The 111,878-nt window shown below is 70.4% G+C and carries 86 protein-coding genes, 3 pseudogenes and 1 riboswitch; of the genes and pseudogenes, 39 read left to right on the top strand and 50 right to left on the bottom strand.

What is annotated here, in order from left to right; all coding sequences use genetic code 11:
- A pseudogene (locus M8I34_RS24755) lies at positions 1–130 on the top strand (integrase core domain-containing protein); the annotation flags it as partial.
- A gap of 117 nt (positions 131–247) precedes the next feature.
- On the opposite strand, the pseudogene M8I34_RS41990 reads toward M8I34_RS24755, so the two are convergent.
- Positions 248–406 (bottom strand): annotated as a pseudogene (locus tag M8I34_RS41990) (molybdopterin molybdenumtransferase MoeA); the annotation flags it as partial.
- Between the two features lie 555 nt (positions 407–961).
- Between M8I34_RS41990 and M8I34_RS24750 the strand changes: the two are divergent.
- From M8I34_RS24750 to M8I34_RS24730, 5 genes are read left to right on the top strand one after another with little or no spacing between them, the layout of a single operon-like run.
- Positions 962–2,254, top strand: coding sequence for a helix-turn-helix transcriptional regulator (locus tag M8I34_RS24750; RefSeq protein ID WP_250052572.1), 1,293 nt, complete (start codon positions 962–964; stop codon positions 2,252–2,254).
- 13 nt (positions 2,255–2,267) lie between these two features.
- Positions 2,268–3,023, top strand: coding sequence for a toll/interleukin-1 receptor domain-containing protein (locus M8I34_RS24745; RefSeq protein ID WP_250052563.1), 756 nt, complete (start codon positions 2,268–2,270; stop codon positions 3,021–3,023).
- Positions 3,020–5,017: a hypothetical protein gene (locus M8I34_RS24740; RefSeq protein ID WP_250052561.1), complete on the top strand. Its 1,998-nt coding sequence runs from the start codon at positions 3,020–3,022 to the stop codon at positions 5,015–5,017. Before M8I34_RS24745 ends, M8I34_RS24740 begins: the two co-directional genes overlap by 4 nt.
- Positions 5,014–6,072 carry a hypothetical protein gene (locus tag M8I34_RS24735; RefSeq protein ID WP_250052559.1) on the top strand — a complete coding sequence of 353 codons (1,059 nt, stop codon included), beginning with the start codon at positions 5,014–5,016 and terminating at the stop codon, positions 6,070–6,072. The genes M8I34_RS24740 and M8I34_RS24735 overlap by 4 nt, the downstream gene beginning before the upstream one ends.
- A gap of 19 nt (positions 6,073–6,091) precedes the next feature.
- Positions 6,092–6,544 carry a hypothetical protein gene (locus M8I34_RS24730; RefSeq protein ID WP_250052558.1) on the top strand — a complete coding sequence of 151 codons (453 nt, stop codon included), beginning with the start codon at positions 6,092–6,094 and terminating at the stop codon, positions 6,542–6,544.
- 611 nt (positions 6,545–7,155) lie between these two features.
- Here M8I34_RS24730 and M8I34_RS24725 read toward each other — a convergent pair.
- A pseudogene (locus M8I34_RS24725) lies at positions 7,156–7,344 on the bottom strand (hypothetical protein); the annotation flags it as partial.
- Between the two features lie 110 nt (positions 7,345–7,454).
- Positions 7,455–8,030, bottom strand: a complete 576-nt coding sequence (locus M8I34_RS24720) for an ABATE domain-containing protein (RefSeq protein WP_250052556.1) — start codon at positions 8,028–8,030, stop codon at positions 7,455–7,457.
- A gap of 103 nt (positions 8,031–8,133) precedes the next feature.
- Here M8I34_RS24720 and M8I34_RS24715 point away from each other — a divergent pair, with 103 nt between their 5' ends.
- Positions 8,134–9,306 (top strand): epoxide hydrolase family protein, encoded by a 1,173-nt coding sequence (locus M8I34_RS24715; RefSeq protein WP_250052554.1) that lies wholly within the window; start codon positions 8,134–8,136, stop codon positions 9,304–9,306.
- Between the two features lie 227 nt (positions 9,307–9,533).
- Here M8I34_RS24715 and M8I34_RS24710 read toward each other — a convergent pair whose 3' ends face one another.
- The gene (locus tag M8I34_RS24710; RefSeq protein ID WP_250052570.1) at positions 9,534–10,076 is read right to left on the bottom strand and encodes an AAA family ATPase; all 543 of its coding nucleotides are present in this window, start codon (positions 10,074–10,076) and stop codon (positions 9,534–9,536) included.
- 451 nt (positions 10,077–10,527) lie between these two features.
- On the bottom strand, positions 10,528–10,866 hold the full coding sequence (locus M8I34_RS24705; protein ID WP_250052551.1) for a hypothetical protein: 339 nt from the start codon (positions 10,864–10,866) through the stop codon (positions 10,528–10,530).
- Between the two features lie 389 nt (positions 10,867–11,255).
- Between M8I34_RS24705 and sbnA the strand changes: the two genes are divergently transcribed.
- Genes sbnA through M8I34_RS24675 form a run of 4 tightly spaced genes read left to right on the top strand, consistent with a single transcriptional unit; the run spans position 11,256 to position 19,232 of the window.
- Entirely contained in the window at positions 11,256–12,272 is a 1,017-nt protein-coding gene (sbnA, locus tag M8I34_RS24695; RefSeq protein WP_250052543.1) for a 2,3-diaminopropionate biosynthesis protein SbnA, read from the top strand.
- 38 nt (positions 12,273–12,310) lie between these two features.
- A complete protein-coding gene (gene sbnB, locus M8I34_RS24690) occupies positions 12,311–13,306 on the top strand; it encodes a 2,3-diaminopropionate biosynthesis protein SbnB (protein WP_284050763.1) in 996 nt (331 codons plus the stop codon).
- Positions 13,307–13,309: 3 nt separating this feature from the next.
- Positions 13,310–14,254: a thioesterase domain-containing protein gene (locus tag M8I34_RS24680; RefSeq protein ID WP_284050750.1), complete on the top strand. Its 945-nt coding sequence runs from the start codon at positions 13,310–13,312 to the stop codon at positions 14,252–14,254.
- A gap of 13 nt (positions 14,255–14,267) precedes the next feature.
- The gene (locus M8I34_RS24675) at positions 14,268–19,232 is read left to right on the top strand and encodes a non-ribosomal peptide synthetase (RefSeq protein WP_250052539.1); all 4,965 of its coding nucleotides are present in this window, start codon (positions 14,268–14,270) and stop codon (positions 19,230–19,232) included.
- Positions 19,233–19,541: 309 nt separating this feature from the next.
- On the opposite strand, the gene M8I34_RS24670 is transcribed toward M8I34_RS24675, so the two are convergent.
- Together M8I34_RS24670 and M8I34_RS24665 are read right to left on the bottom strand one after the other, a co-directional pair.
- A complete protein-coding gene (locus M8I34_RS24670) occupies positions 19,542–20,936 on the bottom strand; it encodes an MFS transporter (protein ID WP_250052530.1) in 1,395 nt (464 codons plus the stop codon).
- Between the two features lie 8 nt (positions 20,937–20,944).
- Complete coding sequence (locus M8I34_RS24665; RefSeq protein ID WP_250052528.1) at positions 20,945–22,348, bottom strand: glutathionylspermidine synthase family protein; 1,404 nt, start codon at positions 22,346–22,348, stop codon at positions 20,945–20,947.
- A 347-nt stretch (positions 22,349–22,695) separates the two neighbouring features.
- Here M8I34_RS24665 and M8I34_RS24660 point away from each other — a divergent pair, with 347 nt between their 5' ends.
- From M8I34_RS24660 to M8I34_RS24650, 3 genes are all read left to right on the top strand, one after another.
- Complete coding sequence (locus M8I34_RS24660) at positions 22,696–23,508, top strand: phytanoyl-CoA dioxygenase family protein (RefSeq protein ID WP_250052526.1); 813 nt, start codon at positions 22,696–22,698, stop codon at positions 23,506–23,508.
- A gap of 134 nt (positions 23,509–23,642) precedes the next feature.
- Positions 23,643–23,801, top strand: coding sequence for a hypothetical protein (locus M8I34_RS24655; RefSeq protein ID WP_250052525.1), 159 nt, complete (start codon positions 23,643–23,645; stop codon positions 23,799–23,801).
- A gap of 298 nt (positions 23,802–24,099) precedes the next feature.
- Positions 24,100–25,248: a GNAT family N-acetyltransferase gene (locus tag M8I34_RS24650; protein ID WP_250052523.1), complete on the top strand. Its 1,149-nt coding sequence runs from the start codon at positions 24,100–24,102 to the stop codon at positions 25,246–25,248.
- Positions 25,249–25,514: 266 nt separating this feature from the next.
- Here M8I34_RS24650 and M8I34_RS24645 read toward each other — a convergent pair whose 3' ends face one another.
- From M8I34_RS24645 to M8I34_RS24600, 10 genes are all read right to left on the bottom strand, one after another.
- Positions 25,515–26,261, bottom strand: a complete 747-nt coding sequence (locus M8I34_RS24645; RefSeq protein WP_250052521.1) for a 2OG-Fe dioxygenase family protein — start codon at positions 26,259–26,261, stop codon at positions 25,515–25,517.
- Positions 26,262–26,556: 295 nt separating this feature from the next.
- Positions 26,557–27,825, bottom strand: a complete 1,269-nt coding sequence (locus M8I34_RS24640) for an ATP-grasp domain-containing protein (RefSeq protein ID WP_250052520.1) — start codon at positions 27,823–27,825, stop codon at positions 26,557–26,559.
- Between the two features lie 118 nt (positions 27,826–27,943).
- Positions 27,944–29,776: an AfsR/SARP family transcriptional regulator gene (locus M8I34_RS24635; protein ID WP_250052512.1), complete on the bottom strand. Its 1,833-nt coding sequence runs from the start codon at positions 29,774–29,776 to the stop codon at positions 27,944–27,946.
- Positions 29,777–29,886: 110 nt separating this feature from the next.
- The gene (locus M8I34_RS24630; protein ID WP_250052510.1) at positions 29,887–30,912 is read right to left on the bottom strand and encodes an isopenicillin N synthase family oxygenase; all 1,026 of its coding nucleotides are present in this window, start codon (positions 30,910–30,912) and stop codon (positions 29,887–29,889) included.
- Entirely contained in the window at positions 30,909–31,601 is a 693-nt protein-coding gene (gene queC / locus M8I34_RS24625; RefSeq protein ID WP_250052508.1) for a 7-cyano-7-deazaguanine synthase QueC, read from the bottom strand. Before queC ends, M8I34_RS24630 begins: the two co-directional genes overlap by 4 nt.
- A gap of 102 nt (positions 31,602–31,703) precedes the next feature.
- The gene (locus tag M8I34_RS24620; protein WP_250052505.1) at positions 31,704–32,684 is read right to left on the bottom strand and encodes an aspartyl/asparaginyl beta-hydroxylase domain-containing protein; all 981 of its coding nucleotides are present in this window, start codon (positions 32,682–32,684) and stop codon (positions 31,704–31,706) included.
- Between the two features lie 94 nt (positions 32,685–32,778).
- Entirely contained in the window at positions 32,779–33,369 is a 591-nt protein-coding gene (folE, locus tag M8I34_RS24615) for a GTP cyclohydrolase I (protein ID WP_250052503.1), read from the bottom strand.
- 29 nt (positions 33,370–33,398) lie between these two features.
- Complete coding sequence (locus M8I34_RS24610) at positions 33,399–33,770, bottom strand: 6-carboxytetrahydropterin synthase (protein WP_250052501.1); 372 nt, start codon at positions 33,768–33,770, stop codon at positions 33,399–33,401.
- A gap of 37 nt (positions 33,771–33,807) precedes the next feature.
- Positions 33,808–34,521 carry a 7-carboxy-7-deazaguanine synthase QueE gene (locus M8I34_RS24605; protein WP_250052499.1) on the bottom strand — a complete coding sequence of 238 codons (714 nt, stop codon included), beginning with the start codon at positions 34,519–34,521 and terminating at the stop codon, positions 33,808–33,810.
- A gap of 13 nt (positions 34,522–34,534) precedes the next feature.
- On the bottom strand, positions 34,535–35,317 hold the full coding sequence (locus tag M8I34_RS24600) for a class I SAM-dependent methyltransferase (protein WP_250052497.1): 783 nt from the start codon (positions 35,315–35,317) through the stop codon (positions 34,535–34,537).
- A gap of 416 nt (positions 35,318–35,733) precedes the next feature.
- Between M8I34_RS24600 and M8I34_RS24595 the strand changes: the two genes are divergently transcribed.
- Positions 35,734–35,880 (top strand): hypothetical protein, encoded by a 147-nt coding sequence (locus M8I34_RS24595; protein WP_250052496.1) that lies wholly within the window; start codon positions 35,734–35,736, stop codon positions 35,878–35,880.
- 24 nt (positions 35,881–35,904) lie between these two features.
- Here the strand turns inward: M8I34_RS24595 and M8I34_RS24590 are convergent, their stop codons facing one another.
- The 3 genes from M8I34_RS24590 to M8I34_RS24580 form a co-directional block, all read right to left on the bottom strand.
- Positions 35,905–38,820 carry an AfsR/SARP family transcriptional regulator gene (locus M8I34_RS24590; protein ID WP_250052494.1) on the bottom strand — a complete coding sequence of 972 codons (2,916 nt, stop codon included), beginning with the start codon at positions 38,818–38,820 and terminating at the stop codon, positions 35,905–35,907.
- Positions 38,821–38,901: 81 nt separating this feature from the next.
- Positions 38,902–39,111, bottom strand: coding sequence for a hypothetical protein (locus M8I34_RS24585; protein ID WP_250052492.1), 210 nt, complete (start codon positions 39,109–39,111; stop codon positions 38,902–38,904).
- Between the two features lie 377 nt (positions 39,112–39,488).
- Complete coding sequence (locus M8I34_RS24580; protein ID WP_250052490.1) at positions 39,489–42,443, bottom strand: AAA family ATPase; 2,955 nt, start codon at positions 42,441–42,443, stop codon at positions 39,489–39,491.
- 168 nt (positions 42,444–42,611) lie between these two features.
- On the opposite strand from M8I34_RS24580, the gene M8I34_RS41680 reads away from it, so the two are divergent.
- Both M8I34_RS41680 and M8I34_RS24570 read left to right on the top strand, forming a co-directional pair.
- Complete coding sequence (locus M8I34_RS41680) at positions 42,612–45,437, top strand: LuxR family transcriptional regulator (protein WP_250052481.1); 2,826 nt, start codon at positions 42,612–42,614, stop codon at positions 45,435–45,437.
- A 436-nt stretch (positions 45,438–45,873) separates the two neighbouring features.
- Positions 45,874–46,881, top strand: coding sequence for an RICIN domain-containing protein (locus M8I34_RS24570; protein ID WP_250052473.1), 1,008 nt, complete (start codon positions 45,874–45,876; stop codon positions 46,879–46,881).
- A gap of 126 nt (positions 46,882–47,007) precedes the next feature.
- Here M8I34_RS24570 and M8I34_RS24565 read toward each other — a convergent pair whose 3' ends face one another.
- Positions 47,008–49,836 carry an AAA family ATPase gene (locus tag M8I34_RS24565; protein ID WP_250052471.1) on the bottom strand — a complete coding sequence of 943 codons (2,829 nt, stop codon included), beginning with the start codon at positions 49,834–49,836 and terminating at the stop codon, positions 47,008–47,010.
- 420 nt (positions 49,837–50,256) lie between these two features.
- Between M8I34_RS24565 and M8I34_RS24560 the strand changes: the two genes are divergently transcribed.
- Positions 50,257–51,240, top strand: coding sequence for an NAD-dependent epimerase/dehydratase family protein (locus M8I34_RS24560; protein ID WP_250052469.1), 984 nt, complete (start codon positions 50,257–50,259; stop codon positions 51,238–51,240).
- Between the two features lie 275 nt (positions 51,241–51,515).
- Here the strand turns inward: M8I34_RS24560 and M8I34_RS24555 are convergent, their stop codons facing one another.
- The 3 genes from M8I34_RS24555 to M8I34_RS24545 form a co-directional block, all read right to left on the bottom strand.
- Positions 51,516–52,631, bottom strand: a complete 1,116-nt coding sequence (locus M8I34_RS24555) for an IPT/TIG domain-containing protein (RefSeq protein WP_250052468.1) — start codon at positions 52,629–52,631, stop codon at positions 51,516–51,518.
- A gap of 390 nt (positions 52,632–53,021) precedes the next feature.
- The gene (locus tag M8I34_RS24550) at positions 53,022–53,504 is read right to left on the bottom strand and encodes a hypothetical protein (protein ID WP_250052467.1); all 483 of its coding nucleotides are present in this window, start codon (positions 53,502–53,504) and stop codon (positions 53,022–53,024) included.
- Positions 53,505–53,935: 431 nt separating this feature from the next.
- Positions 53,936–54,310: a DUF2267 domain-containing protein gene (locus M8I34_RS24545; RefSeq protein WP_250052465.1), complete on the bottom strand. Its 375-nt coding sequence runs from the start codon at positions 54,308–54,310 to the stop codon at positions 53,936–53,938.
- A 283-nt stretch (positions 54,311–54,593) separates the two neighbouring features.
- Between M8I34_RS24545 and M8I34_RS24540 the strand changes: the two genes are divergently transcribed.
- From M8I34_RS24540 to M8I34_RS24525, 4 genes are all read left to right on the top strand, one after another.
- Positions 54,594–55,610 (top strand): DUF5954 family protein, encoded by a 1,017-nt coding sequence (locus M8I34_RS24540; protein WP_250052463.1) that lies wholly within the window; start codon positions 54,594–54,596, stop codon positions 55,608–55,610.
- A gap of 267 nt (positions 55,611–55,877) precedes the next feature.
- Complete coding sequence (locus tag M8I34_RS24535) at positions 55,878–57,860, top strand: hypothetical protein (RefSeq protein WP_250052461.1); 1,983 nt, start codon at positions 55,878–55,880, stop codon at positions 57,858–57,860.
- 35 nt (positions 57,861–57,895) lie between these two features.
- Positions 57,896–59,443: an ABC transporter substrate-binding protein gene (locus M8I34_RS24530; RefSeq protein ID WP_250052459.1), complete on the top strand. Its 1,548-nt coding sequence runs from the start codon at positions 57,896–57,898 to the stop codon at positions 59,441–59,443.
- Positions 59,444–59,648: 205 nt separating this feature from the next.
- Positions 59,649–60,032, top strand: a complete 384-nt coding sequence (locus M8I34_RS24525; RefSeq protein WP_244416309.1) for a hypothetical protein — start codon at positions 59,649–59,651, stop codon at positions 60,030–60,032.
- 142 nt (positions 60,033–60,174) lie between these two features.
- Here M8I34_RS24525 and M8I34_RS24520 read toward each other — a convergent pair whose 3' ends face one another.
- Positions 60,175–60,984 (bottom strand): hypothetical protein, encoded by an 810-nt coding sequence (locus M8I34_RS24520; RefSeq protein WP_250052458.1) that lies wholly within the window; start codon positions 60,982–60,984, stop codon positions 60,175–60,177.
- A 659-nt stretch (positions 60,985–61,643) separates the two neighbouring features.
- Entirely contained in the window at positions 61,644–61,922 is a 279-nt protein-coding gene (locus M8I34_RS24515; protein WP_250052456.1) for a hypothetical protein, read from the bottom strand.
- Between the two features lie 577 nt (positions 61,923–62,499).
- Between M8I34_RS24515 and M8I34_RS24510 the strand changes: the two genes are divergently transcribed.
- Positions 62,500–66,699 (top strand): toxin glutamine deamidase domain-containing protein, encoded by a 4,200-nt coding sequence (locus M8I34_RS24510; protein ID WP_250052454.1) that lies wholly within the window; start codon positions 62,500–62,502, stop codon positions 66,697–66,699.
- 67 nt (positions 66,700–66,766) lie between these two features.
- On the opposite strand, the gene M8I34_RS24505 is transcribed toward M8I34_RS24510, so the two are convergent.
- The gene (locus M8I34_RS24505; RefSeq protein WP_250052452.1) at positions 66,767–67,750 is read right to left on the bottom strand and encodes a hypothetical protein; all 984 of its coding nucleotides are present in this window, start codon (positions 67,748–67,750) and stop codon (positions 66,767–66,769) included.
- 169 nt (positions 67,751–67,919) lie between these two features.
- Here M8I34_RS24505 and M8I34_RS24500 point away from each other — a divergent pair, with 169 nt between their 5' ends.
- The 3 genes from M8I34_RS24500 (at position 67,920) to M8I34_RS24490 (ending at position 71,935) form a co-directional block, all read left to right on the top strand.
- Positions 67,920–68,258, top strand: coding sequence for a hypothetical protein (locus M8I34_RS24500; protein WP_244416304.1), 339 nt, complete (start codon positions 67,920–67,922; stop codon positions 68,256–68,258).
- A 443-nt stretch (positions 68,259–68,701) separates the two neighbouring features.
- Positions 68,702–71,089, top strand: a complete 2,388-nt coding sequence (locus M8I34_RS24495; RefSeq protein WP_250052450.1) for a prolyl oligopeptidase family serine peptidase — start codon at positions 68,702–68,704, stop codon at positions 71,087–71,089.
- A gap of 294 nt (positions 71,090–71,383) precedes the next feature.
- Positions 71,384–71,935, top strand: coding sequence for a Rieske (2Fe-2S) protein (locus tag M8I34_RS24490; RefSeq protein ID WP_250052448.1), 552 nt, complete (start codon positions 71,384–71,386; stop codon positions 71,933–71,935).
- 59 nt (positions 71,936–71,994) lie between these two features.
- On the opposite strand, the gene M8I34_RS24485 is transcribed toward M8I34_RS24490, so the two are convergent.
- A complete protein-coding gene (locus M8I34_RS24485; RefSeq protein ID WP_250052446.1) occupies positions 71,995–72,642 on the bottom strand; it encodes an isochorismatase family cysteine hydrolase in 648 nt (215 codons plus the stop codon).
- A gap of 273 nt (positions 72,643–72,915) precedes the next feature.
- Here M8I34_RS24485 and M8I34_RS24480 point away from each other — a divergent pair, with 273 nt between their 5' ends.
- The 3 genes from M8I34_RS24480 to M8I34_RS24470 all read left to right on the top strand — a co-directional run bounded on the left by M8I34_RS24480 (position 72,916) and on the right by M8I34_RS24470 (position 76,645).
- Positions 72,916–73,380 carry a pyridoxamine 5'-phosphate oxidase family protein gene (locus tag M8I34_RS24480; protein ID WP_250052444.1) on the top strand — a complete coding sequence of 155 codons (465 nt, stop codon included), beginning with the start codon at positions 72,916–72,918 and terminating at the stop codon, positions 73,378–73,380.
- A 270-nt stretch (positions 73,381–73,650) separates the two neighbouring features.
- Positions 73,651–75,111, top strand: coding sequence for an acyl-CoA synthetase (locus M8I34_RS24475; protein ID WP_250052441.1), 1,461 nt, complete (start codon positions 73,651–73,653; stop codon positions 75,109–75,111).
- 160 nt (positions 75,112–75,271) lie between these two features.
- On the top strand, positions 75,272–76,645 hold the full coding sequence (locus M8I34_RS24470) for a carboxyl transferase domain-containing protein (RefSeq protein WP_250052567.1): 1,374 nt from the start codon (positions 75,272–75,274) through the stop codon (positions 76,643–76,645).
- A 21-nt stretch (positions 76,646–76,666) separates the two neighbouring features.
- Here M8I34_RS24470 and M8I34_RS24465 read toward each other — a convergent pair whose 3' ends face one another.
- Entirely contained in the window at positions 76,667–77,575 is a 909-nt protein-coding gene (locus M8I34_RS24465; protein ID WP_030084883.1) for a LysR family transcriptional regulator, read from the bottom strand.
- 74 nt (positions 77,576–77,649) lie between these two features.
- On the opposite strand from M8I34_RS24465, the gene M8I34_RS24460 reads away from it, so the two are divergent.
- Positions 77,650–78,711 (top strand): DMT family transporter, encoded by a 1,062-nt coding sequence (locus M8I34_RS24460; protein ID WP_250052439.1) that lies wholly within the window; start codon positions 77,650–77,652, stop codon positions 78,709–78,711.
- A 141-nt stretch (positions 78,712–78,852) separates the two neighbouring features.
- On the opposite strand, the gene M8I34_RS24455 is transcribed toward M8I34_RS24460, so the two are convergent.
- Positions 78,853–80,184, bottom strand: a complete 1,332-nt coding sequence (locus M8I34_RS24455) for an aminotransferase class I/II-fold pyridoxal phosphate-dependent enzyme (RefSeq protein ID WP_250052437.1) — start codon at positions 80,182–80,184, stop codon at positions 78,853–78,855.
- Positions 80,185–80,219: 35 nt separating this feature from the next.
- Between M8I34_RS24455 and M8I34_RS24450 the strand changes: the two genes are divergently transcribed.
- Both M8I34_RS24450 and M8I34_RS24445 read left to right on the top strand, forming a co-directional pair.
- Positions 80,220–80,885 (top strand): pyridoxamine 5'-phosphate oxidase family protein, encoded by a 666-nt coding sequence (locus tag M8I34_RS24450; RefSeq protein ID WP_250052435.1) that lies wholly within the window; start codon positions 80,220–80,222, stop codon positions 80,883–80,885.
- A gap of 10 nt (positions 80,886–80,895) precedes the next feature.
- Entirely contained in the window at positions 80,896–81,558 is a 663-nt protein-coding gene (locus M8I34_RS24445) for an FMN-binding negative transcriptional regulator (protein WP_250052433.1), read from the top strand.
- A gap of 92 nt (positions 81,559–81,650) precedes the next feature.
- On the opposite strand, the gene M8I34_RS24440 is transcribed toward M8I34_RS24445, so the two are convergent.
- From M8I34_RS24440 to M8I34_RS24430, 3 genes are all read right to left on the bottom strand, one after another.
- The gene (locus M8I34_RS24440) at positions 81,651–82,622 is read right to left on the bottom strand and encodes a DMT family transporter (RefSeq protein WP_250052432.1); all 972 of its coding nucleotides are present in this window, start codon (positions 82,620–82,622) and stop codon (positions 81,651–81,653) included.
- A gap of 245 nt (positions 82,623–82,867) precedes the next feature.
- Positions 82,868–83,998, bottom strand: a complete 1,131-nt coding sequence (locus tag M8I34_RS24435) for a DMT family transporter (RefSeq protein WP_250052430.1) — start codon at positions 83,996–83,998, stop codon at positions 82,868–82,870.
- A 74-nt stretch (positions 83,999–84,072) separates the two neighbouring features.
- Positions 84,073–84,603: a Clp protease N-terminal domain-containing protein gene (locus M8I34_RS24430; protein WP_250052428.1), complete on the bottom strand. Its 531-nt coding sequence runs from the start codon at positions 84,601–84,603 to the stop codon at positions 84,073–84,075.
- A gap of 300 nt (positions 84,604–84,903) precedes the next feature.
- Here M8I34_RS24430 and M8I34_RS24425 point away from each other — a divergent pair, with 300 nt between their 5' ends.
- Complete coding sequence (locus tag M8I34_RS24425; protein ID WP_244416293.1) at positions 84,904–85,332, top strand: SRPBCC family protein; 429 nt, start codon at positions 84,904–84,906, stop codon at positions 85,330–85,332.
- A 64-nt stretch (positions 85,333–85,396) separates the two neighbouring features.
- Here M8I34_RS24425 and M8I34_RS24420 read toward each other — a convergent pair whose 3' ends face one another.
- Positions 85,397–86,023 (bottom strand): PadR family transcriptional regulator, encoded by a 627-nt coding sequence (locus M8I34_RS24420; RefSeq protein ID WP_030983722.1) that lies wholly within the window; start codon positions 86,021–86,023, stop codon positions 85,397–85,399.
- 278 nt (positions 86,024–86,301) lie between these two features.
- Between M8I34_RS24420 and M8I34_RS24415 the strand changes: the two genes are divergently transcribed.
- The gene (locus M8I34_RS24415) at positions 86,302–86,856 is read left to right on the top strand and encodes a hypothetical protein (protein ID WP_250052427.1); all 555 of its coding nucleotides are present in this window, start codon (positions 86,302–86,304) and stop codon (positions 86,854–86,856) included.
- 121 nt (positions 86,857–86,977) lie between these two features.
- On the opposite strand, the gene M8I34_RS24410 is transcribed toward M8I34_RS24415, so the two are convergent.
- From M8I34_RS24410 to M8I34_RS24400, 3 genes are all read right to left on the bottom strand, one after another.
- Positions 86,978–87,394, bottom strand: a complete 417-nt coding sequence (locus M8I34_RS24410) for a VOC family protein (protein WP_244416289.1) — start codon at positions 87,392–87,394, stop codon at positions 86,978–86,980.
- A 10-nt stretch (positions 87,395–87,404) separates the two neighbouring features.
- Entirely contained in the window at positions 87,405–87,833 is a 429-nt protein-coding gene (locus M8I34_RS24405; protein ID WP_250052425.1) for a helix-turn-helix transcriptional regulator, read from the bottom strand.
- Between the two features lie 84 nt (positions 87,834–87,917).
- Positions 87,918–90,323 carry an excinuclease ABC subunit UvrA gene (locus M8I34_RS24400; RefSeq protein ID WP_250052423.1) on the bottom strand — a complete coding sequence of 802 codons (2,406 nt, stop codon included), beginning with the start codon at positions 90,321–90,323 and terminating at the stop codon, positions 87,918–87,920.
- 467 nt (positions 90,324–90,790) lie between these two features.
- On the opposite strand from M8I34_RS24400, the gene M8I34_RS24395 reads away from it, so the two are divergent.
- Positions 90,791–91,612 carry a PhzF family phenazine biosynthesis protein gene (locus M8I34_RS24395; protein WP_250052421.1) on the top strand — a complete coding sequence of 274 codons (822 nt, stop codon included), beginning with the start codon at positions 90,791–90,793 and terminating at the stop codon, positions 91,610–91,612.
- Between the two features lie 69 nt (positions 91,613–91,681).
- Here the strand turns inward: M8I34_RS24395 and M8I34_RS24390 are convergent, their stop codons facing one another.
- Positions 91,682–92,503: a CPBP family intramembrane glutamic endopeptidase gene (locus tag M8I34_RS24390; RefSeq protein ID WP_374210982.1), complete on the bottom strand. Its 822-nt coding sequence runs from the start codon at positions 92,501–92,503 to the stop codon at positions 91,682–91,684.
- A 194-nt stretch (positions 92,504–92,697) separates the two neighbouring features.
- On the opposite strand from M8I34_RS24390, the gene M8I34_RS24385 reads away from it, so the two are divergent.
- Positions 92,698–94,485, top strand: coding sequence for a substrate-binding and VWA domain-containing protein (locus tag M8I34_RS24385; protein WP_250052417.1), 1,788 nt, complete (start codon positions 92,698–92,700; stop codon positions 94,483–94,485).
- A gap of 55 nt (positions 94,486–94,540) precedes the next feature.
- On the opposite strand, the gene M8I34_RS24380 is transcribed toward M8I34_RS24385, so the two are convergent.
- Positions 94,541–96,094: a glutamate-cysteine ligase family protein gene (locus M8I34_RS24380; RefSeq protein WP_250052415.1), complete on the bottom strand. Its 1,554-nt coding sequence runs from the start codon at positions 96,092–96,094 to the stop codon at positions 94,541–94,543.
- Positions 96,095–96,661: 567 nt separating this feature from the next.
- On the opposite strand from M8I34_RS24380, the gene M8I34_RS24375 reads away from it, so the two are divergent.
- Both M8I34_RS24375 and M8I34_RS24370 read left to right on the top strand, forming a co-directional pair.
- Positions 96,662–97,252, top strand: coding sequence for a hypothetical protein (locus M8I34_RS24375; RefSeq protein ID WP_244416284.1), 591 nt, complete (start codon positions 96,662–96,664; stop codon positions 97,250–97,252).
- A 340-nt stretch (positions 97,253–97,592) separates the two neighbouring features.
- Positions 97,593–97,787, top strand: coding sequence for a DUF5999 family protein (locus M8I34_RS24370; protein ID WP_030084924.1), 195 nt, complete (start codon positions 97,593–97,595; stop codon positions 97,785–97,787).
- 84 nt (positions 97,788–97,871) lie between these two features.
- Here the strand turns inward: M8I34_RS24370 and gcvP are convergent, their stop codons facing one another.
- Positions 97,872–100,757, bottom strand: a complete 2,886-nt coding sequence (gene gcvP, locus M8I34_RS24365) for an aminomethyl-transferring glycine dehydrogenase (RefSeq protein ID WP_250052413.1) — start codon at positions 100,755–100,757, stop codon at positions 97,872–97,874.
- A gap of 188 nt (positions 100,758–100,945) precedes the next feature.
- A riboswitch (glycine riboswitch) is annotated at positions 100,946–101,043 on the bottom strand.
- Positions 101,044–101,157: 114 nt separating this feature from the next.
- On the opposite strand from gcvP, the gene M8I34_RS24360 reads away from it, so the two are divergent.
- Complete coding sequence (locus tag M8I34_RS24360; RefSeq protein WP_244416282.1) at positions 101,158–101,547, top strand: PRC-barrel domain-containing protein; 390 nt, start codon at positions 101,158–101,160, stop codon at positions 101,545–101,547.
- Here M8I34_RS24360 and M8I34_RS24355 read toward each other — a convergent pair.
- From M8I34_RS24355 to M8I34_RS24310, 10 genes are all read right to left on the bottom strand, one after another.
- Positions 101,451–102,917, bottom strand: a complete 1,467-nt coding sequence (locus M8I34_RS24355) for a DNA polymerase IV (RefSeq protein ID WP_250052411.1) — start codon at positions 102,915–102,917, stop codon at positions 101,451–101,453. The genes M8I34_RS24360 and M8I34_RS24355 overlap by 97 nt on opposite strands.
- Positions 102,918–102,983: 66 nt before the next feature.
- Positions 102,984–103,589, bottom strand: a complete 606-nt coding sequence (locus tag M8I34_RS24350) for a MerR family transcriptional regulator (RefSeq protein WP_250052409.1) — start codon at positions 103,587–103,589, stop codon at positions 102,984–102,986.
- A gap of 187 nt (positions 103,590–103,776) precedes the next feature.
- The gene (locus M8I34_RS24345) at positions 103,777–104,250 is read right to left on the bottom strand and encodes a bifunctional nuclease family protein (protein WP_006606439.1); all 474 of its coding nucleotides are present in this window, start codon (positions 104,248–104,250) and stop codon (positions 103,777–103,779) included.
- A 56-nt stretch (positions 104,251–104,306) separates the two neighbouring features.
- Positions 104,307–105,053, bottom strand: a complete 747-nt coding sequence (locus tag M8I34_RS24340; RefSeq protein ID WP_250052407.1) for a MerR family transcriptional regulator — start codon at positions 105,051–105,053, stop codon at positions 104,307–104,309.
- Positions 105,054–105,070: 17 nt separating this feature from the next.
- Positions 105,071–105,919, bottom strand: a complete 849-nt coding sequence (locus M8I34_RS24335) for an FHA domain-containing protein (RefSeq protein WP_250052565.1) — start codon at positions 105,917–105,919, stop codon at positions 105,071–105,073.
- A 118-nt stretch (positions 105,920–106,037) separates the two neighbouring features.
- Complete coding sequence (locus tag M8I34_RS24330) at positions 106,038–107,162, bottom strand: DUF881 domain-containing protein (RefSeq protein ID WP_284050746.1); 1,125 nt, start codon at positions 107,160–107,162, stop codon at positions 106,038–106,040.
- A gap of 5 nt (positions 107,163–107,167) precedes the next feature.
- Complete coding sequence (locus M8I34_RS24325; RefSeq protein WP_003984969.1) at positions 107,168–107,500, bottom strand: small basic family protein; 333 nt, start codon at positions 107,498–107,500, stop codon at positions 107,168–107,170.
- Positions 107,497–108,429: a DUF881 domain-containing protein gene (locus M8I34_RS24320; protein WP_250052403.1), complete on the bottom strand. Its 933-nt coding sequence runs from the start codon at positions 108,427–108,429 to the stop codon at positions 107,497–107,499. Before M8I34_RS24320 ends, M8I34_RS24325 begins: the two co-directional genes overlap by 4 nt.
- 75 nt (positions 108,430–108,504) lie before the next feature.
- Entirely contained in the window at positions 108,505–111,000 is a 2,496-nt protein-coding gene (locus tag M8I34_RS24315) for a mannose-1-phosphate guanyltransferase (RefSeq protein ID WP_244416277.1), read from the bottom strand.
- Between the two features lie 122 nt (positions 111,001–111,122).
- Positions 111,123–111,731, bottom strand: a complete 609-nt coding sequence (locus M8I34_RS24310; RefSeq protein WP_244416276.1) for a CDP-alcohol phosphatidyltransferase family protein — start codon at positions 111,729–111,731, stop codon at positions 111,123–111,125.
- Between the last annotated feature and the right edge of the window lie 147 nt (positions 111,732–111,878).

Raw genomic sequence — 111,878 nt, 5'->3', positions numbered from 1 at the left:
AAGCAACGACGAACGCACCGCTGCCCTGGACACCTTCCTGCACACCTACAACCACCACCGCTGCCACACCGCACTCGGAGGCCAGCCACCCATCACCCGTGTGAACAACACTCCAGGGCAATACACCTAGCACGTCCCGTACTTGGCCGGGGGCTGGCCGCCCGGAGTAGATCAGTTCGTCACCGGTTACGAGGATCCGCACGCGGGGCCGGGGCCGTACCGAGAGCATGTCGTGGCCGCATGCGGCGGCCAGGCCGAGCGACGCGGGGCCGGCCCGTGTCCCGGCCGGAGCCAGACACGCACCCGCCGGAGCATCCTCGCCCGCCCGGCGAATGTGCTTCCCCGAGGCCGGCACGGGGCCGCGTACCGTCGTCCCGGCCCGCACCGCGTGTTCCAGTGGCAGCACCGCCTTGGCAGCGGTCGTCTCCGGTGCCGTCCGCGCCGCCGAGGCGGATCAAGCCGCCTTGACCCGGGTGACCTGACCTCCTCTGTGCCAGACACGTCTTGACGACTTTGGCCCGGGGCGCCCTGGGGCCCCCAGAATGTGAGGGAAACACAGCCGATTTCGTGGCGGTTGAGGCGCACCAGATCGTAGTGGAGATAGACGGGCGTGGGGCGAACCCCACTGCAGCGCCCTGGCCTTGCAGGCGCAGGGGCGCAGGTGAGGGGCGTGGGGCGAGTGGCTCAGCCTCTTCGCGTAACCGTGAGGGCCGGAGTCTGCACGCCACACCGGACCAACGACCAACTGCTCATGCCACAGCAACCCGAGGCTTGTCGGCTCGGTCTCAGATGAGAACGACCGGACCGGATCGCAACACAACTCCGCACTTCGGAGAATACCGCCTCTCACCCGCGGAGAAGGAAACGGGAAACAGCACCATTCGCCTTGTCCGTCCGGCCGGGGTTGCCGCACTCTTTCGTGCAGCAACCCCGTGCCTGGATGGATGGTTTGGAGGTTCCCGTGCCGCAGCCGTCCACCGAGTTCGGCGAAGAACTGAGGAAGCGGCGTTTGGACGCCGGACTCAGTCTCACCGCCCTGTCTGCCGCCGTGCACTACAGCAAGGCACAGCTGAGCAAAGTCGAACGAGGCATCAAGGCGCCCAGCCGCGATCTCGCCCGACTGTGCGACGCCACCCTCCAGGCAGGCGGCGTACTGATCGCCCTGGTCGCCACATCCGCTTCCGGCACACCGAATGAGCCGGAACCAGGCGAATTCCATGAGGAGGAGTGGACGATGCAGCTGTCACCGGACGGCTCAGGCTGGTTTCAGCCCCTGGGCCGGCGCCAGGTCGTGAGCGTCGGCGCCGCTTCGTTGATGAGATGGCGTACTGGCGGTCAGGGCCCGGTTTCGCCGACCACGGGTGCCGGGATGCTGGAGGCGTCCCGCTCCCTGTTCACGCACTATCGGCGGCTCGGCCAGACCGTCGAGCCCGGCTTCCTCCTACCCGGGCTGATCGCCCAGACCCACACTCTGCGGGAGCTGTCCGCACATGCCGACTCCCGCACCCGCCAGAAACTACTCGCACTCGGCTCCAGGTACGCCGAATACATCGGCTGGCTGGTGCAGGAGACCGGAGACGAGCAAGCGGCACTGTGGTGGACACAGCGTGCGGTGGATCTTGCGGCTGCCGGGGGCGACCGGGCGCTGGCCGGATATGCGCTGGTGCGCCGAGCGTTGGTCACGCTGTATCAGGACGACGCCGAACAGACGGTCACTCTGGCACAGCAGGCACAGAGCGGCACGCTCCCGCCCCGGATCCGCGGACTCGCCGCGCAGCGCGAGGCACAGGGCCACGCGCTCGCGGGCGACCGCGACGCCTGTCAGAACGCCTTGGACAAGGCCCGGGCGCTGCTCGCCGGCCAGTCAGACGATGCCGATGCCCCGGTGATCGGCAGCATGCACCTGCCCGACTCGGTCGGCATGGTCACCGGTTGGTGTCTGTTTGACCTGGGCCACCCTCGGGAGGCGGCCGAAGAACTGAACCGGCAGCTCACACGGGTCTCCCCCGACGCGGTACGGACGCAGGTGCGTTACGGCGTACGTCGGGCGCTCGCCTACGCGGTGGATGGCGAGATCGACCATGCCTGCATGTTGACGGAGCCGCTGCTCGACGGGGTGGCGGCCGTACGTTCCGCGACCGTCACCCTCGACCTCCAGCGTCTCGCCCGCGTCATGGCCCGTCACTCGGATCACGCTCCGGTACGCCAGCTCTCTCCGCGGCTCGGCACGTTATCCCGTTTCACCACTTCCTGAGGAGGACCACGCAATGGCTGATGTGTTCATCAACTACCGGACCGGCGACGGCAATGAGACCGCCGCTCTGATCGACAACGAGCTCTCCAACCGCTTCGGGAAGGACCGTGCCTTCCGCGCCTCGAAGTCCATCCCTCCCGGCACCGTCTATCCCGATGCCCTGCTGACCAGCTTGCGCCGCAGCGCTCTGCTGCTGGTGGTGATCGGGGCCGACTGGGTCAATTTCCAGTCCAGGCTGCGCGACCCAGAGGACTGGGTACGGAAGGAGATCCTGGAGGCGTTCGCCTGCGGACTGCCGGTGGTCCCTGTCCTGGCAGGCAGGACGACGGAGCGCCTGAAGAAGGACGATCTGCCGGCCGACCTGGCGCGGCTGGCCGAACTGCAGTCCGTGCGGCTGGACACGCAGAACGCCGAAGCCGATCTGAAGCGCCTCGGTGACCTGGTCACCGAGATGGTCCCCGAGCTGCATGACCTCGAGCACGCCGACGCACCCGCCTCCGAACCCGGCTCCGTGTCCAACTCGTCCGGGGACATCCATGGAACGGCCGTACAGAGCCGGGACTTTACCGGAGACGTCGGCGGCACCGTCATCAAGGGGCCGACCGGCCCCGTGCACTCCGGCAACGGCAATATCTATCAGAATTCCCGCCACGTGTCGGGCGGCCGTCACTACTCGGGAGACGGCATGACGAATTTCGAAGGCGACCATCACGGTGATATTCGGCACCGGTTCGGTGGGCCAGGGCAGCGCGAGGACGACGAGCGGTGAACGAAGCGTTCACGACGCGTGTCGAACAGGCCGGCGGCTCGGTGCATGCCGGCTTCGGCGACATCTACAACTACAACACCGCAAGCCCGCCGAAGCAAGAGACGGCCGGCCGGAGTCCCCGCCGCATCGCGGATGACCAGCTTCGCCTGCTCAGGCAGCGGTTCGTCGATCCCGAGGGTATGGGCGAGGCCCGCCGCCTGCTGGCAGAGCGCAGCACCGTGATCCTGCACGGAGCGCCGGGCAGCGGCAGAACTGCCACAGCCCGCGTCCTCCTGTACGAACTTCACCGGGACACCGGCATCTTCCGCGAATTGCTGCCCGGCGACGAAGAGGAAACCACGCTCACGGATGCCGGGCTGGTCGGCTCCGGCGACCGGCTGCTGCTGGACCTTGCCGAGGCCGACGGCGCCCGATGGGCGAGGAACCGCAGAGATCTGCCGGCGCTCCGCAAGGCCGTTCAGGAACAGCACGCGCACTTGGTGGTCGTCATGCCGTACGGCGGCACGCTGGAATCCGACCTCCAGTTCTACCGGGCCGATATCGCACCCCCTCCGGCCCAGGAGGTGTTCCGGCGCCACCTACGGCTCCACCGGATACCGCACGAGGAGTATCTGCAATGCGCGCCCGCATTGGCGGATTTCCTGGCTGAGCAGCGCTCGGTCGAAGAGATCGCGGACTTCGCCGACCGTGTGCGGCGGGCCCGTACGGCGCATCCGGCCCGCGGCGGTTTCGCCGGCTGGTGCGCGCAGGCCCGCGATGCGCGGAAGGCATGGCGACAAGAGGTCGCCGGTCTCGTCACCGAACGGCGCGAGGCGCCGCAGCGGGCATTGCTGATCACCACAGCCATGCTGCACGGCGCGCACGCCGACGTCATCCACCACGCCGCCGCTCTTCTGCTCCGCACCCTCAAGATCCCTGAAGACAAGGTTGTCCCACTCGAAGGCAAGGACCTGGCCGAGCGCCTGACGGAGATCTCCGCGTCGGCCGGACCGGGCGGTCACGTACGGTTCAACAAGCTGGACTTCGACGCCACCGTCCGCGCGCACTTCTGGGATCACATGCCCGACCTCAGACGGCTTCTTAGCGTCTGGACCGCGCGCAGTACAGAGCTGGAGGATCCACACCTCACTCCGGGCCTCCGTAAAGACCTGGTGGAACGGCTCGCCGATCAGTACCTGCGTGCCGGGCAGTGGAAGGAGCTGGCGGCCCTGGCCGACGAGTGGAGCGCCAACACCACGACCCTGACCCGTTCAGCGGCGGCTATCCACGCACTCACCCATGGGCTCGAGAACAAGCAGTACGGCGGGAGTTTCCGGCAGCTGATCTACACATGGTGCAGGGACAAGCAACTGATGGGAAATCTCGCATACGTTCTGCTCCGTGTCTGCATCGACGTGATCGCGCCGACCCATCCCGACCAGGCAATGGTCCGGCTGCGTCTCCTCGCCCGCCGTGAGAGCGGCGCCACGCCCGCGCTGGACGCCCTGTGCGATTTGGTGGCGACGAGCAGCAGGCTCAGGCGCCGCATGCTCGACCGCCTCACGCGGCATTCGGCGGCCCCGGCCGACGACGCCCGGCTCTTCCTGCGGATCTGCGACCCGGTGTCGCTGACGGACCCGGGAGGCGCGCCCCGCGCACTGGTGGACGAGGAGTACGTACAGAGCTGTGTGACCATCGGCTGGCGGGAGGCATTCACTGAGCTGCCGCAGTCGCTCTGGCACCCGTACGCGCAGCGCTGGCTGCACACCGCCACCGATGCCGTCGACCGCCATGACCTGCTGCTCGACCTGCTGGTCACCGCCGCCGGCCGGAACGGCCAACATCTCGCGGCGCTGTACTCCGTGGCCCGCGCAGCGGAACCCACCACCTCCGGTGGCCTGGCACACGGCGTCGCCACGACCGACCGCCTGCTCCAGAAAATCTCCGCGGCGCAGGGCCTCCGCCCGTCGGCCGCACCGTCTCGACCGGCACCACCCAGGGGGGCCACACCATGACGACCGGCTGCAAGACGACGACCGTCTTCCTCACCATCCTGTGCGCTCTGCTGCTGACGATCCTCGGCCTGGTGCAGGAGTGGCCCACATGGGCGTGGGCGGCCCTCATCGTTCTCCTCGCGGGAGTGCCCGCGGCAGCCTTCAAGATCGCCGCGACGCGGCGCGGCTCCGTACCGGTCGACTTCGAGGAGCAGCACACCGCGGCGCCCATCGAACGCAGGGAACACCGCGTCAGCCACGTGGCGCTGCCCAGCCAGTGGGACGACTACGACTTCCTGTTCTCCGCGACCGTGCGGTGGTGCCCCCTCGAAGCCAGCGGCGGCGACCCCGTCGTCAACCCGGCAGGCCTCGCTGTCGAAACGGTGCTGGACTGCGCCCGCGCGATCACGGAACAGCGGGAGCCAGGCCGGGCCTCACTCGTCCAGCACGAGCTGAGTGGTGCGCTCAGCAGGATGCGCCCGGACCACACCAGGCACCTCCAGGTAATGGCGGAGAATGTCACGCTCACCTTGCGCGAACACGATCAGGAGCGCTTGGACAAGCTGGCTGAAGTGCGCAAGGACAAGGCCGTCTGGGAACACCAGCGGAAGTACGAGCAGAGCAAGCGTGAGTACCTGGGCGAGGACGTGCTCAAGGACACCGGCAGCGCGGTGGTCTGGTGGCTTGCGAAGAATGACAATCATGTGGAGAAGACCGTGGCGGACCTCGGTCTGCTCGCCCAGCTCACGTCGGCGGCCAACGACACCGACGTACCCGATCGACTGCGGGATTTCCTGCCTCAGCCGCAGAGCAATCGGCCCGGCCTGGAACGCGTGGACGCGCCATCCGCTTCGTTCGAACGAGAGCCCACGGCTGCTGACCACTTCGAAGCCTTCCTCTCCGGCATGGGTTTCACGGACGGAGATGACCGGCGGGCGATGCTGGCCAAGCAGATCGCCGACATCATCAAGACACAGGACCGGAACGAGACGGCCGAGGAACTGTTGAAAAGGTTCGACCCGCCTGCGGTTTACACACCGGTTAACGACGCGACCGATGAGACACCCGAACTCTGACCTTCCTGAAGGAGAAACGATGGACAGCGAACTGGCCGCTCTCGCCGCATCGGGAGCGACCACCTTGGTCTCCCTCATGGTCACCGACTCCTGGACGCACGCCCGCGAGCTGGTCGGACGCTTCTTCTCTCGTATCGGTGCGGATGTTGACACGGTCGCCGACCTGGACTCCGCCCGGGCCCGGCTGCTCAGTGCCCAGGCTGCAAACGGCACGCAAACCGCTGATGACGTCACCTTCCAGTGGCACGCCTACCTGCAACATGTTCTACAGACTGACTCCGCCACCGGAGACGACCTACGCGAGTTGCTCGCATCCTTGCAGCGGATGGCGAACACCGTGCCGGGTACACAACGGGTCACCGTGCACAACGACATCAGTGGCGGGGCCCAGCACGGCCCCATCATTCAATCCGGCAGGATTACGGGGCTCACCTTGCACGTCCACCATGCCGCCGGCTCCACGCAGGACTGAACTGCTGGCCCTCAGCGCCGAGGCAGGCCACCCAACTCCGGTTGGCCGTCAGCTTTCGGGTAGCTGACGCCACGATCCGGACCATTCACGGACCAACGCTCTGCCGTCGGCAGTTACAGCCGCCATTTCAGCCGGCCAGCACCAAGAGGAGCTCTGTTCCACCAGCAGACGAAGAACCTGCTGGTGGGCTTCTTCCTGGCCTACGGCAGTGACGCAACGTAGCTAGCAGCGCCCCATATGATCTTGCTTCCGACGGCGCCCTCATCCCGCTGTACGTGGCCTCCCTGGGGAGAATCTGGGGAGTTTGGGCGGCGCTGGGGAGCGCGTGGGGAGAATCGTCCGCGTAACCGAGTACGAGTCTGAAAGGCTATGAAAGACGGATCTGCGCAGGTCAGAGATGCCCACGACCGTGTCGCCGCAGCTCACAGCCTCCTGGTAGACAACTTCATGATGTAGGTACCGAGGTCGTCCCCCTCGACGATCCCCGGAAGCGAGCCGCCCTCACGAAGGGGCGTGACATAGCGAGTCGCTGTGACTTCTGTCAGCATTTTCCCAGGCTATACGACCTAGCGGCCTTACAATCCACGATTAAATCCGGACCGGCACAAGCCTCAATGACGGTGCGCCCCTTGCTTCCGGCTTCCGGCTTCCGGCTTCCGGCTTCCGGCTTCCGGCATGAAGTGAGCATAGTAACCGGGCGTGACAGCCGGCGAGGAGTGTCCGAGCCCCCGCGCCACAGTCACCACGGACTCCCCCGCCTCCAGCATGTTCGAGGCGTAGGCGTGCCCCAGAACGTGGAAGCGGAACAATGCCGGCCACATCCACCGGCGGGAACGCCTTGCCGTGGCGCTTCAGCTCCTGGGTCACCGAGGCGGGCATGTCGACGCCACGCGACGTAGCGAGGTAACGATCACTCCGCCGATCCGGGGTTTTTGCGCTGGCTGGCATGGAAGCGCGCTTTCTTCTGACGATTCCCGCACGTGTTCATGTCGCACCATTTGCGGGTGCGGCTTTGGCTGGTGTCGAAGAAGGCGGCCTGGCAGGTTGGTGATGCGCACAAGGCCAATTTTCCGTCTCGTTCGCCTGCGATGACGCTGATCGCGTCGGCGGCGATCACGCTGAGGGCATCTTCCACGCAGGAAGCCGAGCTGAGCCGCCATCGCCGCTTACCCTCGGGCGTCAGGATCGCCGCGGCCCGGCCCTGAGCGCTGCACTCATTGATGACTTGGACAGCAGACGCGGGGAGAGCGTCCTGGATCGCGGCCGCTGTCGCGGCGGCGTGAATCGACTCCCTCAGTTCCCGAGCGAGGTCGAGCTGGGCAGTGGTGCAGGAGTCCACGGCGAGGCCGTTCACCGCCAGCCAGTCGACGAGTCGTTGCGGCGTGGGAATGCGCTCCACAGAGTCGCCATGACGCTCCGACAGAGTCCCCGTGAAGCTGGTCGCCAGCACGTTACCGAGGCGGAAGTCAGGAAATCCAGCACGCATGGAACCACCTTAGCTGGTTGCACGCCGGTATGAAGGCACGGTAGAACCGTCTTAGCCGGTTCGCACTGGTGCGCAGCCGGTTCCACGATGGCCAGGAGGTCTCATGCCCCGTCCCACCAGCGACGTGCAGGTATTTGAAGCCCACGCGACTGACGCCGACCTCGACGATCTGCGGGCGCGACTGGCCGCGGCGCGACTGCCGGAGGCCGAGACGGTCCATCGCGCCGCGCCCGACCCTCGCCGGTGGGAGCAGGGCGTTCCTCTCGCCGACCTCGTCGATGTCGTGAACTACTGGCGCACCGGGTACAACTGGCGGTCGTTCGAAGAGCGCCTCAACCGGATCGGCCAGTTCCGCACGACCATCGATGGCCTGGGAATCCACTTCCTGCACCGCCGATCCGCGCGCGCGGATGCCACTCCTCTGATCTTGACGCACGGCTGGCCGGACAGCATTGCTCGGTTCATCGATGTAGTGGACGAACTGGCGGATCCGAAAGATGCGGACGCGCCGGCGTTCCACGTCGTGGTCCCGTCGCTACCGGGCTTTGGCTACAGCGACAAGCCGGCCACCACCGGGTGGGGAACCGAAAAGATCGCGGCCGCATGGGTGGAACTGATGGGAAGGCTCGGCTACAGCAAGTTCGCAGCCCACGGCGGCGACTGGGGAGGCAATATCACCACGGTTCTCGGTGGCAGATTCCCGGCGCACGTTCTCGGCATCCACACCACGTTCGCGGAGGGACCGCCCGGGTTGACAACGGACGGGCTGACGGCGGTCGAGCGCAAATGGACCGAGGAAACCCGCGATTTCTGGCGCCACCGCGCGGCGTACGCGAAGCAGCAGGCGACCCGACCGCAGACCATCGGATATTCGCTCGTCGACTCACCGGTCGGGCTTCTTGCCTGGATCCTCGACAAGTTCGCCGAGTGGTCAGACACCGAAGACAGCCCGTTCGAGACGATTTCCAGAGACCGAATTCTTGACGACGTCACCCTGTATTGGCTGACGCGGACCGGCGCATCGGCGGCCCGCATCTACTACGAAAGCCACAACTCACTGGACCCCGAACTTCGGGTCGACGTCCCGTCAGCACTCACGATGTATCCCCGCGACGTCGAGAAGTGTCCGCGCCCCTGGGCACAGGAGCGGTACCGGCAGATCGTCCGATGGAGGACGCCCGAAACCGGGGGACATTTCCCGTCGCTGGAGGTTCCCGAGTATTTCGTCAAGGACCTGCAAGAAGGCCTCGCGGCAGTGCTGGCCGCCAATCGGTGAACGCGGCTGGGTGCCGGCACTCGCTCACCGCCTGATCCGGCTCAAGGCGTTGCCCGACGGCTTCCAGACCGAGTTGATCGAGACGGCAGAACGTGGTCAGACAGAGCGCGGCGAAGAGAGCGTGCAGCATGTCGAGGTCTTTCGGATGGTAGACCTCGACGCCTACCCGCCAACACCCTCGACTGCGAAGAGCCGCATTGCTGCTGGCAGCCGGCGTCCGAGCGCCTTCAACGGTCGACGGCCGGCATCTTGTCCAGGCCCGCCTCGCACAAGATGCGCTTCACCGTGTCGTCCAGGCCACTGTTGGCGTCGATGACGGTCTCCAGGCCGCTGGGCAGCAGGTCCCGCTCGCGATACCAGTCGCGCAGATGCTCTTCGGTGACCTGGGCCAGGTCTGCCAGGTCGGGCTTCGTCGCGTGCCGAACCAGCGTCTCCTGGAGCGGCACATCCAGGTAGTAGCACCGAGTGATGCCACGATGGTCACGCATGAGGTCTTCCAGCATCGCGGCGTACCGGTCGGCGTACAGGATGCCCTCAACGATCGTGTGGAACCCGGCGTCCAGCGCGTAGCGAGCTGTCACGCCGATCAGGCCGATGTTGGCCGCGCCAGGCCGGTCACGCTCGCGCAACACGATACGGCGCAAGTTGTCCTGGCCGACCAGGGCCAGGTTGCGGCCGAACTGCGCGCGCAGGCCAGCAGCGATCGACGACTTCCCCGAGGCGCTGTTCCCGCGCAGAACGATCAACCGCGTCTCTTCGGTTCCCACCATCACGACGGCACGATATCGATATCCGGTGACACACAAGGGCGGACGCACAGCGCTTGCGGTTGGCAACGTGTTCGGACGGCTCAGGAATGAGCGCCCTGATGCCTCGGCTACGCAGGTGAGTGCGGATGGCTCGCGAGGAGCAGACACGGTCGGCGCTCACCTGCCTGGGTCTGGTGCGCGGACGACCACACCCCTTGCGAAGGACAGAGATTCGGGACAGGGCGTCGAAGTCCGATGAATCGTGCCGATGTCCCGTCGAGACGCGGAAGACCGGGGGACGACATGTGCCGTCGACCGCCAGGTGGACCGTCGTCGTCAGGCCACCGCCCGAGCGCCCGAGACCGTGATCGGCTGGCTCGTCGACGACATCCGCGGTGCACCCGAGAGCGCTCGGAGTCGCTGCTGTCGGTGCCAGCCGCTGAGGTCACCGGCAGTCCGGTGAAGGGCGCCCCTACCCGTCAGCCCTACCGAGCCGTTCCTGGTGGAAGAGCGGCGCAGGTATCAGTGCGGCAAAGGCGATCTGCGCCATGACCTGGCACACGTTTTCGGGCGGGCCGATGTAGAGGAGGGGCCAAGCACAGAGGATCAGCGGGAGGGCAAGCAGCACACGGAACCGGACCACTCCCATGCGCTTGTGGACCGATACCGCGAGAACCGCGATGAGCAGGGTGGGAATGCCGATGATCGGCAGCACGTCCAGCCCCAGCATCATGCTCTCCAGGAAGCGGTCTTCCCACCGATCCGTCTGCGAGATGGCCACCCAGGCTGCGGTGTGGATGAGCACGTACATGAGCACGCACCACCCCATCCGTCCCAGAACGGGCCCCGGCCTCTGGGCGTCTCCCTGCTGCACTGCCATCCACCCCACGACCCAAGCCCCTGTACTTGAACGCATTCAACGTAGCCCACGGGTTCGCTTGCAAGGCGAACGCGCCTGGGTCCGCGACGGCCGCTGAGAGGCGCGACCGACCGTGGCAAGCCGGGATCGAAAACCACCTGGCCACGGACCGGAACGGACTACCGCTGTCGCTGGGCATCACCGGCGCCCACATGCACGACCGCCTCGGCCTGGAACCGCTCGTGCGCGGGAGGCGCGGAGTTGTCCCCGACGGGCTTTTGTCGCACGGCACTTGAGTCGCGGTTGAGCCGCCTCGAACGGCCCCGTGCCACACTCGGCCCATGCTCCACAGGCGTGCTGATCAATTGCTGATCGAACGGACAAGGCAAATCCGCAGGGGCCTCACGGGAACCCCGCTGATTCCTCTGGCGGACGAGCGGTGCGACATTGTCGCCAAGCTGGAATTCTGCAATCCCGCCGGAAGTACCAAAGACCGTTCGGCACTGTGGATTCTGGAACAGGCAATCCGTCGCGGGGAGATAGCGCCCGATACCACGGTGGTCGAATCGTCGTCCGGCAATTTTGCGCTGGCCCTGGCCTTCTACTGCCGCATGCTCGGCATCTCGTTCGTCCCGGTCATCGATCCGAACTGCAACGAGGCAACCGAGGCCCAACTCCGGCTGTTGTGCGGGCGGGTGGAGAAGGTCTCCCTCCGGGATACGGCGGGCAGCTACCTGAAGACCCGGCTGTCGCGGGTGCAGGAACTGCTGGTCGAACTCGACTCGGCCTATTGGCCCAATCAGTACGCCAATCCGGATGCCCGCGACGCGCATTACCGCTTCACCGCGGGCGAGTTGATCGAGCAGGCCGGACCGCTCGACTACCTCTTCGTCGGCGTGGGCACGGGCGGCACGATCGCCGGGCTCTCCCACCGGATCAAGGAGACGTACCCGGGCTGCGTGGTCGTCGCTGTCGACACCGAAGGCTCGGTGATCTTCGGAGGCCCGCCGAAGAAGCGGCGGATCCCCGGCATCGGCTCCAGCATCGTGCCGCCGCTGTGCGGTCAGGCGCTGATCGACCAGGTCGAGATCGTCTCCGAAGCGCGCGCCGTCGAGGCCTGCGACGCCCTGGTCGCCAAGTACGGCTTGTACGCCGGAGGTTCGACCGGCAGCACCTATGCCGCCGTCCAGGACTACTTCGCTCGTCACCGTCCCGGCGCACACCGTCCCCGGGTCGCCTTCATCGCCGCCGACCGCGGCCATGCCTACGCCCGGACCGTCTACGACCCCGCGTGGGTCCAGCAGCTGCGCGCGGAAGCGGCAGAGCCCGCCGGCGTCGAAGCCCTGGCCGTCAACTGAAGGAGAGCCACCCCGTGTCCACCCTGGTCCCACCGCCCATGACCGTGATCGGCGCGGGCGACGTCGCCGCCGAGACGGACCGGCACCGTCCGGAGCTCATCGAGGTCGTCCGTGCCGCCTACCTCGTGCACGACGCCGGACAGAGCGCCAACCCGCACAGCTCGTTCCTGCGCTTCCCGCACCAGGACCGGTCGCGCATCATCTCCCTGCCCGCCTATCTGGGCGGCGAGTTCGAGGTGGCCGGCAACAAGTGGATCGCCAGTTTCCCGGACAACACGCAGCACGGGATCCCCCGCGCCTCGGCCACGCTGATCCTCAACGACTGTGTCACCGGCTACCCGTTCGCCTGCATGGAGTCCTCGATCGTCTCGGCGACGCGGACCGCGGCCTCCGCGGTGCTCGGCGCGCAGACGCTGCTCGGCGCGCGGCGTGCCCGCCGGGTCGGCATCGTGGGCACGGGTCTGATCGCCCAGCACGTATGGCGGTTCCTGCGTGATCTCGACTGGGAGATCGACGGCTTCCGGCTCTTCGACCTCGACCCGGCGGCGGCGGGCCGCTTCGGCGCCGTCATGGCCGAGCACACCGAGGCCGAGATCGTGGTCGCGGACACGGTGGAGGACGCGTTCACCGACTGCGACCTGGTGGTACTGACCACCGTGGCCGGCGAACCGCACCTGCACGACCCCCGGCTGCTGGCCCACAACCCGGTGGTCCTGCACCTGTCCCTGCGCGACCTCGCCCCCGAGATGATCCTCGCCGCCCAGAACGTCACCGACGACGTCGACCACGCCGTACGCGAGCGCACCTCGCTGCATCTGACCGAACAGCGCACCGGCAACCGGGACTTCGTCGACGGCACCCTCGGCGATCTGCTGCGCGGGCGGCTGCGCCGGGACCACGGACGCCCGGCGGTCTTCTCGCCGTTCGGACTCGGCGTACTCGATCTGGCCGTCGGCAAGTGGGTGCACGACCGGGTCGTCGCCGCGGGCCGGGGCCGCCGCGAGAGCGACTTCTTCACCGGGGTGGGGGTCTGACGCATGAGCGCCGCACCCGCCCTGCGCCCCGCCGGGGACCGGTACGTCGTCGTGGTGAACCACGAGGACCAGTACTCGGTCTGGTTCGCCGATCGTGCCCTGCCCGCCGGCTGGACCGCCACCGGCGCGCAGGGCACTCGCCAGGAGTGCCTGGACCACATCGAGCAGGTGTGGACCGATCTGACCCCGCGCTCCGTGCGAGCGTCACGCAGCCAGGCCGCTGGCCCCGCGGCGGCCTGGCTGCGCGGACTCGGCAGCCGTGAACTCACCGCGCAGCGGCGCCTGTTCGTCTTCCCGCACGCCGGAGCCGGCGCCTCCGCCTACCGGCTGTCGGCGTACCTGCCGGACACCGTCGAGGTCTGTACGGTCCAGTTGCCCGGCCGGGAGACCCGGTCCGCCGAACCGGCCCTGACGTCCCTGGACGAGGCCGTGGCCGCGCTCGCGCCGCTCATCGCGGACCACACGGACCTGCCGTACGCCTTCTTCGGGCACAGCATGGGCTCCCTGATCGCCTTCGAGACGGCCCGGCGGCTCCGTGCGCTCGGCATGCGCCTTCCCGACCGCCTGTTCCTGTCGGGCATGCGCGCACCCGGCCTGCCGGACCGCGACCCGCGGCACACGCTGCCGGACGACAAGCTGCTCGCCACCGCCGAATTCGACGGCGTGGATGCCGAGTTGCAGGAGCTGCTGCTGCCGCTGCTGCGCGCGGACCTGACGCTGTGCGAGACGTACACGCACCGGGCCGAGGCACCCCTGCCCTGTCCCCTGACCGTGCTGGCCGGCTCGGACGACGACAGCGTCGACGGGACGGAGCTCGCCGCCTGGCGCACGCACACCTCGGCCGACTTCGCACTGCACCTGTTCCCGGGTGCCCCCCACCTGTATGTGCGCGGAGGGGAACAACAGCTGGCAGAGGCGATCACGCGCACCTTCCCCGCACGGGGCTGAGAAAGGACCGTTCATGGCGCCGACCACCCTCGTCGCACTGTGGGAGCAGCAGGCCGCCGCGACACCCGACGCGGTCGCCGTCGTCGCGGGAGCAGACCGCGCCACCTACGTCGACGTGGACCGCCGGGCCACGGCACTCGCCGCCGAGCTGCGGGCACGCGGCATCGGACCGGAGGACCTGGTCGGCGTCTGTCTCGGCCGCTCGGTCGAGATGGTCGTGGCCCTGCTCGGCATCCTGAAGTCGGGCGCCGCGTACCTGCCCCTCGATCCGAGCTACCCGGCCGACCGGCTGCGGCACATGGCCACCGACTCGGGGGCCGGGCTGTGGTTGTGCGACGCGGACCACCGCGCGCAGGCCCTGGCGTCCGGCGTGGCCGACGTCCTGCTGGTCGAGGACCTCCCCGCGGAACCGGCCGCACCGGCCGCACCGGTGGCCCCGGTGGCCCCGGTGGTACACCCGCACCACTTGGCTTACGTCATCTACACCTCCGGTTCGACCGGCCTGCCCAAGGGTGTGGCCGTCGACCACGTGGCGATCGCCTCGTTCCTGCGGAGTGTGGCCGAACGCCCCGGCCTCGGGGCGGGCGACCGGGTCCTCGCGCTGACCCCGCTGTCGTTCGACATCTCGATACTGGAGCTGTTCCTGCCGCTGACCCGGGGCGCGACGGTGGTGATGGCCCCCCGCGCCGCCAACACCGACCCCGAGCTGCTGGCCGCCACCATCGCCGGGGCGGGTGTCAGCGTCGTCCAGGCGACCCCCACCACCTGGCGGATGCTGCTGGCGTCCGGCTGGACGGACGGGCACGGCCGGGTACTGCTGTCGGGCGGTGAGCCGCTCGATCCGCAGCTGGCCCGCGACCTGCTCGCCACCGGCGGCACCCTGTGGAACCTGTACGGGCCGACCGAGGCGACGGTGTGGGCCACCGCCGCCCGCATCGACGCCGTGACCGACCGGGTCACGGTCGGCACGGCCCTGTCCAACACCCGGCTGCACGTCGTCGACGAGGGCGGGCGGGAGGCCGGCCCAGGAGTCACCGGCGAGCTGTGGATCGGCGGCGCGGGCGTGGCGCGCGGCTACCTCAACCGGCCCGCGCTGACCGCCGACCGGTTCGTGCCCGACCCGTTCGGGGACGCCTCCGGGCGCCTGTACCGGACCGGCGACCTCGCCCGGTGGTCCGCCGACGGCCTGCTGGAGGTGCTGGGACGCAACGACCACCAGGTCAAGGTGCGCGGCTTCCGCATCGAGCTCGGCGAGATCGAGGCCTGTGTGCGCAGCCACCCCCTCGTCACGGACGCGGTGGTGGTCGTCGACCGCGAGGCGGCCGGCGGCGACCAGTTGGTGGCGTACCTCGTGCCCGCCCACGACGCGCGGAACGTATCCGAGGACCTGCCCCGCCAGGTCCGTGACCACCTCGCGCAGCGGCTGCCCGCTCACATGGTGGCCCAGGGCTACGCGGTGCTGGACGCCCTGCCCCGCACCCCCGCGGGCAAGGCCGACCGCGGCGCCGTGCAGCGGCTCCCGCACAGCCCGGTACGGGCGAGCGGGCCGATGCCCGACGACGCCCCGCTGCCGCCGCACACCGCGGCGGTGCGCCGCGTGTGGGCCGAGGTGCTCGGGCTCGGCGACGTGTCCCCGTACGACGACTTCTTCCGCCTGGGCGGCCAGTCGCTCACCGCGGTACGGGCCGTGGCCCGGCTGCGTGCGGAGCTCGGCGTGCCGGTCGACGCCCAGTCGGTCTTCGCCCATCCGACACCCGCCACGCTCGCCGCCGCCCTGGCCGGCGTGGCGTCCTCGGCCGACGAGCCGATCCCCGCGGCCGCGATCGCCGAGCTCTCCTTCGGCCAGGAGCGGATCTGGTTCTTCGAGCAGCTGAACGACGCGGTGCCCGCCTACCACCTGCCGGTCGCCCTGGGCCTGCCCGGCGGACGCGTCGACCTGACGCTGTTGCAGGACTGCCTGTCCGCGCTGGTGCACCGGCATCCGGCGCTGCGCACTGCCCTCGTCGCCGTCGACGGCCGGGTCCGCCCCGAAGTGCGCGAGCCGGGACCGGTGCCGGTGCGCCGCATCGAGGTCGCCGAGGAGGACCTGGACGCGCTGGTGACCGAGCGGATCCGCGCCCCCTTCGCCCTCGACCGCCCCCCGCTGCTGCGCGCGGACGTGCTGCGCACCCCGAGCCGTGACCTCATTCTGCTGACGATTCATCACATAGCGTGCGACGGCGCGTCGGTGGGCCTGATGGTGCGGGAACTGGGCGTGCTCTACACGGAGCTCGCCGCCGGCCGCCGCCCCGCCCCGGCACCGCTGCCCGTGACGTACGCCGACTACGCGGTCTGGCAGCGCGAGCGGCTCACCGGCGCCGAGCTGGAGCGGCTGCTCGACCACTGGCGCACCCGGCTGTCCGGCGTGCCCGTCCTGGAGCTGCCGACCAGCCGCCCACGGCCGGCCGTCGCCAGCCATCGCGGCCGCCGCGAACTGCTGCGCGTCCCTGCCGGCTTGGCGCACCGGCTGCGCACGCTGTGCCGGGCCGAGGGCGTCACCCTGTTCATGGGCCTGCTGGCCCCGTTGCAGGTGCTGCTCGGCCGGTACGCCGACGAGAGCGATGTCGCCGTCGGCACCCTGGCAGGCGGCCGGCCACGCCCCGAACTGGACGAGGTGGTCGGCTACTTCGTGAACACCGTCGTCCTGCGCACCGACCTGTCCGGCGACCCGACCTGGCGCGAGCTGCTGGGCCGGGTACGCGAGGTGGCGCGGCAGGCGTACGCGCACCAGGAGCTGCCCTTCGAGAAGCTGGTGGCGGAGCTGAGCCCGGAGCGCGACCTGAGCCGCAACCCGCTCTTCCAGGTGCTGTTCGCCCTGCACGAGGAGCCGGAGGCCGGTCACCTCACCGAGCTGTACGACCGCAAGGAGCTGGAGGGACGGCTCGGCACCGCCCGCTTCGACCTCGCCCTCGACGTGACGGACCACGCCGCCGGGGCCGGTGACCTCAGCGTCTCCGTCGAGTACGCCACCGACCTGTTCGACGGGGACTTCGTCCGGGGCCTCGGCCGGCACTTCCTGCGGGTGATCGAGCAGATGGTGTCCGGCGCCACGGCCCACCTGTCCGAGCTGGAGATCGTCTCGGCCGATGAGCTGCGCACCCTCTCCCTCGGCAACCGGGCCGAGCCGCTGCCCGAGCCGACCACCCTGGTCCGCCTGTGGGACCGCCAGGTGCGGACCACCCCGGACGCGGTCTGCGTCGTGGGCGACGGCCGGTCGCTGACGTTCGCCGAGACCGACGCGCGGGCGTCGGTCCTGGCCCGGGAGCTGCGGGCCGGGGGCGTGCGCCCCGAAAGCCTGGTCGGCGTCTGCCTGGAACGCTCGGTGGAGCTGGTGGTCGCCCTGCTGGGCGTGCTGAAGGCGGGCGGCGCCTACGTCCCGCTCGACCCCGGCTACCCGGCGGACCGGCTCCAGTACCTGCTGGCCGACTCGGGCGTACGCCTGGTCGTCGCGGACCCGGGGCACCCCGCCTCGGCCCTGTTCGGCGACGGCGTGCGGCTCGTGACGGTGGACCAGGAACCCGGGGCGGACCCGGGGGCGGACCCCGGGCCGGCCGAGGAGGCACAACCGCACCACCTCGCCTACGTGATCTACACGTCCGGCTCGACCGGCAACCCCAAGGGCGTCGCGATCACCCACGCCAACATCACCGGGTTCCTGGAGTGGAACCAGCGGCTGTGCCGGCTCACCGGGCGGGACCGGGCCCTGCTCAACCACTCGGTGGCGTTCGACAACTCGGTCTGGGAGATCTTCCAGTGCCTGGTGTCCGGCGCCGAACTGCACCTGGCGAGCCCCACCGCCGCCTACGACCCCGAGGAGTTCCTGCGCGAGGTCGCCGAGCGCGGCATCACCACGCTCAACGCGACGCCCTCGCAGATGCGGATCCTGCTGGAGTCCGGTACGGATCCCGCTCCGCGACTCGCCTCCGTACGCCTGGTGTTCACCGGCGCCGAGGCCGTGCCGCACGAAGTGGCCCGCCGCATCCTGTCCGCCACCGCGCCGGGATGCCAGGTCTTCAACGAGTACGGGCCCACCGAAGCGACCGTCACCTCGGCGTTCTGCCCGATCACCGAGGAGCTGCTCGACCGGCACGGCCATCGCCCGAGCGTCCCGTTCGGCCGGGCGACCGACAACGCGCACCTCTACGTGCTGGACCCGCGGCTGCGTCCGGTCGCCCCGGGCTGTCGCGGCGAGCTGTACGTCGGCGGCAGCGCGGTCGGCCGCGGCTATCTCGGCAGGCCGGCCCGCACGGCCGGGGCGTACCTGCCCGACCCGTACGCAGCGGAGCCCGGCGCCCGTATGTACGCCACGGGCGATGTGGTCCGGCTGCTGCCCGACGGAAATCTGGTCTTCCTCGGCCGCAACGACCACCAGGTCAAGGTGCGCGGCTTCCGCATCGAGCTCGGCGAGATCGAGTCCGCCCTCCAGAGCCACCCCGCCCTCGCCGACTGCGTGGTGGCCGTGCGCCGCACCCGCGCCGGCGTGGACCAGCTGGCGGCCTACCTGCTCCCCGAGCACCCCGACCGGCCCGCCCCGGACCCGGCGGAACTGCGCGCCCACCTGGCGGAGCAACTGCCGCCGTACATGCTGCCGCAGAGCTACACCGTGATCGACGAGATCCCCCTCACCCCGAACGGCAAGGTCAACCGGGACGCACTGCCCGACCCACGCCCGGTGCCCGCCCCGGCCCCCACGGCCCGCCGGGCCGTCACCAAGCAGCAGCTCCTCGTCGCCGAAGTGTGGCGGGAGTGCCTCGGTGTCGAGGAGGACTTCGGGCCGCAGGACAACTTCTTCGACGTCGGCGGCACCTCGTTGACCATCACCTCGGTCGCGGGCCGCCTCGGCGAGCGACTCGGGCGCCGGGTCCCGCCGGTCCTGGTCTTCAAAAACCCCACCGTCGCGGGTCTCGCCGAGGCCCTGGAGGCGGACACACAGCGATGAGCAGCACCGACAGCACAGGCGTCGTCTCCTGGTCGACGCCTGTGCTGTCCGTTGAGTCTGTCCGTCGAGTCACGCGCCGGCGCAGGCGTTCATGAACCGCGGCTGCGCCGTCGTCCGCGGACAGAGCACGGCACAGGCAAGGCGGCGGGACTGCGTGGCGCGTGGCACCTGCTCGTCGAGTACGCCGGTTCGCTGAGGAGAACGGCGCATGGCGCATGGCGAACACGGGAAACGCCGACCGCCGCCCGGTGTGCTGCCGGGCGGCGGTCGGCGTGGAGTGCGGTGCGCGCTCAACCGGCGCGGGCGAGGTCAGCCGACGGGGTCGCCGTCGAGCTGCTCCACGGGGCCGACGTCCCCGGCCGGTGCGGCCTCGCTCGTGGCCGCGGGCCGCCGGTCGAGCCCGAGCACCAGCGGTACGGCCAGCACGCTGATCGCGGCGAGGAACACCCAGGGCAGCGCCGCACCGCCCGCCAGCAGCGCGGTGAGCAGCGCCGGGGCGACGGCACCGCCGATCGACCAGGACAGCTGGTAGACGCCCAGATAGCGGCCCCGCAGATGCTCGGGCGCCATCACCACGCTCAGTTCGCTGGTCGGCGGCGAGCTGAGCATCTCGGCCACGGTGTAGAGCACCATCGCGATCAGCAGCCCGGCGATCACCGCCCAGCCGGGCAGCACGAGCAGCGTGCCGAAGACGACGAACGCCGCCGCGTTGAACAGCAGGGCCAGCACCAGCACCGTCACCGGACTGCGGGCCTCGATCCACCGGCTGGCGAGCGTCTGGAGCAGCGCGACCATGACCGCGTTCAGCACGACGACCACGCCGACGATCCAGGCGCCGACATGGAGGTTGTCCACCGCGTAGACGGCGAGCAGCACCGAGATCACCGTGGAGGCGAAGACGAAGGAGATGTTCGTCGCGACCAGCCGCAGATACCGGGTGTCCTTCAGCACGGTGCGATAGCCGCCAGAGGGTTGTCCGGTGGTCTCGCCCGCCGCCTGCTCCGGCTCGGCGGGCTTCGACTCCGCGGGCTTCGACTCCGCAGGCTCCGGATCCGCGGGCCCGGCGCCGGCCGCCTCGCTCGGGTCCGCGTCCCGCAAGGTGATCACGAGCCAGCCTGCGACGGCGAAGGTGACCACGTTGATCACCATGACCGCCCGTAGCCCGGCGACGGTTCCGATGCTCAGGGCCACCGCGGACGCGGCGCCGCCGAAACCGACGCCGACATTGCGCAGGGCACGGACGAAGCCGAACCAGCGGGCCCGCTCGACGCCCCGGGCGACCAGCACGGTGAGCGGACTGTTGCCCATCCAGAAGGCGGTGGAACCCAGTTGCACCACGAACTGCCACAGCACGATCTGCCAGGCCGCGTGTGAGAACAGGAAACCGATGAACCCGGCCACCGAAATCCAGTTACCCGCAGCGACCACGATGCGCGGACCGTATGTGTCCAACAGGCGCCCGATAAAGAGCGGAACGGGCAGGACGAGCAGCTGGCCGACGGTCAGCGCGGCGCCGATGGCGGCCAGTGACAGCGACGTCGTCTTCACGAAGAAGACGACGGTGAACGCCACCACCAGCCCGTTTCCCAGGCTGTCGATCAGATTGGCCGTGACGAATCGGCCTTTTCCCGCGAGGTCCGGCAGACCCCAGGCCGTCTGAACCCGCCGCCACGCCGAAGGCTCGGGGCAACGCTGCGCCGTCATCATTCCCTTTACTTCGCTGCATGGGCGGGCGAGGCGCCGGTGGCAGGCACTTCGCCCCCGGCGGGCGGCTCGTTCACCTGGAAGACGGCTGCGCTGTGCGCCTTGGCATGCGACAGGACGGAGATGATGCCGCCCGAACCGGCCGGCACCAGCTTGCCGAATACTCCTGCACAACCTTGCGGGGTGTAGAACATGCCGTAGGCCGCATGCCATTCCTCGATTTCCCCGGATACCGCGTTCACCACAAGCTCAGGCCGGGGGACCACTCTCTGCTGTACGACACATCCTTCGGCGGCGGAGTCCTCCAGAGCCCGCCGCCATGTGGCGTCGTCCGTTTCCCAGCCCACCACGGCGCCGAATCCGCCGCCACGCGCGTTGACCTTCAGGATCAACTGTTCGCGCTGCTCCCGACATTCGTCGACGAGGTCGCTGTCGGTCTTGAGCGTGTCAGTGTTGATCAGCCGGGTCCAGGGAAGAACCCGGTCGATGAGCCGGCACTCGTCCTCGCTGAAGTTGCGCCGCCGCGCCGGGTCCGAAAGCAGCGCCATACAGGCCTTGTTGGCGAGCATGTTGCTGGAAAGCGGGGTCCACAGCAGCGTCCCGCCCGCCCGGTGCGCACGCAGCAGGGGTGCGACCAGGTCCCAGCCGTCGGGTTCCTCGGCGATCTGGTCCGGGACGAAGGCGCGGTAGACCACGTCGATCTTCGTGTCCCCGAGGTAGAGCGCCCCGCCGCGTTCGTGCACGTCGGAGACCTCGGCCATCCGGATGTCAAGGCCCGCCCATCGCAGTGCGGACAGGTCGTTGAGCCAGGCGGCGCCGTAGTCCGCCAGACCGCCACGCCATTCCAGCAGGGCCACCACCGGCTCGCGCCCGGGTGCCACCCGGGCGCCGAAGCGGCGCAGCGCCTCCACCGCGGCGCGAGCGGGATGCACGTAGCCAAGCCGATTCCGGCGCGCGAAGTCGGCGAAGGCGTCGACCTCCATCGTCGCCCGGGAGATTTCTCCCGCGAGTCCCCAGCCGCCGGCCTCGCTCCCCAGATTGAACTCGAGGAGTTTGAATGAGGTGCCGTCGTGATACATGTCGGCCCGGCCGTAGTGGGGTGGCAGTACGTCACCGAACCGCCGTATCGCTTCCCAGTGGTCGTCGCTGATGCCCAGCACCGAGCGAAATGCTTCCAGATCGCCACCGAACATCCGCTCCGGCAAGGAAAGGAGTATGTCGAGGAGGTGCTGCAGGTCATCGCCGAAATCGCGAATCTCACGCTCGGCAACGAAGAGGGGCCTGGCCAAATACTCGCCATGCCAAGGTGCGAGCGTGGGGAAGTCCTTGACGTGCTGGGCGACCGTTGGCAAGTCGCTGCCAAGCGTGCGGAACTCCTCGTTGTACTGGGCCGTTACCCGCTCCGCCGACATGAAGTCTCCGCTCCTGCTCGATGACGACCGGGCCCCTCGGCCCGCGGGGTTCATCGTTTCACCCCGGCCTTCGGTGCGACTCAATTGCGGCTCAATTACCGGCCAACGGCCTCTGTGGGCACGGGACATCTGTGTTAACACTAGAATGTCTGAACCCCCGAAAGGAATGTTTCCGCAGCCATGGGGAACGTCACGCCCGACATCGACTCGGTCGCAGGCCCCTCGCCTCGCTGACAGACCGTCCGCGGCTGCCGCGTCGGCGTCAGCAACTCGGCGTAAAAAGCGCCCACTTCATGGGCTGAAGAATGGTCCATCAACTCCCCCTCACTTTCAGGAGTAGCATCAGCATGCGACTGAACCAAGGCCAAGTCGACGATTACCGCTCCAACGGATTCTTGCTGCTGGAATCCCTGTTGGACCAGCGAGAAGTGGAATCTCTGCGCTCCGCCTTCGAGCGTGACAGCATGATCCCCGGCCCGCAGGTCGTCACCGAGGAAGGCGGGACGGAGGTCCGCGCGGTGTACTCCTCACACCAGCGGCAACCGGAGTACGCCAGGCTCATCCGCGACCCGCGCATCCTGCGCCCCGTCCAGCAACTGCTCAGCAGCGACGTGTACATCTACCAGTTCAAGATCAACGCCAAGTCCGCCTTCGGCGGCGACAAGTGGGCCTGGCACCAGGACTACCTCGCCTGGCGCCTCGCTGACGGCCTGCCCGCCCCCCGGCAGCTCAACGTCGGTGTCTTCCTGGACGACGTGACCGAGTTCAACGGACCGGTCATCTTCGTGCCCGGATCCCACCGCAATGGGCTCGTCCGCGAGGGCCGGGAGGACTCCGCCAAGTCCGACCAGCACCTGGACCCCGACGACATCTCGCTGACCCCGAGGCAGCTCGCCCAGCTCGTCAGCCGCCACGGAATGTCCAGCCCCAAGGGCCCTGCGGGCTCCCTGGTGCTCTTCTCACCGGAGATAGTGCACGGTTCGGCACCCAACATGTCCCCGTTCACCCGCCGACTGCTCATCGCCACCTACAACGACGCGGCCAATCTGCCGCAACCGTCCGGCCAGGCCCGTCCCGCCCACGTGGTGTGCCGGGACACCGAGCCGCTGCTCGCCCTGGACGTGCCGTTCTCGGAGAACCTCGAGACCCTGACGGCATGAGGGCCGGCACCGCGCGCGCCCTCGTACCACAGGAGTTCCTCGCACCGCTGTGACCGCGAACCTTCGGCCGGGAACCGGCCCACGACGGCGGCAGGCCCGTCACCTGCGGGTTCAGCGGCGTCTGCGGCACCGGTATGCACGTGCGCCAGGGCCGGCCGGCCCTTCCTGTACCCCTCGGCACGGTCAACTCCGGGCAGTCCGCCGGGATGCTGCTGCCGCTGGTGGAAGAGGCCACTGATGCCGGGGTCGCCGGCGTCGGCGACCGGCCGGTCTTCACCCGACCGCTGTTCTGACAGGCCGTCCTGGAGTCGCTGCCGAACCGATGGGCGGGGCCCCGCGGCGATTCCGTACGCCTTGGCGAGTCCGCCCGCCCTGCCGCGGGCGCCCTGGACGTCCGGCCCGGGGGAGATCGACCGCTGATCGCCATCCTGGTCGGCGACAGCCTCGCCAACAGCCAGATCGCCACCCGCACCAGCCCCCGCCCGCTCCGTACACCGCCAGTTATCACCTACACAAAATGTTCGGCACACTCAGCGTCCGATCGCGCAGCGAACTCGCGGGCACGGTCAGGCAGAAACTACGGGAGGCGCCATGACCGCCACGACGGATACTTTCGCCGACGCCATCGGCGGGCTCGGGGACACCGAGTGGGACCGGCTCGCCGACGGCAGGTTCTACTCGTCGGCGCTGTGGCTGCGGATTTGCGCGCTCGACCCCGGGTCGGTCTCCGGCGGACTGCATGTGGAGACCCCGGGCGGCGGCCGGGCCGCGATCCCCGTGGCGGCGGTGACCGACGAGCCCACCCCGGACCTGCGGTGGCACGACATGCTCTCCGCGCGCGGCCTGCCGGCGCCCGAGCCGGGCGGCCTCCTCATCGGCCAGCGCCGCGGCTACCTGGCGCACCTGCTGACCGGCGAGGGAACCGATCGGACCGAGGCCGCGGCCGCGGTGCTCGACGCGGTCCGCGCGCTGCGCTCACCCCTGCACGAGGAGTCGAAGATCGCCCGCGTGGCGATGTACCTGACCACCGAGGACGTGGGGGCGCTGCGCGCGGCGGGGGTGCGGACCGCCCCGGTCGCGCTGAAGACCGACGCCTGGATCGAGATCCCGCCCGGCGGCTACCACGCCTGGCTGGAATCGCTGTCGGCGCACCGGGCCCGCCGTATCCGCAGCGAGATACGGAAGTTCGAGAAGGCCGGATACGAGGTGGAGCACCGGACGCTCGCCGAGTCCTGGCAGGACGTCGCCCGGCTGCTGGCCCGTTCGCTGCTGCGCTACGGCAGAACCGTCGACGTGGCCCCGATGGCCGAGTCCTTCCGCAAGCAGGGGGAACTCGCCGGTTCGCGCGCCGAAGTGGTGCTGTGCTCGCGCCCCGGCGAACCGCCCGTCGGCTTCTGCCTGTACTACCGTTGCGGCGACACCGTGTACCTGCGGGGGCTCGGCCTCGATCACGACCAACTCGCCTCGGCCGCCGAGTACTTCAACCTCACCTACTACATGGCGGCGCGGCTCCCGGGAGTGCGCTGGATTCACGCGGGCACCGAGACCGCGGAAGGAAAGGCACTGCGCGGCGCGACGCTCCGGCCGCTGTGGCTGCTGGACCTGTCCGAGGACAGCCCGCTGGCCGGGTACGACCAGGAGATCCGCGAGCACAACCGCGCCCTGCTCACCCGCCTGCGCGACTCCTCGCCCGCGATTTCCGACGCCCTGAAGTACGAGCTCTGGGAACCGTACTGCTGAGGCCAACCGCCGTCGCAGTACGAGGAGTTACCCAACGTCGCGGACCGGGCCGGCTCTTGCAGGAATCCACGAAAGAGCCGGGCCCGGGTCTGTGGCTGCTCGCCGACCTCGCCGCGCACGTTGCCGGCCCCGTCGATCGAGGTCCGGAAGCCGAGTGCGGAGAGGCGTTCGGCCAGGAAGGCGCCGAGGGCGTTCTCGGAGCCCGGCACCGAGGGGATGCGCACCATGGCGTGCAGCGGCTCCGCCTCGTGCGGCCGGTCATGGGCTCAGTCCATCGGGTTGAAGTCGATCTGGAGCATGTCGCGCACGCCCGAGGTGCCCTCGGCGATGGTCGGCGAGACCTCGTGGGTGATCATGTTGTCGTCGAAGAACATGGAGTCGAGCGGCTGGAGCAGGGTGGTCTGCACGATGTCGCTGCCGTCGTTGGGGTGGACGGTGGACAGGCCGCCGGTGACACCGTCGCGGCGCATCAGGTGCAAGCCGACGCAGGTATGTCCGTCGCGGTGGCGGCCCTCGGGGGTGGGCAGGCCGTCGGAGCCGGCGCGGGCGACGACGCGGACCAGATGAACCCCGACCTTCCACGAGGTGTTGCCGTTGACCGCGGTCGCCATCCGGGCGTCGAAGCCGACCAGGGCGCGCAGGCCGGGGCTGAGCAGGACGTCCTCGGCTATCGGCTCGAAGACCCGGTCCTTGCCTTCCCAGAGCGGTATGGCGTCCTGGCGGAAGACGGCGTTGGGCAGGACCTGGAGAGTGACGGTGTCACCGTCGACGTCGGCGCGCAGCCGGCCGTAGCGGCGCTCGCGGTAGACGCCGACGCCGTGGACCTGGGTGTCGACCGGCAGGTTCTCCCAGGCGCCGCGGAGTTCCGCGAGGTCGGCCTCGCTGATCAGCCCGGCGAGCTCCGGCTTGCGCAGGACGACGAAGCCGGTGCCGCGGACCTGCTCCGAGAAGGTGGGCACGCCGTCACGGAGCTGCTGCCCGGTCGTCAGCGTGTTGCTGGTGCTGTTGGTCATGGTGTTTCCCCTCTGCACGGGTGTCCCGGCGGGGCCGGCGTTTCCGGCCGGGCCGGGTGCGGTTGATGTCGGGTGCGGCCGGTGATCCGGTCACGCCCGGTGACGACGGTCGCCGAAGGTGGCCGTCTCGGGTCGGACCCACCGAGAGATCGCCGGTCGACTGCACATTCCAGTACGGACGGTGGCCGGCCACCCGTACCGGATGTTCAAGAGCGGAGTGACGTCGCGCGCCCAGCCGCCGGCTGCGCTCACGACGGGCAGCGGCCGGGGCGGGCATCCCGGTCGTGGCGTGCGCTCAATCCTGCTCCTCGTACTCGACGTGCAGCGTCCGGGCGAGGTGGCGGAGGTAGGCCTCGGCCTCCGCATCCGACGCGTGGTGGGAGAGCACGACCGCCGGGTTCCCGGACCAGTCCGGGTAGGGGCACAACAGGGCGCCGGGGCCCGCGGTCTGCACCACGTAGTCCACCTGCGGGTCGGTACGCACCGCGTCCAGGCCGCGTATCCGCTTGACCCGTCCGCCGCTGCCGATCGGCACCAGATAGGCCGCCGCGTGGCCGGCCGGTGCCGGCTCCTCACGCCAGCAGAGCGGCTCCCGGCCGAGGTGGATGCGCAGTGCCTCGGCGGCCAGGTCGATCCCGCTGCTGACATGGGCGAGGTGGTGCATATTGCCCCCGCCGCCGAGGCGCGCGGTCATCTCCAGCAGCACCGGCCGCACCCCGCCGACCAGCCGCAGTTCGGTGTGCGTGGTGCCTTCCGTGACGCCGAAGGCATGGTGGGCACCGATCACCTCCGCCTCGATCGCGGCGAGTATCTCGGCCGGCAGTTGGGCGGGGGCCCGCAACATGCTCTCCTCGAAGTAGGGCCCCGTCAGTTCTCCCTTCCAGCTGACGGCACAGACCCGTACCTGCCCCTGGTGGACGAGGGATTCGGCGGAGATCTCCGGCCCGTCCAGGTACTCCTCGACCAGCACACCGGCGTCCGAGTCCGATCCGTCGGCGGCGCCCAGGTGGGTTTCGACGAGCTTCCAGGTGCGGGCCACGGCCTGCTCAAGGCTGTCCCTGTCATCCGCACGGATCACACCGAAACTGGAGTGGCCGTTCGCCGGCTTGACCACGACGGGGAACCGCAAGGTCAGCGCGTCGGTCCAGCCGTCCGGATCCTTGATGACCACGAAGCCGGGCACGCCCAGACCCGCTTCCCGCAGGCGCTGGCGCATGCTGCGCTTGTCGCGCACCACGGCCGCCGCCTCCTCGGTCAGCCCGGTGAGGCCCAGCTCCCGAGCGGCGCGCGCCACGAACGGGATGACCCTTTCGTTGCCCGACATGATGCCGTCGAAGGGCTCTTGCCGGTAGCGGTCGGCGAGCGCGGACAACGCACCGTCCGGGTCTCCGTCGACGTCCAGTGGCAGCAGTTCGACCACCGCCTTGGCCCGCCCGGCGGACTCCTCGGTGTCGTCCCCCCTGGGCACGAGGATCAGGTCGATACCGGCACGCTCGGCGGCCTCGAACACCCAGGGGAACACGGACAACTGACCGACGAGGACAAGTTGAGGGCGCTGCGGCATGACGGTCTCCAAGGATCGGCGGTGTGAACGGGGCCGGGCACGGCGCGCCGGCCGGTACGGTCCTGCGTGAGGTCATCCCGGCGAGGCGACGGGCAAGGTGGTACGGGAGCCGGGACCGTCAGGCGGAGCACATGACCGGCGCGCTGCTCGGCCGCGCCGCGAACGGGCGTGTCCCGGTCTCCCATTCGTAGGAGAACCGGCCGTTCACGCACGGGTGCCGCGCGCGCAGCAGGTAGCTCTCCGCCAGCTCCTCCAGCAGGTCCTCGGCCCGCTGGTCGCTGATCCCCAGGGCCGCTGCCACATACACCGGCGTGAGCCGGTCGGGGACGCCGGGAGACACCAGCGCGTACGCCAGGGGCCGTGACTCGGCGGGCAGCGTCGCGAGCGTCCGGTCGAATCCGGCCCGCACGCCCAGCGGATCGCTGTCGGCGCCCCCGGACGCGAGGACCCAGGCAGTGGCCTGCCGGGCCGTCCAGTGCGGGCGGCGGCGCAACTGCGAAGCGACCGCGAAGAGCGCGCCCGGCAGCCCCCGGCACAACCGGGCCAGCCGTCGCAGCCCCTCCGGGTCCATGGTGATCCGGTGGCTCGGCACGGAGGACGCCAGCAGGTGCAGACAGTCCTCGAAGGGCAGTCCGGCCAGTTCGACGTGGACCGCCGACGAGGACACGAACAGCCGCCGGCGGCTGCCGATCACCACGCCGCAGCCGGCGCCGGACGGCAGCAGCGGCGTCAAGTCCCCAACGTCGCACACGTCGTCGAGCACCACCAGGACGCGCAGGTCGGCGGTCCAGGTACGGAACAGCAGGCTCAGGTCGGTCGTGCCCAGCCGCAACTGCTCCTCCGTCGCGCCGAGTCCCCGCAGGAACGAGCGAAGGATCTCGGCGGGCCGCACCCGCCGGCCGGCACCGTCACGCAGTCGCGCGTAGAGCCGTCCGTCCGGGTAGTGACCGCTCACCTGATGCGCGGCGTGCAGGCACAGCTCGCTCTTCCCCGTGCCGGGGGCACCCCCCACGATCACGACCGGCCGGTCCTCCCGCGCCCGGCCGGCCAGCACCGCGGTGAGGCGCGCCAGCTGGCCGGCGCGTCCGGTCAGGGGCTCGCGCGGGGCGGGCAGATGGCAGGGCGCCCGGGTGGCGGCGGTCACGGCCGTGAGCCGCCCGGCGGGACGCAGCAGCGCCTCGTCCGACGTGAGCACGGCCGTGTGCAGGGCCTGGAGTTGGGGCGAAGGGTCGAGACCCAGCTCGGTGGCGATCCGCTCGCGTGCCCGCCGGTAGACCTGGAGCGCTTCCGCCCGCCGGTCCATGCGGTAGAGAGCCGTCATCAGATTGCCCTGGGCCCGCTCGTCCGTCGGTTCCCGCCCGGCCATCGAGGTGAGTTCGCCGAGCACCTCGTGGTGCCGGCCGAGGTGCAGGTCGGATTCGATCCGCAGGTGGTGTGCGCTGGTACGCAGCTCCTCCAGGCGGACCGCCTCGGCCTTCAGCGTGGGCCCCTTGCGTACGTCCACCAGGGCATCGTCCCGCCACAGTTGCAGCGCCGCGGCGGCCGTGTCACGGGCCCGGGCGAAGTCCTCGTCACGGAACTCCGCTCGGGCACGGGCGAGCAACGGCTCGCATCGGAAGACGTCCACGTGGTCGGCGGGCAGCGACAGCTGGTAGCCGCCGTCGACCGTGCCCAGCAGCGGCCCGGCCGCCCGTACCGCGCCGCCGCTCCTCGGATTGCCGAGGGAGAACCGCTTCCTGAGCTGGTACACGTACGTCTGGAGCGCGGTGTGCGCGCTGGCCGGCGGGTTGTCGTTCCACAGCTCGTCCATGAGTTGCTCGAAGGGCACCACCCGGCCCGCGTTCAGCACGAGCATTGCCAGTGTCTGACGTATTTTCTGGGCGGCCGGCGCCATGTCGACGCGGTGATCGTCCCCGTAGGCCTGGAGCGGCCCGAGAAGGTTGATTCTCATGAAATTCGCCCTGTCTCATGTTCGTTCGGTCCCCGTCGGACGGCCGGCGACGCCACCGCCGGGCCCGATCACTCGGGCCGGGCGGTGCGGATGTGCTCGGCCGCCCGGTGTCAGGAACTCCTGGCCCCGGCTCCCGCGGCCAGGGTCGGGTGGTGCCGGGCAACGATGTCGGGGAAGGAGCGGATCAGCCCTTTCATGACGTTGTCGCCGTAGAGGGCGAACAACGGGTTGCCGGCGACGTCGATGACTCCCCCGGCGCCCTCCACGTAGGGGCTGGGCAGGGGCTGCATCGTGGCGTCGAGCCGAGGGTTGTAGAAGAAGGGAATGGAGTAGCGGTTGACGCCCGGGGCGGGCCGGACCACCCGGTGGAGGGTGGCACGCACGTAACCCCTCGTCGCCACCTCCAGCAGCTCTCCCAGGTTGACCACGAACGCTCCCGGGATCACCGGCACATCGGCGAACTTGCCTTCCTCGACCGCGACCTGGAGGCCGCCGTTGTCGTCCTGGACGAGGAGGGTGAGCAGCCCGAGGTCGTTGTGAAGGCCGGTCCCCTGGTCGGAGCCCGCGTTCTCGTCCGCCCGCGCGGGACCGGGGTAGTGCAGGAGTTTGAGGTGGATCTGCGGATCCGGATCGACGACATCGTCCAGGAACCCGGCGGGGGCGTCGAGCGACTCGAGGATCAGCCGTAGCAGTCGATGTGACAGATCGGTCAGCCGGGTGATCCAGGACTCGATGGCCGGGCGCAGCTCGGGCATCGCCTCGGGCCACTCGTTCGGGCCGATCAGGCACCGGTAGGCGGGATCGCCGGGCGCGGGCGGCGTCGCGGGCTGCTCCGGCCCGATGTCCAGCTGCCGGCGCTGGTCGGGCAGGCCCCGGGTGTGTTCGCGGCCGAGTTCGGAGTAGCCGCGGAACAGCGGCGAGTCGAGGATGTTCAGCGCGAGCCGGTCGGCCTCGGGCAGGGCGAAGAACCGGCGGGTGAGTTCGAGCATGTCGTCGGCGTCCTCGACGCCGTGGCCGACGAGCTGGAAGAAGCCGATCTCGTGCACGGCCTTGCGCAGCCGGTACAGGAACTCCGACCGGGCTTCTTCCGAACCGGCGGCGTCACGGAGGTCGAGCACGGGAAAGGTGTCGGTCATGGCAGCTCCTTCGAATCGCTGGTCTGGTAGGTCGTCGGGTCGGTCACGCCGGCGTCCCGGAACGCTTCCTGCCGCTCCCTACAGGCGGCGCACCGTCCGCACTGCAACGCGTCGCCACGAAAGCAGCTCCAGGTGTCGGTCCAGGGGACGCCGAGTTCCTCACCGAGCGACACCACGTCGCTCTTGCGCAGCCTGACCAGCGGCGCTGTCAGGGTCAGGTCGGGGTGCGCATATCCGCGGGTCGCGATCCGCTCCATGGCGAGGAAGGAATCGATGAACGCGGCATTGCTGTCGGGCGCGGCCTGGAGGTCGTCGACCACCCCGACGGCCACCGCTTCCGCCTTCTGGGCGACGGCGACCGCGAAGGCGACGGACAGCAGAAGGGCATTGCGGTTGGGTACGACGTTCGGGCTCTCGCCGGACGACGACCCGCTCTGGTGATCCGGCACGTCGACGGTCGGGTCGGTGAGCGAGGAGCCGCTCAGGAGCTTGCCGACGGGGCTGAGGTCGACGACGTGGTGCGGTACCCCGAGCGATCGGGCCGCCTTCGCGGCGAACTCGTGCTCGACGAGATGACGCTGGCCGTAGTTCACGGACAGCAGGTGGAGTGTGTGTCCTTGCGCCTGGAGGTGGTAGGCCATGGTGACCGAGTCCAGGCCGCCGGACACGATTGCGACAGTTTTCGGCATGCGTCGCCTTCGGGCAGACGGAACGGGAGGGTGGATCAGTACGGAAGGATCAGGACAGCGGTGTGCTGTGCACCAAAACGGCGGCGGTCGTGCGGGCGTCCGTCACGACGCCGGCGTGGCCGGGACGAGCAGCCGGGTCGATCGGTGGCCCTTGCGGTAGGTCAGTTCGACTGCGGGCCGCGGACCGTCCAGCCTCGTGGTGACGGTTCGCTCCTCGCTCCACCCGACCAAGCGGTACTCGTGTCCGCCGAGGGCCACCAGCGGGAAGAGGATGTCCTCGGGAGACCGAATGGCAAGGCCCGTGCCGGTGTCGACGATGCTGAAGGTGGCCTGCGGCTGCGGGCCGGTGAGCGACCCGAACTCCTCGATCTCCAGCAGGTGCGTCGGCGCGTCGAACGAACACCGCGCAGCTTCCCGCTCCGTGTCGGTCGTGGCCACGGCCGGACGGTTGTAGAGCACCTCCGGGCCGTTGAAGTAGTCGGCCCAGTCGGCCGGGAAGAGCTGTGCGAGCTCGGGTGTGACGAGCACGTCGACGACGAGATGCACCCGATGCTCGGGACCGAGGTTCTGGATCTGGTGCTTGCGGCTGAAGTCGCCGAACCAGAACTCACCGGGCTGCCAGCGATGAATCGCTCCGTCAAGGTCCAGTGAGGCTTCCTCGTGGGTGATGACCGGGATGTGCAGCCGGGCCATACCCCAGTCCGGGGCGAACTTGGGATCGCAATGGCGGTATCCGACGACGCCGGGTCCGAGATCCAGGAATCGGACCGCGTAGAGGGGTCCGGGAATCGAGCGCAGGACCTCCCGCACGTACGGCATGTGGTCCAGCCACTCGGTGTCGGCGAACTCCGCGCTGCCAGGGCCCCCTGGGTCGGTACGTGTCTTGTCACCACCGGGGCTGCGCACCGGGAGGCAGCGCCAGTCCTGGTCGGCCCACCTGGACACGCGCCCGTTCTCGTGCGAGCTCTGCTCATCCCACAGGTGGTCGCGCGCGGTCATGAGGTCGGCCATCAGCCGGTCGGCGTCCAGCACGGGGAGCAGCCGGGCCGCTTCCGCAGGCGTCGAGGAATCATTTACGTTCATCGTTGTCCTTTCATGCCGACCGGCCCGGATGCGCAGGTGTGCCGAGGAGAACGGCTGCTGTTCGCTGCTCTCCGACCCGGAGCCGGATGGCTCGTCACGCCCGGAGCAGGTCGAACAGCTCGCGCCGGAGCTCGGCGTCCGTGCTGAACTCCCCGCGATATGCGGTCGATGTCATCTGCGCGGCGGCCTTGATGCCGCGCATCGACATGCAAAGGTGCTCGCCCTTCGCTATGACCGCGACGTCCGGGGTGCCGCTCAGGGTGCTGATCTCGAGCGCGATCTGGTCCACGAGGCGCTCCTGGACCTGGAGCTTGTGCGCGTACTGATGGGCGACCCTGGCGAACTTCGACAGGCCGAGCAGCTTCCCCGTCGGGCGGTAGGCGATCGTCACGGAGCAGTTGAACGGCAGGAGGTGGTGCTCGCACAGCGACCAGAGCTGAATGTCCGAGACGACTACGAGCTGGCTCGTGCCGATGGACTCGAAGAGAGTGCCCAGCGAACCCGGGTCGTAGTTGATGAACTCCCGCCACCAGCGGGCGAACCGCGCAGGTGTGTCGAGCAGTCCGTCGCGATTCGGGTCCTCGCCGATCTCCACCAGGAGTTGGCGGGCGAGCTCGACCAGGGGGTCCTCGGTCGTCCTCGACGCCGACGGGTCACCGTTGAGGTCCAATTTTGTCACCGACATGCGGGGCACCTTTCGTCCGGGCTTCGGAGTTACTGACCTGACGGCCGGTACTCGGCCCACGTCTTGGGAGTTTCTGAGATACGCACGCAGGTCAACTCGGGAAACTTCGTCGACCATGTCCTGTAGACCCAGGCCGCCATGTTCTCAGCCGTCGGATTTTCGTCCATCACATCGTTCAGATGCCGATGATCAAGATGACCGTCGAGCCAGACCTTGAATGCGGACAGTTCTCCGTAGTCTCGAACGAAGCCCACGGGCAACAGATCCGCGTCATCGGCTCCAAGCTCCAACTCGATCACATAGTTGTGCCCGTGCATGCGGGCACACTGGTGCTCAGGAGCGAGGCCGGCAAGCCGATGACTGGCCGAGAATTCAAATTTCTTCGTGATTCGAAATGCCATCGATCCGAGTTCCCTTCTCCATTGCGCAGGTCGTTGCTCACACGCCGCGCTTTTCGTCCCACAACAAGGTGTGCAGTCTGGTCGTCAGGTTCCAGCCGCGCTCCACCACCGCGTCGGCCAACTCGCTCATGTGCTTGGTGACATCGTCGGCGGTACGCCCGATCGGCATGATCCATACCGAGGGCAGGTCGAAGGTGGTCACCAGCTGGGCCACTTCATCGAGATCGCGGGTGTTCTGGCAGACGAACTTGAACGTGCTTCCCGGCAGCGCCGAAAGACTGGCGAGTGCGGCAGGGACGATCCTGCGCCGCAGGGGGTCGCCCGAGTGCGACAGCTTCGGCGAGACGTTGAACCTGACGCCGGCGGCGATGAGTTCGGGGTGCGCGGCGTGCGTCCCGTTGGTCTCGATCTCGATCTCTTTACCGCGTGCGGTCAGTGCCGCCACCAGAGGAATCAGTCGCTCCTGCTGACCCAGGGGCTCACCGCCGGAGATCACGATCAGCTCGGTGTCGAAGCCGAGCAATTCCGCGACGACCTCTTCGACCGGGCGGCGGTGCAGCTCCTTGCGCGGATCGTGGGCGACCCCGCTGTCACCGGCTCCGGTCCAGTCCCAGGTATAGGGCGTATCGCACCACGAGCACGACAGGTTGCACCCGCCGAGTCGCAGGAACGCGCACCTGCGTCCCAGGGAACGACCCTCGCCCTGGACGGTCGGACCGAAGATTTCGTTCACTACGAGATCCTGCTCCATGGCGCACCGTTTCCTATGAGTGCGACGGCTCGACGGCCGCCGGCTTCTGCGCCTGCACAATGAACCAATGCCGGCTCAGCCGGACGCCCTGATCGACGGTCACCGCGGAGACATATCGATCGAATGCCTTCTTGTCCGCCGCCGGATCGTAGTTGTCGACGATCGGCACTTGGTGCAGGAAAGTGTCCAGATCGCCCGCCGAGTGGTAGAACTCCTCGAACCGGAACGCCTGGTTTCTCGTCACCACGAAGCCTGCATCGGACAGTTCTTGGGCAATCTCGTCCGACAAGGGCCTGCCGTTCCAGCTGTCGAAGTTCTGACCGCGACCGAACGCTTCCTTCAGCTCTCGCGCGTCCTGCTCCCCGATCCCCATGTACACCACGGACCCACCGGGGCGCAGCACCCGCTCGAACTCACCGGCGATCAGCGGACCGCGGCGGGAAGTGACCACATCGGCGTACCCGTCGGGCAGCCCCGTATCGGCGGCGTCGCACAGCTCGAACGTGACGTGCGACAGACCTGCCTCCGCTCGATACCCCGCGGCGCACTCCAGCATCGACGTCGACAGATCGATCCCGGTCACGGCGCCGTACGCAGGAGAGATGCGCAACAAACTCCGCCCGTCGGCGCAGCCGACATCCAGCAGTCGGGCGTGCGGCGCTCCCAGCGCAGTCGCCAGTTCATCGAAGACGGTGTCCGGGCGGCCGTCGGCGAATACGTCGGTGCTCCGCGCATCGCTCAAGTAGCCGCCAAACCGCTCGGCCACCCTGGAGTAGAACTCCGCGTCCATCGTCATCGGCCGTGCACCTTCCCCTGATCCACGGTCAAGAAGAGGCCCTGGTGCGCACGCACCGGCTTCTTCGGCTTCCGTGGGAACTCCCTGACAAGGCCTCCCGCTGTCGCGGGGGACTTTGTGCTGCGCTGCGATTTTGTTTCCGGGACGCCGAACGCGGCGGGCGTCGCCGCGTCCCGGGTCACTACGGTCATTCGGACCACTCCTTGAAGGCGTCCCCTGAAGGGGCGCCGAGGTCGGCAGGACCCAATCTCCGGTGTCGCCCTATCGGCCCGCCATCACGGGGCATCCACGCTGGGACGAGACCGGGTTAAGGCGGTGATAGCGCGGGCATGCGGCGGCGATGGGCACCTGGTTCACGCTGGTTTGAGCAACGCCCGGACGGACTGCCGAACGGGCTGCGAAGGGAGAAGAACCGAATGGCCATCAAGAAGTTGCCGGCTGCCGCGGGCACCGTCGTCGCGCTGGTCCTGGGCGCCGTAGGAGATCAGCACGGCGTGGAGCGGGGCCGGGCCGCCGCGACGCGTGCCGACGGCCCGGCCACCGACAACACGCCGTGGACGTGACCGTCCGGCTGCTGCCGGCCGGCGTCAGCTGACCGACGTCACGGGCCTGCCCAGGATGGCAACGATGTCAGCGCGTACGGCAGCGGCCCCGCTGTGGTCCAGGATCCGTTCCCGGATCCTGGCTGATTGCGAGTAGTACTGGAGGGCTTGTTCCACGCGGCGCAGGTGGGCATTGACCCGGCCGAGGTCGTGCAGCACATACCCTTCTCCGACCAGGTCGCCGCGCGCCCTGACCATGGCGAGAACCTCCAGCAGGGTCCGCTCCGCCGCCTCGTACTGCTGCTGGTACATCAGCATCTGACCCAACCGCCGCAGCACGAGGGCCTGACCCCGGTCGAAGCCGGCCGACCGGCAGATGCCGAGGGCTTCGTCGAGATACGAACGGGTTCGCGTGAAGTCCGCTCGCCGCATCGTGATGTGCGCCATCTCGCCGAGCACATACGCCCGGCCGATGACGTCCTGCGCCCGCACGAAGTAGCGCTCGGCGCTCTCGTAGAGGGCCAGTGCCCGATCGTCGTCGCCATGGTGCCGCTCGACGCGCGCCAGGTCACGCAGGCACAGCGCCTGACCACGCACCTCACCCACCCGCTCGAAGATCCCCAGAGCGGCGCTGAGGTAAGGGCCCGCTGCCTCATGCTCGCCCCGATGCAGGTGCAGGGACCCCAAGGAGCCGAGTACCGCCGCCTGGCCCCGTTCGTTGCCGGCCTCTTGTACCGCGGTCAGCGCTATCCGATGGGTGCGCTCCCAGAGCTCGGGATAGCCACGGGCCTCGAAGAGCGTCACCAGAGTGGTGGCCAGCTCCCAGCACAACTCGTCCAGCCCGGACCGGGCCGCCAACTCCACCGCGCTCAAGAGGTTGGTCTGCTCGCTCTCCAGCCACCCGAGCGGGTCGCGGAGGCACCGCCGGACGAGATCCTCCGGCGGATGCCACCGTTCGCCCCGGCCGGACACGAGCGTGTACGTACCGCCGTAGATCTCCTTGTGCGCCCGCTCGGCGAGCGCCATCCAGCCACCGACCATACGCCGCACCGCGCCGGCGCGTTCCGCCTCGGGAATCTCCGCGGCCAGCCGTTCGTGCGTGAACGTCCGCACGATCTGCGACAGTCCGTACCGGATCTCCCCGCCCTGGTCCATGGCGGTGATGTCGAGGAGCCGCATGTCGATGAGCGGTTCCACGAGGTCGGCGGGGTGCGGCGTGCGGTCGTCGATGAGGGCGGCACCCAGCCAGCTCGGGATCTCCGTTCCTTCGGCCAGGCTGAGCAGGCACAACAGGCGACGGTCGGCCGCCGCCAGGCCGTCGTAGCTGAGCGAAAGACTTGCCCGGATCGACAGCTCGCCGTGTGCCAGCTCGTCCAGCCGGCGGTGCTCGTTCTCAAGCCGGTGCCACATGGAGGTCAGTGACCAGTGCGGGCGCGCGGCCAGACGCGCGCCGATGATCCGCAGCGCGAGCGGCAGCCCGCCCACCAGACGTATGAGGACCCGCGCCGCCTCCCGCTCGCTCTCCACACGGTGCTCTCCAATGATCCGCCCCAGGAGCCGGACGGCCTGCTCCTGGCTCAGCGGATCCACGTCGAACCGGCGTGTGCCCGGCAACGCCGTGAGCAGGCTGCGGCTGGTGACCAGCACGCCACTGCTGCCGGTTCCGGGCAGCAGGGGCATCACCTGCGACTCGCTCACCGCGTTGTCCAGCAACACCAGGATCCGGCGGCCGGCCAGCAGACTGCGGTACATCTCCGCGCACTCGTCGAGCGCCTCGGGGATGGCCTCGCCGGGTATGCCCAGTGCTCGCAGGAACCGCCCCAACGCCTGAGCCGGGTCCACCGGTTGTCCGCCCGGCCCCCGGAGGTCGCAGTAGAGCTGTCCGTCCGGGAAGTACTCGGTTGCCAGCCGGTGCGCCACGTGCGTGGCCAGCGTGCTCTTGCCGACACCGGGCCTGCCGAGCACCAGGGCCACGCTCAGCGGTCCACTTCCCTGGCCCTCGGTGACGGCGTCACAGATCGCCGAGACGACCGTGTCGTCGGCTACGAAATCGCCGATGTCGGCAGGCAGTTGCCTAGGGGTGACGACGGGGTCGGGATCGGCACCGAGCTCCTGCGCCGGCGGAGAGATCTGCGTCGCCACGAGCGCACGCGGTTCGGGTTGTTCAACCAGTGCCAGGCCAGGGTCGTCGGTGAGGATCGCTTGCGCCAGGTCGCGCAGTTCCCTGCCCGGGTCCAGGCCCAGTTCCTCGGTGAGTAACGCGCGGCCCTGGTGGTAGGTGTCCAACGCCTCCGCCTGCCGGCCCGAACGGTACAACGCCACCATGAGGTGCCCCCGCAGCCGCTCACGCAGCGGATGTCCGGCGACCAGCTGCATCAGCTCGCCCACCAGGTGCTCGTGACGGCCCAGCTCCAGCAACAGCCCCATGCAGGTCTCCACCGCTTCCAGACGGCTCTCGTCCCACTGCGCCGCCGTACCGGCCAGGACTTCGCTGGGCACACCGGCCAGGCACCGCCCCCGCCACAGGCCTGTCGCCGAGCGAAGCGTTTCCACCGCAGGCATCTTCAGACCCTCACGGGCCAGCGCGTGCGCCTCTGTCACCAGGCGACGGAAGGTGCCGACGTCGGTCGCATCCTCCGGCCCCCTCAGGATGTACCCGCGAGCGCGGGTCTCGATGGTGGCGTCCACTCCCCCGTCCGAAAGTGCCTTGCGGAGCCGGGAGATGCAGATCTGCACCTGGGCGCGTGCGGTCTTCGGCGGATCGTGCGCCCAGATGACGTCCACCAGACGGGTCGTCTCCACCACCCGGTTCAGTTCGAGCACCAGCGCCCCGAGGACGATCTCTTGACGCCCCGGTGCCACGGATACGGCCCCCAGCTCGCCGCTCACCTCAAGCGGCCCGAGCACCCGGAAAGGAGCCGCCGCTACGCCGCTGCCGTCGTAACCTGACGAGACTGCCATGCATAACCTGCTTCTGTGCTATCAGCCAGGCGATGTGGTCCGGCTTGCAAAGTGGGACAGAACTCATACCGACCTGGCTGCTCAGCCGTAGCCGTTGGCCCCGCGGTCGATTGCCGCGGAGATGTCCGCCCGCCGGTGTCGTCCGGTGACGAGGAAGCGCGTGCCGGGCCGGCCGGACAGGGTGCGCGGCTGGTCCCGTGCGGTGGTGTCGGCGGTGTCGAAGGCCGTGACGACGGCGTCGGGTGAGTGGACCGCCACGCACACGGTGCCGGTGAGTAACTGCTGGGGCATTTTTGCCTCCCCGTCGGAAATCGCCCATGAGGTACGAGGCGATGATCGTGCCACGTACTTTTCGGCCACCGGCTTTTTGGGTGGCTCGATTGCTTAAGGACAGGGAAACCTGGCACGAGTGGCGACAGGAGGGACCGGGCGGTTGGCACAAACGGGCAAAGTTGCCGGCCGTTGCTTGCCGCGGAGGGTCCCGCCCCGCATCATGAGGTGCTCAAGACCCCGTCGTGACCTGGGTTTTCACCCGTCCGGGACGTCCTTCGCGACGCCCGCGCGCCGCGGCGCGCCTCCGCGGGCGGGAACCCCGGGCATCGCACCGCCCCGGGTGCCCGTCCCCCACGGAGACGGGCACGCGGGGCCGGCCCGGCCCCCGCGACCGTTCAGCGGTCCGGGGTGGTCAGGGGGTTGCCGGTGAGCATGGCCGAGACGACCTCCGTACGGGACCGCAGGCCGGTGCGCGCGAACAGCCGTGACAGGCGGTTGGCGACGGCGTCCTCGCTGAGCCGCAGTACGGTGGCGATCTGACGGTTGGTGAGTCCCTCGGTGATCAGGGTGGCCAGCAACTGCTCGTTCTCGGCGGTGGCCTGCTTGCGGCGAGGGACGGTCAGCCCGGCTTCCCGCATCGCGGCCCTGGTGTGGAAGCGCCGCAGCACGGAGCCCGTCTCGCCGTACAGTTCGTACGCCTCGTGCAGCAGCTCCGGGGGGCCCGCGTCCCCGGCAGCCGCCGACAGCGTGACCGCGGTCTCGAAGGGCTGTCCCCGCGAGCGGGCCAGGTCCACCGCCTCGTGCAGCATCTTGCGCGCGGCGTCGGAGCCCTGCCCCAGCACCCGGGCCGATGCCAGCAGGTACAGCAGCCGGGTCCGTCCGCTGCCGGTGCGCCCGGCCAGCTCATCGAGGCGCCACAGACAGGTCGCCGCCGCGTCGGCCCGGCCCGTCTCCGCCCGGATCATGGCGAGGGCGGCGGCCAGCTCGTCGGTTCCGAAGACATAGCCGCGCGCGTCGGCCTCGCGCAGTCCGCGCCGCAACGTGTGGTCGGCAGCGTCGGGACGGCCCATGGCCCGCAACACCTCGGCGTCGGCGACGTCCAGGAAGACCTCCAGGGGGCCGTTCCTGTTCCCGCGCTCGCCGGCGATCAGGCGGGCGGCGCCGACGGGCTTGCCCCTGGCCACCAGGATGGCCGCCATCCCCGCGGCGAACAGATGGTGCTGGGGCGGCGCGGTGAACGTCTGGTCCTTCGCGACCATGAAGCGCGCCAGCGCCAGCGCGTCGTCCCACCGGCCCTGGAGCTGGAGGAGGAGGAAGCGGGTGCCGGGGGGAAGCGCCTCGGGTGGCATCCCACGGTCCGTCAGCAGGGCCATGGCGCCGGACAGGTCGGCGGCGCCGAGCAACTGGAGGGCGTACCCGGCCGTTATCGAGTACAGCGTCTCCGGCGGAAGGCTGGGTTCCGGCGGCACGTCCAGGTTGCGGGCGAGCACGTCGGTCCGACCCTGCGCCATGTGCGCGACGGCCTGCGCCAGCTCCGGTATCAGCCGGGCGTGCGGGTTCGTGCGCCACACCGCCTCCGTCCGCGAGAGCAGATCCAGCACCTCCTGCCACTGCTCGGCCAAGCACAGTGCCAGGGCCCGCGCCGGCACGGCGGCCTCCGGGGGCAGCGGCAGGCGGTCCCACCACTCGGCCGAGCCCATCCGGGACAGCTGCGTCCAGTCCTTCCCGGCGGCGGCCGCGACGACCTGGAGACTGGCGACCTCCTGGAGTTCCTGGCCGGGGAGGACATCGGAGGGGTCGCGCAAGATCGCCTCCGCCGCCCTGCCCGCGGTCGGGTGTTCGCCCACGACCCAGGCGGCCTTCACACACCGCAGCAGCGCCAGTTCGCGGGCCGCCGGTTCCTCGATCAGACGCAGCGCCGCCCGGAACCACCGCAGCATCCCGCGGTCCTCTGGGTCGGGATGCAACGCCTCGGCGGCGGCCGTCAGTTCCGCCACCGCGCGATCGCGGTCGATCAGCACCCCCGCGTCGGCGATCCGGTCGGGCAGGTAGGTCTCGGCGTCCGCCTCCTCGACGAGCAGGGCCGGCCGGTGCGGGGCCGCCGCGGCGTCCGCGTCGTCCCGCGCCGCCCAGAGCGCCTCCACCGCGGCGGCGGACATCCGGCCGCGTTCCAGGGGCCCGAGCCGTCCCCGAACGGCGTGCTCCACCAGAGGCGACCGGAAGGTCCAGCCCCGGGGGCCGCCGCCGTCCTCGCCGGGCAGCGCGTCGAGGAGTCCCGCGGCGATCAGACCGCGCACGCCGTCGGCGACCTCCGGGCCGGACAGACCGGTGGTCTCGGCCGCCAGCGTCATCGCCGTCCGGCCGAGCGGCCACAGGACGCTCAACGCCGCCGCCGTCGTCCAGCACGGTTCACCGAGCTCGTGCAGCGCCCTGATGAACCGGTCCTCGTCGGGCAGCACGGGCACCCGCGCGCTAGCGGCGAGGAAGGCGTGTCCGTCGGCGATCCGTACCATGTCCCGCCGTGACCACCCGGTGAGCAGCGCGTCGGCGGCCGCGGGAACCCCGCGGGTCAGCCCGAGGACGCGCTCCACCAGAGCCGGGTCGGGCACCGCCTGCGACCGCCGCGCCACCATCTCGGCGATCTGAGGCCGGGTCAGGCGCGGCAGGATGATCTTCTGCGCCGCGCCCACCTCCGTCAACAGCCCGACGGCCTGGTCCCGTCGGCGGCGGGACACGGAGTCGCCGGCCTCGGAGGTGTGCCGCACCGACGTGATCACCAGCCGGGTCTCCGGGGGGCGCTGGGTGGCGATGTATCCCAGGACATTGAGGGACGCCGCGTCGGCGTACTGCGCGTCGTCCACCACCACGGCCACGGGCGCCGCCTGCGCCAGCACGGACAGCAGCGCGTCGGCGAGCGCCGCCCGCTCCCCGGCCTCCGCGGCGGACAGCAGCGCTTCGGTGAGCGCCGCCCGCTCCCCGCCCTCCGCGGCGGACAGCACCTCGGCGTCCGGGTCCGCCCGGCCGGCCAGGGTCCGGTGCTCCCGCACGGCGGCGACCGCCCGCAACGCCAGCAGGAGCGGACGGTCCTGGTCACCGCGCACACAGACCAGCGGCACGACCATGTGATCCCGCGCACGCAGCCGTTCGGCGGCCGCCCGGGCGAACACGCTGCGCCCCGCCCCCCGTTCCCCGTGGACGAACAGCATGCCGGGCCCGTCCGGGTCGTCCAGGAAGTGCTCGAACTCCCCCAACTCCCGCTCACGGCCCACCAGATGCACATGCGTGCCGTCCGCCCACGTCGCCGTGGCCCCGCGCACCGCCTCGGCTTCCGCCGGCCGGCCACTGTCCACGGAACCTCCTCGACGACCTGGCACCCGGGGGCCGTTCCGCCCGGTCTCCGCGACGGGGCCGATGCGCCGGTCCCGTCGGAGCCTGCATTATGTCCGTCTCCCGCGACGACATCACAATCGGCGGGACGACCCCGGTCGACGTGGGTCGAAGGCAAGTGAGGAGTCCCAGTGGAACGCCGTGTACCTCTCGTCGGCAGGGACCATCAGGTCGGTGTGGTCGCCGACGCCCTGCGTCCGGCCGGTACGGCGGGGCCCCTGTTCCTGACCGGCGCGGCCGGCGCGGGCAAGACCGCCGTGCTGAACGAGGCGCGGCACATGGTGGTCCAGGAGGGCGGCACGGTGCTGCGGCCGGTCTGGGAGACCGTCACCGGGCCGGGCGGGGCATCCGCCCTTGCCGACGCCGTCTGCGGAGTGCTCGCCGAGGTCCACCACGGACGGTTCCCGACCCACATCTCCGCCGTGCGCCGGGCGCAGTCGCGCCTGGGCGACGGCGGCGAACTGACGCTGCTGTCCACGCTGGGCGAGGCCCTCGCGGACGCGGCGTACCACGACCCGTTCGCCCTCGTCCTCGACGGCGTCGAGCGGATGCCCCCGCCGACCGCCTCCGCGCTCCAGCTGATGCTGCGCGTGTTCCGGCCCGCCGGCCTGCCCGTGGTGCTGGCCGGGCGCCCGGTGTCCTGGGGCCCTGAAGTCGCCCCCGACCTGGCGACGGCGGCCGGCCGGGTGCTCGACCTGCCGCCGCTGGGGCCGGACGAGGTCGGCGAGCTCGTCGGCCGGCGCCTCGGCCGTCCCGCCGAACCCGCGCTCCTCGCGGCGGTGCAACGCTCCCTCGGCCCCCTGGCCGGCAACCCCGAGGCCGTGCTGTCGGTGCTCGCCGCGCTGCACGAGGACGGCGGCCTCGTCGACCTCGACGGCCGTACCGGCCTGGCCGGAACGGAGGACGACCTGCGACTCACCGTGGACGCGGAGCCGCTGCGCCGGGTCACGGCCGACGGCATGGACGCCGTCGTCCTGGCCGGCCTCCTGCACCGCGCCGAGCTGCGGCTGGAGGACGTGCACGGCCTGGGCCCGGCGTGCGCGACGCTCACCACGGACCTCGGCCGGACCGTGGACCGGCTGGTCAGGGAGCGGGTGCTGACCCTCGACGGGGACGGCCGGCTGGCCTTCGCCGTCCCCGCGCTGGCGGCGGCGCTCCGGACGCTGTCGCCCCGCTGCGACGTCCGGTCGGTGCACGCCGCCGTCGTGCAGAGGGTGGCCGGGCGGCTGGGTCCCGCCACCACGGGCGTCTGCCATCCGCTGCTGGCCGACCACGTCGCGACGGCGGGCTCCGTGCTGAACGACGCCGTGGCGGTGCCGTTGCTGCTGGCGGCGGCCGGCAAGGACGCCAGGTCCCACCACCCGCGGGCGGCGCGGGCCTACCTGTCCGCGCTGCGCCGCCTGCCGCCCAACTACCCCGCGACGCTGGGCGTGCTGCGTGAGGCCGCCGAACTGGGACTGGGGTGCGGCGACCATGTCGGCGTCCTCGCGCTGGGCGAACCGATCCTTGCCGGCCTGCGGGATCCCGGCCCCACCGACGGCGGTCTGGAGTTCGCCACCCTCGCCTGGGGGCTGTCCTCGCTCCACGAGCACCGGTCGCCGTACGACGACGCCGCCGTGCCCGAGGCGGTCTTCGCACGGATGCCGCGGACGGCGATGCTGGCCGCGCTCGGCGGCCGGTACGGGATCGGCCCGCTCATACCGTGGCCGCCGTCCGCGGCACCCGCCCCGGACGGCGGCCGGCTCCGCGACGGGCACGGTCCGCTGCCGTCCGAGGGCGAACTGCGGACGCTGGCCGCCGCCGTGGGCGGCCAGGAGGAGCTGGCGAGGGCCGTCCGTGGCCGGCCGGGAGAGGAGGAGGCCTGCGAGGCGGCGGTCGGGCGGCTGCGGGACGCGGCGGCCTACGGCGACCTGGCGGGCGCCCTCGAAGCCGTGCTGGGTGAGCGCTATGTGCGCGGGGGCCACAGCACCGCCGACCGCTACCACGCAATGGTCCGCGACTACCTGGCCGGGCGCTGGGACGACGCCCTGGCCGCGGCGCGCGGCATCGAGCGGCGCGGCCGGGCCGACGGCGGGCCGGGCACGGGCCAGTTGGCCCGGGCGCTGGCGGCCGAGATCCACTGCTTCCGCGGTGACCTCGTACGCGCCCGCGAGTGGCTCGACCTCATTCCCGGCTCGGTCGTCCACCCGTTGGTGGCCCGCGCGCGGCTGGGCGTGCGGTACTGGTCGGAGCAGCAGGACGCGGCACTGGAGGAGGCGTGGCGCGACGTGCGGCGGGTGCGCGGGAGCGGCCTGCTCGCGGGGGTCGAGAGGGTGCTGCTGCGCATCCTGGAGTTCGCCGAGGAGACCCGGCCGCGGCAGGCGCGACAGGCCCTGGAGCAACTGGCGGCACTGCACGCGGAGGTGGACACGGCCATGACCCGGGAGGCCCTGCTCGTCGCCCGCGGGGTGCTGCACCGTGACGCGGACGGCGCGTACGAGGCCTACCGCTCGGCCGAACGGCGGGGCGACCTGCACATGATGCTGCACTGCTGCCAGATCCTCGCCGAGGTCGCCGACGAGCCCCAGCCGTGGCTGGCCGAGGCGGCGCGGCACACCCATCTGCTGTCGCTCGGACGTCCCGGGCGCGTCCTGCTCGGCCGGTCGGCGCAACGCCGCAACGTGCCGCTGCCGAGGGGCCGGGCGGCCCGCGAGGGCCTGAGCGAGGCGGACATCCGGCTGATCGGCATGGTCGGCGAGGGCGGGACCAACCGGCAGATCGCGGCCCGTCTGGCGTGCAGTGAGAAGACGGTCGAACAACGGCTGGCCCGGCTGTTCCAGCGCAGCGGCAAACGCTCGCGGGTGGAGCTGGTGGCGGCCTGGCTGGACGGAAGCCTGGCCGGACTCGGCCCGGTGCCGGACGTCCCGCCGGGCGGTGCGGCGGGACCGGGAGCGAGGCCCGGCCCGGCCGGCGGCTGAACGCGCGGGCAGAATCCGCTGTTCGTACGGACAGGGTCACCACGCCGGGACTGCCCGGCCGCATGCCCGTTCCCGGGCGGGGCAGTCGAGGGCAACACCCGCCGCGCGTGCCCTCGCTCCGCAAGTCCTCCGTCAGTTGACGGATGTAACGCCGCGCGGGCCCCCCTACGTTGGCACCGCCGCAGCAGGAGCCACAGCCAGGGGCAGGGCGCTTCCTCCCCTGTCCGGGAGGCCTTGCCTCGGCACGAGGGCCGGTTTCCCAACCGCCCACAGGCAAGAACTGCCCGAGGAGAACCGAATAACCATGATCACCGAGCCGACCCCCTACAGGCCAGTGCGGCGGACGATGGCCGCATTTGCCGCGGTCGCCTTCGCCACTCTCGCCACGTCAGTCTCTCCGCTCACGACCGGAACGGCTCACGCGGACACCCCCGCCATGACCGGCCTGTCCCTGTCGCCGCGCCTGCCCCAGAGCGACGGTCTTGCGCCGTCGCTGGATCTGGCGAAGGACTCGCCGGACTACGGGACCGAAATGGTCATCAACAAGTCGCCGATGGCGAATTGGAGCATCCTCCCCAATGGGGACGGGAGTTTCCTGATCCGCAACGACAAGACGCAGAAGTGCGTCGACTTCAACACCGACAACGGCCACCTCGTCGAGCCGCAGTACTGCGACCAGAAAAACCGCAAGCAGAACTGGTACCTCCAGCCCTCGAACGGTGGTGACGGCTACTACCTGATCCGGAACGTCAACACCGATCAGTGCATGGATGTGTTCGGCGGAAGCAGTAACGACGGCACGACCGTGGGTATCCACGGCTGCAACGGTGCCGCCAATCAGGAGTGGACCATCGGCCCGACTCCGGACCCGCAGTACAAGGGCCCCAGCCTCTCGGACCTGGCCACCGCGTACGCCCTGAAGCAGTGCAGCAACGGTGGCGGCACCGTCAAGTCGTGCGACTACGCCGTCACCGGCGACAGCGTGGCTTCGGTGGGGAACCTGAAGCGGGTCAGCTCCAACGTGTGGAACAACAGCACCGACCCCGGGGACCGGACCATCACCTGGACGCAGAGCACGTCCCAGACCAACACGGTGGGCACCTCCCTCACCGTCACCAGCGAGGTCGGGGTCAACGTCGAATTCGTCACGGCCAAGGTCAGTACGGCGCTCTCCGCGCGCTACGAGCACTCCTGGACCGAGACCGACACCGTGAGCGACGCGAACAAGATATCCGTGAAGCCGGGCAACTACAGCTGGGCGATGCGAGGCCAGCTGATGAAGACGGTGACGGGCAAGTGGACGTTCACCAATGATCTCGGTGACACCTGGTCCGGCGACGGCACCGCCACCGTCCCCGCCAAGGACGGCACCGACAGTCTCAGCAGCAACCTGGTGCTGTGCACGAGCGACAGCCCCGCTCGTGAGTGCGTCGACAACCGGTGACCGGTGCGGTGCGCTCCTCTCGTGATCCGAGTGCACCCCGCCACGTGATCTGACGGCACGCCGTCGGACCGTTCCCCGGCCTCCGCGAACGGAGCCGGGGAACAACGCGTCGAGCGCCGAAGGGGGTCAGCCCTGCGAAGGTGACGGCCCGGACTTCTGCCGGCGGGTCACCTCCGCGGCGATTTCGACCCGTGAGGTCATCGCCAGCTTTCTGAGGATGCTGGACACATGGGTGCTGACGGTGCTTCGGGCGATGGACAGCCGAGCCGCGATCTCAGGATTGGAACACCCTTCGGCCACGTGCTCCGCCACCAGGCGTTCGGTGTGGGTGAGTGCTTCCCAGCCGTCGCGCACGCCGGTCCGGGTCCTGTGTGAGCCCCGGCGAACGGCGACCGCACGCAGCCGGGACGTCGCCTGGGCCACGTCCCGGACCGCGCCCAGCTGCGTGAACGTGTCCAGTGCCTGATCGAGCAGGACACGGGCGTCACCCAGCCGCCCGCTACGGGCCAGCATTTCCGCCGCGTCGGTAAGGGTGTGCGCCGCATTGAGCGGCCGCGGAGCGTTGCGGTAGCAGCGGACGGCTTCCATGAGCAGATCGGGGTCCCCGCTCAGCAGACCTTGACAGCGGTAGGCGTCACCGAGGTGGTAGAGGCCGCCGCTGTACTCGGCGCGCCGTTGCGCGGCGGCGGCATATCGCTGTGCGTTCGCATGGTCCCCGTGGGCCAGGGCGAGGCGCACCAGATCAGGTGTCAGAAAGCTGAGGATCAGCCGGCCCGGCAGATGGCCGACGCCACTGTCGAACGCCTCGGCGAGCCGGGAGTAGGCGCGCCGGGCATCGCCCTGCGCTTCGTCCAGAAGGACGTCGGCGCACAACGGCAGATACTCGTAGAAGGCAGCGACCGTCGAGTTGTCGGCCTCGGGCGGCAGAGCGGTCAGATGTGCTTCGGCGAGGGGGCGTCTGCCTCTGTGCACGGCGATCAATGCCGCCACCGCCCGCAGCGCCCGGCTCAGTGCGTCCTGGCCTCCGCAGTCGAGACCTGATGCGATCTCCGCCAGCGCATCGTCCCAGCGCCCCGTGTGAAACGCGAGGAGCGCGCAGGACAGGTGGTACCAGGGCAGAAACATCCCTCCGGTGTGCTCCGCCGGGATGCGTATGGCCGCGAGGGTCCGCTGCGCGTCGTCCCCGAGATCGAGATCGACGTAGTAGTTCACCAGGGCGAGTTGCAGCCCCATCCACTGCGCCGGGTGCATCGTGTCGGGCGTGAGGCGGGACGCCTGCCGCGCAAGTGCCACCGCTTCGGCGTCCGGCGTTTCGAGGAATCGCTTGGCTGCCAGTATGTGCAGGGCGCCGGCCAGGGCGTGACTGTCGCCGGCCTTGTCGGCGGCGCGGCGGGCGCGTGAGGCGGCCGCGCCGGCCTCGGTGAGGTCGCCCAGCGCGAAGAGACACACCGCGCCGAACGCCTGGAGCCGGACCGCCTCGATCGCCGGTACGCCCGGGCTCCGGCATCCGGCCCGCGTCTCCGCCAGCGCCAGGTCGGGGCGGCCGCGGGCGAACGCGGCCTGGATGACGATCCAGCGCAGCAGGCATTCCCACCCGGGGTCGGGCGCCTTGGCCAGGGCGCAGCGGGCACTTTCCTCCGCTTCGGCGAGGAGACCGCAGGAAAGCTGCGCAAGGGCGTGGTGCAGACGGAGGTTGGCGTACCCGGCATCCGTGGGGTCGCCGAGTTCCAGCGCCGTGGTGAGCAGCCGCAGAGCCATGGCGGGTGCCCGCGTGGTGAGCCGTGCCGCGGATCCTTCCAGCCACGTGATCAGGAAGTCCGGGCTCGGCAGCCCGTTGAGGAGGTGCTCGGCAACGCGTTCGGGAGCTGCCCCGGCCTCGGCCAGACACTGCGCCGCTCTCATGTGCAGCATGGCCCGGACCGACCCCGGCACGGCGTCGTCCAAGGCGTGCCGGATGAGCTCATGCCGGAAGCGCAGGCGTTCGCCGGTGTCCCTCAGCACCCCGGATGCCTCGGCCTCCGCCATGACGGCCAGCAGGTCGCGCAGCGGAAGGTCCACCACCGCTGCGAGTTCGGCGGTGGTGCAACCGGCGCCCAGTACGGAGACCACGCGCAGCACCTGCACCACGTCGTCCCGCAGATAACGAAGCCGGTGCGTCACCAGCGCCGTCAGCGGCGGCAGCGAGCAGCCGGCGGCGATGTCCGCCGTGGCCGCACCGGTCTCGATGGCGTGTTCGCGCCTCAGCGCGGCGATCAACTCGGTGATGTACAGCGGGTTGCCGGCGGCTCCCTCGGTCATGCGGAGCAGTCGCGGACCGGCCGGCCGGCCGCACAGGTCCGCCAGCAGGGCCGCCACGGCCTCCGTATCGAGGGGTGCCAGCTCCAGCCGGGTGCGATGGGCGGCGATCGGGCTCCGTGACAGATGGTCGACTTCCCCGGCTCCGGACACGGGCCGGTGAGCACCCACCACCAGAAGCGGCAGTTGGTGCACCGAACAGACCAGTTTGTGCAGCACGGCCACGCTTGCCGAGTCCGCCCACTGGAGGTCGTCGAGGAACAGCGCCAGCGACCCCTGTGCGCACAAGTCCTCGACCAGCCCGACCATCGCCTCGACGGTCGCGGCATACGCCCCCGCCGTCTCGCTCCTGGCGCCCGGCAGACCGTAGCGGGCATCACCGCGCAGCACCTCGGTGACCCGGGCCCGCCGGGCATCCGAGGGAGACTCCTCCAGCCTCAAGCAGCTGGAAATGAAGGCGAACGGACATGCCTGTTCCAGCTCCTGGGCACTCCCCTGGAGCACTCGCAGGCCCCTGCGCTCGGCGGCCGCCGCGGCCTCCTCGAGCACCGCGGTCTTCCCGAGACCGGCCTCACCCACGACGAAGGCGGCCTGCCCCTCGCCCGCGAGCGTGGACTCCACCAGCCCGGACAGCTCCGCCAACTCAGCCGCACGCCCCACAAGCCAACCTTCGAATGAAGCCATCACTTCGCCCCCAAGCCATGCAATGCCAGGTGTTTCATAACACATGTCTTGGATGTGCGTAGCGAACGACCGCCACCCGGACAAGATCTACTCGCCGGTAAAGGCAGCCGTGGAACCCGGGGATATGCGGGACCCGGGGGTATGCGGGACCCGGGCATACGCGGAACGCGGGGATATGCGGCCCAGGACATGACCCTCGTCATGCCGCCCGGCCGCCGCGGCCGCGGGGACCGGATGAGTACGGAACGGCGGGGGGCGACGGCCCGGACGGTCGCCGGGACGGGCGGGCTGCCGGAATGATCCGGTACCCCGTCCTCCGCTTGTTTCGCTCGCGGAGATTCCGCCGAGAGCGTGCGCCCATGGCCCCGGACGCGGCCGTGCGGCACAGTCGCCGTCATGAAGCTACTGATGCTGGGCGGTACGGAGTTCGTCGGACGGGCGGTCACCGAGGCGGCGCTGGCGCGGGGTTGGCAGGTGACGGTCTTCCACCGCGGCAAACACGCGCCGCCGGCGGGCACGGTGGCCCTGCACGGCGACCGCGGGACCGCGGCCGGGCTCGCAGCCCTGGAGAAGGGCGAATGGGACGCGGTCGTCGACACCTGGAGCGGAGCCCCCTCGGCGGTGCGGGACACGGCGCGACTGCTGGCCGGGCGGGCCGGGCGCTATGCCTACGTCTCCAGCCGCTCGGTGTACGCCTTTCCGGCCCCGTACGGGCTCGACGAGGACGGTCCGCTGGTCGCCGGATCCGCCGACGACACGACATCCGACGACTACGCGGCGGCCAAGCGGGGCGGTGAACTGGCCGCGGCCGAGACGTTCGGAGACCGGGCGCTGCTGGTCCGCGCAGGGCTGATCCTCGGGCCGTACGAGAACATCGGGCGGCTGCCGTGGTGGCTGGGCCGGATCGCCCGCGGCGGACCGGTCCTCGCGCCGGGGCCACGGGAGTTGGCACTGCAATACATCGACGCCCGTGATCTCGCCGAGTGGACCCTCGGCGCCCTGGAGTCCGGGATCGGCGGGGCGTACAACCTGGTCAGCGAGCCCGGGCACGCCACGATGGGTGAGTTGCTGGAGAGCTGTGTGCAGGTCACCGGCGCGGACGCGGAGCTGCGCTGGACCGCTCCGGAGGACATCCTCGCCGCCGGTATCGAGCCCTGGACCGAGCTGCCGGCCTGGCTGACGGCCGGTGAAATGGCGGACGCGCTCTACGGCGCGGATGTGTCCAGGGCCCTGGCGACCGGGCTGCGCTGCCGCCCGGTCGGCGAAACGGTCGCTGACACCTGGGCCTGGCTGCGGTCCCTCGGCGGCACGGCGCCCCTGCGTCCGGACCGGCCGGCGCCCGGCCTCGCCCCGGAGAAGGAAGCGGCGGCGCTGGCTTAGCGGTGCAGCCGGAGCAGGAGCCGGTTGGGCAGGCCGACCTGGCCTGCCCAACCGCACTCCCACCCCTGCCCCGTCTCGTCTCCTCCCGGTCCGGTCACGCCATGGCGCGGGACATGACGGTGGCCGGCAGCGGCGCGGTAAGGAGGCCGTGGTCACCCCGGGGGGAGGGGCGATCCATGCCGGGGCAGGGGTGATGGCGCGCTCGTCGGGCTACGGCGGAAGCGGGTTCCCCGGGGCCGCCGCCGCGCCGAGCGTGCCGGTGGAGGCGTGGCCGCTCACACGTAGGTGTATCCGCCGACGACCGCCGTGCTGCCGGAGGGCGTGGAGACCACGACCGGGACGTTGCCGAGGGCTCCGGCGGGGGTGAAGCCGACCAGCGCCGTACCCGACGCATTGACCGAAACCCCCGTCGCCGCCACCCCGTTGAACGTGACCGCAGCCCCGCTCAGATTGCTCCCCGTGATCACAAACGCCGTACCACCCGCCGTACTGCCCGACGACGGCGACAGCAGCGTCACCACGGGCGGAGGCGGCGCGACGTAGGTGTAGCCACCGGCGACCGTGGCACTCCCCGCCGGTGTGGTGACCACGACCGGGACGTTGCCGAGCACTCCGGCAGGGGTGAAGCCGACCAGCGCCGTACCCGACGCATTGACCGAAACCCCCGTCGCCGCCACCCCGTTGAACGTGACCGCAGCCCCGCTCAGATTGCTCCCCGTGATCACAAACGCCGTACCACCCGCCGTACTGCCCGACGACGGCGACAGTGAGGCGGCCGTGGGCGGAGGTGCCGTGTAGGTGAATCCGCCGGCGACGGTGGTGCTGCCGGCCGGTGTGGTGACGACGACCGGGACGTTGCCGACGGGCCCGGGCGGCGTGGTGCCGGTGAGTACCGTGCCCATGGCGTTGATGGACACCCCGGTGGCCGGGACGCCGTTGAAGGTGACCGTCGCGCCGGTGAGGTTGGTGCCGATGATCGCGAACGCGGTGCCGCCCGCGGTGGAACCGCTGTTGGGCACGAGGGCGGTGACCGTCGGGCCGCTCGGTGGGGCGACGAGGTAGGTGTAGCTCACCGAGTTGGTGTTGCCCCTCGGTGTGGTGGCGATGACCTGGACGGTGCCTGTGGCGTGCGGCGGTGCGATGACGGTGACCGAGCCGCCGGACGGGTCCTGGGCCACGATGGTGGCGGGAATGCCGCCGAACGTGACCTGGCTGGTGCCCTGGAGGCCCGCCCCGGTGAGCAGGACGGTATTTCCTCCGGTGGTCGGCCCCGAGTCCGGAATGGCTTCATAGAGCCGCGGATATCTGGGCCAGTTCCCCCCGCCCCCGTCCCCGCCGGGCCAAGAACCCGGGGACTGCGGATTTTCTTGCTGCTGTATGACTGCGGACATGGCTTCTCCCTGAGCAGCCGCCGCTCCGTTTCCCTTCACAATCGAGTTGTGAACGGAGGTATTCGGGGCGGAAGTTGCTGCCGTCGAATGGTGGATGCATGCGACGGTAAGGTTCCGGAGAGATCGGAAGAAGGCGCGTACGTGACAGCAATGACGCGTTCAGCGATCAAAATGACAATACGTAGATGAGCGTCGCTCCCGCATTGCGGTCCGGCGTGCGCCTGGCGTCCCGCCACTCCTTTCGCGAGCCGGGCGGCACGCGCGCCGGGTGCGGGCCGCGGACCTCCGGTCCCGCGGAAGGCCGCCCTCATGTGCTGGGCCCGGGGACGCGTACCGCTCGTCCCCGGGCCCGTTCCTCGTACGCCGCCCCTCGGCCGAGGGGCTTGCCGCTTACTGGTGGTAGATGGTCGCCGGCCAGTCGGCCTTCCAGTTCCCGTCGCCGAACTGGAGGTTGACGGAACACCTGCCGGTGTCGCCGTCACAGTTCAGAGTGTTCGCCGGTACGGGAGCCGCAAGCCGTGCGCCGTCGGCGGACCGGAGTGCCTGGTGGAAAATGGTCGCGGGCCAGCTCGCCCGCCAGTAGCCGTCGCCGAACTGCAAGTTGGCGACGCACTTGCCGGTGTCGCCGTCACAGTTGAGGCTCGTTACGGGCACGGGAGCGCGATAGGCGGACCGGGTCACCTGGTGGAAGATGTTCGCACCCCAGCCGGCCCGCCAATTGTTGTCACCGAAGCGGAGGTTGGCCGTGCACTTGTAGGTGTCGCCGTCGCAGTTGAGCGAGGTCACCGGAACCGGAGCGGCAACGGCCGGGCCGGCCAGTCCGATCCCCAGAGCCGCGAAAGCAGCGCATGTGCCGACGATGGTGCGTCGCATAGCCGAGTCCTTCCGTCGGTGGGCGCACGACGCGCCCGATCCCAGAGAAGGATTTGCTGATTTCCTGCTGCACGAAGCCCGCACGCAGCGGCCTTCAACAGAAGGTGTGAACACCCGTACCGACGACCGATACCAGCGCTGCAATGCCTGGTGACATGGGTGGTGAACAGCGCATTTGTTGTGGACTCGGGGAGTGAACAGGGCGCATTGCACAGTGCGCCGCCCGGTGCACCGCACGGTCGGGCTCCCGCACACGGCCCATGCCCGGGGCACATTCCGGTCTTCTGCGGCCGTCTCGGCGGACCGGGCTTCCGTGCGTGGCATTCACGGGGATGCGAGCACGGCCCCGGTGGGTAGGTAATCGGGTTCGCGCGGGCGCAGCGGGCCCCGCGCGTGCGGTGTGCGCACGCGGCCTGAGGGGGAGGGACCCGTCAGATGTCGACCAACTGCGCATACTCCTTGCCGAGCTGCGACATGGCGTGGTCGAACTCCTTCCGCGAGATAGCCTCGTGCAGCGTGCCGAGGACCGCGCGGACGCCACGGGCGGCTTCCGGCTCGGTCAGGCCGGTGCGCGCGCCCACCCTGCGGATCGACTCATCCGGCCCGAAGACCTCCATCTCACCCTGACCTCGCTGCTCGAGCGAGGCGCGAAGAGGCTCGGGCAGTTCGAGGGCCAGATCGCGGGCTTCGCCGCTGCTCAGACGAAGGGCGAGGGTCTCGAGAGTGGCGCGGGTCAGATCGGCCGCTTCCTGCCGCGAGAATCCCGTTCGATCCGCCACCGCCCGGAAGAACTCCTTGTCGTCCATGCGAGCCTCCACATCGGAATCGAGGGATGAGCGAGGGAGGCAACCTCACCCACCACCTTGCCACGCACCCACCCCACGTGCGAGGCGCACAGCAGGCGGTCGGGGGGCGGGGTCGCGGTCGGCGGTCAGCAATCAGCAATCAGCGATCAGCGATCAGCGATCAGCGATCAGCGATCAGCGCGAACCCGGGATCCCGGCGTGGTCGCGTCGGGCCGGCACCGCACGTTTGATCACTTGCGGCATTCGACCCGGAATCACGCCACTCAGACATCACAATGTGCACATGGGTGATGACTGGAAGCGACAGATCGACCGGCTTCACGAAGGCCTGGTACGTCGCGACGATCCGACCGAGTGGGTAACCGAGGCCGACGCCGTCGATGCCTCCTACCGCTACCCCCACCTCGCACTCCGCGGTCCCGTCTTCGGCCTCGCCGCGCGCAACCCCGAACCGGGCGCCGACTGGAGGCTGTTGAGACCCGCCATCAGCGGCGCGCCCCAGGAAGCCCGGGACAGCCTCAACTCCCTGCTGTGGTTCAAGGCGAAGGACGACACCGACGATCCCGGCCGGCGACGCCAACTCCTCGACGCCGTCTCCGTACTCGAGCACGACCCTGTCGACGAGCTGACCGTCCTGGGCGTGCGCTACCGCGTCGTCCGCGGAGACGAGTTCGCCCGCAGCGGCCCCAGCGGTCTCGAACCGCCACGCCCCACAGACCCACCACCGTCCGACCCGTCCTGGGAAGGCCGGCAGGAAGCACCCTTACGCGATCTGGAGTTCCCCCTCACCCCGGACAGGGACGACGGCTTCATGGCCGGTGCCATGAAACTGGCGCTCAAGGGGTTCACCTACTCCGGCCCGTGGTTCCCCGCCGACGTACGCCACGACTCCGAGCGGGCCGTCGCCTCCCACCCCGATGTCGCGCTCCTCCCCGTCGGCTTCGGAGTGGTCGAACGCAACGGCCGCGGTTGGCTGCCGAAAGGCGCCCTGATGCCCACCCCCCACGACGCCCGGCGGCTGCTCTTCGACGGCATGACCGAGTTCTGGCCCCTGCTCCACAAGTTCACCGACCGCCAACGAGCCCGGTACGCCCAGGCCGCCGAGCAGTTCAAAGCCGCCGGCCAGGCCGACGAAGCGCGCGTCGGCGACACCCTGTTCCGGATCTGCCGCATCGAGCGCATGGTCCGGTCCGGGCCCGACGGGCCGGAACCACCGCGCCCCTCGGACCAGGACGACTACGGCCCGACAAAGATCCATCCCACGATGGACGAGAACGGCACCATCCACCACGGCAACTGACCACCGGCGGGCCCGTCGGCGCCCCGACCGAAACCGGCGGAAACCCGCCGATGCCGGCCGATCGGCGGCCCGCTCCGCAGGAACCGCGGACCGCCGCACCCCCATACGACAGGCGACACTCCGGCACCTTGCGTGAACCGGTGGCACGTTGTGCGTACGCGTGCCAACCTTCTGTAATCAGCCGACGACTGTCGTCGCTGACATCACAGTTGCTGTCATCACAGTCGCTGTCTTCACAGGGGGCCGAGCAACGTGGCGGAACGTCCGTTGGGGATACAGGGGATCGAGGCCCTGTACGAGGAGTGTCGCACTCGCGTACAAGACGGCCGGACCGCTGATACGGGGCGCGGACTTCCCGCGATCGTCCTCGTCGGGCCGCGCGGCAGCGGCAAGACCACGACGCTGAACTGGCTCGGCTACCTCGGATCGCGGCGGCCCCACGCCTACTTCGACTTCGGGTCCGCCGCGCCCCGTAGGCCCCATGAGGTCGCCGGCCGTCTGGCGTACGGGCTCTCGCACCGCTTTCCCCGGCAGACGCCGCTGGTCTTTCCACGGCTGACGCTGGGCCTGTTCGTGGTGGCTCCCGAGCTGTCCCTGGACGCCACGGATCCCGAGCGGGCCAAGAAGCAGTTGCGCCAGGCGCTGCGCGGGCCCCAGGAACCCAACGCTGCGGGCGACCGGGTCGCCGCGGTCGCCGGGCTGTTGCAGGACCTCAACCTGGTCCGGATCCCCGGCGTCAGTCTGCTGGCCAGTCTCATCCGGCAGCCGCCCAGTATGCCGCTGCGGGTGACCCGGCACACCGGATTCGCCTGGTACGCCGGTCCGTTGGCCGCCCTGGACGCCCTCGTCGAACTCAACCAGCTCAGCAAGAGCGAGGAGCCTGCGGACCGGGCCGCGGTGGACCGGCGGCTGTGCGAGGCGTTCCTCGCCGATCTGCGCAGCGAGTACGCGCGACGCCAGCGCGACCGCAACTGCGTGGTGCTGCTGGACAACATCGACGCCCCCGGCGGACGGGAGTTCCTGGACCTGCTGATGGAGCTCCGGGACGCCAGCGGGGAACCGGATCCGCTGCTGGCCGTGGCCGCGGCGGCGAACGTCGGCCGGGTGCCCGCGATGTTCGCCACCGGACCGGCGGGCGTACGGGTCCGCGCCCCCGAGCAGGCCGGCCACGCCGACTGGGTACGGGCCATCCCGGACCCGCCGCCGAACCGGTCCTGGCGCTGGTACTGCGTCCAGCTGCGCGGTCTGACCGCCGGCGAGACCGCCCAGCTCGGTACGAACATCGCCGGGCGGCTGCCGGAGGCGCCGCTGCTCGCGCACCAGCTTTCCGGCGGGCATCCATGGAGCATCCGGCAGCTGCTGACCGCCTCGGCGCGCCTCGTGGGCCGTGACGAGCCGGAGACGCTGCTGCGCGCGGTCCTCTCCAGCACCGCGCCGTCCGCGGAAGGCGCCGACGAAGGGCCGCTGCTGGAAGAAGAGGCGCGGCAGTATCTGCTCCGCGATCTGACCGACGACCAGCATCGTGCGCTCGTCGAGTGCTGTGCGGCCCGCGAGTTCGACGCCGCATGCGACGCGGGGCTCCTCGACCGCTTCCAGCTGCACACCCGCGATTCGCTGGCCCGGGTGGTCGCGACCCGATTATGGCTGACCGATCCGGTACCCCAGGATGCCGAGGCCCGTGGGGGCCGGGGCTCCGGATATCTGGAACGGGTCCATCCGCACCCGCTGCGCGGCAGCTCCGTCCTGCACCCGTGGCTGCGCCTGCTGCTGTTGCAGGAGCTGGCGGCCCTCCCGGACCGCTGGGACGCCGTCCACGGAAAGCTGCGGACCTGGCACGCCCACCACGGCCACCCACTGGAAGTGCTGTATCACTCGCTTGCGCTCCACCGCGTGGACGACGTCATCGAGCATCTCGCCCGGCGTCTGGTCGAACTCTCCGATACGGACATCTGGCTGTACGAGCTCTACACGATCACCGCCGCGCCGCTTCGGGTACCGGTGGTGCCGGAGCAGTCCGCCACGCTGCGGCTGGAGCAGCTGGCCGCCGACCTCGCGCCCCGCTCGTTCGCGGAGCACACCCCCCTGACGCTGCTGGTGGTCGGGCTGTGGCTGGCGTCCGATCCACGCAATCGCCTGCCCGGGGCGAACCCCGAGCTCAATCGCACGATCAACGCGATGCTCCAGGACCTGGCCATGCGCTCCGTCCCCCGCCGGATCGGGCTCATGCACGAGGCCGCCAAGTACGTGTGATCGCGCTGGAGCACCCGTCCCCTAGGAGCTGGCACATGCATCTGCCCCCGCAACCCGCCGACGATCTCCCCCCTTGGTGGAAGGGGTGGCGAGGAATCGCCGCCCTCGTAGTGGCCCTGGCCCTGATAGCCGGCGGGCTCTGGTTCTTCTGGCCGGCCGAGGAGGACGACAGCTGCGCGGCGGACCAGCCGGGGCTGCACTGGGCCGGTACGGGGCCGCTGCGGGAGTGCGTCGGCATCACGGACGAGAAGGCGTTCTCCTTCGATCCCCGGCTCAAAGGGATCACCGACCGGATCGCGCAGGAGAACAGGCGGGTCCGCGCCCAGTGGGAGAAGCCCGCGTCCGGGAAGAGCCGCCTGCCCTACGTCAAGGTCGCCGTGCTGTCACCCCTGACGGAGAGCGACACCAGCGCGCTGCCGATCGGGGAGATCCGCTCCAGCCTGGAGGGCGCCTTCCTCGCGCAGTGCCGGGCGAATGCCTGCCCCGCACTCTCCACGGCCAGCTCCACCGGCATCCAGGGCAAGACGCCGCTGATCCAGCTGGTCCTGGCGAACGAGGGCCGTAACGAGACGCATTGGAAGCCGGTGGTGGACCAACTGGCCGGCCTGGTCGACGACGCGCACCCCCTGGTCGCGGTCACCGGCATGGGCGTCAGCATCCCGGAGACCCAGGCAGCGGCCACCGAACTCAGCCGGCTGAAGATCCCCGCGATCGGTGCGGTCCTGACCGCCACCGACCTCAACGCGCCCCGTCTGTTCAAGGTCTCGCCGTCCAACGTCGACTACGCCAAGGCGCTCCGCCGCTATCTGAACGGCTCCTCCCTGAAGGGCCACCGCGGCTACCTCGTCTTCGACAGCAGGGACGACAACTACGTCAAGACCATGCGCAGGGCGTTCGACGAGGAGTTCGGCGACTACATCGGCCGGCGGCGCGCCTCGTTCGTCGGCACGACCGGCCACCAGCCGGCGGGCGTTCCCCGGCTCTTCTACAACGCCGTCAACAACATCTGTCTGACCAAGGCGGAAGTGATCTTCTACGCGGGACGCGACCGCGATCTCGCCGATCTCGTCCGTGCCCTGTCGACCCGCAGTCAGTGCGGCCATGACATACCGATCACGGTGATGACCGGTGCGACCGGCACGTTCGCGCAGGGGAAGCAGGTACAGGGGCTGCTCAAGAGCAACAAGATTTCGATCCTGGACGTTGCGGCGACCAACCCCGACCAGTGGACAAGCGGCGTCCATGCCCCGTCCGGCTTCAAGCCCTTCCACCAGGCCCTGCGGGATCTGAACTTCAAGGACTCGGTGATGGACGACGGGTACGCGATCATGCATCACGACGCCGTGCTGACCGCGATATGGGCCACCCGCAATGTCACCGGCCAGACCGGCAAGGAAGCGCCCGACGTCCAGGACGTGTACAACGAGATCACCAATCTGCACGACGCGAGCACCGTTCCCGCGGCCGGTGGAGAGCTCAGCTTCGACGACGCCTCCAACGGCTGGCCGCACAACAAGCCGGTTCCCGTCATCCGGCTGCCCGAGCCCCTCAAGAATCCCGGTGCGCCCTATCTGGTGCCGTGAGCGCCTGACGGCTGCGAGGTGCGCAGCACCGGCACGGCAGAGCGGCGGAAGGCGTCTGAACTGGGCTGCTGAGGCCTATCAGGCGTCTTCGCGCCTGGGCCGGCAACCGAGCTCTACGGGAGCCCTCTTGAGGAGGTGTCACCTCGGCTGGTTAAACTTTCCAGCACCGACGTGGCGGTGGCGACGTCCAAACGAGGGGGACTCGATGGGAGACGGGCTCAAGGCCGACATCGGGGTACTGCGTACGGGCGGCACCGACTTCGACCGGATCGGCAAGGATTACCAAGGCCTCGTCGACAAGTTGCAGAGCGCACTCACCTCCCTGGAGGGCCAGGACACCCCGCCCTGGGGAGATGACGACCTGGGGGAGAAGTTCGGCGTCGTCTACGAAGGCCTGCGGGACGGCATGTACGAGTCGATGGGCCACCTCGCCGCGAAGTTGCAGGAAATCGGCGGCGGGTTGAACAACATGGCCAAGAACCACGAGGCCGACGAGAACTTCAATGAGTCCATGATGAAGCAGCATGTGGCGAACGAAGAGGCGGAGAGCCAACTGATCAGCCAGTTCAAGCGGCCCACCACCGCCTAGGGCCGGTCGGCTCCTGCCGCCCCGGATCCGTCCCGTCCCGTTCCGCCCGTGTCGGCTCCGGTCAGCTCCCGCCGCCTCTGGCCCGTTCCGTTCCGTTCCGCCCCTGATCCACCGACGGGCCCAAGACCTCCTACCAGGGGGCTCAGTTCATTTCCCGTGAACTCGATGCCGCCGTCCCGAATTGCCCGTCCTTGATCCGTCCCTGCCCGCACCACAGCCAGCCTGGAGAACGCAGCCCGTGTCGTTGATGCTGCCGGACGCACTTGAGTGGGTCCTTGAAATGCTCGGGTTCAACTGGCCCACGGCGGACGAGGACAAGTTGATGGATTCCGCCCAGAAGTGGCGGGATTTCGCCACCGGGGTGGAGGATCTCCAGCATCAGGGTGTCCGGGCGGCGGGCAATGTGCTGTCGCAGAACTCCGGCGACTCCATCGACGGCTTCCACACCACGTGGGAGAAGTTCGCGGGCGGCTCGGGCTACTTCTCCGACGCCCGTGGCGCCGCGAACGCCATCGCCACCGCCCTGGACGCCGCGGCCGGACTCGTCATCGGGATGAAAGTCGCGGTGATCGCCCAGTTGGCGATCCTTGCAGCGGAAATCATCGCGGCTCAAGCAGCGGCGCCGTTCACCTTCGGATTGTCCGAAGTGGCGGCCGTGGCGGCGACCGCCGCGACCCGTGCGGTCGTGCGGAAGATCATCAAGGAGGTTGCCAAGCAGCTCCTCGACGCGGCCTTGGAGACGGCGAAGGAGCCCGCGGTCTCGGCGCTTCAGGCCATGATCTCGGATGTCATCGCGCAATCCGTGAACATGAACTTCGATGCGCAGAACGGCTTCGACGCCGGCCGCACGGTGAAGAAGGGCGCCGAGGAAGGCGTCAATGCGCTCAAGAACTCCGGCCAGACGTTCGCCGAGTCGCTGCGTGACGGTGCGGGGGCCAAGGCCGGGCACCACGTCCGCAACGGGATGGAATCGGCGGCCGGGCACAACTCCGGTGGGGATTCGGGCCACGAGTCCGCTGGGAGTTCAGGGCACGATTCCGCTGAGGGTTCGAGTAGAGGTTCCGGTGGTGGAGGGGAGACCAGCGGCGGCTCCGGCAGCAGCTCTGGCAGCGGCGGCTCTGGCAGCGGTTCCGGCGAGGGCAGTTCGGGTGCGGGGTCGTCGTCCGGGGCCGGGGGGTCCGGATCCGGGGCGGGGGCAGGGACTGGGGCCGGGTCGAGTGGCTCGGGTGGTTCTTCGTCGTCGGGTGACTCGTCGTCCTCGGGTGGCTCCTCTCCGTCGGGTGACTCGCGGTCCTCGGGGGCTTCGGGGGCTGACGGTTCGTCCAGTGGTGGCCCTTCGCACAGCGGCGGTGCGGGTGGCAGCGGTCCCGGCGGCGGAACGTCCACGAACTCGGCTGCCGGGGGCGACACGGGTGCTCCGTCCGGCGGCCACAACAGCCCCGATTCCGGTGGCGGTCACTCCTCGGACGGTGGCGGCCGGTCCGGACCCTCGCATGCGGACTCGCCAGCTCCGAGCCACCTGACTCCGTTCGACGCGGGATACCGGGAGTCGCACGGCGGCGAACCGCAGGGCGGCGGCGACACCTCGTCGGGCTCCCCTGCCGACTCCTCTCACTCGTCCACGCCGCCGGTGTCGTCGGCCTCCGCGTCTCCCGACTCGGGGCCGTCCCCGGACTCCGGATCATCCCCGGACTCCGGGTCGTCCTCCGACTCCGGATCGTCCCCCGGCTCCGGGCCGTCCCGGCCTGACGCGTCGCCGTCCTCCGAAACCGGAGCCCGGCCGGACGGGGCCGATTCCACCCATTCCGGGCCGGGTTCGGTGTCGGACTCCGGCGCGGGACCGTCCCCGGACTCGGGCAACCGTCCCGATGCGGGCGGTACGCCGGACACCAGCCCTCCTCAGGACAGCAACCCGGCCGGGTCGGAGCCCTCCCGTGGCGACGGTTCGCCCTCCCCGGATGCGGGGCCACGGCCGGATGACACAGCACCGCGAGCGGACGACACTGCACCGCGACCGGATGACACGGCACCACGACCGGACGAGGTGGCACCGCGAGCGGATCACGGGTCGTCGTCCCAGCCCCCGCATACGGACAGTTCGCCCACGCCCGACACGGGTAACCGGCCGGACAGCGGGCCTTCACCGACGCCCGCCCACACTGACGGACCGCCCTCTGGCCCGGTGCATCACGCCACCTCCGGTGCCGGTGACTCGAACCCCGACTCCCACCAGTCACCGCAACATGCGCCGTCACCCTCTTCGTCGCCGTCCCCCTCGCCATCACCGGATGCCGCGAGCCGTCCGGAGGCGAACGTCCCCTCCCCGTCGCCCGCCCCGGACAACGCACCAGGTAACACACCGGGCAACGCACCGGCGGGATCGGACTCCTCCCAGTCGCCGTCGCAGCACGACAACGGCAACAGCTCCAACGGGAGCGGTGGCCGGGCCGGTATGCCCTCGGGCGCCATGCCTCATGCGGCCGCCGCGCACGCCTCGCCCGCTTCCTCCTACGGCTCGCCCCAGCAGCACAGCCCCCACCCGGCGAACGACGACAGCGACGTCACCACGCACACGGACAGCGCGACCACCTTCGCGCCGCCTCCCACCGGTATGCCGCCCGCATCTCAGACCGGCGGCGATCCGTCCAATTCCGCGCCCGCTTCCGCCGCTCCCACTGCGCCGCCCGGCGTGGCCATGGGCGGTGGCCCCGTGCCCACCCCGAGTGCCCCCGCCGGCGCACACGCTTCAGCAGGTGCTCCGCCCGCCTCCGCGCCCCCGCGCTCCACCCCGGCCGGCCACGGCGCCCCGCCCCGCGGCACGCCCGCCCGGGACCCCCGCACCGCGCCCTACGGTGATCCACGCAGCGCTCCCCCGCGTCAACGGCCCGGTGCTCCCGACCAGTCGTCGCGTCCCCGGCCGACGCCTCCGCGCGCCGAACCACCGCGTGCCGAGCAGCCGCGCGGCAATGAGTCGTCCCCTCAGCAGCCGCAGACTCCACCACCGAGCAGGGTGCCGGAGCAGCACGGCCCCGACCAGAATGCTCCGGACCAGCGCACCCCCGATCCGCAGCACCCACGGGGCGACGACACACCGCCCACGCCCGACCACGACACGAAGACACCGGAGCCCGGCAAGCCCGAAGCCGACAAGCCCGAGGCCGACAAGCCCGGTCCTGACTCCGAGCACCAGAACGACGCTCAGCCCCATGCCAACAAGCCGGAGGACACCCAGTCCGACGAGGGCAAGCCCGAGGACCAACAGCCCGACAACGGCAAGAGCGACAGCGACAGCGACAGCGACAGCGACAGCGACAGCAAGAACGACGTCCCCCAGGCCGACGACTCCGACTCCGGCGACAAGGACCCGTCCGACGCGGACCCCCACACGGAGTCGGACCCCGACACGGAATCGGACTCGGACTCCGACACCGACTCGAGCCCGGAGCAGGACTCACACTCGGACTCGGACCCGAGCCCGGACACAAACACGGACTCGGAACCGTCCCCTGACCCGGACTCGGACCCGGACTCATCATCAGAGTCGGACTCCGATCCCGACCCGCAGGACGACCGGCCCAGCCTCCAGGACGTACGAGACGGTATCCAGGAGGCACCTGGTGGCCTGTTGCCGCCCGACCCCGCGGATCAGCAGGCGCTCGAGGACGCCATCCCGCGGAACGACGACGGCACTCCCCAGCGCTTTCCCGATCCGTTCGGGGACTGGGCCCAGTTGCAGAACGACGGCGGTACGAATGTGCCCGGCCGTTCCAACAACTGTGCCGACTGTAGCCGTTCGTTCCTCGACACCTGGTACGGAAACCCGCAGGTCTCAGCGCCTCGCACCCCGGACCTTGACGCGGACGGGAACCCGGACCGCTGGTCACCCGAGACGGATGCCAACGAGAACATCATCGACTGGACAGGCGCGCCGCACTCCTATGCCGGCACCAGCCCCGACGGTCACGCCGCGATCGCCCAGGACCTCCTGAACGCCGGTCCGGGCTCGTCCGCGATCGTGCAGGTCAACTGGGACGGGGGCGGCGGCCATGCGTTCAACGCCGTCAACCACGACGGCCGCATCGTGTGGGTGGACACCCAGAGCGGCGAGGTGAGCGAGCAGCCCATCAACACCGACGGTGCCACGGATGTCTTCTACATCCCGCTGGACGCCGACCGGAATCCGCTCCATCCGGCTCAGGATCCGGCAGCCGACTCCGACTCGTCGGGTGATGCCGATTCCACCTCGGAGCAGTCCGACGGCGACCACTCCACATCCGACCAGTCCGACGGCGACGACTCCAATGGCGCCCAGTCCGACGGCGCCCAGTCGGCCGATTCACACCCGTCGGACGACTCTCACGACGGCCCGCCGACCGATGGCTCCACGTCCGAGCAGACAGAAGACACCCCGTCCGCCCCCTCCCCGCAACCGGACTCGACGCAGCCCGACTCGGCAGATTCCAACCCGCCGCAGTCCGACCCGCCACAGTCCGACCCGCCACAGAGCGACCACGACTCAAGCGACCACAGCACGCCGGACGCGAACGACTCCGCCACCCACCCGGCCGGCGACACCCCTGGCCAGTCGTCGCCCGGGGACAGCGTCAATGCCGGTGACACCGCGCCCCACGCGCCCGCGGACAGCAAGCCGGACTCCGGTCCCGACACGTCCTCCCCCGGGGACACCACAACTCCCGCCCCGGACAGCCCGTCACCCACCCCCGACAACTCACAACCCACCCCGGACGGCCCATCGCCCACCCCGGACAACGGCCCGAACAACCAGGACCACCCGAAGCAGGACGGCCCCGAGCCCGGCCCCAACCCCGGCCCCGACTCCGACCGTGGGCGCGGGCACGAGCAGTCCACCTCGCTCTCCTCGGATGCCCCTGCGGACGGTTCGCCCGGCGGACAGCCGCGGCCCGGTGGTCACGACACCTCCACCGGTGCAACCGGCAGCCCCCGGAATCCTGGTGACACCCCGTCGCGCGACGGCGATCCCCAGAGCCACGACCAGAACCGGCCCGCCCCTGCGCGGCCGGACACCACCTCCGCGGGCACGCCCGGCGGACGGCCCGACCAGACGCGTGCCGACAGCCGTCCCCAGCAATCGCCACCCGACGGCCGGCCTCAGCAATCGCCCGCCGACAGCCGTACGAAGCCACCGGCTCCCGACGGCCGTCCCCAGCCGCCGACGCCCGACGCCCCCGCGGGCAAGCGGAAGGCCAGCAATCCGCCGCCCACGGACAACCAGCCGTCCGGCTCGGGCACCGGGTCCTCCTCGGGGGACGGAAGCAGCCACAAGAAGAAGCGGACGGATCCGGACCACGAGGGGCTCGCCGCGCTGAAGCTGGACGATTCGCCGTCGCCGAATCCCGACGACGACGCGATGGACGTCGACGAGAAGGCGCCCTACTCCGACCCGCACGACCGCGGCGACAGCGACACCTCCGAGCAGGAACGCAAGGGGGATCGCACCCTCGACGCGGAGGCGGAGGGGTCCAAGGAGTACGGAATTCCGCCGGACAGGCTACAGAACGAACTCCGGCGGGACCGGGACGTACACCGCGTCCCGCTCGACAACGTCCATGACCATCTGGACAGTTGGGCCAAGGACGGGAGTCTGGCGCAGGTTCTGCGTGCCTCGACCGGTGATGCCGCCCCCACCTCGGGCGATGCCGGAAAGGGGCCGCGCGCCTTCACCCAGAGCGATCTGGAGCAGCGGCTGCCCGGATTCAAGGACCTCGAACGCGGGGAGCGGCTCGCGGTCGTTTCGTCCCTGGCCCGGCTCAGCGTGGGATTCCACGAGCAGCACGGCGTGGGCAAGAATCCCGAGAACGTCGACAAGCCGTACCGCAAGAAGGGCGAGGATGCGCCCAAGCCGGAGAGCAAGGACAGTGCGGCCAAGAACGCCGAGGAATCGCTCGGTGTGCGGGGGCACCGCAAGAGCAGCGACAAACTCCTCAACAGCCTGAAGCTCGGCACCGTTCCGCCCAGCCTGACGAACAACAGTCCGGACCTCACGGACCGCAACTACGCGGTGCTGGAGGTCGAGGGCCCGCCGCCCGGCCGCGAGACGCATTACGTCACCGACTCCTCGGTGCCGGTGGGTGAGAAGTATGTGTCGGGCCGGCATTCGGAGAAACATCTCGCCGACTGGCTGAAGCGGGTCAATCAGGGCGACACGAAATACACGCCACAGGCCGTCTACACGGAGCGTGAGCCCTGCGGAATGGGACAGGGCCATGCGAAGTGTTCAACAGTGCTGCGGGAAAAGGCACTCGACGACTCAAAGGTCTACTACAGCACGACCTATCGCACCGACCCGGCCGATGTCGCGGCGAAGAAGAAGCTCGACACGGCGAAGACCGCGGAGAAGAAGCAGGTCGACAGTATGGCCGCGGCCGACGTGCAGCAGAACATCGCCGACCGCATCAACGCCCGTACGGACAAATCCGCCGACCGGGCCGCCAAGGAAATCGCGGCGGCCCAGAATCTGAGTGAGGCGGACGCGCGCAAGGAGCTCAAGAAGCTCATCGAGCGCGATTACAGCAAGCGGAAGGAAAGCTCGACCACGGAGGAGAAGCAGGCGATGGTCCGGGAGATGGACCGGCATATCGACCACCTGGACACGACCTGGCGGAAGATCCAGCCGAGCCTGATGTGATCCGGCCGGACCGCTCCCCGGTGCCGCCGCCCGCACCGGGGCGGCGGCACCGGCCCCCGTCCGGCCCTCAGATGTCCAGTGCGCCCCGGAAACGGCCATGTCCGACGTCCGGGCTGGTCACCGCGAGCCAGCCGTGGCCCACCCTGTCGAGCACCTCGACGGTCGTCGGCTGGATGGAGAGGTAAGAGGCCACCTCCTCCGGGTCACGGACACCTTCGGCGTACTCCTCGGCCTCTTCCGGGTCGTACAGTTCGTCGTCCTCGTCCTGCATCAGATCCCGCTCGAACTCCAGGGGTTCGCCGACCCATTCGGGATCGCCGTAGGTGCGGTGGCCCCGCTTGTCCTGACCGTTCTCCGAGACCCACCACACCCGCGCGCCGTTGTACTCGTCCACGGCGTAGAAGTGCGCCTCCCGGCACTGCGCGCTGAGTTTTTCCACGGCTTGCGCCCAGTAGTCGTTGAGATAATCGGCGCCGTAGACGAGCCGCCAGCCGTCGAATTCCGGCGTGATGAACACGCGGTATTCGGTGGAGGAGGTGCCATCACCGGAGGGGTGCTCAAGCGAATTCTCGTGATGGACGGCGGCGGACACCCCCAGGGCCGTCGTGACGGGGCGTGCGTCGTGCAGCTCCAACGCCCGCACGATGTCCTTCACTTCCGCCCGTGGCACCGCTATCCAGGTCTCCGCCGGAAGGTCGCCGGGGCTTTCGTCCAGCAGCTTGACCCGTACGAGCCGCTCGACGGCTGCCCGGTCTGCGGGGCCCAGGGCATCGCCGCCGCCGAGGCTCGCGAGCGCATGCAGGGCCGCAGACCGCAGGCCTCCGGGGCCCTCACTACGGACCCTTCGCAAAGGCTCGATCGCCGTGGCACCGAGGTCTTGCAGACACGACTCAGCGGCCGATCGTCCAGACCCTTCCTCGTCACCGAGCAGCGGCAGCAGGTGCTCCACGACCGGGGCGCCGAGCACGACCAGCCGGTCCCTCGCTGCTCTGCGCTCGGCCCGGTCCACGGCTGCCAGTTGACGTACCAGTGCGGCGATGTCCTCACTCATGGAAATGACCCTAACCGAGCCGGTACCTGACTCCGCCCGGGCTGCTTGTGGAGTACGGTCAGGGACAATCGCCGGGCCGGCTGCTCACGATGGAATCGATGGACGCAGCGCCATGACTCAGCACATCCGTCTGATGACAGACGCATTGCTGTGAGACGAAGGAGTTCCCATGACTTCGGACAACTCTCCGACAGATCGGCAGAATGTGCCCACGAATCCCGACGAGGCGCTGGAAGCGGTTCGCCGGCAATTCGGCCGGCCGCAGTCCTTCGACGGCACCCCCGCGCCCCTGCATGTCCAGGAATTCGACCTGGGATATCTGGTGTACGCGACGTACGCCAAGCCCGTCGACCGGAACGGGCGGCCGGTGCCCGCGCCGCCCGGTGGCAGCAGTTTCGTGGTGGCGAAGGAGAGCGGCGCGATCTCGACCGTCCCCAACTATCCGCCGGACCAGGCCATCGCGCTCTACCGCAAGCAGCTCCGGCGCGCGGACACCCCGGAGGCATAGCCCCGCGGCAGTACCTGCCGTCGGGATCCCCGGTGGTCGCCCGGGTGTGTGCTCGATACCCACCGTGGTCACGGGTTCGACGAGTCACTTTACGCACATGGACGCGGCCGGGCGCGGAAGCCGGTGACGTGCGCCGGGGCGAACGACGATCCCCCGAAAGACCCCCAAAAGCCCCTTGAAAGCCGCTTGAGAGCCGCTTGAAAACGCAAGTTCGGAAGCCGGCCTCGGGGCTACGTGATATATGTACCGGGGCCGTCGGACTCGACGGCCCCGGTAGCGACCCGCCCGCACGCACAGGCGTGACCAGCGCGTCGCCATGACTTCGGTCGGCATCCCCGAAGCTACGGCAGCATCCCGAAATTTCCCTTGTGCCCGGTCAGGTACCGGTGCTCAGTGCTGCGCAAAAACTCGTCGCGGCACGGCCTTTTCCGTGAATCCCGGATATGCCTATGTTCCCCCCAGGGATCGCCGTACCCGAACCACTGCCGACCGGAACCCTCAGCATCCTGGACGACAGCACCTTGGAGGACAGCACCTTGCACCGCAGCACCGTGCCTTCCGCGCACACCCCGAGCTCCACGGATTCCACGAACTCCACGGATTCCACGAATTCCGCCGCCTTCCCGCGCCAATTCGCCCGTAGTCGCCGCTTCTCCCTCGGCGTGCCCAGGCATTTCACCGTCTCCCCCGACGGCAGCCGGGTGCTCTTCGTCCGAACGGTCTCGGGCACCGATCCCGTCGGCCGGCTGTGGCAGTACGAGGACGGCGCGGAACGGCTGGTGGCGGATCCGGCCCTCCTGGTGGGGGCCGGTACCGGGCCGGTCCCCGAGGAGGAGCGGCTGCTCCGGGAGCGGGCCCGTGAGCGGTCCGTGGGCGTGGTGTCCTACGCGACGGACGACGCCGCCCGTGTGGTGGCGTTCGCACTGTCCGGAGCCCTGTGGGCGGTACGTACCGACGGCGGCGTGCCGTTCTCCGTCCCCGCGGCCGGTCCGGTGGTCGACCCCCGCCCCTCCCCCGACGGCCGGCACATCGCCTATGTGAGCCGCCGCTCCTTCCACGTCGTCGACCTGACCGGCGCCGACCGTCAACTGGCGCGCGCCGAGGGCCCGGAGGTCTCCTACGGACTCGCCGAATATGTGGCCGCCGAGTCCATGCACCGGCTGCGCGGCTACTGGTGGGCGCCGGACAGCCGCCACGTCCTGGTGGCCCGGGTCGACACCAGCCCGGTGGAACGGCGCTACGTCAGCGATCCGGCCGACCCGACGAAGCCGCCGCAGGCGATCCCGTACCCGGCGGCCGGCACCTCCAATGCGGAGGTCACCGTGCAGCTCCTCTCCTTGGAGGGGGAACGGGTCGACGTGGACTGGGACCGCAAGGCGTACGAGTACCTGGTGGACGCCGGCTGGGATGCGCACGGCCCGTTTCTCGCCGTACAGAGCCGTGACCAGCGCATAGTCCGTACGCTCTCGGTCGATCCGGCGACCGGGGCCACCGAGGTGCTGCATGAGCGGACCGACCCCGCATGGGTGCAGCTCATCGACGGCACCCCGGCCCGTACGGCATCGGGGGCCCTGGTGCTCCCCGAGGACGACGGCGACACCCGGTATCTGACCGTGGGCGGCCGACGGGTCACCCCGGAGGGGCTTCAGCTGTGCGCGGTCCTCGGGGTCGAGGGCGAGCGGGTGCTGTTCACCGCGAGCGCGGACCCGTTGGAGACCCATGTGTGGTGCCATGAGCCCGGCCACGGCAGCCGCCGGCTGAGCCGGGGCCCCGGCAGGTACAGCGGCGTGGGGCGGGGCGGCACTGTGGTCCTGGCGGGGGTGACGCCGCGGGGCAATGAAGTGGGCGTACTGCGGGGAACGGAACCGGGCGCAGGCACAGGCACAGGCACAGGCGCAGACGCAGGCACGGGCGCAGACACAGGCACAAGCACGGGATCGGCCGGGAAGGCGGGGTCGGCCGGGGAAGCGGGGTCAGCTAGGGAAGCAGGGTCGGCCGGGGAGGTGCCGTACGAGACTCTCGCGTCGCTCGCCGAGGAGCCTTCGGTCACCCCGCGTCCGCTCCATCTCATTCTCGGCGAGCGGCAGTTGCGTGGCGCGCTCTTCCTGCCGTCATGGCACAGGGAGGGCGCCGGGAAGCTGCCGGTGCTCCTCGACCCGTACGGGGGCCCGGCCATGCAGCTCGTGGGACGGGCCCGGGGGTGGTTCACCTGTGTGTCGCAGTGGTTCGCCGAGCAGGGCTTCGCGGTGCTGGTGGTGGACGGGCGCGGAACATCGAACCGGGGCCCGGCCTGGGAGAAGACCATTCACGGCGACCAGCTCACGCCCGCGCTGGAGGACCAGGTGGACGCGCTGCGGGCGGCCGGGGCGCGCTTCGGCGATCTGGACCTGACACGGGTGGCGATCCGCGGCTGGTCGTTCGGCGGGTTCCTGGCAGCGGCCGCGGTGCTGCACCATCCCGACATCTTCCACGCCGCGGTCGCCGGCGCCCCGCCCACCGACCAGCGGCTGTACGACACCCACTGGAAGGAGCGGTTCCTGGGCCACCCGGAGGAGCAGCCGGAGAACTATGTGCGCTCCTCCCTGACCGGCCGCGGCCATCTGCTGCGCCGCCCGCTGCTGCTGGTCCACGGGCTCGCGGACGACAATGTGGCGGCCGCGCACACCCTGCGCTTCTCGGCCGAGCTGCTGGCGGCGGGCAAACCGCACAGCGTGCTCCCGCTGCCCGGCGCCACGCATCTGCCGGCCGGCGACGCGGTCAACGAGCAGCTGCTGCACTTCCAGCGGGACTTCCTGCTGGACGCGCTGGAGAGGCGCGTCGACGGGGACTGAGGCGGGTGAGGGGACTGAGGGCCCTGGCGGTTCACCCGGGCGTTTCGGGGCTCGGCGGCCCCCTCGCCTGTTCCCCTCGCACCCGTCCCCCTCGCGCCCGTCCACCTCGCCCGTTCCCCCTGCGGCGGCTCACCCGCGGCCTTTCGTCCGGGCGGTTCGCCGTCGGCTTTTTCGCTTCGGGGAAAGGAACGCGTCCCGCGTTGAACACGCGGGGCCGTCCCCCCGTATGGACCCTGTGCAACGACCTTGAGCACAACGCGCACCGAAGGCACCACCAAGAACCGGAGGCACACCATGGCTCGACAGGCAGCGTCGGAGCGGACGGAGACCGAAGCGGTGACGGAGGAGACCGGCCAGACGGCGGGGCGCGGAGCGGCGCGGCGGACCGTCGTCGCGGCGGTCGGCGCGGCCGGGCTGACGGCGGCGCTCGCGGCCTGTGGCGGCAGCACGGCGGACGCGGGGAGCGGCGCTTCCAAGGTTGAGGGTGGCGATCAGGCCGGCAGTTCAGGGGCGAGCGGTGGGGGCGACGGCGCCGCCGGCGGGGGTGGTGGGGGCGGTGGCACCATCCTCGCCAAGACCTCGGAGATCCCCAAGGGCGGCGGCAAGATCTTCAAGGCCGACAAGGTCGTCGTCACCCAGCCTCAGGACGGCGACATCAAGGCGTTCTCCGCGATCTGCACCCACGCGGGCTGCGTCGTCGGCGAGGTCACCGGCGGGACCATCAACTGCATGTGTCACGGCAGCAAGTTCGACATCACCGATGGCAGCGTGAAGAAGGGCCCCGCCACCAAGGGGCTGGCGCCCGCCAAGGTGAACGTGAAGGGCGGCTCGGTCACCCTGGGCTGAGGGAACGGGCCGTCCCCGGCGGCCCGCCCCCGGTCGGCCCCGGCCGCCCGCCGCCCGGGTCAGCGGCCACGGCGCGGTCGCCTCCAGCTGGTCAGAAGGTCATCGGTGGTGGTGACGGTGGCGACCAGAGCGAGGGTGTTGCGGACCATCGCAGGGGTGTAGTCGGATGGCACCCCTGCGATGGCGTCCGCGGGCACCACGGCCGTGTAACCGAGGTTGACCGCGTCGAACACCGCATTGGGGATCGCCACATTCGCCGACACCCCGGTGACGACGAGCGTCCGGCACCCGAAGTTGCGCAGCAGCGCGTCCACATCGGTGCCGGCGATCGGCGAGAGGCCGTGCAGTCTGCGCACCACCAGATCGTCCCCGGAGACGGGTATCGGATCGGCGATGCGCACCGCGGTGGAACCCGTGAGCTGCTGAACGGGCAGCCGCTCGGCCGCCTTGAAGAGGCGGGCGTTGTGGCTGGCGCCGCGGCCGTCGGGACGGCGTTCGGCCACGGCATGCAGCACCTGGACGCCGGTTTCGTGGGCGGCCGCCACCAGCCGGGCGACATTCGCCAGCGCCCCCGACTTACGGGCCGCGTCGGCAAGTTCGGGCAGCGCGCTGTCCGGACCCACCACACCGCGCTGGCACTCGACGGTGAGCAGCACCGTCGACGCCGGGGCCAGTTGCTCGACGATCCGTGCGGCGCCCGAAGACATCGCATCCCCCTCTGACGGACTCGTTTCCCTGCCGGACGTACCCGGGCTCGTTTTCCTGCCGGGCATGCTTCCCTGCCGGAGCCGATGCCCGGCCTGGGCTGATTTCCTGCCGGACCTGATGTACCGGCCGGTCCGAGCCGGGCGAGAGTACCGGGCATTGCGCACACCAGGAAGAGCCCTCATGATTTCTGACACTCAGTCAGGTAAGGGTCGGTGTCAGGCAGGCGGGTCAGTGCCCCACGAGCGGGGGCACACGGCGGAGGGCGATGACGGATGGCCGAGACACAGCGGCGCGGGCGCCGGATCATGATGACGCAGGGCGAGCTCGACGCGTTCCTCGCGGCGCAGCGCACCTGCCGGGTGGCGACGGTCGGTGGCGACGGCGCCCCGCACGTCGGGGCGCTGTGGTTCGTCTGGGACGGCACGGCGCTGTGGCTGTATTCGATCACCCACAGCAAGCGGTGGGCCCAGTTGCGCAAGGACCCGCGGATCGCGGTGGTCGTCGACGACGGGCACGCATACGACGAGCTGCGCGGGGCCGAGCTGACGGGCCACGCGGACTTCGTCGGCGAGGCTCCGCGCACCGGCGAGCCGTGCCCCGCGCTCGACGCCCCGGAGCGGCTGTTCGCGGAGAAGTACTTCGGGATGTCCCGGATGCCGCACGACGGCCGCCATGCGTGGCTGCGTCTGACGCCGGAGTCGGTCGCGTCGTGGGACTTCCGCAAGATCCCGGGGTGAGGGTCGGGGCGGGAGAGCGGGGTGAGAGAGCGGGGAGGTGTGGGGGGAGTGAGGGGCGGGTGTGAGGGGGCGGGTGTGAGGAGGCGGGTGTGAGGAGGCGGGTGTGGGGTCGATCACCGCGGGCGGAACGGATCGGTCCCCCGGATGTGATCGCGTTGTCAGTGGTCTCTGCGAGAGTGGTGTGGGTCAGCCCCTTCGGCACCGGCAGGTGCGGGAACGGGACGGCCCGGCCGCGACGGGCCGGGCTCCGACGAGGACGAAGGAGATCCGGTGAACGTGCTCTTCCCCGCGCTGCGCGACGCTTCGCCCACACCCGCGCTGCGCTTCGGCGACCGCAGTCTCAGCTATCGCCAATTGGCGTCGGTGGCGGGTGCGCTCGCCGAGCGGATCGCCGGTCAGAGCCGTATCGCCGTCTGGGCGACGCCGACGCTGGAGACCTCGGTCGGTGTGGTGGCCGCGCTGCTCGCCGGTGTGGCCGTGGTCCCGGTGAATCCGAAGATCGGCGAGAGCGAGCTGGCGCACATCGTGACGGACAGCGCCCCGTCCCTCGTCCTGGCCGAGCCGGGCGCCGAGCTGCCGGGCCCGCTCGCCGCACTGTCCCGGCTCGACATCGAGGCCGCGGAGCCGCCCGAGGACGCCGAGCCGGCCCCGCTTCCGTACGAACCGGGCGACGAGGCTCCGGCCCTGATCGTCTACACCTCCGGTACGACCGGGCCGCCCAAGGGCGTGGTCCTCCCCCGGCGCGCCGTTGCGCACACCCTCGACGCCCTGGAGGACGCCTGGCAGTGGACCGCCGACGACGTCCTCGTCCACGCCCTGCCGCTCTTCCATGTCCACGGCCTGATCCTCGGCATCCTCGGACCGCTGCGCCGCGGCGGCAGCGTCCACCACCTGGGGCGCTTCAGCACCGACGCGGTGGCCCGGGAGCTGTCCGCGGACGGCACGATGCTGTTCGGCGTACCGACGATGTACCACCGCCTGGCCGCCGAGGCCGGCGAGGACCCCGCACTCGCCAAGGCGCTCTCCCGTGCCCGGCTGCTGGTCTCCGGCTCGGCCGCGCTGCCGCTGACCGATCATGAGCGGATCGCCGCGGCATCCGGCCGACGGGTGATCGAGCGCTACGGCATGACGGAAACGCTCATGAACACCAGCGTGCGGGCGGACGGCCCGGATGCCGTGGGCACGGTGGGGGTGCCGCTGCCGGGGGTGTACGTCCGGCTGGTCGACGACGCGGGCCAGGCGATCGAGGCGCACGACGGCGAGACGGTCGGCGAGATCCAGGTCCGCGGCCCGAACCTCTTCGTCGAGTACCTCAACCGCCCCGATGCCACCGCCGCCGCCTTCGACGGGGGCTGGTTCCGCACCGGCGACATGGCGGTCAGGGACACCTCCGGGAACTACCGCATCGTGGGCCGCAAGGCCACCGACCTGATCAAAAGCGGCGGTTACAAGATCGGCGCGGGTGAGATCGAGAATGCGCTGCTGGCCCACCCCGCGGTCGCCGAGGCGGCCGTCACCGGCGCTCCGGACGAAGACCTCGGCGAGCGGATCGTCGCGTGGATCGTGGCCGAGACCGGCCCGGACGCCGGCCCGCCGCCGACCGGCCAGGAACTCGCCGATCATGTCGCCCGCCAGCTCGCGCCGCACAAACGCCCCCGCACCGTGCACTTCCTGGACGCCCTGCCGCGCAATGACATGGGCAAGATCCTGAAGCGTGAGCTCCGTGCGTAACGACGGAGACGGCGCGGCCGGGTCCGTTGCCGGCAACGGACCCGGGGGCGGGCGCCACGGCGGGGACGACGGCCGGGGCGCGGCCCACGAGGACGCGCCCGACAACCGGACGCCTGCCTCGCCTGCCTCGCCTGCCTCGCCTGCCTCGCCTGCCTCGACGATGCCGTGTGCCCGGCTGACGGCTCGTCAAGCCATCGCGGCCGTGGCGGATACGTACACCGAGACGGCCGTTCCCGGCGGCCATCGCACATCGGCCGCGGCACCCTCCGCACCGGACGGCCCGCTCGGCTGGCGCGGCTACGACGACGCGCGGGCCCGCGCCCGTTCCCGGACCGGCGAGGACGAGTCGGTGGTCACAGCCCTGGCCACGATAGGCGGCAGGGAAACGGTCGTGCTCTCCTTCGAGTTCCGCTATCTCGGCGGCTCCCTCGGTGAGCGCACCGGCGACCGTCTGGAGGCCGCCTACACCCTGGCCCGCGAGCGCGGTCTGCCGGTCGTCTCGCTGATCGCCACGGGCGGCAGCCGGATGCAGGAAGGGATGCGCGCGCTGACCCAACTCCAGCGGGTGGCACGGCAGTCGGCGCTGAACCGTGCCGCGGGGCTGCCGCAGATCGCCGTGCTGCGCGATCCCACGACCGGCGGGGGCTGGGCCACCCTCGGCGCGGGCGCCGATGTCATCCTCGCGCTCCCGGGAGCACAGATCGGCTTCGCGGGCTCGCGGGTGCGGCCCCCCGACGCCGATCCCCACGCCTACTCCGCCGAGGGGCAGCTCGCCTCGGGCCATATCGACGCCGTCGTCCCGCCCGACCGGCTGCGCGCCACGCTCCAGCGCTGGCTGCAACTGCTGTGCCCGCCGCCGGAGTCCCGTACTCGCGCCGTGGCCCCGGCGCCCCCGCCGGCTGCGCTGGGAGTGCCCGAGCTGCCGGAGACCGGCTGGGATGCGGTGGTGCGGGCCCGTGAGGCAGCACGGCCGCGCGCCGAGGCGTATCTGCGCGCGTACTTCGACGTCCGGGAAGAGATCAGCGGCGACCGCTGTGGCGGTGTCGACCCCGGGATACGGTGCGGATTCGGGCATCGTGACGGGCGCACGATCGCCTTCGCCGCCCAGTGCGGCACGGCCACCCGCCCGGCCGGTTTCCGCACCGCCGCCCGGCTCGTCCGGCTCGCCGACCGGCTGGGCATCCCGGTCCTCACCCTCGTGGACACCCCGGGCGCCGCCAACGACGCGGCGGCCGAGCAGGCCGGCGCCGGCGCGGCCATCGCCGATGCCTTCGCCGCGCTCGCCACCGCCCAGGTTCCCGTGACCTCCCTGCTCATCGGCGAAGGCGGCTCGGGCGGCGCGCTGGCCCTGGCCGCACCGGACCGGCTCTGGGCGACACCGGACAGCTACTTCTCCGTGATCGCCCCGGAGCTGGCCGCGGCCATCCTCAAACGCGACGAAGCGCAGATCCATGACACCGCCGACCAACTCCGCATCCGCCCACAGGACTTGCGGGAACTGGGCGTCATCCGCGGCATCGTCCCACCGGCCTGAGGCCGGCCGGAGGCACCGGCCTCAGCTGCTCTCGACGCCCTTCCCCGCCACGCGGAGCGCCCCCACGGCGGCACGGATCGAGGGCCTGCGGTCGGCATCCGCGCGCCAGATGGCATAGACATGACGGCGCATCGTATGGCGTACGGGCACCACGCTCACCCCCTCCGGCACCGGCCCGCGGCCAAGGCGCGGAGCCACCGCGACCCCCAGCCCGGCCGCGATCAGGGCGAGCTGAGTGCCGTGCTCCTCCGCCATATGTGCGACGCGCGGCTCAATGCCCTTGCTGCGCAGCGTGAACATCAGCCATTCATTGCAGAACTCCCCCTGCGGCCAGGAGATCCACTCCTCGTCCGCGAATTCCTCCAGCTCCACGGACCGGCGTCGGGCCAGCGGATGGGTGGACGGCATCGCCACATCGGCCGGGTCGTCCAGGAGCGGCGCCTTCGCCAGCCCTTCGGGCAACGACAGCGGCCGGTTGTACCAGTCCAGGACGACGGCCAGATCGATATCGCCGCGCACCACGCCGCGTACCGACTCGTCCGGTTCCATCTCCGTCAGCCGCGCCCGCAGCTGTGGGTGCTCGGCACGGAGAGCCACCAGCGCGGCCGGGAAGAGCCCGCGCGCAGCGGTGGGAAACGCGCCCAGCCGCAGCTCGCCCACCGCCTGGCCGCGATGCGCTTCCAGCTCGGCCTGGGCCAGCTCGACCTGGGAAAGGATGCGCGTCGCATGGTCGGCGAGCAGCCGTCCGGCGTCGGTCAGCCGCACCCCGCGGCCGTTCTTGGCCAGTAGCTGCTGTCCGGTCTCCCGCTCGAGCTTGGCGATCTGCTGGGAGACGGCAGAGGTCGTCACATGCAGTCCGTCGGCGGCGGCGCTCACGGAGCCGTGCCGGGCGACCGCACTCAGCGTCCGCAGGCGATCAAGGTTCAACATATAAGCAATGCTAAGCGATACCCGCCACGAATTCTCGCTTGTGCTTCAAAGTTGTACGCCGCATCGTGGACGGCATGAGCACCGCCACCGGCGCACCCACCGCCTCAGCCGACCCCACGAACTCCCCGGCCACGACTGCCCTCCCCACTGCCGACGAGCACACCGCGGCAGCCTCGACCGCCGCGCCGCGCACCGCGGCGACACTCCCGAAGGCCACCGGCCGGGCCCACGGCTGGCCGATCCGCTTCGCCGCCCTCTCCCTCGTCTGGGGCTTCAGCTTTCTCTTCATCAAGGTGGGCACCCAGGGCTTCGCCCCGCTCCAGGTGACCTTGGGCCGGGTGGCGTTCGGTGCGCTGGTGCTGCTGGCCATGCTCGTGATCAAGCGTGAGCGGCTCCCCCGCTCGCCCCGCACCTGGGCCCACCTCACCGTCGCCGCGTTCTTCCTCAATGCGCTGCCGTTCTCCCTCTTCGCCTACGCCGAGCTGACCATCCCCTCCACACTGGCCGGCATCTGCAATGCCACCTCCCCGCTGTGGGGCATGGCGCTGTCGGTCGTCGCACTCTCCGAGGACCGCCCCAGCCGGCGCCGGGTCGCGGGCCTCGGCATCGGATTCCTGGGCGTGCTCACCGTGCTCGGCGCCTGGCAGGGCTTTTCCGGCACGGATCTCACGGGCACCGCGATGGCACTGGGCGCCTCGCTCTGCTACGCCATCGGCTGGATCTACGTCCGCCGCACCCTGGCGGGCAGCCGGCACTCCCACCTGTCCATGTCCAGCACCCAGCTGCTGCTGGCCACCGTCCAACTGGCCGTCGTGACCCCGCTGTTCACCACCGCACCCGCCGCCTACCCGGTCATCCCGCTGCTCGCCGTCTTCGCACTCGGCGCCCTGGGCACCGGCTTCGCCTTCCTCCTCCAGTACGGCCTGGTCGCCGAGGTCGGCCCCACCACCGCCCAGATGGTCACGTACTTCATCCCCGTGATCGCCACCACGGCCGGAGTGGCCCTCCTGCACGAACAGCTGAGCTGGAACACTCCGGTCGGCGCCCTCATCGTCCTGGCCGGCGCCGCCCTCACCCAGAGCAAGCCCCGCCCGAGCAGCCCGTCGCTCCCCCGGCCCGGCACGACCACGGACTGACGACACCCAAGCGCACAACGCACCGAGGACCCTGGCCACTTACCGGCGCCGGGGTCCTTGCGCGCAGGCACAGGACAGGACACCCGACGACCGGCCGTGACCACCTTGCGAGGGCCCCTCGGCCCGTACGCCTCCCAGCCCTCACTCGTACCGCCGCACCTCCCCCACGCCGGTGGCCGCGGCCACGGCGTCCGCGACCGGGGTGATGTCGTCATCGGAGAGGGTGGAGACGGTGATGCGGATGCCGGGCGGGGACTGGAGGCGGAAGCGTGCGCCGGGGGCCACCGCCCAGCCGGAGTGCAGGAGCCGGGCCACCGCACCGGTCTCGTCCGGGACCGGCACCCACACGTTCATACCGCTGCGGCCGCGCGCGCGGACTCCGCGCTCCGCCAGCGCCCGTATGAGGGCATCGCGCCGCCGGCCGTACGCCTCGGCCACCGCCTTCGGGTCGACCGCGGACGTCCGCCACAGGTGGAGGACCGTGTCCTGGAGCAGATGGCTGATCCAGCCCGGCCCGAGGCCCTGACGGCCCCGCACCCGGTCGATGGTCAGTGCGTCGCCGGTGAGCACCGCCAGGCGCAGATCCGGGCCGTACGCCTTGGCCGTCGAGCGGACCAGGACCCAGTGGTCGGTGACGCCGGAGAGCGGATGGAGCGGGACGTCGACGATGCCGTGGCCGTGGTCGTCCTCGATGAGGAGGGTGCCGGGGTGCGCGGCCAGGAGGGTGCGGAGTTCGGTGGCGCGGGCGCGGCTGACGGCAGCTCCGGTGGGGTTCTGCGCCCGGTCCGTGATGACGACGGCACGGGCGCCGTCCTGGAGCGCGCGCGCCAACTGCTCCGGCAGCGGGCCCTCGTCATCCACGCCGACGGCGGCGGGGCGCAGTCCGAGCGCCGGAATGAGATCCAGCAGACTGCCCCACCCCGGGTCCTCCACCGCCACGGTGTCGCCGGGCCGCAGATGGGCGGCCAGCACCCGTTCTATGGCATCCAGTGAGCCGCTGGTGACGGCGACCGGCCCCACCGGCACACCGTCGTCGGCGAACGCCGCGCGGGCGAGGGCCGCGAGGTCGTCGTCCACGGCAGGCGTGCCGTAGAGCACGGGGCGCCGCACGCTGCGCGCCGCGGCCGCCGCCAGCGCCCGCTCCAGAGGGGGCAGCAGGGACGGATCGGGGTTTCCGTCGGAGGCGTCACGGACGCCCGGCGGCACCTCCACCCGCAGGGCTTCGCGCGGCGTGCTCGCGGGGCGGGGACGGACCCGGCTGCCGCGCCGGCCCGCGGTTTCGATCACTCCGCGGTCACGGAGCGTGCGGTACGCGGCCGCGACCGTATTCGGATTCACCTCCAGATAGACAGCCAACTCCCTCAGCGGCGGCAGGACTTCGCCCGGCTGGAGCTCGCCCGCACCGACGGCTCGCTCGACACTGGCGGCAATCTCCGATGCGCGCCGCCCTTCGATCCGATACTCTCCTAGCACAAACATGATTATGCACTAGTGCAATGGAGTTGGCAATGGCACGACCCGAGGCGTACGAACCCACCGCACGCACGACCCCCACCCGCGCCCGCGAACGCGCCGCCTACGACCACGAGACGGTGCACGCCATCCTCGACGCGGCCTACGTCTGCCATCTGGGCTTCGTCCGCGACAGCTCCCCCGTCGTCCTGCCGACGCTCTACGGCCGCGTCGGCGACCGCCTCTATCTGCACGGGTCGACCGGTTCCCGCCCGTTGCGGATGACCGGTGCCTCGCCGGACCCCGGCCTGGAGGTCTGCGTCACGGTCACCCACGTCGACGGCCTCGTCCTGGCCAGGTCCGCGTTCCACCACTCCATCAACTACCGCAGCGTCGTGGTGCACGGCACGGCGTACCAGGTGACGGACGAGGAGGAGAAGAAGGCCGCTCTCGACGCGCTGGTCGACCATGTCCTGCCCGGACGCGCCGCGGACTCCCGCCCCGGCAACGCCAAGGAGCTGGCCGCCACCGCCGTCATCCGGCTCGACCTGCGCGACGTCTCCGCCAAGCTCCGCACCGGCGGCCCCAACGACGAACCGGAGGACCTCACGCTGCCGTACTGGAGCGGTGTCCTGCCCGTCGCGCCGGTGTACGGCGCCCCCATACCGTCCGACGATCTCGCACCCGGCACGCCCGAGCCGGCGTACCTCCCCGCCCGCTGAGGAGCCCGCCGTGCTGATCCATCCCTGGGACGCCCCCACCGACGACGCCGAGTGGCAACAGTGGCTCGCCACGCATGACTTCGGCCAGTTGGCCGCCAACGGGCCGGCCGGCGAACCGCCCATGCTGCAACCGCTGCACTTCTCCTACGACCCGTCCCGGCGCGAGGCCGTCACCCACCTGGCCCGCCCCAACCCCCTCTGGGGCGCGCTGGAGGAACGGCCGACGGTGCTGCTGAGCGTGGTGGACGACTACACCTTCATCCCCGGCCCCTGGCAGGCGGCCGAGGACCAGCCGCCCGAGCACGGCGTCCCGACCAGCTTCTATGCCGCGGTCCAGCTGACCTGCACCGCCCATGTCGTGGACGACCCGGAGGCGAAGGCGGCACTGCTGCAACGGCAGCTGGACCACTTCCAGCCGGACGGCGGCTCGGCTCCGGTCGCCGCGGATGCGCCTCCGTACGGACGGCTGCTCTCGGGCATCCGCGGTCTGCGCCTCGAAGTGCGGGAGGTCCGTGCCAAGTTCAAGTACGGAGGCAAGCGGAGCGAGGCGGTCCAGCACCGCATCTCGGAACGCCTCACCGAACGGGACGGCCCCGGGGACGCGGCGGCCCGCACCCACCAGCAGCGCCGCCTGGCGGTGGGCGACACCACCACCGGGACACCCCGCTCCTGAACGGGCACCCCTGCCCCGCCAGTCGTCGGCCGGGCATGAGCTGACGCCGACGCCCGGCCGGCATGCCACCGGCCGGGGTCCCCGTCCTCAGCTCACGCCGGCGCCGCGGACCGCGCGGCCGTCACCGCCCCGCGCGCCTCCGTCACCGCCAACGCGGCCACGGCCGACAGCAGCACGCCGGTGCCGATCACCGTCGCCATCGTGAGCCGCTCCCCGAGGAACAGCACCGCGATCACCGCGGCCGACACCGGCTCGATCAGCGAGATCACGGACGCGGTCGCGGCGCGGACCGCGGCCAGCCCCGCGAAGTACAGCCCATAGGCCAGCGCCGTGGGCACGGCCGCGACATAGCCCAGCAGCAGGAGGCTGCGTCCCAGGTCGTGCGCCTGGGGCCACAGCCCCTCCACCGCCGCGAGCGGCAGCAGACACAGCGCACCGACGGCGAACGCACCGATCGTGGAGGCGTACGGATCGCTGCCGCCGCCCTTGCCCAGCCGCCGGGTGGCCAGCGTCATCGCGGCACAGCCGGCCGCGGACAGCAGGGCGAGACCCAGACCGGCCGGGCGGACCGTGGCGCCGCCGTCGCCGCCGAGGACCAGCACCGCCAGCCCCGCCAGCGCCCCGGCGACGGCCAGCACCCCGCCCCCGCCGAGCCGTTCCCCCATCGTCACGCGCGCCCCGATGGCGATCAGGACGGGGCCCGCCCCCATGGTGACGACGGTGCCCACGGCCAGACCGGTGGCCTCGACGGCGGCGAAGTAGGCGGCCTGGAAGACGGCAAGGGCGATACCGGTCACCACGACCCGGGCCATCCGCCGGCGCAGCGGCTCGTACGGGGCGGGGACGACGGCGGTGCCGGTGCGGCGGCGCATCAGCGCCCGTACGGCGAGCAGCAGGACCAGGCCGCCGAAGGTGCGCCAGAAGGTGAGGGCGAGCGGACCGAGTCCACTGCCGCGGTAGAGGAGGGCGGCGGCCGCACCCGCGGTGCCCCAGGCGGTCGCGGCGAACGTGACGTAGAGCAGCCCCCGGCCCACGGGCAGGGCGGAGGAAGGAGTGGCATGCATGAGAGAGGTGCTCCGGGAAATCCAGGACGGCGCGGGGCGCCGTGGAGTGGTCGCGTGGTCCCGTGTGCAGGCAGCGACGAACGGCTCGGGAACCTGCCCGAACCGGGTTTTCTCGGAGGCCGCCGCCCGCCTTACGCGGCGGGAGGGGGCAGCACAGTGGAATGCATGATCGTCACCCTACGTCGCGCTCGAACCGACCGCCAAGTCGGCCCCGGGAACGCTCCTGGGGCCGTGCGGCAGAAGGCCTAGGGAGCCGAGGACGCCGGGGACACGCCACCCCCCGGAGCGCCGGCGCCCGCGCCGTCCTCCGTCCCGGGCCCCACCCCCGCTCCGGCTCCGGCCACCCGCACGGTCTCGGTCGCCTTCGGCTTCGCCGACTGCGCGATGAAGGCGCCGGTCAGCACCACCACGCCACCGACGATCTGCGGCGCAGAGAGGTGTTCGCCGAGCAGGACCCAGGCCAGCACCGTCGCGATGACCCCCTCCAGACAGGCGACCACCCCGGCCACCTGCGGCGAGAGCCGGCGGATCGAGACCACTCCGGTGAGGTAGGCGGCCACCGTCGCGATCAGCACGATCCAGGCGAGCAGCAGGACGGCGGGCACCTGCGTGCCGTTCATATCCGCGCCGCCGCCGAGGACCGGCCAGTGCATGTCCCAGGGGCGGGCGATCGCCGTGAGGACGGCGGCGCCGATCAGCAGTCCGTAGGCGATCACGCCCAGCGGGTCCACCGTGTCGTCGCCGTCGCTGCCGTGATCGGAGAGCACGAAGTAGCCGACCTGGCAGCAGGCCGCGCCGAGCGCGAGGGCAAGTCCGATGACGTCGAAGCTCAGCCCGGACCAGACCTCGACGACACAGGCCAGTCCGCCGACGGCCAGTACCACCCCGACCGCGGCGGCACGGGTGACCGGCCGCTTCTGAACGAAGCGGACCCAGCCCAGCACAAGCGCGGGAGCCAGATATTCGATGAGCAGCGCGACGCCGACGGGGATACGGGAGAGCGCGGCGAAGTAGCAGGCCTGTACGCCCGCGACGGCGAGCAGCCCGTAGCCCGCGAGCAGCACGGGCCGGCGCCGCGCCAGCTCCCGGTGGCGCCAGGCGACCGGCAGCATGACCAGCGCGGCACCGACCACCCGCAGCCAGGTGACATGCAGCGGTTCGAGACCGGCGGATATCAGGGGCTTGGCGGCGACGCCCGAACCGCCGAAGGCGAGGGCGGACACCAGGGCGATGCCGAGGCCGGCGCCGCGTCCCCGGGGCGCCTCGCTGCGGCTCGCCCCGAGGGCGGGTGGTGGCGGCTGGGTCCCCCGGGACCCTGGAGTTCCCTGGCCCGGACCGGTCGATGGACCTGCCGGGCTCCCCGAAGACGCGTGCATCCGGCCATCATGGCAGCCGCCGTCAGCAGTGCCACCCCCCGATACCCCTGTCATCCCCGGCCGGGGTGTTCTGGTCAGTCGCCCCCGGGGCGTTCCCCGTCCAGCCGCGCGGCGAGCCGGTCGGTGTCGACGGAGGCCCGGCGCAGCACCTCGACGGCCCGGGATTCGGGGTCGTCCACCAAGGCGGCCAGCAGGTCCAGGCAGCCCGCGCGGGTGGCGTAGCCGGCATGGGCGCGGTCCAGTGCGCCGTCCATGGCGGCGGCCGCGGCCGGTGACCATCCGGGGACACCGCCCTCGGCGACCAGGGGGACCGCGCCGGAGTCCTCGATGGTGCCGTGCCATTGGAGTCCGTAGCCGATGCTGCGCTGGACGAGGTAGCCCAGCAGCCGTGCGATCTGCGGTGGACCGTCGAAGGCGGCGCGTACGGCGGGGTCCGATTCCAGGAGGCCGTGCAGCAGATGCGCGGTGTCGACCTGCCGGTCGCCGTCACGGGTGGCCCGCCTGCGAGCAGCGGATACGACCGTCGCGAGTTCGACGGTGAGCCGGCTGTCGAGCTCCTCCTGGGCGGGCCCGTCGCCACCACTGTACGCAGTACGGTTTTGCACAGCACCCACCCCACCAGCCTCCCAGCGCCGGAACATCCCCGCCGGGGAGCATTTGCGCATCCCACGGTGGTTGGGCACGGCCGCACACCTCTCATCCTCACGGAGGAGATGCGCGGGAACCGTGGAGACCGGACATGCGGGCACGGGACGGCCGTCCCCCTGTCGCAGCCGGCCCCTGCCGGGCCGACCAGCAAAACCTGACACCCCATCAGCAAGGTCGGTCATCGGTATTGAACCTTCACCCCCGTACGGCTACGTTCCGCGGCACCAGCCAGGGACCGTCACCGAAGGGGTGATCGCATGGCCGAAGTCACCGCGCAGGCCCGTATCGAAGCGCCGGCCGACAAGCTCTGGGACCGGCTCACCGACTTCGACTCGTACGGGGAGTGGAACGCCACCCACACCGCCTTCCCCAAAGGCGGACCGGAATCGCTCCAGGTCGGCGCGGGCTACGAGGAGAACATGAAACTGATGGGCTTCCCCGCGGAGGTCCTCTGGACCGTCCGGGAGCTGGAGCCGGGCCGGCTGCTCGACATCCAGGGCAAGGGCCCGATGGGCGTCAACCTGGGAATGCGCTACGAACTCACCCCGGACGGCGAGGCGACGGCCGTGCGGATCGACGGGGCGTTCACCGGCGCCGCGGTCTCACTGATGGCCGGCAAACTCAGGGACTCGGCGAGCGCCGCCCTGAACGAGTCGCTGCGCAGGCTCGCCACCCTGGTCGCCTGAGCCTTCGGGAGCCCCCCGCACGCGCGGCCCCCGAAGACTCCTCCCCCTGCCACCCCGCACAGGGTCAGTCCTCCTCGGCGAGGATCAGATACAGCTCCTTGCGCGCCTTGTTGACCACGGCCATGGCCTTCTCCCGCTGCTCGGGACTGCCGGTGGCCCACACCTGCCGGAACGCCTCGACCAGGCCCCCGCCCGCCTTACGGATCTCGTTCATCGCCTCCCAGTCGACGCCGCGGCCGGCGTCCTCCCAGGGGGCGTCCGAACCGCTGTCGGCCTCGGCGCGCCCGGCGTCGGTCAGCGAGAACAGCTTCTTGCCGCCCTCACTGGCGCTGGCGATCAGCCCCTCGTCCTCGAGGAGTTGCAGCGTCGGGTAGACCGAGCCGGGACTGGGCTTCCACGCCCCGCCGCTGCGCTCGGCGATCTCCTGGATCATTTCGTAGCCGTGCATCGGGCGGTCCTTGAGCAGCGCCAGAATCGAGGCGCGCACATCGCCGCGCCGCGCCCGGCCGCGCGGTCCGCCACGCCCCCGGCCGCCACCGAAGGGCGGACCCCCGAAAGGCGGGCCGAACGGGCCGAAGGCGGAACGCCGCCGCTCCCAGCCGCCCGCGAAGTCGCCGCGGCCGCCATGGCGCCCGGGTCCGCAGTGCTCATGCCGATGCTCATGTCCGTGTTCGTTTCCTTGGGAACGCATGAGGGCGTCCTCCCTTTCTGTCATTGATCGGTCGCGATGCCTCAACGATATATCGGGACTGTTCGTCGAAGCAACCCCCTGAGCGGTGTCCGGAGGGCCGGGCACAGTCGACCGAGTCGATGTCCCACCGGGCGACCGGTCCAGAGGCGCCTGCCGAAGGAGCGAAGAGGACGACCGCCGCCCGCCTGGCCCGGAAACCGGAACGCCCAACCGGCACGCCCCTTGGCGTCATGGGCCAACGCCTGTCTCCAGGAACGGACTTGTTACCGTCAACCGCTGTGACCAGTAATGACGCCGCGCCCAAGTCGCGCTTCCTCGCCCTGCACGACTACGGCATGGGTGGCGTGTGGTGGTGGCTCCAGGCGCGGTCCGCGCGGGAGATCCTCGAAACGTTCGCGTGGATCGAGGTCGTCACCGACCCGGAGACGGTGGCGCGGCAGGAAGAGGACGGCGAGCTGGAGGAAGTCGACATCGACGCCCCGCGGATGCCTCCGGGTCTGGACGGCCTGCGCGCCACACGTCACGCACAGCGCGGTCGTCCGGGCTTCGGTGCGCTCGCGGACAGGGACGTCGTGTATCTGCGTCGCCGATGGAACGACGAGGACGACGAGGATCCGGCCGTCTGTCTGATGGAGGTGAGCCCCGACGGCCGCCGCCTCCGCCAGGTGGAGCCGGCCGAGGACGGGGCCGCGGTCAGGAGCGGCCCCGACGACTGGCCGTTCAACCCGCCGGTCGTGGATCTCTTCGACCCGGAACTCGTGGGCCTCCAGATCAGCCGGGAAGAGTTCGAGGAACAGTGGGCGCGCGCCCGCCGACTGGACGTCGGCCGGTAGGCGGACCGCGCTCCCCCGCTTCGGCTGCTCGGGCCGCATCGCCGCATCGCCACATCGCCGCATCGGCCACGATCAAGCAAGATCCGTTGTCAGACGGACCGCCGGGCAGCCCGCCGAGGGCTCACTTCCGGAGGGGCTGGGTGAAGCGCAGCATGTTGCCCGCCGGGTCGCGGAACGCGCAGTCGCGGACGCCGTAGGGCTGGTCCATCGGCTCCTGAAGCACCTCGCCGCCCGCGGCGCTGATGCGCTCGAAGGTGGCATCGCAGTCGTCCGTCGCGAAGAGGACACCGCGCAGCAGGCCCTTGGCCATCAGCTCCGCCATGGTCTGTCTGTCGGCCGCTGAGGCGTTCGGGTCGGCGAGCGGCGGTTCCAGGACGATGTTCACGTCCGGCTGCGAGGGTGCCCCGACGGTCACCCAGCGCATCCCCTCGAACCCGACGTCGTTGCGTACCTCGAGGCCGAGCACATCGCGGTAGAAGGGGATCGCCTTGTCGTGGTCGTCGACGGCGATGAAGGTGGTGGAGAGCCTGATGTCCATGCCGTTCACGCTACGGCCCGGCGGCGGGGCTCGGTTCTCCGTTCCTGACCGGCCTCGTGTGGATCTTGGCGATGCAGGCCGGGATGGCGGCGCCCTGGTCATGGCTCCGGGCCCGGTAGGCGCTCGGGCTCTCGCCGACCAGCCGGCTGAAGCGCGAGCTGAACGAGCCCAGCGACGTACAGCCGACCGCGAAGCAGACCTCGGTCACCGTGAGATCGCCGCGCCGCAGCAGCGCTTTGGCCCGCTCGATGCGGCGGGTCATCAGGTAGCTGTAGGGCGTCTCGCCGAAAGCGGCGCGGAAGCTGCGGGAGAAATGGCCCGGCGACATCAGGGCGCCATGCGCCAGCGCCGGCACGTCGAGCGGCTCGGCGTAGTCGCGGTCCATCCGGTCGCGGGCCCGCCGCAGCCGGACGAGGTCGTCGAGATCCTGCTGTCTCACCTGCTCAGCTTCCCACAGCACCCGAGGCCGATGAGGGGGAACAGGACGACGCCCTCGGGTGCTCCCCGCTGCGCGGGCCTCGCCTCAGGCGCCGACGTAGGCCGCGAGGTGCTCGCCGGTGAGGGTGGAGCGGGCGGCGACGAGGTCGGCGGGCGTGCCCTCGAAGACGATCCGGCCGCCGTCGTGGCCGGCGCCGGGGCCCAGGTCGATGATCCAGTCGGCGTGCGCCATGACCGCCTGGTGGTGCTCGACGACGATGACCGACTTGCCGGCGTCGACGAGCCGGTCGAGCAGGCCGAGCAGCTGCTCGACGTCGGCGAGATGCAGCCCGGCGGTCGGCTCGTCGAGGACGTAGATGCCGCCCTTCTCTGCCATGTGCGTGGCCAGCTTGAGCCGCTGCCGCTCGCCGCCGGACAGCGTGGTGAGCGGCTGGCCGAGGCTGAGGTAGCCGAGCCCGACATCGGCGAGCCGGTCGAGGATCTTGTGCGCGGCCGGGGTGTGCGCCTCGCCCGGGCCGAAGAACTCCTCGGCCTCGGTCACCGGCATCGCGAGCACCTCGCTGATGTCGCGGCCGCCGAGGTGGTACTCCAGCACCGAGGCCTGGAACCGCTTCCCGTCGCACTCCTCGCAGGTGGTGGCGACGCCGGCCATCATCGCCAGGTCGGTGAAGACGACCCCGGCGCCGTTGCACGTGGGGCAGGCGCCCTCGGAGTTGGCGCTGAACAGCGCCGGCTTCACGCCGTTGGCCTTCGCGAACGCCTTGCGGATCGGGTCGAGCAGTCCGGTGTACGTCGCCGGGTTGCTCCGGCGCGAGCCGCGGATCGCTCCCTGGTCGACCGACACCACCCCCTCGCCGGCGGCCCCCGACCTGCCCGGCAGCGACCCGTGCACGAGCGAGCTCTTGCCGGAGCCGGCGACGCCGGCGACAACGGCCAGCACCCCGAGGGGGATGTCGACGTCGACGTTGCGCAGGTTGTGCGCCGTCGCGCCGCGGATCGGAAGCAGGCCGGTGGGCTTGCGCACCGTCTCCTTGAGGGCCGCCCGGTCGTCGAAATGGCGGCCGGTGACGGTGCCACCGGCCCGCAGCCCCTCGACGGTGCCCTCGAAGCAGACCGTGCCGCCCGCCGTACCCGCGCCGGGGCCGAGGTCGACGACGTGGTCGGCGATCGCGATCGTCTCCGGCTTGTGCTCCACGACGAGCACCGTGTTGCCCTTGTCCCGCAGTCGCAGCAGCAGGTCGTTCATCCGCTGGATGTCATGGGGGTGCAGCCCGATGGTGGGCTCGTCGAAGACGTAGGTGGTGTCGGTGAGCGAGGAGCCGAGGTGGCGGATCATCTTCACGCGCTGCGCCTCGCCACCCGACAGCGTGCCCGACGGCCGGTCGAGCGCGAGGTAGCCGAGACCGATCTCCACGAACGAGTCGAGGGTCTGCTGAAGCGCGGTGAGCAGCGGTGCCACCGACGGCTCATCCAGGCCGCGGACCCATGCCGCCAGGTCGTTGATCTGCATCGCACAGGCGTCGGCGATGCTGATCCGCTTGATCTTCGACGACCGGGCCCCCTCACTGAGCCGGGTGCCGTCGCACTCGGGGCAGGTGGTGAAGGTGACCGCCCGCTCCACGAAGGCCCGGATGTGCGGCTGAAGCGCCTCCTTGTCCTTGGACAGGAACGACTTCTGGATCTTGGGGATCAGCCCCTCGTAGGTGAGGTTCACCCCCTCGACCTTCACCTTGGTCGGCTCCCGGTAGAGGAAGTCCTGCATCTCCTTCTTGGTGAACTTGCGGATCGGCTTGTCCGGGTCCAGGAGCCCCGACTCGGCGTAGACCCGCACGGTCCAGAAGCTGTCGGACTTCCAGCCGGGGATGGTGAACGCGCCCTCGGCGATCGACTTGGAGTCGTCGTAGAGCTGGGTGAGGTCGATGTCGGAGACCGTGCCCCGGCCTTCGCAGCGCGGACACATGCCGCCGGTGCGGTTGAAGGTCGCCTTCACCGTCTTCTTGGCACCGCGCTCGACGGTGATGGCACCGCTCGCCCGGACCGACGGGACGTTGAAGGCGTACGCGCCGGGCGGGCCGATGTGCGGCTTCCCGAGCCGGCTGAAGAGGATGCGCAGCATCGCGTTGGCGTCGGTGGCGGTGCCGACCGTGGAGCGGGCGTCGGCACCCATCCGCTGCTGGTCGACGATGATCGCGGTCGTCAGCCCTTCGAGGACATCGACCTCGGGCCGCGCCAGAGTCGGCATGAAGCCCTGTACGAAGGCGCTGTAGGTCTCGTTGATCAGCCGCTGCGACTCCGCGGCGATCGTGTCGAACACCAGGGAGCTCTTGCCCGAGCCGGAGACGCCGGTGAACACCGTCAGCCGGCGCTTCGGGATCTCGATGCTGACGTCCTTGAGGTTGTTCACGCGCGCGCCGTGCACGCGGATCAGGTCGTGGCTGTCGGCAACGTGCGGCGCAGGCGACTGCGAGTCCGTCCTCGTGGCCATGCTCATCGTGTCTCCATGTGTCCGTCGGGGCCGCCTTCGCGGACTCCGTGGGTGTCGCCTGGCTCGGTCCGACCAGCCTCGCACAGTGCTTCCGGTTCTCCTCCGCTTCGGCCCGTGCAGCTTGCGGGCCCGGGCCACGCGGCGCACCGGGCCGGGGTGTCGGACCAGCCGGCGGCCGTCGCGCACCGGCCCGCGGTCACGCTAGCCGCCGCTCGGGGCCCGCGCTTCTCCATTCCTGATCGGTCCGGTCACCTTGTTTCCCGACGCACGACGGCATCTCCGCCGTGCAGCCGTGCAGCCGTGCAGCCGTGGGAACCGTGCGGCCGTCACCGGCACAGGTCACCGGGAACGCCGCATCCGCACGCCCCGCACCACCGGTGGCCACCACCAGGCCCACCAGGCCCCCACTCCGTATCCAATTCCCTCGGATTGGCCTTGGTCCGCGGCCTTGTGGCACCTCTACGCTCACGGCCATGAGGATTCGTATCGTCGACGCCTTCAGTGAGCGTCCGTTCACCGGCAACCCCGCGGGAGTCGTACTCCTCGGCTCCGGCGCCTTTCCCGATACGGCCTGGTTGCAGCAGGTCGCCACCGAGGTCAATCTCTCCGAGACCGCCTTCGCGCACCCGCTGCCCGAGGGCGGCGACGCCGACTGGGCGCTGCGCTGGCTCACTCCGGCCGCCGAGGTGAACATGTGCGGGCATGCCACTTTGGCCACGGCACACGTGCTGCACACCACCGGGACGGCCACCGGTACGGTCCGCTTCCGCACCCGTAGCGGGGTGCTGACCACGACGGCCGGTGCCGACGGGGCGATCACCATGGACTTCCCGACCGCTCCGCTCACCCCCGTCGAGGTACCGCCGGTCGTCGCGGGCGCGCTGGGCACCGAGATCCGCTCCGCGTACGACACCGGTCCCGATGTGGGGGATCTCCTGGTCGAGCTGGCCGACGAGAAGTCCGTACGGGCGCTCGCCCCGGACCTCAAGGCGCTGGCCGGGCACGGCGGCCGCGGCGTGATCACCACCGCGCGCGCCGACCGTCCCGACGGCGGCTATGACTTCGTCTCGCGCTGCTTCTTCCCCGGGGTGGGCATCGACGAGGACCCGGTAACGGGCAGCGCGCACACCGCGCTCGCCCCGTTCTGGTCCGCGCGCCTGGGCCGTGACGCGCTGGTCGGCCTCCAGGGCGCCGCCCGCACCGGCTTCGTACGGACCGAGCTGCGCGGCGACCGTACGCTGCTGACCGGTTCGGCGGTCACGGTCATCGACGGCGAGCTGCTGGTCACCGGCTGAGCCGCCCCCGGCGGAAGCAGCCGCATGGAGGCGCGGCAGGCACCGGCGGTGCCCCGCGCCTCACCCGCCTCACGCCGTCGGCAGCCACCCCACGTGCCCCGCGAGCAACGCATAGCCGACGAACGCCACGGTGTCGATCAGGGCATGGGCGGCGACCAGCGGCCCGACCCGTCCCCACCGCCGGTAGAGCAGGACGAAGATCGCGCCCATCACCATGTTGCCGACGAAGCCGCCGAGGCCCTGGTAGAGGTGGTAGGAACCGCGCAGCAGGGAGCTGGCCGCGAGTGCGGCAAGCGGAGTCCAGCCCAACTGCCCCAGCCTGCGCAGCAGATACCCGACGACGATGACCTCCTCCACGACGGCGTTCTGCACCGCGGAGGCGATCAGGACCGGGATCTTCCACCACACCGCGGGCAGCGCCTCGGGGACCACCGTCAGATTGAATCCGCCCGCCCGCGCGCCCAGATAGAGCAGCACACCGCTGCTGCCGATGACGGCCGCCAGCGCGGCGCCGCGGCTCAGGTCGAAACCGGGCCGCTGCCGGTCGAAGCCGACCGCCCGCAGTCCGCCGGCCCGTTCCCGCAGGAGCAGATGCGCCACCAGCACCACGGGGACGAGGGCGCTGGCGATCCCGAACAGCTGCCAGGCGAGATCCAGCCAGGGGCGGCCGGGCGCATGGGAGCCGTTGAGCGTCGCCGCCTGGTCCTTGAGGCCGCCGGGCTTGGTCACCGATCCGATGAAGCTGATCAGCGCCGACACCCCGCTGGCCCCCAGCGAGAGGGCCAGGACGATCAGCGTCTCGCTGCGCAGGATGCTCCGCGACGGCTCCTCGGCCACCCCGGCTCCCGATCCCTTCCCGGGCCCCTTACCCGGAACGTCCGCACCAGCCACGGGACTTGTATCCGACTGCACGCTTCCTCCACTTCCGCATTACCGCCTCTTCGCCACCACCGCCCCGCTAGGGTCTCGACAGCAGGTACGAAGATCGCGCGCGACAGGCCGGGGACGGGCGCCATCCACGTGGCGCGTATCCCCTCTCCCCATCGATTCCCGATCGAGCTCCGAGAAGGAGAGGCGCTACCGCAATGGGACGACACAGCTTGCCCGACGACTCCCCGACGGAGCACACGGGGGCCCGACCGGGACTTCGCCGACGCACCATCATCATCTCCACCGGTCTCGTTCTCGCCGTGGCCGCGGGCTCGGTGGTGGCACTGCGCAGCGGTCTGCTCCCGTTCGGGGGCCCGTGCGAGGGCCAGTCGGCGCGGCTCGACGTGGCGGCCTCGCCCGATATCGCCCCGGCGCTCGAAGCGGTGGCCAAGACCGCCCGCGAGGACGCGACGCGCACCGACGGCAGATGTCTGGACGTCAGGATCACCCCGCGCGCCGCCAATGACCTCGCCGACGCCTTCGGACAGCGGCCGGTCAACCCCGACTTCCAGGTCTGGATACCGGATTCGAGCCTGTGGGTGGACCGGGTCGAAGCGGAGCGCGGCACTCCGCTGACCGCCGTCGGCACCATCGCCTCGTCCCCGATCGCGCTGGGCGCCGTCCCCTCGGCCGCCACGTCGATGGGCTGGCCGAAGAAGACCTACACCTGGACGAAGCTGACCCGGACCGTGACCTCCGGCGACGAACTGCGCCTGGGCCTCGCCGACCCGGCCCGCAGCGCCACCGGGATGCTCGCCCTGGCCCGTATCGGCGCCGCCAACGCCAAGGACACCAAGGACAGCGACGAGGCCGACACCCGCACCGCCGCGACGGCAAAGCTCCTCTACCAGCGGGTCACGGACGGCGACGGTCGGGTGCTGGCCACCCTGCCGCGCGACAACTCCGCCGCGGAACGGGCCGATCCGCGCCGCAACCAGGCGCTGCTGCTCTCGGAGCAGGCCGCCTACACCCACAACACGAAGGCGGACGGCGGCCCCGACCTGGACCTGTTCTACCCCCAGGACGGCACGGCCCGGCTCGACTTCCCGTACACACTGGTCGACGACACGGAGCTGAGCCCCGAGCAGACCCGCGCCGCCAACCGCTTCATGACGCTGCTGGGCGAGAGCGACGGACAGCGCACGCTGCGCCGGCACGGCTTCCGGGCCGGCAACGGCACGGCGGACCCGAAGGTGACCGCCGCGGCCGGCGGGCGCGATCCGCAGCCGTACGCCGCCGATCCCGCCGATCCGCCGACCGTCGAGGAACTCCAGGCGCTGATGGGCATGTGGACGGTCACCGTGCAGAACACCCGGCTCACCACGGTCGTGGACGCCTCACCGTCGATGGGCACCCCGGTCCCGGGCAGCGGCGGCCGGACCCGTATGGACCTCACCAAGAACTCGCTGCTCCAGGCACTGGCCACGTTCACGCCCGAGGACGAGATCGGACTGTGGAAGTTCGCCACCTTCCTGGACGGCGACAAGGACTATGTGGAGCTGTCCCCCACCAGCCGCCTCGGCGACCGGGACACCGCCGGCGGCACCCACCGCGACACGCTCACCGCCGCATTCAGCTCGCTGGCCCCGGTGTCCCGTGGCGCCACCGGCCTGTACGACACCACACTCGCCGCGTACCGGGAGGCCTGCTCGACGTATGCGAGCGGGAAGTTCAACGCCCTGGTCATCGTCACCGACGGCGCCAACGACGACGCCGGCAGCCTCGGCCTCGATGCCCTGGCCGAGAAGCTGAAGAAGCTCTCCGACCCCCAGCGGCCGGTGCCGCTGATCGCCCTCGCCATCGGCCCGGCGGCCGACACCGCGGCCCTGGACCGCATCGCGGCGCCGACCGGCGGATCGGCGCACCAGGTCAGCGACCCGTCGCAGATCCACCAGGTGATCCTCAAGGCCATCATGGCGGCGGGCAGCAAGAAGCCGCGCTGAGCCCCCGGATGCCGGCGCTCCGGGCCGCGGCCCGGGCCGACCCGGAAGACCCGCCCTACGCCCCCTCGGCCGCCGCCTCCCAAGCCTCCGGTACGGCGGCCCGCCCGGTGACCGGCCAGGCGACCGGCCAGGTGTGCACCGGCTCCCCGGTGTGCATCAGCTCGCTGTAGCGCCGGGTCATCGCGGCGAGCGCGGCATCCCGGTCCAGGCCCTGGCGCCGGGCGTGGTGGTAGGCCGCGGCCTGCCAGGACGCGCCGTTGACCCGGCGCCGGCAGCGCTCCTCGATGATGCCGAGGTAATGGTCACGATCGGCCGGTTCCACCCCCCAGGCATCCAGCCCGCGGGCCGCCAGCGGCAGCAGTTCCTGGCGTACCAGCCGTAGGGCCGGGATCCGGGCGAGACCGCCGGCCCGTCCGGGACGGGGCCAGTCCAAGGTGGCGTCGATGCCGTACCGGCAGGCGGTGTCGAAGTTGCGGGCCGCGGCGGCGAACGGCAGGCGCGACCAGATGGGGCGCGGCTCCTCGGCCAGTGCCCGCACGAGTCCGTAGTAGAAAGCGGTGTTGGCGATGACGTCGGCGACGGTAGGACCGGCCGGCAGCACCCGGTTCTCGACCCTGAGGTGCGCGACACCGTCGGCGACCGCGTAGACGGGCCGGTTCCACCGGTAGATCGTGCCGTTGTGCAGCACCAGTTCGGCCAGGTCGGGCGCCCCGCCCTCGTCGAGGACCCGCAGCGGCTCCTGCGGCCCGCACACCGGCAGCAGCGGGGGGAAGTAGCGCAGATTCTCCTCGAACAGGTCGTATGCGGAGTCGACCCAGCGCTCGCCGAACCAGGTACGGGGGCGTACTCCCTGGGCCTGAAGTTCGGGCACGCGGGTGTCCGTGGCCTGCTGGAAGACCGGCGGCCTGGACTCGCGCCACAGCTCACGCCCGAAGAGGAACGGCGAGTTGGCGCCGACCGCCACCTGCACCGCGGCGATGGCCTGGGCCGCGTTCCAGACGGCGGCGAAACGGCCCGGCGTCACCTGGAGGTGCAGCTGGACCGAGGTGCAGGCGGCTTCCGGTGCGATCGAGGGCGAGCGGGAGACCAGATGCTCCACGCCCCGGATGTCGAGTGCGAAGTCCTCGCCGCGGGCCGCCCGCATCTGGTCGTTGAGCAGCACATAGCGATCGTTCTCGGAGAGGCTGGCAGCGGTGAGGTCGGTGGCGTGCAGGGTGGGCAGAATGCCGATCATCACGATCCGGGCGGCGACCTCCCGTGCCTTCCTCTCGGCGTAGGCGAGCCCCGTACGGAGTTCCTCGGCGAGCTGGTCCAGGACGCGGCCGCTCAATCGGTGCGGAAGGATGTTGACCTCCAGATTGCACCGGGCGAGTTCGGTCTGGAAATCACAGCTGGCGATGCGCTCGAGAACTTGAGAGTTCATCATGCGGGGCAGCCCGTCGGCACCGGCCAGATTGAGTTCGATCTCCAGGCCCATGAGATTCCTGGGCCGGTCGAACCTCTCCTCCTTCAGGAGCCTCTGCAATCCCTCGAGACACTCGTGAAGCTTTCTTCGATAACGCTCCCGGTCCGCCAGGTCGATCCCGTCCGCGGCGACCTTCTCCCCCATCGAAGGGTCCCTCCTCGAGTGAACGGCCCGCGGCCACGGGCCGCTTGGGGCCTTCCCCGACTCCACCGGGGCTCACGCTACGGTCGATGATGCCCCGGCAATCTGATCGATAACGCCGCGCGGGCATGCCGGTACCGATAGGCTCGAAGTGGCCCAGCCACCGGCACATCCCGAAGGCATATCTCACTGGCGACAGCCGACCGCATTTCCTTGATGAGAAACACTGACGAGATCCGGCCTACCGCGCTGCCGAGGTAATGCGAGGTGGCGCCGTAAAACCGTTGCGCAAAGCGGCGGAAAACACCTCGCACAAGGGTCTGGATTTCACCTTGCCCGAAATCCACAAGGCCGGTAGCCGAAACACTTTCAGAACATACGTCGTATAAACTCCGCTTACGAGGCAGAGACTTGGCGCCCAGCGTCCCGGTGTTCTCGCCGGCACGGGGGCACAGCGACTGACCTCGCCGGGCCGCAGCCCCGGCCGGCCACGCTCTGACCCGCACGCAGACAGCGTCGTTTGCACCCTGCCACGCTCCACCGTGTCTCCGAAGTGAGAGGCGACCCACCATGCCGCTGCACCTTCCCCCTGCCCCCGCGCCTGCCCTGCGCAGCGTTCTCGCCGCCCTCGGCTCGCCCACCGCGGTCCGCGAGGCCCCGGTCTCCGCACTGCGCGCCCATCAGGGTCCGCTCAGCCCCGACCACCCGCTGCCCGTCCACGTCTGGGACGACGTCAGCCGGGCCGGCGGCATGCCGCACACCCGTCTGGCCGGGTGGCGCTTCCTGGTCCGCGGCGGGGAACGTGCCGTGGCCACCGCCGAGGCGATGCTCACCGCGGACGGCTGGACGTTCTCACGCTTCTGCGGCGGCCCGTACGTCGCCGCGACCGAGCAGGCGCTGGCGCAGGCCGAGTCGCTCGGCACGCCCTACCAGCCACGCCTGCTGTCCGTCCCCGAGCTTTACATGCTCACCCTGTGGCTGCATCACGACATCGCCTCCGACGGCGCCGAAGGGCTGCCCACACCCGCCGACCTGCTGATACCGCTCGCGCCCGCCCCGCCGGGGATCGCCTCGCACCGTCCGCAGCGCATCGCCGACCTGCTCCCCCGGCTGACGCTGCGCCTCACTCCCACCACCCCGCTCCTCGCCGAACCCGCCTGAACCGGCGCGCCGGGCCGTTCCGCGCACGGAAACCGGCGCCCGCCACCCCGCACGAGCATGCCCCGCGGCCCCTTCCGGCCGCGGGGCGCTCTGTCGCGCTCACCCGGGCGGCCTAGCCCGCGGGTACCACTCCCAACCCTCTTGGGGAGGAGTGCAATTGGGAGCAACCGCCCGCATGGGTGACGCGTCCCTATCGAGTGAGTACCGCTGCTGCGAAATCCCTGCGGAATCCCGTCCGTGGGGCAACACTGGGATCGACCGAGGAAACGGGGGAGCGGCCATGAACACCTCATCGAGCCGCACGACGACGTTCACCACTCCGCAGCGAAAGACAACTTCCATGTGCCAGCACCAACCGCCATGCCCGTCAGCCGACTCCAGCGACCGGGAGGCCGCACACCTTGTGGCCCACCACCCGGAACAGGGCTGGAGCCTGCTCTGCAACGGCGTCCTGCTCTTCGAGGACACCGGTGAGCTGCTGCCCAACGGGCAGGTCATCGCCCCGCACCGAGCACGGGCCACCGCCGCCGCCTGACCCGCGAGCGCGCGGCACGAACGACAGGGCCCCCGGCAGATCTGCCGAGGGCCCTTGATGTTGCCGTGAGTCAGTTGCGGTGACTCAGTTGTCGTACTCGTCCAGCGGCGGGCAGGAGCACACGAGGTTACGGTCGCCGAAGGCACCGTCGATGCGGCGCACCGGCGGCCAGTACTTCTCCGAGGCCTCGACGCCGGCCGGGAAGACCGCCTCCTCGCGGGTGTACGGGTGCGACCAGTCGCCACCGAGCGCGGCCGCGGTGTGCGGGGCGTTGCGCAGCGGGTTGTCGTCCTTGGCCCACTCCCCCGAGCCGACCTTCTCGATCTCCGCGCGGATGGCGATCATCGCGTCGCAGAACCGGTCCAGCTCGCCCAGGTCCTCGCTCTCGGTCGGCTCGATCATCAGCGTGCCGGCCACCGGGAAGGACATCGTCGGCGCGTGGAAGCCGTAGTCGATGAGCCGCTTGGCCACATCGTCGATGCTCACCCCCGTCGCCTTGGTCAGCGGCCGGACGTCGATGATGCACTCGTGCGCGACCAGACCGCCGGGGCCGGTGTAGAGCACCGGGTAGTGCGGCTCCAGGCGCTTGGCGATGTAGTTGGCGCTCAGCACCGCGACCTGGGTGGCGCGTTTGAGGCCCTCGCCGCCCATCAGGCGGACGTACGCCCAGGAGATCGGCAGGATGCCGGCCGAGCCCCAGGGCGCCGCGGAGATCGGTCCCACGCCCGTCTCGGGGCCCGCAGCGGGCTGGAGCGGGTGGTTGGGCAGGTACGGCGCCAGGTGGGCGCGCACGCCCACCGGGCCGACGCCCGGGCCACCGCCGCCGTGCGGGATGCAGAACGTCTTGTGCAGGTTGAGGTGCGAGACATCGCCGCCGAACTTGCCGGGCTCGGCGAGGCCGACCAGCGCGTTGAGGTTGGCACCGTCGACGTAGACCTGGCCGCCGGCGTCGTGCACCGTCGCGCAGATCTGGGTGATGTGCTCCTCGAACACGCCGTGCGTGGAGGGGTAGGTGACCATCAGGACCGCGAGCTCGTCACGGTGCTTCTCGATCTTGGCGTGCAGATCGTCTGCGTCGACCTCGCCGTCCTCACCGGTCTTCACGACGACGACCTTCATCCCGGCCATCACCGCGCTGGCGGCGTTGGTGCCGTGCGCGGAGGACGGGATCAGACAGACGGTGCGCTGCTCGTCGCCGTTGGCGCGGTGGTAGGCGCGCACCGCCAGCAGACCGGCCAGCTCGCCCTGCGATCCGGCGTTCGGCTGGATGGAGACCTTGTCGTAGCCGGTGACCGTGGCCAGCCGCTCCTCCAGCTCCTGGATGAGCGTGAGGTAGCCCTGGGCCTGGGCGGCCGGCGCGAACGGGTGCAGCTGGCCGAAGGCGGGCCAGGTGACCGGCTCCATCTCGGTGGTCGCGTTCAGCTTCATCGTGCAGGAGCCGAGCGGGATCATGCCGCGGTCCAGCGCGTAGTCCTTGTCGGCGAGGGTGCGCAGGTAGCGCAGCATCGCGGTCTCGGAGCGGTACTGGTGGAAGACCGGGTGGGCGAGGTAGTCGTCGCTGCGCAGCAGGGCCTGCGGCAGCGTCTCCGCGGCGGCCGCGTCCAGCTGCTCGACGTCGCCGTGCACACCGAAGGCACCCCAGACTCCGGCCAGCTGCGCGCGCCCGGTGGTCTCGTCGCAGGCGATGCCGACCAGGTCGGCGTCGACCTGCCGGAGGTTGACACCGGCCTCGCGGGCGGCCGCGACGACCTCGGCGGCCCGGCCGGGCACCCGCGCGGTCAGCGTGTCGAAGTACGCGCCGTGGACGATCTCCACCCCGCCGGCCCGCAGGCCCTCGGCGAGGACCGCGGCGTAGCGGTGGGTGCGCCGGGCGATCGTCCGCAGGCCCTCGGGCCCGTGGTAGACCGCGTACATGCCGGCCATGACGGCGAGCAGCACCTGCGCCGTGCAGATGTTGCTGGTGGCCTTCTCCCGGCGGATGTGCTGCTCACGGGTCTGGAGCGCGAGGCGGTAGGCCTTGCTGCCGTCGGCGTCGACGGAGACGCCCACCAGACGTCCGGGCAGGCTGCGGGCGAACTGGTCGCGTACGGCCATGAAGCCGGCGTGCGGTCCGCCGAAGCCCATCGGGACGCCGAAGCGCTGGGTGGTGCCGACGGCGATGTCCGCGCCGAGCTCACCGGGCGAGGTCAGCAGCGTCAGGGCCAGCAGATCGGCGGCGACGGTGACGATCGCGCCCAGCTCGTGGGCCTGCTCGATGACGGCGCGGGGGTCGCTCACCGCACCGGAGGCGCCCGGGTACTGGAGCAGCACGCCGAACACCCCGCGCTCGGCGATCTCGGCCGGAATGCCGTCGGACAGGTCCGCGACCACGACCTCGACGCCGGTGGGCTCCGCGCGGGTCTGGATCACGGCGGTGGTCTGCGGCAGGCAGTCGGCGTCGATCAGGAAGACGCCCTGCTTGACCTTGCCGACCCGGCGGGAGAGGGCCATCGCCTCGGCGGCCGCGGTGCCCTCGTCCAGCAGGGAGGCGCCGGAGGTGGGCAGTCCGGTCAGCTCGGCGACCATCGTCTGGAAGTTCAGCAGCGCCTCGAGGCGGCCCTGCGAGATCTCCGGCTGGTAGGGGGTGTACGCCGTGTACCAGGCCGGGTTCTCCATGACGTTGCGCAGGATCACGGGCGGCGTGAACGTGCCGTAGTAGCCGAGTCCGATCATGGACGCCAGCACCTGGTTACGGTCCGCGAGGCCGTGCAGCTCCTGGAGCACCTCGGCCTCGGTACGGGCCTGCGGCAGGCCGAGCGCCTCCGCGCTCTTGATCACATCGGGGACGGCGGTGGCGGTGAGCTCGTCCAGCGAACCGAACCCGACGTGCGCGAGCATCTTCGCCTGCGCCTCGTGGTCGGGACCGATGTGACGGCGCTCGAACGGGGTGCCCCGTTCCAGCTCGGTCAAGGAGATGCGATTGGTGGTCATCTGCGGGGGCCTCCTGGTCGGTACGACCTGCGAGGGGCACCGCGACGCGGGTGCCCGGACGGCCTCCCCCTCTGTCATCTCAACCTGAGAGTTTCACCGGCCCGCACGAGGCGGCCCGGCTTTCACCGTCGGTGAGGAGGGGCCCCGGCACTGTGCCTTCCGTCGCCCGCCCTGCTTTCCAGAGTGACCTCACCCATGCGGTACATGTGCCTGAGAGATTCCGGGGAGGATTTGCTCCTTCGGCGCCCAGGTCGCGAACGACACAGGACTCTCCCGCACGGGGTCTGCGGCCATTGGCCAGCCTACCAGCGCCGCTCTCGAAGGCTCCTTCGAGTGGCCAGGGCATGAAATGTGCCGTTTGGTAGTTGTCAGAGGGCAGTTGCGACCAATTGGAGGGGCCGTGCAAACCGATATCGATCCCCGGAGCCTGATCGGCCGCAAAGCGTTCGACCGTAACGGCACCAAAATAGGCACGATCGACGAGGTATATCTCGACGACGCGACGGGGGAACCGGAGTGGGCGGCCGTGCGTACCGGACTCTTCAGCCGGGACGCGTTCGTCCCCCTCGAACCCAGCAAGATGGTCGGCGAGGGCCTGCACATTCCTTACGACCGCAAGTTGATCAAGGATGCGCCCGACTTCGGCGTCGGCCGTCACCTCTCCCCTGAGCAGGAACTTCAGCTCTATCACCACTACCGACTGGATATCTCCTCCCCGACCTCCGACCCGGTGTCCTCCCCCGGCTCCGGTGACAAGAACTTCGGCAAGATCGCCGGCTCGGACGACTGACCGTCCGCCGGCCCCCCGCGCACCAGCGGCAAGGGCTCCCCCGGCCGCAGCGCCGGATCCTCGACAGCAAAGGTCCGCACCCTTCCCGGTGCGGACCACGGCGTTTCGAAGCGTACGGTCACCCTCCCCACCCCACTGCCCTGCACCCAGCCGGCGCCGAATTCCTCGTGCACCACGTCCAGCCCCGGATGCCAGCGCCGCGGCCGCTCCTCCTCGGCCTCGTGCGGCTCCGCCCCGCCGGCCGGCTCCGCCGCCGCGGCCGCCGCGGCCTTCGCGGTCTCCTCCGCCTCCCGCTCCGTAGCCACCTGGGCGAACAGATCCTCCTGTGTGAAGTCGGCCAGTCCGCTGACCCCCACACCCAGCAGCCGCACCCCGCCGGTGGTGTCCACCATCTCCAGCAGCCGCGCCGCGGCCTCCCGTATCACCGCCGGGTCGTCGGTGGGCCCCCGGAGCGTCTCGGAGCGGGTCAGCGTCGAGAAGTCGTAGTTGCGCACCTTGATGACCACCGTCCGTCCCGACCGCCCGGCCGCCCGCAGCCGCTGGACGCAGCGGTCGGCCAGCCGCAGCACCTCGCTGCGCACCCGGGTCCGGTCGGTCAGATCGACCTCGAAGGTGTCCTCGACCGAGATGGACTTCGCGTCCCGCTCGGCCACCACCGGCCGGTCGTCCCGGCCCAGCGCCATCGCATACAGCCCCGCGCCGTGCGCCTTGCCCAGCAGCCGCACCAGCTCGGCCTCACCGGCCTCCGCGGTCTCCGCGACGGTGTGGATCCCGGCCCGGCGCAGCGTCTCGGCCGTCGCGGGCCCCACCCCGGGCAGCGTCCGCACCGTCATCGGCCCCAGCAGCTCCCGTTCGGTACCGGGCTCGATCACCACCAGGCCGTCCGGCTTGGCCGCCTCGGACGCGATCTTCGCCAGCAACTTCGCGCCCGCCAGGCCAACCGAGCCGGTCAGGCCCGTGGCGGAGCGGATGTCGCGGCGCAGCTGCTCCCCCACGCCCCGCACGGCGGCCGTCTCGGGCGGCACCCCGCCCGCTTCCAGATCGACGAACGCCTCGTCCAGGCTCAGCGGCTCCACGAGCGGCGACAGCGCGTGCAGCAGCTCCATCACCGCCTCACTCACCTGGCGGTAAAGCGTGAAGCGAGGGGTGAGATAGGCGGCGTTGGGGCACAGCCGGCGCGCCTGCGCCGTGGGCATCGCGGAGCGGATACCGAACACCCGGGCCTCGTACGACGCCGTGGAGACCACTCCGCGCGGCCCGATCCCGCCGACCACCACGGGTTTGCCGCGCAGGCTCGGCTTGGCCGCCTGCTCGGCGGCCGCGAAGAACGCATCCATGTCGAGATGCAGGATCGTCGGGGCAGGTCTCACATGTCCGATGCTGCCCCATGCCACTGACAATCGGCCCGATGCCGGGCCGGTACCGCCGTCAGGGACTCAGCCCGCGCGGTTGCGCCGCCGCGCCAGCTCGTCGTGCGGGTTCTTCCCGACCAGGGTCTCGCCGGTGTCCACACGCTCTCCGTGGAGCTGTGACAGCACGCCCTCCACGTCCCGCCACACCACGCCCACGGCGATCCCGAAGACGCCCTGACCGCCCTGGAGCAGATCCACGACCTGGTCGGGCGAGGTGCACTCGTAGACCGTCGCACCGTCGCTCATCAGCGTCATCCGCGTCAGATCCGCCAGCCCGCGCGAGCGCAGATGCTGGACGGCGGTGCGGATGTTCTGAAGCGACACCCCGGTGTCCAGCAGCCGCTTGACGATCTTCAGGACCACGACGTCCCGGAAGCTGTAGAGCCGCTGGGTGCCGGAGCCGTACGCCGGCCGGATGCTCGGCTCCACCAGGCCCGTACGCGCCCAGTAGTCGAGCTGCCGATAGGTGATGCCCGCTGCCGCACAGGCGGTCGGGCCGCGATAGCCGATGTTCTGCGCCTCGCAGTCCTCCGACACCGCCGCGGCCGGTGCCGGGGCAGGATTCGCTGCTGCGCCCGAGTGGAGCGGCAACGCCCCTTCCGCCGCCATACCGTCGCCGGTGATTGCCACGCCGCCCTCCGTCCTCCACGTCCCGGACGGGACCTGCCATATCGACGGTATGCAGTCACTCGGGGTGCGTCAACGATCGCCGCGCTCGCCACGCCGAGTGATAATCACCCTACGAGTGGTTTCTCGTGACCTCGGACGGGGAACGGCTAGTTGTTTGGCCGAAAACAGGTGGTTCGCCTGGCCGGTATTACTGGCTGTTGGTGCCGAAGTCCTCGGGCGAGATCTGGTCGAGGAACTCGCGGAACTTCTCCACCTCGTCCTCCTGCTCGTCCGGGATGGCGATCCCCGCGTCGTCCAGCACACCGTCGGTACCGAAGATCGGCGTTCCGGTGCGCAGAGCCAGCGCTATCGCGTCGGACGGACGCGCGCTGACCTCGACCCCGCTCGCGAAGACAAGTTCGGCATAGAAAACCCCCTCGCGCAGATCCGTGATGCGGACCTGCGTCAGCTCCTGGCCCACCGCTTCGAGCACATCCTTGAAAAGGTCGTGCGTCAGCGGCCTGGCAGGGACCATGCCCTGCTGGGCAAAGGCGATGGCGGTGGCCTCCCCTGGCCCGATCCAAATGGGCAAGTATCGGTCGCCTCCCACCTCCCGCAGGAGCACGATCGGTTGGCTGGAAGGCATTTCCACCCGGACACCCACGACGTCGAGCTCGTTCACACAGCAACCCTAGGACGTGCCCGGCCGGTTTGGGTAGTCGGGCACTCGTTTGCTCACTACAGCCGGACCCGCAAAGCGCTCTGCACCAGTGCCGCATGCAGCCGTACGGACAGCGTCGCCAGCTCCCTGGCGGTCGCTTCGGCATGGGCCCTGGTCTGCGGGTTACGGTGCCGCCGAAGGGGTGCAACGACCTGCTCGACCAGGCCCGCCTCGCGCTCGGCGGCCGCCTTCACGGCACGCAGATGCCGCGGTTCGAGACCAAAACGGCCCAGGTCCGCAACAAGCTTGGCGACCGTGACGGCCTCGATGTCGTATCCCCCCTCGGCATGAGGGACGATGAGTCCGTAGGACTCCCAGTCGGCGAGCGCCGCCTCGTCCACCTCCGCGGCGGCCAGCAGCTCTGCCCGGCCGATCCGGGCAGCCGTAGGGCGCTCCTCACCAGGATCGTGTACGCCCTCGACCAGATCCCTGGAGGGAGTGGTCGGGGCCGGCAGCGGCACCTGCTCTCCGCGCTCCAAGGCGTCCAGATGCTCCCGGATGACCTTCAGCGGCAGATAGTGGTCCCGCTGCATCCGCAGGACGCCGGCCAGCCGCTCGACGTCCGCAGGCGTGAACTTGCGGTATCCGGAAGGCGTGCGCTTCGGCTCGACCAGTCCCTCGGCCTCCAGGAAGCGAATCTTGGAGATCGTGACCTCGGGAAACTCCTCGCGCAGGAGGTTGAGCACCGTGCCGATGCTCACCGGCCTGCCGTCCGAGGAGGCGGCGCCGGCAGAGCCGGCACCGCCTTTCGGTGTATCGCGCATATGCCTTCCCCGACCGGTCAGATACCGGCGCCTCGCTGGCTCGCGTAGAAGACCAGGCGGAACTTGCCGATCTGGACCTCGTCACCGTTGGCGAGGGCGACGGAGTCGATCCGCTCACGATTGACGTAGGTGCCGTTCAGGCTGCCGACGTCGGCGACCGTGAAGAGCCCGTCCGCACCGCGACGGAATTCCACATGCCGGCGCGAGACCGTCACGTCGTCGAGGAAGATGTCGCCCTGCGGGTGCCGGCCCGCCGTCGTCAGCTCGCTGTCCAGAAGGAAGCGGCTGCCCGAATTCGGGCCCCGGCGGACGACCAGCAGCGCCGACCCGAACGGAAGGGCGTCGACGGCCGCCTGCGCCTCGGGGGACAGCGACGGTGACAGGTTCTGGCCCGTCGCCTCCGAGTCGTAGGCCTCCAGCCCCGAAATGGAGATGGTCGAGGTCGTCTCGGACGCGCGCTCGGGCTGGGCGCCCGGACGCAGCGGCGCACCACAGTTGGAACAGAACCGGCTCGCCTCGGCGTTCCGGTTCCCACACCTCGTACAAACCGGCAAGGCCGACCCTCCACCCGTGCGTGCGGCTGATGGTTCCTGGGAACCTATGCGGCCGGGACCGGAGGGGTCAACAGAACCCGCGCCGTACCCCCCGGACGGACCGCCGACCTCGTCACGGAAGAGCGGACGGTCCTCGGACGTACCGCTCTCGTCGGGCCGGCCCGACGCGCGGTGCCGCGCGGAGCCGCTGCCGCCCTCCTGGCGCGCGCTCTTGCCGAACAGCTTTCCAAACAACTTCACGGGCGATTCCCCTTGAACGAAATAGACCCGCCCGTGGGGCAGGACGAACCCTCGATACACACACCGGCCGATCCGGACATCCTGTGAACGTCCGTGGCCTTCAGACAGTTTCCACCACACACCACACGCACGGTGCGTCGACCCCCCGTTACCTCATGCCCTCCCCGGGCACTCGACATACGTGTACGCCTCACTGCGATGACGACCGAGCGTAGTCAGGCCGCTTCGCCTCTCGCAAGGCGTCCACAATGATCTTCTCCTCACGGGTCACAGACACCTTGGCCTGCTCCTTTTCCAGCGTCTGGACCACTCCGCCGGGGATGTTCAGCGCCGGTTCGAGGTCCTCCGGCTTCCCGATGACCTTGAAGCGGAACGGCTGCGTGACGCGCTTGCCGTCGATCCCGACACCGCCCCGAAGATCCGAGAGGGAGGTGTTCGCGACGACCCGGACATCATTGACCTGGATGGCCTCGGCGCCGGCGGCCCGCAGCTCCTGGATGGTGTCCAGCAGCTTGTCCGCCTCGACGGAGTGGGTCGGGTCATCGATGGTCAGGTTGATGCCGGGCCCCTGCGCCGCGACGGTCCCGGCCAGCACACCCAGCTGCTGTTCCTTCTCCACGGTCTGTTTACGGGCCTCCTCGGCCTGGTCCGAGCTGTTCGCCAGCTCGGTCTTCTGCCCTTCCAGGCGCCGCTGTTCGTCGGTCAACCGCTGGGAGCGATTGTCCAGCTCGTCCAGAATGCGCACCAGGTCTTCCTGGCGCGCACCCCGCAGCGCACTGCTGTCACTTGTGGAACGTACCTGAATCGCCAGACCGAGTCCGAGAATGAACAGGAGCAACGCGACGATCAGTTGAGCCCGGGTCAGCCGCGGCGGCCACAGGCTCGCCACCAGCCGGTCCCGACCGTTCTTCGGGCGCTCCGCACTCCCGTCATCGGCGATCACATCCGGAGTCGAGGAGTCTGCCCCTTTGTCCGTCTTCTGTCCAGCACTGTCCGGTTCCTGCGCTTCGGTCTCCTCTTCGGAGTCCGCCCGCTCCGGGATGCTCCGGCTCTCGGGCGGCATCGGCAGCCGGCCGGCCGGGCCCCTGTCCCGACCCGCGTCCGGCCGGCCCGGCTCCGACCGCTCCGGATCCGACTGGTCCGGCTCCGACTCGAGCGGCTTCGGCTCGAGCGGCTTCGGCTCGAGCGGCTTCTTCTCCGGCTCGGGCCGCTCGGCCCGCTCCGGCTTCGCCACCGGTCCGGGCTGCTCCGCCCGCTCCGGGTGGTCCGACTGCTCGGGCTTCTTCACCGGCTCCGGGGTCTCCTCGGTCGACATCCGCCTCACGCCCGGAAGACGTGCCGACGGATCGCGGCGGCGTTGGAGAAGATCCGGATACCCAGCACCACGACGACGCCGGTGGAGAGTTGGGCGCCGACGCCCAACTTGTCGCCGAGGAAGACGATCAGCGCGGCGACGACGACATTCGACAGGAAGGAGACCACGAAGACCTTGTCGTCGAAGATGCCGTCCAGCATCGCGCGCAGACCGCCGAACACGGCATCCAGCGCCGCGACGACAGCGATCGGCAAGTAGGGCTCGACCACCGTCGGCACCACGGGTCGGACGACAAGTCCGACCACGACTCCCACGATGAGGCCCAATACGGCGATCACGATGTGCCCTTCCCTGTGTCGGCGCCGTCCGCCTTGGCGGCACCGGCCTGCGGCTTTGCGGTACGTACGATCAAACTGGGCGCGGGCGGCAGCGTGACCTCGTTCTCCGCGGAAATCCTGGTACGCACGCCGTAGTTCTCCTGCAACACATGCAGGTACTGGCCATCGGCGCTGTCCTGGAACGCGGTGCTCAGCCGCTGCCCGTCCCCCACCGCCAGCACCGTATAAGGCGGCACCAGTGGCTTGTTGTCGACCAGTATGGCGTCTCCTGCGGCTCTGATCGCCGAGAGTGACGTAAGCCGCTGTCCATTGACGGAGATGGCCTCCGCACCGGACGCCCACAGGCCGTTGACCACGCGTTGCATGTCCCTGTCGCGTACTCGCCCCGTGTCCGAAAAGCCACTGCTCTCGCGCGGACCGCCGCCATTGGACTCCGCGCCCTTGGCGTCGTCCACGACGAGTTTCACGCCGGGCCCGGTGGCCTGCGAGGAACCGGAGAGCAGGGCCAGCAGTTCGGCCTTGTCGCCCCCGTGCTTCTTCAGCGCCTCGCGCTGCATCCTGCTGACGTCGTCCCGGAGCGCATCGACCCGCTGCTGCTGCCGGTCCGCCTCGCCGGTGCCCGTCTGGATGCGGTTGATCAGCTCCGTACGCTCCTTGGCCAGCGTCGGTGCGGATATCCGCGCCTGCGCCGCCCCCACCGTCACCACGACCGCGGCGAGCACCAGACCGGCCGCGAGGCCCAACTTCGCCCGCAAAGTACGCGGCAGACCGCGCACACCGGCTTCGGACTTCCGCGCGGCGGCCTCGGCGTATCCGTCGTCGAGGCTGTGATCCATCACATTGTTCAGCAGCGACATGGACGCATCGGGGCGCGCGGCCGGCGTGTTCGTGTTGCTCCGATCGGGGCGCTGCTGCGACATGCCGCACATCGTCGCACGTCGGCCGCACAGTCTCCCAATGGCCCCACCGGCGTGCCCGGGCACGGCCCGCCGGCGGGGTCCGGGTCAGCGTCCCGCGCTGTCCACCACTGCGGACCACTCGTCCAGCAGCTGCTGCGCGGAGGCGTCATCGGGGCCTTCCGCCCACAGGTGGGTCACGGCCTCGGCGGGGTCGGGCAGCACCAGAACCCAGCGGCCGTCGGGCTCCACGACCCGTACGCCGTCGGTCGTGTCCACGTCCCGGTCACCGGCCGCCTCGACGACATGCCGCATGACGAGCCCCTTGACCGCCCAGGGAGTGGCCAGGTCACGGCGCTGCACATGCGCCCGCGGGATCCGGGCATCGATCTGGCTGAGCGTGAGCTGGGTGCGGGCCACCAGGCCGATCAACCGGACGAACGCCGCCGCGCCGTCGAAGACGCTGCTGAACTCGGGGACGATGAAGCCGCCCATGCCGTCCCCGCCGAAGACGGTGCCGTCCTCGCGGCCCACTCGGGTCAGATCGTCGGGTGACGTCGTCGTCCACTCCACCTGCGTGCCGTGATACGCCGCCACCTGCTCGGCGATCCGGGTCGTGGTCACCGGCAGCGCCACCCGCCCGGTGCGCCGTTCGGCCGCGACCAGATCCAGCATGACCAGCAGCGCGCGGTCGTCCTCGATGATCCGGCCGCGCTCGTCCACCAGGGACAGCCGCTCGCCGACGGGGTCGAAGCGCACACCGAACGCCGCCCGGGCCGAGGCCACGATCTCCCCGAGCCGGACGAGCCCGGAACGCCGGGCGTCGGCCGTCTCGGTCGGCCGGGACTCGTCGAGCCCGGGGTTGATGGTCAGGGAGTCGACGCCGAGCCGGCCCAAGAGGCTGGGCAGGACGAGGCCCGCGCTGCCGTTCGAGGCATCCACGACGACCTTCAGTCCCGACTCGCTGATACCCGTGATGTCCACGGCCCGCAGCAGGGTGCCGGTATAGGAGTCGAAGACGCTGGCCGGGAAGATCAGATCACCGATCTCGCCGGGGAAGGCGCGACGGTACTCCTGGCGGGCGAAGACCCGGTCGAGCTTGCGCTGCCCGGCCTGCGAGAGGTCGGCGCCCCGCTCGTCGAAGAACATGATGTCGACGGAGTCCGGCACTCCCGGCGTCGTACGGACCATGATGCCGCCGGCGCTGCCCCGGGCGGTCTGCTGACGGGCGACGGGCAGCGGGACGTTCTCCAGGTCGCGTACGTCGATGGCGCTGGCCTGAAGGGCGGAAATCACCGCGCGCTTCAGCGCCCGGGCGCCACGGGAGTGGTCTCGCGCGGTGGTGACCGTGGAGCCCTTCTTGAGCGTGGTGGCATACGCGCCCGCGAGCCGCACGGCGAGTTCCGGCGTGATCTCGACATTGAGAATCCCGGACACACCGCGGGCGCCGAACAGATGAGCCTGGCCGCGGGACTCCCAGATCACCGAGGTGTTGACGAATGCGCCGGCCTCGATGGTCTTGAACGGATAGACCCGCACATTGCCCTGGACGATCGACTCCTCGCCGATGAGGCATTCGTCGCCGATGACGGCGCCGTCCTCGATCCGGGCGGCCCGCATGATGTCGGTGTTCTTGCCGATCACACAGCCGCGCAGATTGCTCTGCGGCCCGATGTAGACGTTGTCGTGCACCACGGCCCGGTGCAGGAACGCACCGCTCTTGACGACGACATTGGAGCCGACGACGGTGTGCTCACGAAGCTCGGCTTCCGCTTCGATCTTGGCGTAGTCACCGATGTACAACGGACCGCGGAGCACCGCGTCGGGGTGGACGTCGGCGCCCTCGGCGACCCATACGCCCGGCGAGATCTCGAAGCCGTCGATTTCGACATCGACCTTGCCTTCGAGCACATCGGCCTGGGCCTTCACATAGCTTTCGTGGGTGCCGACATCCTCCCAGTAGCCCTCGGCGATATAGCCGTAGATCGGCTTGCCTTCCTTCATGAGCTGCGGAAAGACATCGCCGGACCAGTCGACCGGCACATCGGGCTCGAAGTAGTCGAAGACCTCCGGCTCCATGACGTAGATACCGGTGTTGACCGTGTCGGAGAAGACCTGGCCCCAGGTGGGCTTTTCAAGGAAGCGTTCGACCTTGCCGGCCTCGTCGACGATGGTGATGCCGAACTCGAGCGGGTTGGGCACCCGCGTGAGGCAGACGGTGACGAGGGCGCCCTTTTCCTTGTGGAACCGGATCAGATCGGTGAGATCGAAGTCTGTGAGGGCGTCACCGGAGATGACGAGGAAGGCGTCGTCCTTGAGGGCTTCCTCGGCATTCTTCACGCTGCCCGCGGTGCCGAGTGGCTTTTCCTCATTGGCATAGGTGAGCTCCATTCCGAGCTCTTCGCCGTCGCCGAAGTAGTTCTTTACGAGCGAGGCAAGGAATTGCACGGTCACGACGGTCTCATTGAGACCATGCCGTTTCAGCAGCCTGAGTACATGCTCCATGATCGGCCTGTTGGCAACAGGAAGCAGGGGCTTGGGCATGCTGGACGTCATGGGGCGAAGTCGTGTTCCTTCGCCGCCGGCCATCACAACGGCCTTCATGTCGGAAGCGTCCTCCTCTAAGAGACGACGGTCTTGCCGACTTCACCTGTCCAAATCGCCCGCTGTTCCAGTTTTCTGGGTGCGGGCGCCGGGCCCTGGCACAACCTGCCGGTTCGGAGAGCTCAGTCGGCCGTGGTGTCCGCCCTGATGAGTCGACGGACCTGGACCACGTAGAGGATCCCTGCCCACCAGTAGAGCGCCGTACCCCATCCTGCGAACGCCCATCCGAAAACAGTGGCGAGTTCGTGAAGCCAGCCCTTCCTGTCGCTCAGGAGGAGCAGCGGGAAGGCGTACATCAAGTTGAACGTAGCCGCTTTGCCCAGGAAGTTCACCTGGGGAGGCCCGTAACCGTGGCGTCCGAGGAATCCGACCGCGATGAGCAGCATCAGTTCCCGGGCCAGCAGGGCCGCGGTGAGCCAGAGCGGCAGGATCTCGCGCCATGTCAGACCGACGAGGGTGGACAGGATGTAGAGGCGGTCGGCAGCCGGGTCGAGGATTCGCCCCAGACTGCTGATCTGGTTCCAGCGACGGGCGAGTTTGCCGTCCAGGTAGTCACTGACACCGCTCAGCGCGAGGATCAGGAGCGCCCACAGATCAGCGTTCGGGCCACCGAATTCCGGCCACAGGATCAGCCACAGGAACACCGGCACGCCGACGAGGCGCGCCATGCTCAGGACATTCGGGATGGTGAGGACGCGATCCGTCTGGACCCGCGTCTCCTGGACCTCCACGCGGGGGCCTCCTGTGGGGGAAATGTGCCAACGATGCCCCCTGACCTTACCTGCCCCGCCGGCCGTGCCATGCTCCGGGTCCCAAGGTCACGAAAACGCAGAAAAGCCCCGCAAGAACCGGGGTTCTTGCGGGGCTTTTCTCAAAAT

The organism is Streptomyces sp. MCA2, from assembly GCF_023544705.1.
Lineage (GTDB): Bacteria > Actinomycetota > Actinomycetes > Streptomycetales > Streptomycetaceae > Streptomyces > Streptomyces decoyicus.
Note: the sequence above shows the minus strand (reverse complement) of the source record. Positions and strands in the feature narration are given on the sequence as shown.

What these genes read in the sequence shown, in the direction of transcription:
- M8I34_RS24745 (WP_250052563.1), top strand. Translation starts at nt 2,268, where the DNA reads ATGGCTGATGTGTTCATCAACTACCGGACCGGCGACGGCAATGAGACC.
- M8I34_RS24735 (WP_250052559.1), top strand. Translation starts at nt 5,014, where the DNA reads ATGACGACCGGCTGCAAGACGACGACCGTCTTCCTCACCATCCTGTGC.
- M8I34_RS24730 (WP_250052558.1), top strand. Translation starts at nt 6,092, where the DNA reads ATGGACAGCGAACTGGCCGCTCTCGCCGCATCGGGAGCGACCACCTTG.
- M8I34_RS24720 (WP_250052556.1), bottom strand. Translation starts at nt 8,030, where the DNA reads ATGCGTGCTGGATTTCCTGACTTCCGCCTCGGTAACGTGCTGGCGACC.
- M8I34_RS24715 (WP_250052554.1), top strand. Translation starts at nt 8,134, where the DNA reads ATGCCCCGTCCCACCAGCGACGTGCAGGTATTTGAAGCCCACGCGACT.
- M8I34_RS24710 (WP_250052570.1), bottom strand. Translation starts at nt 10,076, where the DNA reads ATGGTGGGAACCGAAGAGACGCGGTTGATCGTTCTGCGCGGGAACAGC.
- M8I34_RS24705 (WP_250052551.1), bottom strand. Translation starts at nt 10,866, where the DNA reads ATGTACGTGCTCATCCACACCGCAGCCTGGGTGGCCATCTCGCAGACG.
- sbnA (WP_250052543.1), top strand. Translation starts at nt 11,256, where the DNA reads ATGCTCCACAGGCGTGCTGATCAATTGCTGATCGAACGGACAAGGCAA.
- sbnB (WP_284050763.1), top strand. Translation starts at nt 12,311, where the DNA reads ATGACCGTGATCGGCGCGGGCGACGTCGCCGCCGAGACGGACCGGCAC.
- M8I34_RS24680 (WP_284050750.1), top strand. Translation starts at nt 13,310, where the DNA reads ATGAGCGCCGCACCCGCCCTGCGCCCCGCCGGGGACCGGTACGTCGTC.
- M8I34_RS24675 (WP_250052539.1), top strand. Translation starts at nt 14,268, where the DNA reads ATGGCGCCGACCACCCTCGTCGCACTGTGGGAGCAGCAGGCCGCCGCG.
- M8I34_RS24670 (WP_250052530.1), bottom strand. Translation starts at nt 20,936, where the DNA reads ATGACGGCGCAGCGTTGCCCCGAGCCTTCGGCGTGGCGGCGGGTTCAG.
- M8I34_RS24665 (WP_250052528.1), bottom strand. Translation starts at nt 22,348, where the DNA reads ATGTCGGCGGAGCGGGTAACGGCCCAGTACAACGAGGAGTTCCGCACG.
- M8I34_RS24660 (WP_250052526.1), top strand. Translation starts at nt 22,696, where the DNA reads ATGCGACTGAACCAAGGCCAAGTCGACGATTACCGCTCCAACGGATTC.
- M8I34_RS24655 (WP_250052525.1), top strand. Translation starts at nt 23,643, where the DNA reads ATGCACGTGCGCCAGGGCCGGCCGGCCCTTCCTGTACCCCTCGGCACG.
- M8I34_RS24650 (WP_250052523.1), top strand. Translation starts at nt 24,100, where the DNA reads ATGACCGCCACGACGGATACTTTCGCCGACGCCATCGGCGGGCTCGGG.
- M8I34_RS24645 (WP_250052521.1), bottom strand. Translation starts at nt 26,261, where the DNA reads ATGACCAACAGCACCAGCAACACGCTGACGACCGGGCAGCAGCTCCGT.
- M8I34_RS24640 (WP_250052520.1), bottom strand. Translation starts at nt 27,825, where the DNA reads ATGCCGCAGCGCCCTCAACTTGTCCTCGTCGGTCAGTTGTCCGTGTTC.
- M8I34_RS24635 (WP_250052512.1), bottom strand. Translation starts at nt 29,776, where the DNA reads ATGAGAATCAACCTTCTCGGGCCGCTCCAGGCCTACGGGGACGATCAC.
- M8I34_RS24630 (WP_250052510.1), bottom strand. Translation starts at nt 30,912, where the DNA reads ATGACCGACACCTTTCCCGTGCTCGACCTCCGTGACGCCGCCGGTTCG.
- queC (WP_250052508.1), bottom strand. Translation starts at nt 31,601, where the DNA reads ATGCCGAAAACTGTCGCAATCGTGTCCGGCGGCCTGGACTCGGTCACC.
- M8I34_RS24620 (WP_250052505.1), bottom strand. Translation starts at nt 32,684, where the DNA reads ATGAACGTAAATGATTCCTCGACGCCTGCGGAAGCGGCCCGGCTGCTC.
- folE (WP_250052503.1), bottom strand. Translation starts at nt 33,369, where the DNA reads ATGTCGGTGACAAAATTGGACCTCAACGGTGACCCGTCGGCGTCGAGG.
- M8I34_RS24610 (WP_250052501.1), bottom strand. Translation starts at nt 33,770, where the DNA reads ATGGCATTTCGAATCACGAAGAAATTTGAATTCTCGGCCAGTCATCGG.
- M8I34_RS24605 (WP_250052499.1), bottom strand. Translation starts at nt 34,521, where the DNA reads ATGGAGCAGGATCTCGTAGTGAACGAAATCTTCGGTCCGACCGTCCAG.
- M8I34_RS24600 (WP_250052497.1), bottom strand. Translation starts at nt 35,317, where the DNA reads ATGACGATGGACGCGGAGTTCTACTCCAGGGTGGCCGAGCGGTTTGGC.
- M8I34_RS24595 (WP_250052496.1), top strand. Translation starts at nt 35,734, where the DNA reads ATGGCCATCAAGAAGTTGCCGGCTGCCGCGGGCACCGTCGTCGCGCTG.
- M8I34_RS24590 (WP_250052494.1), bottom strand. Translation starts at nt 38,820, where the DNA reads ATGGCAGTCTCGTCAGGTTACGACGGCAGCGGCGTAGCGGCGGCTCCT.
- M8I34_RS24585 (WP_250052492.1), bottom strand. Translation starts at nt 39,111, where the DNA reads ATGCCCCAGCAGTTACTCACCGGCACCGTGTGCGTGGCGGTCCACTCA.
- M8I34_RS24570 (WP_250052473.1), top strand. Translation starts at nt 45,874, where the DNA reads ATGACCGGCCTGTCCCTGTCGCCGCGCCTGCCCCAGAGCGACGGTCTT.
- M8I34_RS24560 (WP_250052469.1), top strand. Translation starts at nt 50,257, where the DNA reads ATGAAGCTACTGATGCTGGGCGGTACGGAGTTCGTCGGACGGGCGGTC.
- M8I34_RS24555 (WP_250052468.1), bottom strand. Translation starts at nt 52,631, where the DNA reads ATGTCCGCAGTCATACAGCAGCAAGAAAATCCGCAGTCCCCGGGTTCT.
- M8I34_RS24550 (WP_250052467.1), bottom strand. Translation starts at nt 53,504, where the DNA reads ATGCGACGCACCATCGTCGGCACATGCGCTGCTTTCGCGGCTCTGGGG.
- M8I34_RS24545 (WP_250052465.1), bottom strand. Translation starts at nt 54,310, where the DNA reads ATGGACGACAAGGAGTTCTTCCGGGCGGTGGCGGATCGAACGGGATTC.
- M8I34_RS24540 (WP_250052463.1), top strand. Translation starts at nt 54,594, where the DNA reads ATGGGTGATGACTGGAAGCGACAGATCGACCGGCTTCACGAAGGCCTG.
- M8I34_RS24530 (WP_250052459.1), top strand. Translation starts at nt 57,896, where the DNA reads ATGCATCTGCCCCCGCAACCCGCCGACGATCTCCCCCCTTGGTGGAAG.
- M8I34_RS24525 (WP_244416309.1), top strand. Translation starts at nt 59,649, where the DNA reads ATGGGAGACGGGCTCAAGGCCGACATCGGGGTACTGCGTACGGGCGGC.
- M8I34_RS24510 (WP_250052454.1), top strand. Translation starts at nt 62,500, where the DNA reads ATGCCTCATGCGGCCGCCGCGCACGCCTCGCCCGCTTCCTCCTACGGC.
- M8I34_RS24505 (WP_250052452.1), bottom strand. Translation starts at nt 67,750, where the DNA reads ATGAGTGAGGACATCGCCGCACTGGTACGTCAACTGGCAGCCGTGGAC.
- M8I34_RS24500 (WP_244416304.1), top strand. Translation starts at nt 67,920, where the DNA reads ATGACTTCGGACAACTCTCCGACAGATCGGCAGAATGTGCCCACGAAT.
- M8I34_RS24495 (WP_250052450.1), top strand. Translation starts at nt 68,702, where the DNA reads ATGCCTATGTTCCCCCCAGGGATCGCCGTACCCGAACCACTGCCGACC.
- M8I34_RS24490 (WP_250052448.1), top strand. Translation starts at nt 71,384, where the DNA reads ATGGCTCGACAGGCAGCGTCGGAGCGGACGGAGACCGAAGCGGTGACG.
- M8I34_RS24485 (WP_250052446.1), bottom strand. Translation starts at nt 72,642, where the DNA reads ATGTCTTCGGGCGCCGCACGGATCGTCGAGCAACTGGCCCCGGCGTCG.
- M8I34_RS24480 (WP_250052444.1), top strand. Translation starts at nt 72,916, where the DNA reads ATGGCCGAGACACAGCGGCGCGGGCGCCGGATCATGATGACGCAGGGC.
- M8I34_RS24470 (WP_250052567.1), top strand. Translation starts at nt 75,272, where the DNA reads ATGCCGTGTGCCCGGCTGACGGCTCGTCAAGCCATCGCGGCCGTGGCG.
- M8I34_RS24465 (WP_030084883.1), bottom strand. Translation starts at nt 77,575, where the DNA reads ATGTTGAACCTTGATCGCCTGCGGACGCTGAGTGCGGTCGCCCGGCAC.
- M8I34_RS24460 (WP_250052439.1), top strand. Translation starts at nt 77,650, where the DNA reads ATGAGCACCGCCACCGGCGCACCCACCGCCTCAGCCGACCCCACGAAC.
- M8I34_RS24450 (WP_250052435.1), top strand. Translation starts at nt 80,220, where the DNA reads ATGGCACGACCCGAGGCGTACGAACCCACCGCACGCACGACCCCCACC.
- M8I34_RS24440 (WP_250052432.1), bottom strand. Translation starts at nt 82,622, where the DNA reads ATGCATGCCACTCCTTCCTCCGCCCTGCCCGTGGGCCGGGGGCTGCTC.
- M8I34_RS24435 (WP_250052430.1), bottom strand. Translation starts at nt 83,998, where the DNA reads ATGCACGCGTCTTCGGGGAGCCCGGCAGGTCCATCGACCGGTCCGGGC.
- M8I34_RS24425 (WP_244416293.1), top strand. Translation starts at nt 84,904, where the DNA reads ATGGCCGAAGTCACCGCGCAGGCCCGTATCGAAGCGCCGGCCGACAAG.
- M8I34_RS24420 (WP_030983722.1), bottom strand. Translation starts at nt 86,023, where the DNA reads ATGCGTTCCCAAGGAAACGAACACGGACATGAGCATCGGCATGAGCAC.
- M8I34_RS24410 (WP_244416289.1), bottom strand. Translation starts at nt 87,394, where the DNA reads ATGGACATCAGGCTCTCCACCACCTTCATCGCCGTCGACGACCACGAC.
- M8I34_RS24400 (WP_250052423.1), bottom strand. Translation starts at nt 90,323, where the DNA reads ATGAGCATGGCCACGAGGACGGACTCGCAGTCGCCTGCGCCGCACGTT.
- M8I34_RS24395 (WP_250052421.1), top strand. Translation starts at nt 90,791, where the DNA reads ATGAGGATTCGTATCGTCGACGCCTTCAGTGAGCGTCCGTTCACCGGC.
- M8I34_RS24385 (WP_250052417.1), top strand. Translation starts at nt 92,698, where the DNA reads ATGGGACGACACAGCTTGCCCGACGACTCCCCGACGGAGCACACGGGG.
- M8I34_RS24380 (WP_250052415.1), bottom strand. Translation starts at nt 96,094, where the DNA reads ATGGGGGAGAAGGTCGCCGCGGACGGGATCGACCTGGCGGACCGGGAG.
- M8I34_RS24375 (WP_244416284.1), top strand. Translation starts at nt 96,662, where the DNA reads ATGCCGCTGCACCTTCCCCCTGCCCCCGCGCCTGCCCTGCGCAGCGTT.
- M8I34_RS24370 (WP_030084924.1), top strand. Translation starts at nt 97,593, where the DNA reads ATGTGCCAGCACCAACCGCCATGCCCGTCAGCCGACTCCAGCGACCGG.
- gcvP (WP_250052413.1), bottom strand. Translation starts at nt 100,757, where the DNA reads ATGACCACCAATCGCATCTCCTTGACCGAGCTGGAACGGGGCACCCCG.
- M8I34_RS24340 (WP_250052407.1), bottom strand. Translation starts at nt 105,053, where the DNA reads ATGCGCGATACACCGAAAGGCGGTGCCGGCTCTGCCGGCGCCGCCTCC.
- M8I34_RS24330 (WP_284050746.1), bottom strand. Translation starts at nt 107,162, where the DNA reads ATGTCGACCGAGGAGACCCCGGAGCCGGTGAAGAAGCCCGAGCAGTCG.
- M8I34_RS24320 (WP_250052403.1), bottom strand. Translation starts at nt 108,429, where the DNA reads ATGTGCGGCATGTCGCAGCAGCGCCCCGATCGGAGCAACACGAACACG.
- M8I34_RS24315 (WP_244416277.1), bottom strand. Translation starts at nt 111,000, where the DNA reads ATGAAGGCCGTTGTGATGGCCGGCGGCGAAGGAACACGACTTCGCCCC.